Annotated in this window: 75 protein-coding genes and 2 pseudogenes; 29 read left to right on the forward strand and 48 right to left on the reverse strand. The window is 39.8% G+C overall.

The features are described 5' to 3' along the window. Nucleotides 1-176 precede the first annotated feature (176 nt). Both FC32_RS00340 and FC32_RS00345 read right to left on the reverse strand, forming a co-directional pair. Nucleotides 177-737: an ECF transporter S component gene (locus FC32_RS00340; RefSeq protein WP_025087268.1), complete on the reverse strand. Its 561-nt coding sequence runs from the start codon at nt 735-737 to the stop codon at nt 177-179. A 19-nt stretch (nt 738-756) separates the two neighbouring features. Continuing rightward, nucleotides 757-1581 carry a pyridoxamine kinase gene (locus FC32_RS00345; protein WP_056957177.1) on the reverse strand — a complete coding sequence of 275 codons (825 nt, stop codon included), beginning with the start codon at nt 1579-1581 and terminating at the stop codon, nt 757-759. A gap of 190 nt (nt 1582-1771) precedes the next feature. Here FC32_RS00345 and FC32_RS00350 point away from each other — a divergent pair, with 190 nt between their 5' ends. Next, a complete protein-coding gene (locus tag FC32_RS00350) occupies nt 1772-2143 on the forward strand; it encodes a DUF1304 domain-containing protein (protein ID WP_025087267.1) in 372 nt (123 codons plus the stop codon). 67 nt (nt 2144-2210) lie between these two features. On the opposite strand, the gene FC32_RS00355 is transcribed toward FC32_RS00350, so the two are convergent. Continuing rightward, complete coding sequence (locus tag FC32_RS00355) at nt 2211-3452, reverse strand: NupC/NupG family nucleoside CNT transporter (RefSeq protein WP_025087266.1); 1242 nt, start codon at nt 3450-3452, stop codon at nt 2211-2213. A gap of 839 nt (nt 3453-4291) precedes the next feature. Here FC32_RS00355 and FC32_RS00360 point away from each other — a divergent pair. Next, complete coding sequence (locus FC32_RS00360) at nt 4292-4801, forward strand: acyl-CoA thioesterase (protein WP_025087265.1); 510 nt, start codon at nt 4292-4294, stop codon at nt 4799-4801. A 46-nt stretch (nt 4802-4847) separates the two neighbouring features. Here FC32_RS00360 and FC32_RS11045 read toward each other — a convergent pair whose 3' ends face one another. Then, nucleotides 4848-4979, reverse strand: a complete 132-nt coding sequence (locus tag FC32_RS11045; RefSeq protein WP_257576671.1) for a hypothetical protein — start codon at nt 4977-4979, stop codon at nt 4848-4850. A gap of 725 nt (nt 4980-5704) precedes the next feature. On the opposite strand from FC32_RS11045, the gene FC32_RS00365 reads away from it, so the two are divergent. The 4 genes from FC32_RS00365 to FC32_RS00380 are packed head-to-tail and all read left to right on the forward strand — an operon-like array spanning nt 5705 to nt 9679. Then, a complete protein-coding gene (locus tag FC32_RS00365) occupies nt 5705-6550 on the forward strand; it encodes an SAM hydrolase/SAM-dependent halogenase family protein (protein ID WP_025087264.1) in 846 nt (281 codons plus the stop codon). Between the two features lie 32 nt (nt 6551-6582). Then, nucleotides 6583-7134: an ECF-type riboflavin transporter substrate-binding protein gene (locus tag FC32_RS00370; RefSeq protein ID WP_056957178.1), complete on the forward strand. Its 552-nt coding sequence runs from the start codon at nt 6583-6585 to the stop codon at nt 7132-7134. A 3-nt stretch (nt 7135-7137) separates the two neighbouring features. Further along, complete coding sequence (locus tag FC32_RS00375) at nt 7138-8856, forward strand: ABC transporter ATP-binding protein (protein ID WP_025087263.1); 1719 nt, start codon at nt 7138-7140, stop codon at nt 8854-8856. Next, nucleotides 8849-9679 (forward strand): energy-coupling factor transporter transmembrane component T family protein, encoded by an 831-nt coding sequence (locus FC32_RS00380; RefSeq protein WP_025087262.1) that lies wholly within the window; start codon nt 8849-8851, stop codon nt 9677-9679. The genes FC32_RS00375 and FC32_RS00380 overlap by 8 nt, the downstream gene beginning before the upstream one ends. 34 nt (nt 9680-9713) lie before the next feature. Here FC32_RS00380 and FC32_RS00385 read toward each other — a convergent pair whose 3' ends face one another. From FC32_RS00385 to FC32_RS00410, 6 genes are all read right to left on the reverse strand, one after another. Further along, nucleotides 9714-10223: a hypothetical protein gene (locus FC32_RS00385; protein ID WP_025087261.1), complete on the reverse strand. Its 510-nt coding sequence runs from the start codon at nt 10221-10223 to the stop codon at nt 9714-9716. Nucleotides 10224-10270: 47 nt separating this feature from the next. Continuing rightward, nucleotides 10271-10789 carry a hypothetical protein gene (locus FC32_RS00390; protein ID WP_025087260.1) on the reverse strand — a complete coding sequence of 173 codons (519 nt, stop codon included), beginning with the start codon at nt 10787-10789 and terminating at the stop codon, nt 10271-10273. An 89-nt stretch (nt 10790-10878) separates the two neighbouring features. Then, nucleotides 10879-11709 (reverse strand): pyruvate formate-lyase-activating protein, encoded by an 831-nt coding sequence (gene pflA / locus FC32_RS00395; RefSeq protein ID WP_025087259.1) that lies wholly within the window; start codon nt 11707-11709, stop codon nt 10879-10881. A 43-nt stretch (nt 11710-11752) separates the two neighbouring features. Then, nucleotides 11753-14014, reverse strand: coding sequence for a formate C-acetyltransferase (gene pflB / locus FC32_RS00400; RefSeq protein WP_056957179.1), 2262 nt, complete (start codon nt 14012-14014; stop codon nt 11753-11755). Nucleotides 14015-14203: 189 nt separating this feature from the next. Continuing rightward, complete coding sequence (locus tag FC32_RS10820; protein WP_025087258.1) at nt 14204-15052, reverse strand: hypothetical protein; 849 nt, start codon at nt 15050-15052, stop codon at nt 14204-14206. Between the two features lie 21 nt (nt 15053-15073). Beyond that, nucleotides 15074-16333, reverse strand: coding sequence for a glycosyltransferase family 2 protein (locus FC32_RS00410; RefSeq protein ID WP_025087257.1), 1260 nt, complete (start codon nt 16331-16333; stop codon nt 15074-15076). Between the two features lie 532 nt (nt 16334-16865). Here FC32_RS00410 and FC32_RS10485 point away from each other — a divergent pair. Then, nucleotides 16866-17006: a hypothetical protein gene (locus FC32_RS10485; RefSeq protein ID WP_155891462.1), complete on the forward strand. Its 141-nt coding sequence runs from the start codon at nt 16866-16868 to the stop codon at nt 17004-17006. Between the two features lie 380 nt (nt 17007-17386). Here the strand turns inward: FC32_RS10485 and FC32_RS00415 are convergent, their stop codons facing one another. The 7 genes from FC32_RS00415 to FC32_RS00445 form a co-directional block, all read right to left on the reverse strand. Further along, nucleotides 17387-18685, reverse strand: a complete 1299-nt coding sequence (locus FC32_RS00415) for an adenylosuccinate synthase (RefSeq protein ID WP_025087256.1) — start codon at nt 18683-18685, stop codon at nt 17387-17389. A 191-nt stretch (nt 18686-18876) separates the two neighbouring features. Beyond that, a complete protein-coding gene (locus tag FC32_RS00420) occupies nt 18877-19176 on the reverse strand; it encodes a hypothetical protein (protein WP_025087255.1) in 300 nt (99 codons plus the stop codon). A gap of 66 nt (nt 19177-19242) precedes the next feature. Next, on the reverse strand, nt 19243-19956 hold the full coding sequence (locus FC32_RS00425) for a MerR family transcriptional regulator (RefSeq protein ID WP_025087254.1): 714 nt from the start codon (nt 19954-19956) through the stop codon (nt 19243-19245). 137 nt (nt 19957-20093) lie between these two features. Next, a complete protein-coding gene (hchA, locus tag FC32_RS00430; RefSeq protein WP_025087253.1) occupies nt 20094-20963 on the reverse strand; it encodes a glyoxalase III HchA in 870 nt (289 codons plus the stop codon). Next, nucleotides 20963-21367, reverse strand: a complete 405-nt coding sequence (locus FC32_RS00435) for a MarR family winged helix-turn-helix transcriptional regulator (protein WP_025087252.1) — start codon at nt 21365-21367, stop codon at nt 20963-20965. The genes hchA and FC32_RS00435 overlap by 1 nt, the downstream gene beginning before the upstream one ends. Before the next feature lie 135 nt (nt 21368-21502). After that, complete coding sequence (locus FC32_RS00440) at nt 21503-22852, reverse strand: NCS2 family permease (protein ID WP_025087251.1); 1350 nt, start codon at nt 22850-22852, stop codon at nt 21503-21505. A 167-nt stretch (nt 22853-23019) separates the two neighbouring features. Continuing rightward, the gene (locus FC32_RS00445) at nt 23020-23883 is read right to left on the reverse strand and encodes a MurR/RpiR family transcriptional regulator (protein WP_025087250.1); all 864 of its coding nucleotides are present in this window, start codon (nt 23881-23883) and stop codon (nt 23020-23022) included. 250 nt (nt 23884-24133) lie between these two features. Here FC32_RS00445 and FC32_RS10875 point away from each other — a divergent pair, with 250 nt between their 5' ends. Genes FC32_RS10875 through FC32_RS00455 form a run of 3 tightly spaced genes read left to right on the forward strand, consistent with a single transcriptional unit; the run spans nt 24134 to nt 27112 of the window. Then, on the forward strand, nt 24134-24340 hold the full coding sequence (locus FC32_RS10875; RefSeq protein WP_202812947.1) for a PTS transporter subunit EIIB: 207 nt from the start codon (nt 24134-24136) through the stop codon (nt 24338-24340). Continuing rightward, nucleotides 24303-25604, forward strand: coding sequence for a PTS transporter subunit EIIC (locus tag FC32_RS00450; protein ID WP_202812948.1), 1302 nt, complete (start codon nt 24303-24305; stop codon nt 25602-25604). The genes FC32_RS10875 and FC32_RS00450 overlap by 38 nt, the downstream gene beginning before the upstream one ends. Before the next feature lie 14 nt (nt 25605-25618). After that, the gene (locus tag FC32_RS00455) at nt 25619-27112 is read left to right on the forward strand and encodes a subtype B tannase (RefSeq protein WP_082587116.1); all 1494 of its coding nucleotides are present in this window, start codon (nt 25619-25621) and stop codon (nt 27110-27112) included. A 43-nt stretch (nt 27113-27155) separates the two neighbouring features. Here FC32_RS00455 and cysK read toward each other — a convergent pair whose 3' ends face one another. Together cysK and FC32_RS00465 are read right to left on the reverse strand one after the other, a co-directional pair. Next, nucleotides 27156-28079 carry a cysteine synthase A gene (gene cysK / locus FC32_RS00460; RefSeq protein WP_025087249.1) on the reverse strand — a complete coding sequence of 308 codons (924 nt, stop codon included), beginning with the start codon at nt 28077-28079 and terminating at the stop codon, nt 27156-27158. Between the two features lie 16 nt (nt 28080-28095). Further along, the gene (locus FC32_RS00465) at nt 28096-28926 is read right to left on the reverse strand and encodes a homoserine O-acetyltransferase/O-succinyltransferase family protein (protein WP_025087248.1); all 831 of its coding nucleotides are present in this window, start codon (nt 28924-28926) and stop codon (nt 28096-28098) included. 144 nt (nt 28927-29070) lie between these two features. Between FC32_RS00465 and pepF the strand changes: the two genes are divergently transcribed. Next, nucleotides 29071-30870 (forward strand): oligoendopeptidase F, encoded by a 1800-nt coding sequence (gene pepF, locus FC32_RS00470; RefSeq protein ID WP_025087247.1) that lies wholly within the window; start codon nt 29071-29073, stop codon nt 30868-30870. Between the two features lie 586 nt (nt 30871-31456). Here pepF and FC32_RS00475 read toward each other — a convergent pair. Further along, complete coding sequence (locus FC32_RS00475) at nt 31457-31984, reverse strand: hypothetical protein (protein ID WP_025087246.1); 528 nt, start codon at nt 31982-31984, stop codon at nt 31457-31459. 400 nt (nt 31985-32384) lie between these two features. On the opposite strand from FC32_RS00475, the gene FC32_RS00480 reads away from it, so the two are divergent. Next, nucleotides 32385-33179 carry an SDR family NAD(P)-dependent oxidoreductase gene (locus tag FC32_RS00480; RefSeq protein ID WP_056957181.1) on the forward strand — a complete coding sequence of 265 codons (795 nt, stop codon included), beginning with the start codon at nt 32385-32387 and terminating at the stop codon, nt 33177-33179. A 14-nt stretch (nt 33180-33193) separates the two neighbouring features. Further along, entirely contained in the window at nt 33194-34177 is a 984-nt protein-coding gene (locus FC32_RS00485) for a helix-turn-helix transcriptional regulator (RefSeq protein ID WP_025087245.1), read from the forward strand. Between the two features lie 75 nt (nt 34178-34252). Here FC32_RS00485 and FC32_RS00490 read toward each other — a convergent pair whose 3' ends face one another. The 6 genes from FC32_RS00490 to FC32_RS00515 all read right to left on the reverse strand — a co-directional run bounded on the left by FC32_RS00490 (nt 34253) and on the right by FC32_RS00515 (nt 40848). Then, entirely contained in the window at nt 34253-34918 is a 666-nt protein-coding gene (locus tag FC32_RS00490) for a hypothetical protein (RefSeq protein ID WP_025087244.1), read from the reverse strand. A gap of 121 nt (nt 34919-35039) precedes the next feature. Further along, nucleotides 35040-35978: a ferrochelatase gene (hemH, locus tag FC32_RS00495; RefSeq protein ID WP_056957182.1), complete on the reverse strand. Its 939-nt coding sequence runs from the start codon at nt 35976-35978 to the stop codon at nt 35040-35042. Nucleotides 35979-36019: 41 nt separating this feature from the next. Further along, on the reverse strand, nt 36020-36301 hold the full coding sequence (locus tag FC32_RS00500) for a hypothetical protein (RefSeq protein ID WP_025087243.1): 282 nt from the start codon (nt 36299-36301) through the stop codon (nt 36020-36022). A gap of 1041 nt (nt 36302-37342) precedes the next feature. Beyond that, complete coding sequence (locus FC32_RS00505) at nt 37343-38050, reverse strand: aspartate/glutamate racemase family protein (RefSeq protein WP_025087242.1); 708 nt, start codon at nt 38048-38050, stop codon at nt 37343-37345. A gap of 6 nt (nt 38051-38056) precedes the next feature. Then, entirely contained in the window at nt 38057-39313 is a 1257-nt protein-coding gene (locus tag FC32_RS00510) for a carboxylate--amine ligase (protein WP_025087241.1), read from the reverse strand. Further along, nucleotides 39313-40848 carry a UDP-N-acetylmuramoyl-L-alanyl-D-glutamate--2,6-diaminopimelate ligase gene (locus tag FC32_RS00515; protein WP_056957183.1) on the reverse strand — a complete coding sequence of 512 codons (1536 nt, stop codon included), beginning with the start codon at nt 40846-40848 and terminating at the stop codon, nt 39313-39315. Before FC32_RS00515 ends, FC32_RS00510 begins: the two co-directional genes overlap by 1 nt. A 230-nt stretch (nt 40849-41078) precedes the next feature. On the opposite strand from FC32_RS00515, the gene FC32_RS00520 reads away from it, so the two are divergent. From FC32_RS00520 to FC32_RS00535, 4 genes and pseudogenes are all read left to right on the forward strand, one after another. Continuing rightward, complete coding sequence (locus tag FC32_RS00520; RefSeq protein ID WP_025087240.1) at nt 41079-41459, forward strand: helix-turn-helix domain-containing protein; 381 nt, start codon at nt 41079-41081, stop codon at nt 41457-41459. A gap of 3 nt (nt 41460-41462) precedes the next feature. Continuing rightward, nucleotides 41463-41819 carry an IclR family transcriptional regulator domain-containing protein gene (locus tag FC32_RS00525; protein WP_155891459.1) on the forward strand — a complete coding sequence of 119 codons (357 nt, stop codon included), beginning with the start codon at nt 41463-41465 and terminating at the stop codon, nt 41817-41819. Between the two features lie 16 nt (nt 41820-41835). Then, a pseudogene (locus tag FC32_RS10905) lies at nt 41836-42432 on the forward strand (cysteine hydrolase family protein). 1 nt (nt 42433) lies between these two features. Beyond that, nucleotides 42434-43192 carry an SDR family NAD(P)-dependent oxidoreductase gene (locus FC32_RS00535; RefSeq protein ID WP_056957184.1) on the forward strand — a complete coding sequence of 253 codons (759 nt, stop codon included), beginning with the start codon at nt 42434-42436 and terminating at the stop codon, nt 43190-43192. Nucleotides 43193-43226: 34 nt separating this feature from the next. Here FC32_RS00535 and thrB read toward each other — a convergent pair whose 3' ends face one another. Both thrB and FC32_RS00545 read right to left on the reverse strand, forming a co-directional pair. Beyond that, on the reverse strand, nt 43227-44102 hold the full coding sequence (gene thrB / locus FC32_RS00540) for a homoserine kinase (protein WP_025087238.1): 876 nt from the start codon (nt 44100-44102) through the stop codon (nt 43227-43229). Beyond that, a complete protein-coding gene (locus tag FC32_RS00545) occupies nt 44099-45388 on the reverse strand; it encodes a homoserine dehydrogenase (RefSeq protein ID WP_025087237.1) in 1290 nt (429 codons plus the stop codon). The genes thrB and FC32_RS00545 overlap by 4 nt, the downstream gene beginning before the upstream one ends. Before the next feature lie 176 nt (nt 45389-45564). Here FC32_RS00545 and thrC point away from each other — a divergent pair, with 176 nt between their 5' ends. The 3 genes from thrC to FC32_RS00560 all read left to right on the forward strand — a co-directional run bounded on the left by thrC (nt 45565) and on the right by FC32_RS00560 (nt 49990). Then, complete coding sequence (gene thrC, locus FC32_RS00550) at nt 45565-47058, forward strand: threonine synthase (protein ID WP_025087236.1); 1494 nt, start codon at nt 45565-45567, stop codon at nt 47056-47058. A 28-nt stretch (nt 47059-47086) separates the two neighbouring features. Further along, a complete protein-coding gene (locus tag FC32_RS00555) occupies nt 47087-48436 on the forward strand; it encodes an aspartate kinase (protein ID WP_025087235.1) in 1350 nt (449 codons plus the stop codon). 693 nt (nt 48437-49129) lie between these two features. After that, nucleotides 49130-49990: an Rgg family transcriptional regulator gene (locus FC32_RS00560; protein ID WP_025087234.1), complete on the forward strand. Its 861-nt coding sequence runs from the start codon at nt 49130-49132 to the stop codon at nt 49988-49990. A gap of 44 nt (nt 49991-50034) precedes the next feature. Here FC32_RS00560 and asnB read toward each other — a convergent pair whose 3' ends face one another. The 4 genes from asnB to FC32_RS00580 all read right to left on the reverse strand — a co-directional run bounded on the left by asnB (nt 50035) and on the right by FC32_RS00580 (nt 56702). Then, nucleotides 50035-51912, reverse strand: a complete 1878-nt coding sequence (asnB, locus tag FC32_RS00565) for an asparagine synthase (glutamine-hydrolyzing) (RefSeq protein ID WP_056957185.1) — start codon at nt 51910-51912, stop codon at nt 50035-50037. 91 nt (nt 51913-52003) lie between these two features. Further along, on the reverse strand, nt 52004-53392 hold the full coding sequence (gene dnaB / locus FC32_RS00570) for a replicative DNA helicase (protein WP_056957186.1): 1389 nt from the start codon (nt 53390-53392) through the stop codon (nt 52004-52006). Nucleotides 53393-53476: 84 nt separating this feature from the next. Next, entirely contained in the window at nt 53477-55141 is a 1665-nt protein-coding gene (locus FC32_RS00575; protein ID WP_051533653.1) for an ATP-binding cassette domain-containing protein, read from the reverse strand. Next, nucleotides 55116-56702, reverse strand: a complete 1587-nt coding sequence (locus FC32_RS00580; protein ID WP_025087231.1) for an ABC transporter transmembrane domain-containing protein — start codon at nt 56700-56702, stop codon at nt 55116-55118. Before FC32_RS00580 ends, FC32_RS00575 begins: the two co-directional genes overlap by 26 nt. Before the next feature lie 212 nt (nt 56703-56914). On the opposite strand from FC32_RS00580, the gene FC32_RS00585 reads away from it, so the two are divergent. Together FC32_RS00585 and FC32_RS00595 are read left to right on the forward strand one after the other, a co-directional pair. Further along, the gene (locus FC32_RS00585) at nt 56915-57547 is read left to right on the forward strand and encodes a hypothetical protein (RefSeq protein WP_056957187.1); all 633 of its coding nucleotides are present in this window, start codon (nt 56915-56917) and stop codon (nt 57545-57547) included. A 672-nt stretch (nt 57548-58219) separates the two neighbouring features. Next, entirely contained in the window at nt 58220-58822 is a 603-nt protein-coding gene (locus FC32_RS00595) for a hypothetical protein (RefSeq protein WP_025087228.1), read from the forward strand. A 268-nt stretch (nt 58823-59090) separates the two neighbouring features. Here FC32_RS00595 and FC32_RS00600 read toward each other — a convergent pair. Then, nucleotides 59091-60010, reverse strand: a pseudogene (locus FC32_RS00600) (DMT family transporter). Between the two features lie 110 nt (nt 60011-60120). Here FC32_RS00600 and FC32_RS00605 point away from each other — a divergent pair. Both FC32_RS00605 and FC32_RS00610 read left to right on the forward strand, forming a co-directional pair. Next, nucleotides 60121-61005: a LysR family transcriptional regulator gene (locus FC32_RS00605; RefSeq protein ID WP_025087227.1), complete on the forward strand. Its 885-nt coding sequence runs from the start codon at nt 60121-60123 to the stop codon at nt 61003-61005. A 212-nt stretch (nt 61006-61217) separates the two neighbouring features. Next, entirely contained in the window at nt 61218-61676 is a 459-nt protein-coding gene (locus tag FC32_RS00610) for a nuclear transport factor 2 family protein (protein ID WP_025087226.1), read from the forward strand. A gap of 572 nt (nt 61677-62248) precedes the next feature. Here the strand turns inward: FC32_RS00610 and rplI are convergent. The 3 genes from rplI to pnuC form a co-directional block, all read right to left on the reverse strand. After that, on the reverse strand, nt 62249-62698 hold the full coding sequence (gene rplI, locus FC32_RS00615) for a 50S ribosomal protein L9 (protein ID WP_025087225.1): 450 nt from the start codon (nt 62696-62698) through the stop codon (nt 62249-62251). A 27-nt stretch (nt 62699-62725) separates the two neighbouring features. After that, the gene (locus FC32_RS00620) at nt 62726-64738 is read right to left on the reverse strand and encodes a DHH family phosphoesterase (protein WP_025087224.1); all 2013 of its coding nucleotides are present in this window, start codon (nt 64736-64738) and stop codon (nt 62726-62728) included. Between the two features lie 228 nt (nt 64739-64966). After that, on the reverse strand, nt 64967-65737 hold the full coding sequence (pnuC, locus tag FC32_RS00625) for a nicotinamide riboside transporter PnuC (protein ID WP_025087223.1): 771 nt from the start codon (nt 65735-65737) through the stop codon (nt 64967-64969). Between the two features lie 274 nt (nt 65738-66011). On the opposite strand from pnuC, the gene FC32_RS00630 reads away from it, so the two are divergent. Beyond that, nucleotides 66012-67013, forward strand: a complete 1002-nt coding sequence (locus FC32_RS00630; protein WP_025087222.1) for a DUF1002 domain-containing protein — start codon at nt 66012-66014, stop codon at nt 67011-67013. A 162-nt stretch (nt 67014-67175) separates the two neighbouring features. Here the strand turns inward: FC32_RS00630 and FC32_RS00635 are convergent, their stop codons facing one another. From FC32_RS00635 to dnaA, 10 genes are all read right to left on the reverse strand, one after another. After that, the gene (locus FC32_RS00635; RefSeq protein ID WP_025087221.1) at nt 67176-67379 is read right to left on the reverse strand and encodes a hypothetical protein; all 204 of its coding nucleotides are present in this window, start codon (nt 67377-67379) and stop codon (nt 67176-67178) included. 843 nt (nt 67380-68222) lie between these two features. After that, nucleotides 68223-68459, reverse strand: coding sequence for a 30S ribosomal protein S18 (gene rpsR / locus FC32_RS00640; RefSeq protein ID WP_025087220.1), 237 nt, complete (start codon nt 68457-68459; stop codon nt 68223-68225). 21 nt (nt 68460-68480) lie between these two features. Continuing rightward, nucleotides 68481-69029 (reverse strand): single-stranded DNA-binding protein, encoded by a 549-nt coding sequence (ssb, locus tag FC32_RS00645; RefSeq protein ID WP_025087219.1) that lies wholly within the window; start codon nt 69027-69029, stop codon nt 68481-68483. 37 nt (nt 69030-69066) lie between these two features. Further along, nucleotides 69067-69357 (reverse strand): 30S ribosomal protein S6, encoded by a 291-nt coding sequence (gene rpsF, locus FC32_RS00650; RefSeq protein WP_025087218.1) that lies wholly within the window; start codon nt 69355-69357, stop codon nt 69067-69069. 299 nt (nt 69358-69656) lie between these two features. Then, nucleotides 69657-72146: a DNA gyrase subunit A gene (gene gyrA / locus FC32_RS00655; protein WP_025087217.1), complete on the reverse strand. Its 2490-nt coding sequence runs from the start codon at nt 72144-72146 to the stop codon at nt 69657-69659. Between the two features lie 102 nt (nt 72147-72248). Then, nucleotides 72249-74207 (reverse strand): DNA topoisomerase (ATP-hydrolyzing) subunit B, encoded by a 1959-nt coding sequence (gene gyrB / locus FC32_RS00660; protein ID WP_025087216.1) that lies wholly within the window; start codon nt 74205-74207, stop codon nt 72249-72251. Between the two features lie 48 nt (nt 74208-74255). Then, complete coding sequence (gene recF / locus FC32_RS00665) at nt 74256-75452, reverse strand: DNA replication/repair protein RecF (protein ID WP_035459828.1); 1197 nt, start codon at nt 75450-75452, stop codon at nt 74256-74258. A 5-nt stretch (nt 75453-75457) separates the two neighbouring features. Continuing rightward, nucleotides 75458-75682 (reverse strand): S4 domain-containing protein YaaA, encoded by a 225-nt coding sequence (gene yaaA / locus FC32_RS00670; protein WP_025087215.1) that lies wholly within the window; start codon nt 75680-75682, stop codon nt 75458-75460. Nucleotides 75683-76013: 331 nt separating this feature from the next. Then, nucleotides 76014-77153: a DNA polymerase III subunit beta gene (dnaN, locus tag FC32_RS00675; protein WP_025087214.1), complete on the reverse strand. Its 1140-nt coding sequence runs from the start codon at nt 77151-77153 to the stop codon at nt 76014-76016. Nucleotides 77154-77324: 171 nt separating this feature from the next. Continuing rightward, a complete protein-coding gene (dnaA, locus tag FC32_RS00680; RefSeq protein WP_420835857.1) occupies nt 77325-78677 on the reverse strand; it encodes a chromosomal replication initiator protein DnaA in 1353 nt (450 codons plus the stop codon). A gap of 502 nt (nt 78678-79179) precedes the next feature. On the opposite strand from dnaA, the gene rpmH reads away from it, so the two are divergent. The 3 genes from rpmH to FC32_RS00690 all read left to right on the forward strand — a co-directional run bounded on the left by rpmH (nt 79180) and on the right by FC32_RS00690 (nt 80581). Beyond that, a complete protein-coding gene (rpmH, locus tag FC32_RS10325; protein WP_003701411.1) occupies nt 79180-79314 on the forward strand; it encodes a 50S ribosomal protein L34 in 135 nt (44 codons plus the stop codon). A gap of 65 nt (nt 79315-79379) precedes the next feature. Next, nucleotides 79380-79736 carry a ribonuclease P protein component gene (rnpA, locus tag FC32_RS00685; RefSeq protein ID WP_025087212.1) on the forward strand — a complete coding sequence of 119 codons (357 nt, stop codon included), beginning with the start codon at nt 79380-79382 and terminating at the stop codon, nt 79734-79736. 11 nt (nt 79737-79747) lie between these two features. After that, nucleotides 79748-80581, forward strand: a complete 834-nt coding sequence (locus tag FC32_RS00690) for a YidC/Oxa1 family membrane protein insertase (protein WP_025087211.1) — start codon at nt 79748-79750, stop codon at nt 80579-80581. An 88-nt stretch (nt 80582-80669) separates the two neighbouring features. Here FC32_RS00690 and FC32_RS00695 read toward each other — a convergent pair whose 3' ends face one another. Next, complete coding sequence (locus tag FC32_RS00695) at nt 80670-81641, reverse strand: FAD:protein FMN transferase (protein ID WP_025087210.1); 972 nt, start codon at nt 81639-81641, stop codon at nt 80670-80672. Continuing rightward, the gene (locus FC32_RS00700; protein WP_056957188.1) at nt 81641-82552 is read right to left on the reverse strand and encodes an NADPH-dependent FMN reductase; all 912 of its coding nucleotides are present in this window, start codon (nt 82550-82552) and stop codon (nt 81641-81643) included. The genes FC32_RS00695 and FC32_RS00700 overlap by 1 nt, the downstream gene beginning before the upstream one ends. A gap of 463 nt (nt 82553-83015) precedes the next feature. Between FC32_RS00700 and FC32_RS00705 the strand changes: the two genes are divergently transcribed. Next, a partial coding sequence (locus FC32_RS00705; RefSeq protein ID WP_169816519.1) for a KxYKxGKxW signal peptide domain-containing protein occupies nt 83016-85100 on the forward strand: 2085 nt, incomplete at its 3' end.

The following is an 85100-nucleotide window of genomic DNA, read 5'->3' on the forward strand; positions in this document are numbered from 1 at the left end:
AACCCTGGACCCACGGATTAAGAGTCCGTTGCTCTGCCAGCTGAGCTAACCACCCAAATTATCAACAAAAAATATTATATCAAAGAACTCAAATAAGTACAAGTAAAATTTAAAAAAATAAGATCTAGGTGATACACAGTCCCCCTAGATCTTATTTACTAAATTCAGTTGTTACATTATCCTCGGCGCGTTTGCACCAATGCGTAGATTTTTTTGATGCTGAAATACAAAAACGGTGCGCAGATCGCCGTTGAGATCGAGTTGACAACAGTGGCAGGTAAGCTAAAAAACGAAGCTACCAGTGCTGTTTTAAAACTCGTTCCTACCATTAATGCTTCAATGATCGAAGCTAAATACGAAGTAAAGACCTTGGTGACCCCTGCAGTGATCGCTAAGATCGTAATATTTCGCTTACTATCGACATACCCGAAAGCTTTGAAAAGTCCGGAAATTATCAAGGCTACAACGATGACCTCTAGCATCGTCAGCCACGAGACAGCGAGATAGCCATTTAAGATGTCAAATCCGCCTAGACCGATGAGCCCGGCCAGCATACCATTGCGTTTACCTAAAAATAAGATCGCCGTTACCGTTAAAGTATTACCGAAGTGAATAAACGGACGCCCGACCATCGCAGGGATCGGGATCCGCAATACCCACACTCCGATATAGATCAAGGCCGCAAACAATCCGGTCAAAATGACCGCTCGCAGTGTATTTTGCTGGTCACGCAACATTGTACTTCCCTCCAAAAAATCATAGCTTTTCCAGTAAATAAGGTAGTGCTTTGGCATAATTGACGCCAAAACGCTCATCACGCGGAGTCGGTGTCAGTTGGATCGCACGGGAAATAAATTCCATTGCGACCTTCGCAGCAACTTTTACCGTTTTTCCCCTTAAGATCCCAGCTAACAGGGCACTGGCGAAGAGATCACCCGTTCCAAAATAGTTCCCAGCCAATTTGGAACAAGTTAAACTCCACACCTCGCCTGCTTCATAGCCGATCACCGCAATATTTTCACCGAGATCGACCCCGGTCATGATCGCAGTTTCCAACCGAAACTTCTGTGCTAAGCGACATAGTGTCTTTTGTGCTTGTTCAAGCGTGATTGGAGAAGTAGTCAAAGCCTCACCTAAAAGTAGTTGGGCTTCCGTTAAATTAGGAGTCACGATCGACGCACGTTTGACTAATTGACGCATCTTAGCAACATAGTCTAGGTCAAATCCACGGTAAAGCTTACCGTGATCAGCCATTACAGGATCAACTAAAATAAGCGCATTGTCTGTCTTCAATGTGTCTAAATGCTTCAAGATCACAGTTAGCGGTTTGACGCCTAAATATCCCAGATAGACCGCCAGAAACCGCAACTGCAAGGTTTGCCAATGTTGGAGAATGCGTGACATCTCAGAAGAAAGATCCAAGTAGGTATTTTCACCAAAGCCACCCGTATGTGTAGACAAAAGTGCGGTTGGTAAAACATCAGGACAAAAATCAAGTGCGCTCAGCAAGGGTAAAGCGACACCCAAAGACACCTGACCCACACAGGAAAGGTCTTGACTGATCAAAACATTGGCTTGCATTTAGTCACATCCTTTTTTCCATAACACTTATTAGTTACTGGAGCGCTCAAACATTAGAGCTTGTATGTATTATATCATCTTTAAAGACTAGTCACCACGGCATTTGAAATTCTTTTCCCATTAATTATCGAAATGTTGTGCGCAATTCAGTATAATAATTATAGCTAATATGTTATAGGAGGAAATTTTTATGTCGATTTTTTCAACAGTATTGATTTTCATCGTCGCTCTAGAAGCTTTCTACATCATGGGGTTAGAGATGTTTGCTTCTGATGAGAAGTTACATCAAGTATTTGGCATGAGCGAAGAATTTGTAAAAATGCCCGACACTAGAACGTTAATGGCCAACCAAGGGCTCTATAACGGTTTTATCGGGGCTGGTCTACTGCTCTCCCGCTTTGTGTTACCTGCAAATGCCCAATATGCTGGCAGTTTGATGTTTGTGATCTTTGTGATCATCGCTGCAGTCTACGGTTGGCTCAGTGCAAAAAATCCGCGGATCTTACTTGCACAAGGAACGCCAGCGATCTTAGCGTTACTTTCACTTTTGATCTTTCACTAAGAAACCAAAAAAATTCGGCTACTGTCTTAAAACAGTAGCCGAATTTTTTATTGTCTTGCTATTATTTTTACCAAACGTATAAACCAACCATTGCTGCAGATAGAAGGGAAACTAAGATCCCAGAAAGCAACATATAGCCAACGTTTTTAGAGATAAGATCATTCTTTTCACGATCAACGATACCCTTAAAGCATCCGATGATCATCCCAACTGTTGAGAAGTTAGCAAATGAAGTTACAAAGACTGTTAACACTGCTTTGTAGTGTGGTGCAAAGTCTTTGATCGTTTCGGTAACTTGTCCCATAACAACGAATTCATTTGTAACTAACTTTGTCCCCATGTATTGGGCAAATTGGAAAGCTTCACCGTGTGGCAAGCCCATCAACCATGCTAAAGGATACATGATGATCCCTAAGATGTGTTCCAATGATAACCATGGATTGATCAAGCCAAGTAACTTATCGATCAAAGCTGCTAAAGCAACAAAGGCGATAACGTTAGCCGCAATGATCAAAATCAAACGACCAGCACCTAAAATAGAATCACCTAAGAAGGAGAAGAAAGGTTCTTTTTTAGCATGACCATTTGCATCAACGTCGCCGATTTCAGTTTCTGCCATGGCAGAGCCTTTCATCGTAGCGATCGTATCTTCTTCTGGTGAAACTTTAACTGGGTTAAGCAAAGCAACTACGATCAACGCATTGATCACGTTAACTGGAACCGCCGTTAAAATATATTCACCAGGCATCATTTGCGTATAAGAACCAATGATCGAAGCTGTAACACAGCTCATTGACATCATCGCTAGCGTCAAATTACGCTTAGCATTGATTTGTTTAAGTTGGAGTGATGAAACAGCTAATGCTTCTGTGTTACCAAGAAACATCATTTCGATCGCAAAGAAAGATTCAAACTTAGGTTGACCAGTGATAAACGATAAACCACGTCCGATCCATTTAATAACCCAAGGTAAGATCCCGATATAAGTTAAAATATCAAACAATGGAACGACCATCAAAATTGGAAGAAGCACTGACACGAACCAGTCCATTTGCTTAACATTGACCATGCTTGGGAGCGCAAATTCGATCCCGACATAAGCAATTTTCATCAATTCGTTAAAGCCAGCTGCTGCCCCATTAACAATTGCACGACCACCTGAGAAACTGGTCAAGAACCACGCTAACACAAGGTTAAAGATAACCATTGTGATAACACCACGCCAATTGATCTCTTTACGGTTCTTAGAAAAGATGATCCCGACCGCTAAAAAGACCAGTAAACCTAAAACATTTATTGCTAAATACAAGATATTTTCTCCTCTCTGTATCATAAAATAATAGCAATGTATAAATGATTGTAAAACTTCAATTAGTATATCTAGTTAGCGCGTATTTGTAAACAATTTTATTAACTTCATTTAATTTTGAAAAATAATAAAAATATCATTTTATCGCTAAAAAGATACGTACCAATCAGCTGTTTTACCCCTAACAAACCTTAATGATCCGTCAAAACGGCGTTCGGAATGTACCGAACGATTATCTAGAAATTAGATAATTAATTAAAAAATAATATTTTAAACCATTTTTAGTTTAACAAAGATCACGCGCATGGTAAAGTCAGAAATTAAAAATGTAAGCGCTTGACATTTTGCTGATTTTTCGTATAATAAGAGATGAAAAGGAGGCTTATAAGCCTTTTTATCCCAAGCACGTACTCGCGTTAAACCTTAGCGCAACAAGACATCTAGCCTAGTTGCTTAGATGCATGAAAGAAGGCTTACTTCTCCTTTTGGATCCACCCTACAGTTCAAATGAACGGATCGTCGATAATGTAAAATAAGATCGTGAAAGAACAAGACTGCGACGATGAAAGGTCCGTTTGACTGTCATTTATATATTTAAAGAAGCATAACTGCGTAAGTACAGTTATGCTTCTTTTTTAGCGCCATTTCTGGCTTTCTAAAAAAAATCCGAATGTTTTAAATCAAGACGATTGTTTTATTTCGCTTATTTTATAGCATGTTAGCTAGCGATTTAGCAACTTTGATTAATTACCTTTAAGTTTTATGCGAACTAAGCGCTAACTCGGCCACTGACATGGATATGTTACAATTAAACCGTAAATCAAAAAGGACGTGATCTTATGAGTACTACTATTACTTGTCGTCAAACCCTTGCTATCACGAGCCACCGCATCTTAGCAAGTGATTTAAACGAACACGACACCGTCTATGGGGGCGAATTGTTGTCCCTATTAGACGGGACTACTTCGATTTCTGCTAGTCGCTTTGCGCGCACCCAATGTGTGACTGCAGCAGTCGACAACGTCAATTTTTTAGCCCCCTTTGTCCTAAACGATTCGTTGTGCATCGAAGCTTATGTAACTGGAGCTGGCAAGCGCTCGATCGAAGTTTTTGCAAAAGTTATCGGTGAACACTTAGAAACTGGGGAACGCTTTTTAGGGATGACCGCATTTTTCACCTTTGTTAGTCTAGATAAAAATAAAGAACTCCCCCAACTAAAGGCTCAGACAGCCGAAGAAAAAGCTCTTTGTCAAGGCTACTTAGCGCGCAAGCAATTGCGAGACCAAATGCGTAAGCTCCACCAAACCACCCAAAACCAATTGTCCCTCGAATTTCCCTGGTTAATATAAAAGAGGTATGCTGACTTTTAGCATACCTCTTTTTGATAAAGACTATTTACTTGTTGATCGTACCTTGACTTCGCGTTAAATTCAATAATAGTTCGATCGCTTCTTTATAACTGCAAGACCGCTCGTCCATAACAGTCTTGATCAACTCTTCTGTTGACGTCTTGGATGAGATCGTCATGAATATAGCCTCCTCGCTTCGCACATGGCGAACATTCGTTCATTTATTTTTGTTACTTTTCTATTCTAGCGCGTCCACTCCAAAAAAGAAAGAGTTAATATTGTTCAATTTTTTTATGTATCTAAAATGATTGCGCCATTTCAACGAATTACGCCACTAAAAAAATTTTGTTGCCGTTTTTTATACATTTTTTATGGCAAATATGCACAAAGCTTGTTAGACCAATCATCTGACTTTTTTATTAGTCACAACCACCAAAAGCTTATTCAACTTGTTTTCATGCATATTTCCAAAAAATTGTTCCGTTTCCATAATTTTTATTTTACTTATATATAAATAATTAGTTATCGTATTTTCGTTCATTCTTGATAAAATTTAGTGGATCTGACCTAAAGTAATTGACGCCTACGTAAAAAACCGCTATAATCTCCCTAACTTATAAAAAGTATCGCTTTGATGAGAAGAGCGGCTGACACTAATTGACCAGAGACTGAGACATATGCTGAAAGTTTCAGATGGCGGCCAAAAATGAACTCTGAGCTGCTTAGGGGTGCAAGCTTCTAAGCCGGTGTGGATCGTTAAAACCTTGAGACTAGCTTGTTAGTCTCCGAGGTGATTAGTGTGAGCTGATCACAAATCAAGGTGGTACCACGGTCAAACGTCCTTGGCGAATATTCGTCAAGGGCGTTTTTTGTTTATTTGACCAACAGAAAGGAGCATTTTTTATGACAAACAAACAACTTGTATTGCAAACCGATTTTGGCTTAGGTGATGGAGCTGTTAGCGCGATGTACGGGGTCGCTAAAACGATCTCCAAAGATCTCTTTATTGCTGATCTGACCCACGAGATCACCCCCTATAACATTTGGGAAGCTTCCTATCGTTTATATCAAACGATCAATTATTGGCCAAGTGGAACTGTTTTTGTCTCCGTGGTCGATCCAGGGGTCGGAAGTACGCGTAAAAGTGTCTGTGCGCTAACTAAAACTGGTCATTATATTATTACGCCAGATAATGGTACTTTGTCACACGTCGCTCGTTTCTTTGGTTTAAAAGAGGTCAGACAGATCAATGAAAATACCGAGCGCCTGTCACACTCGGCAGAAAGCCACACTTTCCACGGGCGCGATGTTTACGCCTATAACGGTGCACGCTTAGCTAGTCAACAGATCGAGCTTAGCGACCTTGGTACCCCATTACCAGTTGATCAGATCGAAACTTTAGAGCTTTTAGAACCACAAGTCGCTGACCAAACGATCACGGGTATGATCGACATCTTAGATATTCGTTTTGGGTCTTTATGGACTAATATTCCACTAGAAGCGCTCAAACAACTCGATATTTCCCGTGGGGATACTTTAGTGACCACTATCTCACATCAAGGAAAAGAAGTTTATCGCAACGAAATCCCATTTGTACGTTCTTTTGCTGATGTGGCCTTAAATGAACCTTTGATCTATATCAATTCACTTGTTAAAGTTGGGATCGCGCTCAACCAAGCCTCATTTTCACAAGTTCACCACATTGGTACTGGTAACGATTGGCAAGTTACTTTGCATAAATCACGTTAAAACGTCATAATAAATTGAAAGGAGTTTATATTATGAAAAAAGAATTATCCGTTAAAAGTGTCGTAGCGATTGGGATCGGCTCGGCGATCTTTGTGATCTTAGGGCGTTTTGCCTCGATCCCTACCGGCATTCCTAATACTAGTATTGAAACAACTTATCCCTTCTTAGCCTTGTTTGCTGCCATTTTTGGACCATTAGTCGGTTTAGCAACTGGTTTGATCGGACACACGTTAAAAGATTTTATCAGCTATGGTTCCCCGTGGTGGAGCTGGGTCTTATGTTCTGGTTTGATTGGCTTTTTATTTGGGTTGATCGGTAAGAAATTACGGATCGAAGAAGGCATCTTCAACAAAGAAAATATCATATTCTTTAATTTTTTCCAGATTATCGCCAACTTCTTTACTTGGAGCTTAGTCGCACCGACTTTAGATATCTTGGTTTACAGTGAGCCCTCCAACAAAGTATTCTTACAAGGAATCATTTCTTCGGTTTCAAACAGTTTAGCTGTCGGGATCTTAGGGACACTTTTACTCAAGGCATATGCCAACTCACGAGTCAAAAAAGGAAGTTTACACAAGGATTAGCTTATGGAAAAACCAATCATTTCATTTAAAGACTTTTCATTTCAATATGTAAGTCAAGCAGAACCAACCTTAAAAAATATCAACCTTGAGATCTATCCGGGACAAAAAGTGCTCATCGCAGGCCCTTCTGGGAGTGGAAAATCTACCCTTGCCAAATGTTTGAATGGTTTGATCCCTAACGAAGACCACGGTGAGATCCACGGAAGTTGTACGATCAATGGGCGTGCAATCACCGAAACATCATTGTTTGACCTTTCATTTACCACGTCTACGATCTTACAAGATTCCGATAGTCAATTTATCGGACTAACTGTTGCCGAAGATATTGCCTTTGCCCTAGAAAATGACGCTGTTTCGCGCGCCGAGATGCAACAGATCGTTGATAAATGGGCCACTGAACTAAATCTTCATGACCTCTTGAACCATTCACCCCAAGAGCTTTCTGGGGGTCAAAAACAACGTGTCGCTTTAGCGGGTGTCTTAGTTGATGGTTCCCCGATCTTACTTTTTGATGAACCATTAGCGAACTTAGATCCCGTCTCAGGACATAAAACGATGCAATTGATCGAGCAGATCCAAGCCAAAACTAACGCTACCGTGATCATCATCGAACACCGTTTAGAAGAAGCACTCACTTGTCCACTTGACCGTGTGCTTGTCATGTCAGATGGACAGATCATCGCTGATCAAACACCAAATGAGCTCTTGCGGACAGACATTTTGCCAAACGCGGGGATCCGACCACCATTATACGTTGAAGCACTAAAGGCCGCTAACGTTGATTTAACTAAGATCCCTGATCTTGCTAGCGTCCAAAAACTTCCAGTGTTACCAGAAATCACCCAAGCTTTAGCAACACTTAAAGGCAGCACGACTCTCAGCAACAATGAAACCCCGGTACCACAACTTAGCTTAGAAAATGTTTCTTTTAGCTACTCGGCTGAGCAAAAATATCCCCTTTCAAATATCAGTTTTACTGTTAATGCGGGGGATTTTATCAGTATTGCAGGACAAAATGGTGCAGGCAAAACTACTTTGGTCAAATTGATCTGTGGTTTCTTACAAGGTTCGGGCAAAATAACCTGGGAAAACCAAGATCTCGCCCAAACTTCGATCAAGGAGCGTGCCGAAAAGATCGGTTATGTAATGCAAGATCCTAACCAAATGATCTCGCAAAAAATGATCTTTGATGAAGTTGCCCTGGGCTTGCGCTTACACGGAATCACCGATGAAAATGAGATCAAACAAAAAGTCGCCCATGTTTTAAAAATCTGTGGGTTATATCCGTTTAGAAACTGGCCGATCTCGGCTTTAAGTTACGGGCAAAAAAAGCGGGTTACGATTGCTTCAATCCTAGTCTTAGAGCCTAAACTCATCATTTTAGATGAACCAACTGCCGGACAAGATCAGCAAACTTACACTGAGATCATGCAGTTTTTACAAGAATTAAATGAACAACACGGTTGCACGATCATCATTATTACGCATGATATGCACTTGATGCTTGAATACACCAAACGCGCTTTGGTGTTTAGCCAAGGGCAATTGTTGGCCGACCTAACACCAGTCCAATTGTTGAGCCAAACCGAATTGCTCAAACAAGCTGATCTGCGCCAAACAAGTCTTTACCACCTAGCTCAAAAATATCAGCTAGCCGATACTGATTCTTTTATCGCTGGCTTTGATCAATTAGTCCACCAGAAAGGAGAGCACCATGAATAATCAAAATATCCTCGGTTATCAACCTCAAGATAGCTTTATTCATCGCATCAATGCTAGCGCCAAGCTGTTCTTCTTTTTAGTTGTTTCAATCGCATGTATGACAACATTTGACACCCGTTTTTTGTTATTTGTGGCGCTTTTTTCCGTCGCCTTATTTAAAACGGCGCATTTAAAATGGCAGCAAGTGTCATTTATCGTCAAATTTATCATCTTTTTTTCGCTCTTAAATTTGATTGCTGTCTTTATCTTTCAGCCTACATACGGAGCGCAACTATACCATTCAAAAGATGTTTTACTTTCGGCGGGCTATTTTACCGTGACCGCTCAAGAGCTCTTTTATCTAGCCAATGTTGCCTTAAAATATTTCTGCACGGTTCCATTGGCATTGCTCTTTTTACTTACGACCGATCCAAGTTCATTTGCTTCGAGTTTAAATAAGATCGGCATTAGCTATAAGATCAGTTATGCCGTTGCCTTAGCGCTACGCTATATTCCAGACATTCAAACTGCTTACTGGAATATTTCAGCCGCCCAACAAGCGCGCGGAAATGAACTTTCTAAAAAAGCGAGCCTGATGACGCGCCTCAAAGGCATGGTCAACATTATCGTGCCCTTGATCTTTTCTAGTCTAGAACGCATCAATACGATCAGTACGGCGATGCAATTACGGCGGTTTGGTTCTAAGAAAAAGCGGACGTGGTACACGCAACAACCATTCACAAAAACCGATTTTTGCGTTGTCGCTTTAGCTATCTGCTTATTTTTGACAACACTTTATTTATTCAAATTAAATCACGGACGATTTTATAATCCATTCAACTAAAAAAAGAGGTCTGAAAAATTTCAGACCTCTTTTTTTAAAATGCTAGGGCAATTACTTGTCCGATAACAAAAATAATTACGTAAACTCCGGTAACTTGTAAACTACTTTTCATATTTTTATTTGTTAAAACGTAATAACAGCCAAAGAAAATAAGGAACTCAAGGATCGAAGTTGCCCAACTGTAAGACATTATTTTGTTACTAAACATTAAAAACGTAGCCATAAAAATATTGACGACACTATATTTGATCGCTAGCGCTAAATATAGGGCATTTTGATACTGCCGGGTATTGGCGACCATTAATACTAGCGTCCCGATCCCCCAAGTCACTAAAAAAGCAATGATTGCACCAACAATGCCCCCGATCAGCGCAAACGTCAAAAAGGTACTCGAATTGATGTTACTTTGGGATAAGCCTGATTGGCTGAGAAAAGTTGCTGTGTACCTACTTGTCATATAAAAAGTCAAGGCACTGGTCAAAACGACCAAGATAAATAACCCAACTTTTGCTAGAACCGATAACTTTAATTCTTTTTCTGGCATAAATTCACCTTCATTTCTTTAAAATAACCAATTTTAGTATACCGTCATTAGTATAGCGGAAGACAATACCAAAAGATAATACTTAACACTAAGTTTAAACAAAAGTATCCTGCTAATAAGATAAGTGTCTTTTTTAAAGTTTGTTTCGATAAACAGTAATAAACTATCCCAAATAATCCCAGTTCCAACAGACTTGCAACGAGTTGGTAGCGCATAAAAGTACCTAGATAGGCAACAATACTAGCCATAACGAGATTTGTGGTCGTCGTCGCCACAACCAGCCCTAAATAAAGCGCTGGTTGCTCGGTCTCAGGTGTGATCAACTTGAGCAGTAGTTTACCCACACCCAAATTAAAGGCAAACGTGATCGCACCGCCAATAAAGCCAGCAATGAATTCAAAAATTATTAACTTTACAAAATTCGCATTGCGCAAGATCGTACTGACTAAAGCCATCTGCGTTGAATTTTGACAAAATGAATATATTAAAAGACTGTAGCTAAACAAAACCACAAACGTCATCTCAATTTTATGCTTTTTAGATAGCGCTAGTTCTTCTTCGCCCATCTACTCACTCCTAACTTAACTTCTTGACTTGGCTAAATTGTAACACTAAAAAGGCAGAGACACCACGGTCTCTGCCTCTTTTAAAAGATTTATCGTCTTTCTTCTTTTGTATTGACACCTGGTTTCCAAGTCAAATATCCCTTGTAATCATCAACACACAGCAATTTTTCAGCATTTTCTACCCGATCTTGTGTCGGTGGCTCAACGCCTTCTAGCCGGTATTTGATCCCCATCTCCTTATATTTGTGGACCCCCATCGTGTGATACGGCAAGACCTCAACTTTTTCGACATTGTCTAACGTCTTGATATATTCTCCGAGTTGCTTTAGGTATTTGTCATTATCAGTGATCCCTGGGACCAAAACGTGTCTGATCCAAACTGGTTTACCTATTTCTGACAAATATTCACACAAATCAAGGATGTTTTCATTCGGGAAACCCGTCAAGAGCCGATGCTCATCTGAATTGATATGCTTAATGTCAACTAACAAAATATCGGTAACTTCGAGCAATTTATTGAACAGACTAAACCAAGGTTCACGGCGCGTAAACGGAGCACCACATGTATCTAAACAAGTACTGATACCCAATTCTTTACACTTAGTAAAAACCTCTAACGCAAACTCTGGCTGCAATAAGATTTCACCGCCAGAAAGCGTGATCCCACCATCTTCGCCCCAAAAGGCACGGTAGGGTAAAGCCTTTTCCATTAGCTCACTTGCCGTCATTTTTGTGCCAACATTTTTCTTCCAAGTATCGGGATTGTGACAAAACTTGCACCGCATATTGCATCCCTGCATGAAAGCCACAAATCGAATCCCCGGGCCATCTACTGCGCCAAAGGTTTCCAGGGAATGCACGTAACCTAAGACCTGGCCATCTTTCATTGGAACTGGATTGATATATGGATTAGCTTTCATCTTTACGCCGCCTTTACTTTTGACAGTTATCTGCTGGATTTAATTACATTGAAGTGTGGAATGTTCTTGAGATAACATCATCTTGCTGTTCTTTGGTCAAGTCAGCAAAGTAAACGCAGTAGCCCGAAACACGCACGGTCAACGTTGGATATTCTTCTGGATGTTTTTGTGCATCAAGTAAAGTATCCTTATTGAAGACGTTGATGTTTAAGTGGTGACCTTCATTTTTCATATAGCCACTGATCATGTTTACTAATGTTTTTTCTTCTAATGTTTCATCATGACCAAGAGTCGATGGTGTTACGGCAAAGGTATTGGAAATACCATCTGTCGCATAACGGTATGGTAATTTAGCAACAGAAAGAAGTGAAGCTAAAGCACCATTTGTTTCTGCTCCATAAGCAGGGTTAGCACCTGGTGAGAATGGTTCACCAGCTTGACGTCCGTTAGGTGTTGTCCCTGTATTTTTACCATAAACCACGTTTGATGTGATCGTCAAAACAGAAGTTGATAATTTAGCACCACGATAGAGATGATGCTTATTCATCTTGGTGTAAAGTTGTTTTACTAACCAAGATGCGATCTCATCAGCACGATCATCGTTATTACCATAGCGTGGGAAGTCATTTTCAGTTTCAAAATCAACTGCCACACCATTTTCATCACGAATAACTTTGACCTTACCATATTTGATCGCAGAGATGGAGTCTGCTGCCACAGCAAGACCCGAGATCCCTGTCGCAAAAGTACGATCTAAACGAGTATCTTTCAAGGCTAATTGTGCTGATTCATAGTAATATTTATCGTGCATGTAGTGGATGACGTTTAAAGCATTAACGTAAACGTCTGCGACCCATTCTAACATGTCATCAAATTTCTTCAAGAATTCATCATAGTCGATATATTCTGAAGTAATTGGTGCGTAAGCTGGACCACATTGCATCTTCGTCAATTCATCGACCCCACCGTTGATCGCATAAAGCACTGTTTTAGCTAAGTTAGCCCGCGCCCCGAAGAATTGCACTCCGTCAGCGATCGGTTGTGCGGACACACAACATGCAATGCCATAGTAATCTGTGCCCCATGTTTCCATCATGAGTTCATCGTTTTCATATTGAATCGTTGAGCTTGCGATCGAAACACTAGCAGCATAGTTCTTGAAGCCTTCTGGTAAACGATCTGACCAAAGCAAAGTAATGTTTGGTTCTGGAGCTGCCCCCATGTTATGCAAGGTGTGTAAGAAACGGAAAGCCGTCTTAGTAACATGATGACGACCATCCATGCCCATCCCTGCGATTGATAATGTTGCCCAAATTGGGTTACCAGAGAACAATGAGTTATATTCTGGTGTCCGAATGAAGGTCACCATACGTAACTTCATTGTGAATTGATCGATCAATTCTTGTGCTTCTTTTTCGGTCAATAAGCCATTGTCCATATCACGTTTGATATAGATATCAATAAAGGAATCAATGCGTCCGATCGACATGGCAGCCCCATTTTGTTGCTTAATGGAAGCTAAATACCCAAAGTAAAGCCATTGGATCGCTTCTTGCGCATTAGTTGCAGGATATGAAATATCGTAACCATAAGAAGCAGCCATCTTTTTCATATCTTGTAAAGCACGAATTTGTTCGGAAACTTCTTCACGCATTCTAATTACTTCGTCAGTCATTTCACCATCGCCGTAATTAGCAAGATCTTCTTTTTTAGCTGCGATCAAACGGTCGATCCCATAAAGTGCTACACGTGGGAAGTCAGCAATGATTCGGCCACGACCGTAAGAATCAGGTAACCCTGTCACGATCTTATTGTGGCGCGCACGTTTGATTTCATCATTATACGCATCAAAAACACCTTGATTGTGTGTCTTATGCAACTCAGTAAAGATTCGTTCCGTTTCTGGATCGATCTCCATCCCGTAAGCTGCCAAGGCAACTTTGGCCATCCGGATCCCACCATATGGCATCAAAGCTTTTTTCATTGGCTTTTCAGTTTGCAAGCCAACGATTTTTTCTAAATCTTTATCTAAATAACCTGGTTCGTGTGAAGTAATTGTTGAGACCACTTTAGTATCAGCCTCTAAAACCCCACCAGCAGCACGTTCTCTTAACTTGATATCAACTAACTTATCATTAAGTTTTGTCGTTGCTTCAGTTGCTTCTTCAAGGAATGATTGATCACCATCATATGGTGTATAGTTGCGATTAATGAAATCACGTACATCGATCTCGTTTTGCCAGTCACCGCCCTTGAAGCCGTTCCAAGCAGTTGTCACTGTTTCTTTACTGTTGTCTTTGAGCATCTATATTCCTCCCTTTATCTGAATCCGATTGACCAATAACATTGTAAGCACGTACTAAAGCGTTATTGCTAACGCTTTCACCATAATACTAATCCAAAACAGCATTTAAATACAAGTAAAAATACCGTTTTTTTGTATTTTTTTAAAATTCAGACAAACTTTTAAAAATATAATTTACTCAAATTAAGCTTAGCAATGCTTAACATTTACCACACGCTTAACACAAAATCTTGGTGCATTTTTTTGTGCATGTTGCTTTTTATTTGGAATAACCTTGATCACACATTTCTTTGGATGATGATGTTGTGGTCTTGGTTGTGGCTTTGGTTGCGGTTGTGGCTTCGGTTGTGGCTGTGGTTTTGGATCTGGCTTAGGTTGTGGCTTTTGTGGTTCAGTTGGCGCGGTTGGTGCGGTTGGTGCGGTTGGTGCCACTGGAGCTGTTGGAGCCACCGGTGCGGTTGGTGCCGTTGGTGCTTCTGGTGCAGTTGGTGCGGTGATCGCTGTACCGTCTGGATTAGCGGCTGTGCCTGCTGTACCGGCTGTGCCCGCCGTTCCTGCTGTACCTGCTGTACCGGCCGTACCCGCTGTGCCTGCTGTACCGGCTGTTGTTGGTGTTGATGCTGTCCCAGCTGTGCCTGCTGTACCTGCGGTTGGTGCCGTTGGTGCAGTTGGCGCTGTCGGTGCCGTTGGTGCTGTCACAGCTGGACCTTCCCCTTTAGCAGTTGGTGCGGTTGGTGCCTTAGGTACTTCTGGTGCAGTTGAACCGGTTGATGCATTTGGAGCTGTTGGTGCGGTTGGTGCGCTTGGTGAAGTCTTTGAGCCACCTTTTGTTGCTTCTGCTGAAACAGAAGTTGCTGTAGCAGTAGTTGTAGCTGTTTGAGTTGCTGAAGTTGTTGTCGCTTCACTTGTTTGAACTTGTGTAGTTTGAACTTCTGAAGTCGTGTTTGCTGCTGCTTGGTTTGCGCTAGCCACTGCACTTCCTGCAAATAAACCAAGTCCCAAGGCAGTTGTTGCCATCACTGCTTTAAATGTTTTCATGTTTTTTCCTCCATTTATTATCTAAGTTTCTTCCCCACCGAGATGGGCTGTTTTTACCCAACGATTTTTCCCCCGCACTTTTTTATAAAATGCAATGATGATCGCTACGTAAAACAGATAGTTATAAACCAACATCATTAAAAAAATATCAATTGCTTGGCGTACGCTTAAATTCCCCGTTTTTTTAGCGTACAACCACAAAATATAACCATTGATAATACCATTTATGAGTAATAACACTATTAGCACTAGCCAATATTGCTCGATAAATCCGAGCACAAACCCTAAAACGGCTAGGTTCGCTAAGCCCGTTACTAACGAGAAAAATGGTAAGAATAAATAAAACGACATTTCTAGTTTAGCTAAAAAGCTGAGATCTTTACTCCCCACGATCTTCGGCCAATAGCTAAACAAACAATCAAGTCCACCTTGAGCCCAGCGTGCTCGTTGGCGAATAAATGGTCGGACTTTAGAGATCGCTTCTTGATAAACGATCACATCGGGTGCGTAACGTGTCTTTTTCGCTTGTAATAAAAAACGCGTACTAAATTCAAAGTCCTCCAATAAGGCATTTCCCCATGGTTTCATGCTATCGATCGCTTGCATGCGGATAAATTGTCCATTCCCCGATGCAGCCGCATTTTTTAAGCGATTTCGAATGTTTTGGATCCAATTATTGATCACAATAAACTCTACATCTTGTAACTTTTGAAGATAATTTTGTTTTTTAAACATTCCCACTCTGATCTGTAAGAGATCGATCTGAGAATCTTGATCAAAAATTTCCAAGATCCGTTCATAGCCTGCGCGACCGATATAAGCATCTGCATCTAAAACACCGCACACGATATGATCATTTTTTTTAAACGAGGTCGCGAGTTTTTGATACGCCCAGTTAAGCGCTTCCCCTTTTCCGATCTGTGCATCTGGTAAAAAACGTCGCCACAGCCAAACACGCTCAAAGCAGCCAGCTTGAGCGATCGTTTCTCGCGCCACTTGCACAGTCTTATCACTTGACGCATCATCAACAATGATCATTTTGATTTGCGGTAAAGTTTCTGTACTAGTTAAAAAACGTTTGATCGTTTGTGCGATCACAACTTCCTCATTTAACGCTGGTACAAGGACGAACAATCTTTCTATTTTACTTACGGTCATAGGTGCTCCTTGTTCAACTCGATCTTTCCCCCAAAAGATCAAAAAAGCGACCCAGACCAAATAGATTCCCGTCCCTGCAAATGAGGCGCCAAAAACTATTTCATCTATTATTGAATTTTCCAAAAAACTCTCCTATTTATTTACACCTATTTTGTTGTAACTAATACTTTGGTGGCAATTGCTAGTCCCCCTAGCAGTAGTAGGTGGTAACAAACTTGCTTGCAGTTATTTTCACAATAACAAGCATTACCAATTTAATTCCAAAAATTATCTTTATTTTCTTGACCTAATATCTTTTTCCTTTGTTCTAAGTTGCCACCAGGATAATTTTTTAGTCTTTACAGCTAGATATGGTAGCTAATTTTTACTTGGCTACCAAAAACAATGAGTTCCACTTAATACGTGCAACTAACAAAAACATAACCTTTGAGCAGAGTTCCCCCTTACCCAATAACATATCCCACTAATAATTATACATTAATTTTAATAGCTTTTTAATTATAATTGTTGAAAATAAGCACAAAATTTGAATTTTTCCACTAATTTTTTAATTGTTTTTTAATACTTAAATGAATAAAAGTAAATTTTATGTATAAATAACCAAAATAATTTGGGCACAAAAAAAGCCCTTCAAGCGAAGAGCTAATTGGTGTAGATGACTAACATCTTGTCTTGGTCCGAAGTTGCTAGAGCAGAAACTTCAAAGACTTATGTCAGGTGGATCGATCGCATGAATTTGGAATCACTCAAACAAAAATCAACGCTAGGAAGAGAACGTCAATTTTTTCTTAACTAAGATCTTTTCCCCTAAGATCTTAGTTAATAGAGCTAACGCAACTATTACTAATTTTGTATAGTAATCAGAAGATGCTTCGACCGTTTTTTTGTTACAAATCTTATCCCCTAAAAAATGAAGTAAGCTTCGGTTTAAATATGGTGTAAGTGCATTAAAACTGAAACATTAGTTATTTGTTAACTACTTTTTTTAATTTCCCCAAACGATCGCAATCATTCCCCAAATTCATGCAATCATTTTATGTTTAAACTTTAACAATTATTTAATTACTTGAATAGAATAAAAAAAGAAAATTTGTATTTAGCATTATCAAATTTAACTTATTTACTTTTTGTATCTAAAAAAACACATGTGATCTACTCACATGTGTTTGAAGATTATTAAATTTCTTGCCAAACATCTTTTAAGACATTAGTTTGGTCACGGTCTGGTCCAACTGAGAAAGTTGAAACTTCCACGCCAACTAATTCTTCGATGCGTTTAATGTAATTACGTGCATTAACTGGTAAATCAGCTAAAGTCTTAGCGCCCGTAATATCTTCTTTCCAACCAGGAAGAGTTTCATACACTGGTTTACATGCAGCCAATTCTTTTAGGCTAGCAGGATAACGATCGATCTTTTCGCCGTTTAATTCATAAGCAGTACAGATCTTGATCTCATCTAAACCGGTCAACACGTCCACACAGTTCAAGCAAAGATTGGTCAAACCTGAAACTCGCTTAGAGTGACGCATTACGACACTATCAAACCAGCCGATCCGACGAGGACGCTTCGTAACAGTTCCATATTCATGACCCTTTTCACGAATATAACTACCGATCTCATCATGTAATTCAGTTGGGAACGGACCATCACCGACCCGTGAAGTATAAGCTTTGCAAGCACCCACAACTTTATTTACTTTTTCAGGACCAACGCCAGAACCGGTCGTGACCCCACCAGCAATTGGGTTAGAAGAAGTTACAAATGGATAGGTGCCGTGATCAACATCAAGCATTACCCCTTGGGCACCTTCAAATAAGACATGACCACCGTTGTCTAACGTATCATTTAAAATGACTGACGTATCAGCAACATATGGCTTGATCCGTTGTCCGTATTCATAGTACTCATTAAAAATCGTTTCAAAATCAAGAGGTTCTCCGTCATAGTCGTACATCTTTTGGAATAAACGATTCTTTTCTTCCAAGTTACGACGAAGTTTTTCCGCAAAAGTATCTTCCTCTAAAAGATCAGCGATTCGGATACCCACGCGCGCTGCTTTATCCATGTAGCACGGACCGATACCTTTATTAGTCGTTCCGATCTTGTTGTCTTTTTTGGCGCTTTCTTGTAAGCCATCCAAAACAATGTGGTAAGGCAAAATAACGTGTGCACGGTTTGAAACACGAAGATTGTCTGTTGGAACACCATTTTCATGTAAATATTCCAATTCAGCTACTAACGACTTAGGGTTGACCACAACACCATTGCCGATCACACTGATCTTATCAGAATAAAAGATCCCTGATGGAATCAAACGTAATTTATACGTCTTACCATCAAATGCGATCGTATGGCCGGCGTTGTCCCCACCTTGATAACGTGCGATAACATCGGCATTTTTACTCAAGAAATCCGTGATCTTGCCCTTGCCTTCATCGCCCCATTGACTACCAACAACTACTACTGATGACATATACAGTCCACCTCATAATATTTCTAAGCTTTTAAGCTTGCAGTCTTCAAAATAACGACCTTGATAATTGTAACAACCGCGCTCTCATTTTTCAAGTAATTACGAATATTAACTATCCAAAAAAGCCCTAAAATAATTAATTGCGAACTTTAAATTTCAAAAACACCATGAAAACACGTGTAGGCGAATAACTAATCCCACGGATCATAACGTCGAAATGGCAAAAGACTGCGTTCGCGAGACAATTTCTCCATTTCCTTAACGATCGCTAATGTCTCAGACGACATTTTGATCTTGCTTTGCCCTTTTAACACCGCTTCATAAGCGGCTTGAACCATCTTATCCATAATCACTTGTGGAGCGATTTGTCTTTTTTCCAATTGGTCTCGCCCATAAGCGACGATTTTTTGGAAAACAACGTCATCGGTACTTTGTGCAAATTTTTCGGTCAATTGTTTAGCCTGTGCGGCGATCTCTTTTCTACTTTTCATATTTTCACCCTATTCTCAGCTTTAATTCCATCTTACCCCTAGATGAAAAATGTTGCGAATAGTTAGCTATTTTTTAGCATAGATCTCCGGACAAAAACTCGTTTGGTGACAATTAGGGCACGTTAATTTCCGCGTTCTTGGGGTATGGGCCGACCAAAAGAACTCACGATAACTCGGGTTAAATTCAAAGTGACAATTAGGACAAATGTAGGCCACCCTTCGATAGTAATAACGAACTAATCCCGTAACAAGTAGAAGCGTGAGTCCAATTGCACCCCCGATCAACCACCATGAATGCCCAGTCAAGATCACATAAATCACACTACCCCACAAAATAACATCGATCAAAATCCCAATAATAACCATCTTTAACCGTAAATTGCGTAAATGTTTAGCATTTTCCATATTAATTGTCACTCCCCTTGCTAAATTTCCCGGGAAAACTGGGAAATCAGCCAAATTTTTTGCTAAATAATTCAGCTCAGCAGCACGTTTTTTAGCCTGAATCAAGACTTTTTCGTTTTGTGCTTGTTGACGTGCTAACATTGTCTGTAAGATCTTAGTACTTTCTTTTGTATCTAACAGTTGCTTGATATCTTTTAGCGTAAAGCCTAATTCTTTATACGTTAAGATCAAATTCAAGCGTTGAACTTGCGTGTCATCATACATGCGCCGATCACTAGCAGTCCGTTTAGCCGCTAGTAATCCTTGTTTATCATAATATTGCACCGTTCTTAAGGTGACCTGACATTTTTTAGCGAGTTGACCACTAGTGTACATTTTTTACTCCTCCTTTCACCTTTTAGAATAGTAAATGACGTAACGTCATGAGCAAGCAAAAAAATAAGGAAGTCACAAAAAATTTTTGTAACTTCCTTAAGTATGGATTTAAATTGATCAATTATCAAAGATCACGCTTAATTATCAAGGTCGGCTAAAAGTTCTTGGGTCGCTAAGATCCCTAATTTGTTAGCTGCTGCGGGACTATCTCCGGTCAACACATTGCGATCTTTGTGAACTTGTCCAGTTACATCTTGATTGATCACTTTGACCCCAAGTTTTTCCAAACGTTCACCTAAAAGCCACTTGAGTTGTCCTGGCAAATAGCCAATGTCAATGTTAGCTCCTTCATCTAAACTGTCAGGAAAGACAGTCATTTCATAGCTCGCAAATAAAAAGTCAGTTTCATCATTTTCATTGGCAGCCGCTAATAAGGCAGCTGGTCCGTGGCAAAGGGTGACGATCTTTTTCTCGTTTGCCATCGCCCATTGCAAAACTTGTTTAACTTCTTTACTTTCTGGTAGATCAAGCAAAGCCCCGTGACCGCCTGGGAAAAAGACTGCTACATATGGAGAATCCTTAGCTTCAACTTGAGGCAAAAGATCGGCTAATTTAGCTGGGGCTTCTAACTTAGGCAAAAGTTCATGGTAAAAATCCATTACGGCTTGATCTTCTTTTGGTAAAGCCCATAATTCAAATTTAACTTGATTCCCTGAAAGAGTAGCAACTTCGATCTCAAAACCGGCATGATGTAAGTGCATCAAGGGTAGTAACGTTTCGATCGGATGATTGCCCGTTGAGAAATACTTGCCATTTTTCATTTGTAAGTAACGCTCGTCAGTTCCGACCAATAATACTTTATATTTCTTAGCGGTTGCGACTGGTTCATTTTGATAGCCCGCAAAATCGGAAACTGGACTGGTGTAAGCTGCTAAAGAATATGCCGATGGGAAATATGCATTATGTTCAGCTTGATCGCGAACTGGTTTTTTACTTAATTCTGTCATTATTTTGCCTCATTTCTATTACTAAAATTGCTTAATTGTGCTTGATATTTGGCTAACACCGGTTCAACTAGGCGGTAAGCTTCCGCCAATTCTTCTTTACCTAAAGGGGTCAACGAGATTTGGACGCCACGCCGGTCACCTTTACAAACACAACGCGTGATAACGCCACAACTTTCTTCAAACCGTGTCAACATGCGTGAGGTGGCACTGATGCTAAGACCGATCTTTTCGCTAAGCGCACTGATCTGCAATTTATGTCCCTGTGTTTCTTTTAAACAATGCAAGACATAGAATTCATTTAACGTTAAGGCATGGGTCCCGTTAGTTAGTGCAACTTGCATTTCTTGTTGGAGCATTTTTTCTAAGCTTTTTAACTCCAACCATTGATTCGTCAAATTTTCCATCACGTCCACCTCGATAACTAAATATATATTTGTTTGCGCAAACAAATATATGATTAGTCTAGAACAATACTTACTATTTGTCAACAAAAAAACAGGCCCTACTAGCGAGCCTGTTTTTCAATTTTATTTAATTATTTAGCTGTGTGGCAAAATGTTTAATACGTATAACATGATGATAAAGACAAAGAATAGCGTCAAGACCACTGGATTTAATTCTTTACGACGACCAGCAGCGATCATGGTGATCGGATAAACTAAAAAGCCAAATGCGATCCCATAAGAGATGTTGTAAGTCAACGGCATTGCGATGATCGTCAAGAAGGCCGGTAAGGCGATCTCAAATTTTTCCCATTCAATATAACGCATTGATTGTGCCATCAAGGAACCAACGATGATCAAAGCTGGTGCCGTAACTTGGGTCGTTACGACCGCCAATAATGGGGAGAAGAACAAGCTAAGCCCAAACATCCCGGCAATCACTAGCGAAGTAAAACCACTTCGGCCGCCGACTGCGATCCCCGCCGAAGATTCAACGTAAGCGGCTGTCGGAGTTGTCCCCATGACCGAACCAGCCAACATGGAGATCGAATCAGCCATCAACGCCCGCCCGATCCGAGGCATCTTATCATTTTTCATCAAGCCAGCTTGTTGGGCTAACCCCACTAAGGTTCCGGCCGTATCGAAAAATGACACGAGTAACAAGACTAAGATCACGGCAAACATTTGTGGAGTATTGATATCACCTAAATGAGCGATCCCCACCCCAAATGTTGGGGCTAAACTTGGGATCCCAGAAACGATCTTACTTGGCATTGGGATCAAGCCCGTAACTAAACCTAACAATGCAGTCGCTAAGATCCCGATAAAGATCGAACCAGGGATCCGTCGTGCCATTAAAAGTGCGGTAACAAATAAACCAAAAATCGTTAACCAAGTTGTTGGTACCGTTAAAGAACCTAATTCAACTAAAGATGACTTGCTAGCGACAACTAAGCCACCGCCCTTTAAGCCAACAAAAGCAATAAAGATCCCGATCCCGGCTGCCATCGCCAGCTTTAAGTCATGTGGGATCGCATCGATCACGATTTCCCGAATTTTAAATAACGAAAGAATCGTAAAGATAACGGACGCAACGACGACCCCTGCCATGGCAGTTTGCCAAGAGATCCCCATTGTCAACACAACTGAGTACGTGAAAAATGCATTATCCCCTAAACCAGGTGCGATCCCGATCGGATAATTAGCTAAAAAGGCCATCAACGTACAGCCAATGATGGCAGAAAGTGCCGTAGCGGTAAAGACTGCTCCTTTATCCATGCCGGCAGCGCCTAAAATGCTAGCGTTAACGAAAAGAATGTATGCCATTGAGACAAAAGTCGTTAACCCCGCAACTGTCTCACGTTTTGTATTTGTACCTAATTCTTTGAAATGGAAAGTTCTTTCGAGCCAACTTCCTTTTGTAGTTGTTGCTTGTCCATTATCCAATTTTTTCACCTCTGAATTAATTTTACTTTGATTAGTATTACACGAATAAAAATAAAAATCAACCCTTAAATCGTTCGGTTTTTATCAAAAGGGATAAATTTTATTGCTCGATTCCCATTTGTGACCCAGAAATAACAAAAACCCCCGCAAAATACGGGGGTTAAAAACTAACGCTCTTTTAAAAAGATCTGCATATCAGCGTGTAAATGTTCGTAATGGGTCGCATAGTCTTTTTGAAAAACACCAGCGTAAAGATAATTCATGATCGTTGTCACCGAAATACTCGAAGTAAATGTACCTAATTTCACATTAGTACACGGCTTACTTTCAAGCGTTGCAATATCAAGATCAACATCAGTCAGCCTTGATAAGCTATTGTTGCCTTGCCCGGTGATCGATAGCGTGGGAACGCCATTTTCCTTTAACAGTTTGGCATAGCGCAAGCTCGAAGGCGTTTCGCCCGAATAAGAGATCACAATGGCGCAGTGGTCGGGATGCTTGAGCGCAGCTGATAACAGTTGTTGTTGATTATCTTGATAAATATGGACTTGATGATGGATCCGTCCCATTTTATACGCAAAATCATGCAACAAATTAACATTGCCCCCTTCACCGTAAATATCGATGCAAGTTGCATTGTTTAGAAATTCAACGGCAGTTTGGTAGGCTTTAGGTTTGATGACCGCCCGCGTTGCACGAATTGCGATCTCTTCTAGCGCGGTCAGCTGATCTAAGACCGTTTCAAACGGATCAGTGGCCGTAAACGGTATATCAGCGTCGACATAGAGATTTTTTTGCTTTCTTTGTTGATAACTGGAAATAAACTGGGCTTTAAATTCCGCAAAATTTTTGCAAGCTAATTTTTGACATAAACGCACTACGGTAGAAGCAGACGTATAAGCAGCCACCCCCAATTGGGCAGCTGTCGGGCTAGTTAAGATGATGTTGGGATCGGTCAAAAGTAGCTTTATGATCCCCTGTTCTGCCGTAGTAAAATTTTCTTGGCACCGCATTTTTTCGATTATATCCATGTTTAGATCCACTTCTCAAAATACTTATTTGGTAAAAAACACTTGATATTATGCAACAAAATTTCAATATGGTAGCCCTTACTTCACCATTTTAGCAAGGATCAGCCTAAACAGCCAGAAAGCATTTACATTTTATGAAAATATTTTTATAATCGGGGCAACAACAAGATTTAATCTGAATGGCCGTTCGTAAATCCAAGTTGATAGTTTTTATTTAGTGTTCAAAAAATACTTATAGGAAGTGAAAAAAATGGCTGGAAAATATGATGCTACCGCAAGTAAAATCATGACTCTTGTCGGTGGAACTGAAAATGTCTCATCGCTTATCCATTGCGTTACTCGACTACGCTTTGTTCTCAAAGATACAACTAAAGCTGACCGCGAAAAATTAGCTCAGACCGAATATGTTTTGACCGTCCTTGATTCTGGGGGGGCAACTTCAAGTCGTAGTTGGTAATAAAGTCGATAGTATTTACGATGCAATCATTTCAAAATATGATATCGGTAAAAATAACTCCTCACCTGCAACCGAGCCCGATGAACCAAAGAAAAAAGGTGTACTCAACACTTTAATGGAAACGATTTCAGGTATCTTAGTCCTAACTTTAGGTGTTCTTACTGCCGCCGGGATCATTAAAGGGGTCGTCGCTTTCTTAGCTCTTGATAATATCGGGGTCTTAAGCACAAAAAGTGGGACTTATATGATCCTTTATGCTTTAGGGGATGGATTCTTTTACTTCTTACCGATCATGCTTGGGTTTACCGCGGCTAAAAAATTCAAATGTAACGAATTTATCGGGGCTGCGATTGGGGCTGCGTTAGTCTATCCTGGAATGGTCAATATTGCTGAAACATTCCATCATGGCGACACGTTATTTACCGGATCAGTGTTTGAAATGACTTATTACAATACTTTCTTAGGAATTCCGGTAATTATGCCCGGCGCAAGCTATACTTCAAGCGTTTTTCCGGTCATTTTGGCAGTATACTTTGCCGCTAAGATCGAAAAATGGTGTAAAGAAAAGATCCCTGATGCACTTCGCGGGGTCTTAACACCGATTATCACATTGAGCATCACCATTGTCTTGGCCTACCTCATTATCGGTCCAGTGCTTAATGCGGTTTGTGGTGTGATCTCGCTTGTCATTGAGGCCTTATTCATCAACATCCCAGTAGTCGGCGGTGCGATCGCCGGTGGTCTGCTAGGTGGTGGCTTTGGAGTCTTAGTGCTCTTTGGTTTACACTGGGTCATCATCGGAATGGCCTTACAATTGATCGCGCTCAATGGCTTTGATCACATCATGGCCTGTGGTGGGATCGGACCAATGATCGGGATCTTCCAAGGTTTAGCACTTTGTTGGGCATGTCGGAAAAATCAAGCGATCAGAGACTTGGCGATCCCAGCAACGATCTCACAAGTCTGTGGTGTCGGTGAACCTTTGATGTACTCAATCTTGATCCCACTTAAAAAATTATTCTTGATCAATATCCTCGGCGGTTGCATCGGTGGTGCGATCATTGGTGCTTTAGGCACAAAAATGTATATGTTTGGTGGCAGTGGCCTCTTTGGAATCTTGAACTATGCCGGTGGTGGCGGGGTCCAAGATATCATTAAATACTGCATCGGTGTTGGCTTTGGCGCCCTCTTTACTTTCATTGCAACACTCGCCGTTTACAACGATAAAGAAGCAACTAAAGTGCTTGGCCACGTAGCACAATAATCGGGGGGATGATGATGTCAGTTAAGTTAAACATACCAACCGAATATACTCTTAAAACTTGTGAACTTGATGAACGTAAAGTTACTTACCGTGCCTTTGAAAATCTCTGGTACTGTGAAAAGCCCGTTGATCCGATCCAAAAATTAAGTATCTATGTCCCAGAAGCATACTATCATGCTGAAAAAATCGGCCCTTACGACCAACATACCGCTCCAATCTTTATGCCTAATACCGTTGGTGGTTACTTGCCCGGCCCGATCGATGAACCAGGGATAGATAAGCGCTCCAAACAAGCTAATTCGATCTTTCAAGCCTTAGAACATGGCTATGTAGTCGTTAGTGTCGGTGTGCGCGGACGAACCTCCGGGAAAAAGACGACTGATTTTTTTGTCGGCAGTAAAGAAGGTGATCTTGGCACAGAAACAGGAAAAATGGTCGGCCGTGCCCCAGCATTTATCGTCGACTATAAGGCTGCGATCCGCTATCTTCGTTATCTTCAAGGTACAATTCCAGGTGATACTGATCGCATTATTACCAATGGTACGAGTGCTGGTGGTGCCCTTTCAGCCCTTGCTGGTGCCAGTGGAAATAGTCCAGATTTTACCCCTTATCTGGCTCAAATCGGCGCGGTAAATGAGCGCGATGATATTTTTGCTGCAAGCTGTTATTGCCCGATCCATAACTTAGAAAATGCTGATAGTGCCTATGAATGGCTCTTTGCCGGTCAAAATGATTATTACCGCACTAAGCATCAACGCACCGAACATGGGATCATTCGCGTCCCCGATACCGGACATATGACCCCGTCACAGATCAAGTTGTCTCATGAATTAAAAGCTTTATTCCCCAGCTATCTTAATCAACTTGGCTTAACGGATGACAAAGGAACAAAATTGACGCTAAATAAGCAAGGTGAAGGGCCTTTCAAAGACTTCGTAAAAGAACAATTGCTGCGTTCGGCTAACCAAGAGTTACAGACGCATGAAAATGAAACTACGCGCCAAAACTGGCTGACTAATGGTAGTCAAGTCGAACAACAACCTTATCTCACATTCACTGCTGGAAAAGTGACTGCACTAAACTGGGATGAATTTGTCAAAAAAATCACGCGGATGAAAGCGACCCCTGCTTTTGATGCGTTAGATCTAAGTAGTCCTGAAAATGAAGAATTTGGGGATGAAACCGTAGAACGGCGTCACTTCACTCCATTTTCGTTACAGCATAGCAGTGTATCTAATTCAGAGCTAGCCGATGAAAAAATCATCAAAACTTTGAATCCAGTGAGTTACATTTGCGAAGGGACGGCAACGATCGCTAAACATTGGCGCATCCGACACGGTTCTTTTGATCGTGACACTTCCCTTGCGATCCCGCTCATTTTAGCGCTACTGCTAAAAAATAAGGGGTATGACGTCGATTTTGAAATTCCTTGGGGTATCAATCATGCCGGCGATTATGATCTAGCAGAACTCTTTAGTTGGATCGATGAAATTTGCGCCCCAGCATAATAAAAGACCGCTTGAATTAAGAAAATTCAAGCGGTCTTTTATTTTAGCCTTCAAATAATTCAGTTGAAAGGTAACGTTCACCATTATCTGGCGCTACGGTCAAGACTTTCTTGCCCTTACCTAATTTCTTCGCCAATTCAAGGGCACCATAAATGTTAGCCCCAGCTGAGATCCCTGGTAAGAAGCCTTCATTTTGCCCAACTTTACGAGCTGTTTCAAGTGCTTTTTGACTTGGCACTTCAACTACTCCATCGTAAAGTTTCGTATCCAAGATCGAAGGGACAAAACCAGCCGAAATCCCTTGGATCTTGTGCTTACCACCCTTACCTTCTTTTAAGATCGGGGATTCACTTGGTTCAAGCGCATAAATCTTGATATCTGGTTTCTTTGCCCGTAAAGCATGACCGATCCCAGTCAAAGTACCACCTGTCCCAACTCCAGCAACAAAGGCATCCGGTAAGTCTTCACCAAAGGCGGCTAGGATCTCTTGTCCCGTTGTCTTTTCATGGATCAAAGCGTTGGCTGGATTGTCAAATTGCATTGGTAAGAAATAGCCGTTTTCTTTGGCTAATTGCTTAGCTAACGCGATCGCACCACCCATGCCATCAGCACCTGGGGTCAACAACAATTCGGCGCCGTAACCTTGCATCAACTTACGCCGTTCGATACTCATCGTTTCTGGCATCGTAATGATCAAACGATAGCCTTTAGCGGCAGCCACAGCGGCTAACCCGATCCCAGTATTGCCTGAAGTAGGTTCGATGATCGTGCCACCTGGGGTCAATTTGCCAGCTTTTTCAGCTGCTTGAACCATTGCTAAAGCCACCCGGTCTTTGACTGAACCAGCCGGATTGAAAAACTCTAATTTGACATATACATCAGCGGCATCCGCTGGAACAACGTGGTTTAATTTTACGATTGGAGTGTTGCCGATCATATCTAAGATAGAATCATATACTTTACTCATAATTAGTTACCCCCTGTTAATTTTTGATCAGTTCTCGTTCTTTTTGGTTACAAGCTATTTGTTGAAGCCAATTTTTAAAAAAGATCTTTTGGATCAAATACCACGAAAATTGTGGTTCATCAGCGACATAATAATTTTCAGGTCGTGCCACTTGCGATTTTTGGTCGACAGAAGCTGCGTCCACTTCGCGCTCATATTCTTTTTTCAATGCTTGTCGCCCATATTCTAAATGTGAAAAGAGAAACGCTTGGTGTTTGGCGGGTGCCTCTAGTAAAAAGGCCTCACCATTAGCAGAAATTGCGTCAAGTTTTAACTCAGGTACATTTTGGACCTGAGCAAGATCAATGTCAGCATAGCGTGCATGTGGCGCTAAAAAACCACTGAGAATCCCTTTTAACAGTGGTGTTTGGCGTAAGATCTTTTGGGGGTAGATCCCAAAGATCTTTTGCGGTAATAACTTTTTACCTACCCCGTAAAAATAATCAGCGGCAGCCATTGCGCCCCAACAGACGTATAGCTGTTCAAGCTGGTTACGTTCCAAACACTCAAACAGTTCCTGCAATTCATTGATATAGGTTATCTCTGTAAAAGATAATTTTTCGATCGGCGCTCCCGTCACGATAAAAGCATCCATTTGCTTAACTAGCTCTAAGTCTAGTGGGCGTGATATCTGAGCGACCTCTTTGGGTACGACACGATTTTGATAGTGATCTTTTGGATAAAAGAAAGTTAGTTCAACTTGATATTTATCACTTTGTAATACATTTTCAAAACGTCTCTTCGTGTCTAACTTATCGTGCATTAGATTCAATACCCCGATCCGTAAGACATTTTCAGGCGTACGCATGACTACCATCCTTTCCGATATATTTACAGGCAAGTATTTTTACTTGTTTTCTGTAAGTTAGATTATACACTAGGTAATGATAAATAACAATTTGCGGCTTATTATGCTATAATTTCAAAAAACAAATTCAAGGGGGAATTTTTTATGGCATTACCATCACGAAAAGAGGTACCAACAGACTTAACTTGGGACTTGAGCGCTCTTTATCCCAATGACGCAGCTTGGGAACGTGATCTCACTAAACTCGCAACTGAAGTTTCAAAATTTCAAACTGATTTCACAGACCAACTCACTACCCCAGAACAATTAGTTGCTGCGCTCACAGCTTTAGAAGCGATCGAACAAAAGGCAACTTTTATTGAACATTATGCCTTCCTACAACAGGCAACCGACATGACCGATCCACATTACAATGAACTTTTGACTAAAGCCGACCAAGCTTTAGCTCAAAAAGACGCCAAACTTGCCTTTTTTACTATCCAAGCGGCCAATAATTCGGCTGAGACCTTAGAAAAAGTCATTCAATTAGCCCCACGTTTTGCGTCAGTCATCCGCCATCTCAAACAAGATAAAAAAAGCCTTTTGGCACCACAAACAGAAGCAACTTTAGCGTTACTCTCACCTACACTAAACGCTCCAGAAAACATTTATACTACTGCCCGTGCTGCTGATATGGAGTTTTTAGACTTTGAAGTTGACGGCAAAACTTACCCAATGTCGTTTGTCTTATACGAAAATACCTACCAATATCATCCCAATAAAGAAGTTCGCCACCGCGCCTTCAATGCTTTTTCGCAGACGTTAAAAAAATATCAAGACACGCTGGCAGCGACCTATTACACCAAAGTAGCTAGTGAAAAGACATTGGCGACTTTACGGGGCTATGATTCGGTATTTGACTATCTCCTTTCCAAACAAAAAGTCAGTTGTGAACTGTTTGACCGCCAGATCGATCTGATCTTAAATGAGCTCGGACCGGTCATGCAACAATATGCGCGCTTGATCCAACAAGCTCACGGACTAGAACAGATGACTTTTGCTGACTTACAGATCGATCTAGATCCCGACTTTTCACCTAAAGTTGCCTTGGCTGATGCCCCTAGTTATATCAAAGAGGCCGTCGCACCACTAGGCAAAAACTACCAAGACATGGTCATGGAAGCTTTTCCTAAGCGTTGGGTCGATTTTGCCTTAAATGCCGGCAAAGAAACGGGGGGCTTTGAAACTACCCCTTATAACGCCCACCCTTACATCTTGATGTCATGGACCAATGAACTCGCCGATGTTTATACGTTAGTTCACGAGTTAGGCCATGCCGGGCAAGCTATTTTGACCATGCAAAATAACTCGATCTTAGGCTGTGACCCTTCGATGTATCTGATCGAAGCACCATCCACTTTCAACGAATTGTTGTTGACACATTCTTTGACCGCTAAGACCGCTGATCCGCGCACTAAACGCTTCGCTTACACTAAGATGTTAACTAACACGTTTTACCATAATTTCGTGACTCATTTACTTGAAGCCGCCTTTCAAAGAGAAGTTTACCAATTGGTCGATCAAGGTAAGACCTTTGACGGAGCTAAACTTTGCTCCATAAAAAAACAAGTCTTACAAAAATTTTGGGGCGATGCCGTTGTGATCGATGACCGTGCGGCTTTGACTTGGATGCGACAATCACACTATTACATGGGACTTTATTCTTACACTTATTCAGCAGGCTTAACAATCGCCACACAAGCCTTTTTGAAATTACTCGCTGAGCCACAAAAAGAAGTTGCTGCTTGGGTTGATTTCTTAAAACTAGGTGACCAACTACCACCACTTGAAGCAGCTAAAGTTGCTGGGGTTGATATTTCCACGGAAACACCGTTAAAAAATACGATCGCCTTTTTAGCGCAAACAGTTGAACAAATCAAAGAATTGAGCACACAGCTCGACTAAACGTTTCATGTGAAACAAATAAACAGTGATATAAGTTTCTGTGTTAAAAGAAGACTATTCGAATTTTTTTGAAAAATTCGAATAGTCTTCTTTTTATTATTTGATGGTATTTTAAATTATTAGTGAATATTTTTCATCCGTTTATATCCATACGCATAGCGCTTAAAGCTAATACGATCATTATTTGAATCTACATAGTAATTCATCTTCAGCATCATAATACTTATTCATCACTTTGCGTTCATCCGATCTTCAACACTAGGTTTCTTCATTATTTTGGGAAAAATGTAAAAAGAGACCGTAATACAAGTCTCTAAAAAACCATACCACAGTCTCTTTTATAAAATCGTTATGAAGTAGCGATGTTTGTTGTCTTACTGTTTATATAAATTGAATTATCATAGATTATCCTTTTTTACGTCTATTGCTTGGAAGTACGAAATAGGATACTATAATTATTCCCCAAACAACAAATGATATCCAGCCACTTTTTATAGAATTAATCAATAAAAAGCAACACTACACAAAGTATAGTAATAACTAATTTGTCATAATTCCTATTAATCCACTTCATAATTATCACCTTCTACTGAAATCCAAATGCGCCGACTGATCTAGTGATATAATTGTAGTCAAACCAAATTCCATGAGGTGAATTTTGCATTGCAACGCCTAAAGTTGCCATCACTCCAGCAGCAATCTTATGTGGAATCCAAATTCCCATTGTTTTCAAATCTTGTTTAGATATGAAGACTCTAGCATAATTCCACTTAAAAACTACTGTTGTAATACCAGCTTTTCTAAAATAAAATTGATTTAGATTATAAAACTCGCCATTATTTTCTACAATAAGAACTGTGTCCATTTTATCATTTTGATTTAACGACTTATTTAATTGCTGATTAGCCAAATCAACTTTACTATTAACTTCTTCAACTTCTTGACTATTGAGTTCATTATTAATTTCTGGTGCAACGTAGAATTTCTTTTCTACTTCAGAGTACTTAACATACTTATCGGCAATTTGTTCAATTTCTTCTGAGCTTCTGGTTGCAGTATCGGCATTAGCCACATTACTACCCCATGTCACAAAACCAATGAATAACATAACCATTGCAACAGCCCGCTTAGCAAGCGTTTACACACATATTGTAGCAAAGGCTTATGTTTTGCGCAATATTTTCAAAAAGAGAAGTATTACATACTATTTAAATATAACTATCACATAAATTCTATCTCTCTACTAACTATTTATCCGCAAAAGAGAAAAATAGTACGAAATTTAGCATTAGACTATGGTTCTTTATTTGGCATTAGCCATAATTGTTATAAAGTTGAAATAGCTTGTTTTAAGCCTTACTCCCAGATATAGGAGGCTTCCACAAACATTTTTTACGAAAAAAGTGGCGTTATTTGATATTTGATTGGCATCATATGATGTTACTTTTTATCTTGTCCACTATATAATTTAGCCAACAACGAACATAAGCTAAATTTTTAGGGAGGAATTTTTTATGGCAAACAAAACTGCTTTGATCACTGGTGCTACTGGCGGCTTAGGGATGGAATTCGTTAAACTCCATGCCAAAAATGGTGATAATTTGGTCTTAGTCGGACGAAATCCGCAAAAACTGGCCCAACTTGAAGAAACTATCACACAACGCTACCAAGTCGACGTCCTAACTATTGCAGTCGACTTTGCTCAATTCGATGCGGCGGAACAAATTTTTGCCAAATTACAAGAAACTAAGACGACTAAAATCGACTACTTGATCAATAACGCCGGTTTAGGTGGGTTAGGAACCTTTATTGAAAGGACAAGTGAACAAGATATCAATATGGCCACGGTGAATATGATCACCCCAACTAAGTTGCTCAAACTGATCTTGCCCCAAATGGTAGAGCGAGAACAAGGTCATATTTTAAATGTTTCATCAGCAGCAGCTTTGATCCCCGGACCATTGCAGGCAGAATACTTCGCTACTAAAGCGTATTTAACCTCATTAAGTAACGCCTTGTGGTACGAACTAAAAGATACTGGCGTAACCGTGACTGCCTTGATGCCTGGTGCCATGGATACCGGTTTTATCGAGGCAGGTGGCCTAACTGGTACCAAAATATTTGCCAATGCTGGTAGTCCTAAAAAAGTTGCCGCAAAAGCTTATCAAGCGATGTTAGCTGGCAAATTGAATGTCTTTGCGGGCTTTTCTAATTGGCAAACACCCTTTGTCGGCATGATGCCTCTAGTACCTAAAAAGCAAATGATGAGTTTTATCGCTGATATCCAGTCTAAAGATCAGCCAAAATAGGATAGGTGAGCTTAGTGGAAAAATTTATGATTGATGGCCAATATGAAAAACTATTAGTGGCTAACCAGCTAGATCCTAAAAAAGTGCTCCAAATCGCAAAGCTACCGCGCGATACTTTTGCTCATCAGCACTTAAAACTAACAGAACAAGAGTATTTTGCGCTGATCAATGCCATTGAAACCTTAGCAAACGACCCTCTTTTTGCGACCAAATTAGTTGCTAGCGATGACATCGAAACTTTTTCACCCCCTATTTTTGCTGCTTACTGTAGCAAAAACGGCTATCAGTTTCTCAAAAGACTTGCTCAGTATAAAAAATTGATCGGTCCTGTTATCTATGAGCTCACCTCACAGCAAGATGTTGTAACGGTCACATTGACTACCTTTAGTGCTAAAGAAATTTTGCCCCCATTCTTTGTTAAAAGTGAATTTGCTTTTATGATGCACCTGATTTCAAGTGCAACTAATCAAAAAATCAAGCCGGTAAAAATCACCGCAACTTTCCAAGATGATAGTGTTGCGCTCATCGAGTATTACGGCGTTCACTTTGAGTTTGCTTCTAGCAATACGATCACCTTTAAACTAACTGATCTCTTGTTTCCTTTTACCACAGAAAACACCTCCATGCTTGAATACCTCGAACCCGAATTGAAAAAGAAACTCGCCGAGCTAGCCGTTGATGAGTCATACGCCAAACGAGTCCGCACTGCACTAGTTGAACTCTTACCCCGAGGAAAAGCTGCAATTGGAGCTATCGCCCAGTCACTTGGAGTCAGCAAGCGAACTTTACAGCGAAAATTAAAAAGTGAAAACACTAGCTTTCAACAGCAATTAACTGCCACACGCGAAATGTTAGCTAAAAACTATCTCTTAAATGACACGCTAACTCCTGATGATATCGCTTTTCTCTTAGCCTACCAAGAAACCAATTCATTTCTGCGAGCCTTTAATGCTTGGACGGGCATGAGTGCTCAAAAATACCGGCAAGAAAAAAGCTGAACCATTGACCAACATGAACCCCCACCACAAAAAGATGTTACAAAAGCTAGCCACAACTTTTGTCACGTCTTTTTATTATCTGTTACTCATGCTAAAATACGCACTCATCGAATTATAGTCTTTTTGGGTAATTGCCGTTAAGGTCATAAAAACTAGCAACTGCCCTAAGATCTTGACCACTTCATTTGGGGTCAGCCGTTCAGGTGTTAACGGCCGTTCATCAGCATCGACCAACTGGTAATACGCCACGTCGCGGTAAGAAAAAACGCCTAAAGTAAAAAATGTCATCGTCGCCAAAGCTTCTTTTTTAGGGTCCTTTATACTGTCATTGACCATGATCGTCAGTTTAGCGGTCGGTTCGACCCAGATCTCTTGGCTAGCAAATAATTCATCTAAGCCACAAAAAGTTAACCGTGGCTTTGGTTTTGCAGGTAAAGCGTTTAGTTCGTGCTTTAATTCCCACAATTTTTGCTTAAAAATGCGTAAAACTTGTTCATCACCTAAGCGCGTATTATCCGACAGGTAAAGTCCATCTGAAGCTAACGAAACGGGATAGTACATACAACCAGAAACCATTTTTTTGCCCGTCCATAACCGCTTATCCGTTAACAAGTTGCCATACTCAGGATACCGTACTTGTGCTTGCCGCAATGTTTTACCAAAATTTCCGATCAAATTAAGTGCCATCCCCGTGATATTTTGGTCATTTAAATACATCGTTACAAAATCTTTGACCTTCATAAGCCCCACCTCTTTTTATTTTTCACCTTGATAATAGCATACATTTCGGGTTAACGGAACATTTTATTAGGCGCACCTAATTTAGATAAAAAAATAAAAATCAACCACTTAAGGCTGATTTTTATTTAACTAAATCATTTAATAAAGCGATAAATTGCGGGTCATCGTTTAAGCATGGCACCACATCAAAGAGCTCGCCACCAGCTTTAGTAAAGACTTCCGCATTTTCGATCTCTAACTCATGTAAAGTTTCTAAACAGTCAGAGACAAACGAAGGTGAAACAACTAAGATCTTCTTAGTCCCTTGTTTTGGTAATTCAGCGATCGTCTGATCAAATGCTGGCGTCAACCATTCAGCTGGACCAAATTTCGATTGGTAAGTGTGGAGCATCTCTACTTCTGGCAAACGTTCTTTTAACGCTGCCGTCGTTTCTTGACACTGTTGTTCATACGGATCGCCCTTATCAACGTAGCTCTTAGGAATCCCATGATAAGAGATCACCAATTTATCATAAGCTTTTTGATCCCATTTTTCCTTGATTTTACTTGCTAATAAGTCTAAGTAGGCTTCCTTTTCATAAAACGAAGTCACGAATCTTAAGTTTGGCACATAAGTCCGGCGGTGAAAGAATTTCAAGACAGCATCATTGACCGAGCCTACCGTCGTTGTTGAATATTGAGGATAAAGCGCAATGATCCGCAGATCGGTGATCTTTTCAGCTTCAAACTCGGCCAAAACATGTGGAATACTTGGTTCGCTGTAACTAAAGGCATATTTGACACTGGTGTCAGGATTGAGCGCTTGTAATAAGTCACGTTGCCGTTCAGTATAATATTTTAAAGGTGAACCATATTCATCTGACCAGATCTCTTGGTAAAGAGCCGCAGATTTTTGCGGACGCTTAGGCAAGATCATTAACTCTAAAATTGGCTTCCAAATAATATCTGGCGTGTCGATCACGCGTTTATCACCTAAGAATTTGCGCAAGTAAGGGCGCAAATGTTTGGCATCTGGCTGTTCTGGCGTACCTAAATTGATCAGTAAAATTCCTTTTTTCATCTTCTATCCTCATTATTCATTATTTTACACACATTAACTTCCTAGCGATTCATTCCATCTAAATGTTTTTCATATAATACTTGTGCGATCGAACTTGGTAAAATTTTTTGTTCGACTAAAAAATCTAAATAACCTTTAAAATCTGCATCCCCGTTTGTCTGCGGTAATAAATCCGTTTTCAGTTTATCGATCCGTTTTTTTAATACAAAATAAGACATCCCCGTCATATTTGATAGCTTGGACAACTTAAAATCTGCATCAGCTAATTGATACAACAAACTAACGTCATCTTGATCTAAAAGATCATACCATTTTTTTGTCACAATGATCCCCTTCTTCATCAAAAAAAATAGTAGCACTTACATTTCATAACCATTATATACTAGCTAATCGTCAAAAAGTGATTCTAAAGCATTTCTTAGGCAATTATAATCTCTAAAATTTATACATATTCAATAAAATTCAAATAAATTTGATTTTTTTTAAACAATATAAAATTTATTTTTCTTTTAAAATAAGGTTTTCCTTATCAAAGCATATTTATATTAAAAGTCAATAGCCATTATTTATTTTTGGGGGTATATACTTACATCGTTGAGTGATAACTGTTCTCCATTATAGGCAAAATGACGGTAAAATCTCAACTATCCATAATAAAAGAGGTGATGATCCGTTGCTGTTTCGGTTAGGTAACGTAAGCCATAACTCCATTAGTGGCTTGCTAACCCACATTCACTATCCTGACAGCCGGCCTACTGATCAACTGGATGGAGTAGATTCCCTAACAACATCCTGCTTAACTTTAGCTACTTTTCCCAGCGGTCAGTTTGTTTCATTGATCTCACTCTCTAACTAATAATTGCCAAAAGACGACAAGCAAGACTACCCCCTTGCTTGTCGTCTTTTGTTAGCGCGTTTTTTGCACAGTTAACAGCTTATTTTTGAAATGAGCTCGGACAACTATTTCTCATATCCTTTCCCCTGAGAGCTAGCAAACATCGCAACGTTAGCTAGATTTAGTAAATAGCTCTTGTGACATATAAATAAATTATGCTTTTTCTTGCTTCCATCGTTTTGGGCGAAGCGCGACATTTTATAGCCTGATCTTTCAGGTGAATGTGTATTGGATTAATTTGATTAAGAACAGTCTCAAAAAATAGTGTCTGCGCCAATTTTAGCTGAAAGTAGGAAACTAAAAGCGATACAGTGCTACTTCTATACCTAAAACAGATGTTAATTAATAAAGATACATTTCAGATATACCGATAATAGTTTATCTTCCTTATATATCTATTTTGTATCCTAAAACCAAAAGAACACAAAACAGCGACAACCTAAATTAACGAGTTGTCGCTGTTAGTTAGTTATTTTTGTGTTTTATTAGCCCATTGGATCGTGCGGTCGACTAAAGTTGATTGGCTGTCTACAATTGGTAGATCGGTGATAGGTTCGCGTTCTTGGGCAAGTGATAATTCAGTACACCCTAAGATCACGACATCACACCCGGTTTCTTTGATCATTTGTGCTACTAGATCATGGAATAATTTACCATTGACAATATCTTGTTCTTTGATATCATCATAGATCAATTCATCGGTCATCTTTTGCACAGCGGGGCTTGGTTTGGCTAATTCATAACCAGCCGCCAAGATCTCTTTATCATAGATCTGATCACGGATCGTTCCCCGCGTTGCCACTAAGCCAACTTTTCTAGCTTCAGGGTAGCGGTTGCCGACTTCTTTAACGGTTTCTTTGGGCATGTGCAAAATCGGAACATCGACTGCTTTAGCCAATTCATCGTAGAAATAATGCGCCGTATTACATGGCAACGTGAAAAAATCAGGTCCTAAGGTCGCATACTGTTTGAAATCTTCGATCAATTCCGGCAAGGGATCAGGCTTAGTATTATCTAAAATAAATGCCGTTCTATCGGGAACAGTTGCATGGTTGACCAAGGTATAGTTGTAGTAATCTTGGTCTTTATGCGCCTTAGTCCGTAAATTTAATTGATGAATATAGCTTTCGGTCGCCATTGTTCCCATGCCACCGATAATTGTAAAAAAATTCTTCATAGTATCTTATCCTTTATTTTCAGCAAAATAACGGGCAAAATTCTTCACATAGTTATGATTCATCCATTGGATCAATAACCAGCGTTTTAAGTTCATGTCTTCTGAGTATTCGTAAGTTGTGCCGTAGCGATTTTCTTTGATCAAGGCTAAAGCATGTTCTTTATCTTCGTTTTCACGCGCATATTTCTTAAAGGTCTTAACTGGAACACCTAACCATAAAGCAGCTTGGTCGTTGTCTTTATTACAATAAACCGTTTCAGCCTCTTTTAAGTCGCCCGTGACGTAATCACGCACGACCCATTGAGCTAAGTTATAACCGTTTAGCGTAACAAAGAAACTACTGCGGCCTTGGCGTAAGTTGATCTCAAAGAGTTTATACTTGCCATCACGAACGTCATATTTCATATCAAAGTTAGCGTAACCGGTAAATTTGATCTCTTCTAAGAAGCTTTGGATCGTATCATAAATCTCTTGGTTATATTCAGGTAAGATCGCTACATAGTTACCGATCGCAGCTGGTGCGGGATCTTCTAATAACGGATGTCCTAAACACATCATTTTGACTTTGTGGTTTTGATCTACATAAGCGTTTAAGACGCGCATGTTGCTGTCATCGCCAGGAATGAAATCTTGTAAGATAAAGTCGCCCGTGTAACCGTTAGTATAGGCAAGGTCTACGATGCGATCAAATTCTTCGCGTGATTGGATGCGAAAGGCTTTCTTGCGCCCTTCAAAATGCACGTCGAGCCATTCGATACTATTAGCTGGTTTTAACGCAACTGGATAGTCAAATGGTTGTGCGATCTTTTCACCCTTGTCATGCATTTCTTTAGTGATGATCTGTGTTTTTGGATATGGTAGATTATATTTTTCACAAATTTGATAGAAATTTTCTTTATTGTTCAATTGGTGCAACATGTCCACATCAATGTAAGGACAAACAAAGACATCTTCTAATTCTTTTTTGTGACGTACGATCAATTCAGCGTAGCCATCCCCACAGCCGATCAAGATCACTGGTTCTTGGTGATCACGGTAGCTTTCCTTGATCTTCATCATTTCATCGATCCAAACTGGGTCTTCCGAAAAACCATCGATCAATTCGAGGTCAACGATCTTGGTATAACGCGTTGGCGCTAATTCGCTTTGCGCAAAAGCTTTAACTGGTTTATGGAACATTTCATAAAATGAACGCGCCATCCCATATACATTAAAGTCACTCCCTAACAAAACCGGAGTAAAATCTGCCGTTTCAACTGCCATTAGTCAATATCCTCCAAAATTTCTTGTGCGATCTCAACATCAGTTGGATACAAAAGCTCTTTTCCTTTTACTTTTAAATATTTATCTTCACCCCGACCTGCTAAAACGACCACATCGGCAGAGGTACTTGCCATAAGAGCTTTTTTGACTGCTTCTTTGCGTTCAAGCTCAAAGACAACATCCACGCGCTTATGATCGATATGTTGATCGATCTCTTGGGCGATTTTTAGTGGATCTTCAAAGCCCGGATCATCGGTCGTTAAATAGGCCACATCTGCTTCTTCACTTAAAGCTTTCCCAAAACCTTCACGGCGCGAGATCCCTTTGTCGCCGGTACTTCCCAAAACAACATGGATCTTACCTGCATTAGTTTGTTTGCGCAAGAATTTCAACAAGGCACTCAAACTTGCGTAATTATGAGCATAGTCAATATAGACCGTCCCGTGATTTTTAGACGTGATCATTTCCATGCGTCCCGGAACTTTTACTAGCGGTAAAGCCTGTTGCGCTACACTCTTACGCGCCCCAGTGATCCCCGCTGCGATCAAAGCACTTGTTGCGTTACCTTCGTTATAATCACCGGCAAGCGCGATCTCATAGGTGCCATCAAGGTCTAAACTTTTGGCCTTTGCCGTTAAACCAGTTACCTTAAATTCACTTTGTTTTAAATCTTCAAAGTCGTTAGTGATCTCAAAATCAACATCGACTGCAAACTCTAACTTAGCTCCTTTACGAGCATAAAGGTAGACATTTTCTGCCCCAACACTAGCTTTAGCCGTTTGGTAGACATCGAGTAAATGTGTTGTTTCAGCATTGATCACACACGTCTTAGAATTGAGCAAAAGCTGTTCTTTGCAGAATAAATAATCAGCAAAGTTGGGGTGTTCGTTTCTCCCGATATGGTCAGGTGAGATATTTAAAAAGATCCCAATGTCATATTTCAAGCCGTAGACCCGGCTCTTTTTATAGGCTTGGGAGGAAACTTCCATGACCAAATGATTCATCCCATTATTGACTGCTTGGCGCATATCATGAAATAAATCAAGGGATTCAGGGGTCGTTAGATCGGACTTGAACCGTTGATCTGGTTCATTTCCTAAGATCCGGTCGATCGTCGAAAATAGCGCAGTCCGATCACTTGTCGCTTCCGCTAAGATCCCACGGGCAAAATAAGCCGAGGTGGTCTTACCTTTTGTCCCCGTATAGGCAATGATGAATAGCTCATTTTGGGGATAGTCATAAAAAGCTGCCCCTAAAAGTGCCATTGTTTTTTGAACGTCAGCCACGATGACCGCGGTCATACCTTCGCCTTCAGGATAATATTGTTCGGCAACATATCCGGTGGCTCCGGCTTCTTTAGCCATCGTAAGGTATTCTGGTTTGAAATTCCCCTTGCAGATAAAGAGCGCTTGGTCCCTAACTTTACGGGAATCATAAGTAATGTTAGTAAAGGTCTCAGTCTGTGGTGCAACCAAGACTGATTGTAATAATTGGTGTTCTTTTAATAATTGTTTTATTTCTGGTACAGAAAGCACGGGGCCATCTCCTCATTTACTTAATACATACTAATAATTATCGCACGTTTTGCTCTAAAAATAAAATAGACTCTGCGCAAAACATTTCAACTGATATTTTAGCTTATGCCCTTCTAAAATTAAAGCCAAAGCCTTAGTTGAATTTTAGTTTCACTATTCGGAACTTTTTTGCTATCCTTTTTAAAAGAACATTAACCTTGTATGCTAGATTGCGAAAGGTGGAAATGTCCATGGATAACAATAAATATCTCCTTTCAACACTTGTTAAAGCTAAAGACGTCTTAACGCTCTTACAAGCAAAAACTTCGGTCACGTTACATGAAGTCATGACCGCATTGAATCTGAGTAAGACAACAGCTTTTCGCTTACTTTACTCATTAACTGAACTTGATTTTCTAATCAAACACAAAAATCGTTACTATTTGAAGAACTATTTCTTTGCCACTAAGCTTGAGCAGCGCATCAACTGGTCAGCGGTCCCAATTTTAAAACCGCTAGTCTACAAATATCAGCTGAGTGCTTATATTGGGATCATTTTTCAAAATGAGATCGTCATTACTCAGGTGATCCCCGCTAAACAGCACCCCGATGACCTGGACCGCTTAGGGTAAAGTTTGCCCTTAAATACTAGTGCCATGGATAAATGTGCCTTAGCATTTTTACTCCCAAAACTGCAAGATCAAATGCTATATTTAAACGATTTTCCTCAAAAGACCAAACATACGCTGACCGACACGACATCTTTAAAGCACAACCTTAAAGTGATCTTAGCGCAAGGTTATGCTTTAGACGACGAAGAAAAAGAGCTCAACTTTAGATGCGTTTCCGCACCTATTATGGAGTCAGATAAAACTGTCGCTGTTTTAGGTCTATCCGGTTCATTAGACGCACTAAAGCGTTGTGATATCAAGCACCTTGCCAAAGATATGCGCCAAAAAAGTAACGAGATCGAACAAACATTATTACATTAAAGCGAGGAAAAAAATTATGTTAACTAAAGATAAGACTGCTCTTTTAGTGATCGATCTACAAAATGACAACATGAGCATCGGTGGTAAATCCGAAAAAAGTGGTGCTGTCGAACATGCTAAAAAACAAAACATCGCTAGTTTGATCAACAAAGCACATGACCTAGATATCCCCGTGTTTCATAACCAATTTGTCGTCAAAAAATGGGCACCTGGCATCGGCCAAAATGCACCGATCTTTCAAAGTATTCGTGAGATCGACAGTGTCGTAGAAGATACTTGGGGCGCAGAAACTGTGGCAGGGATCACGATCGCACCCGAAGATTTCGTGCTCAAACGGACGCGGATGAGCGCCTTTAATGAAACCTAATTAGATACGCTTTTACGCGGCCTTGGGATCGAAAATCTCATTGTGACTGGCGTTTGGACTAATATGGCAGTCGAACACACTTGCCGTGATGCGGCTGATCACGGCTATAATGTCACAATTGTTACTGACGGAACGGCTAGGATCAATGACAAATGGCAAAATGCTGCCTTAAACTATGCCCTAAATAACATCGCAACTAAACTTTCTACTAAAGAAGTTTTAGCTGACCTAAGTGAGGCTAACTAACATGACGCAAACTGTACTCATTACTGGCGCAGCTTCGGGGATGGGCCTTAGCATGACCAAACGCTTTTTAAGTGCCGGACAAAATGTCGTCATGGCCGATTTTGATGCGTCAAAAGGTCAAAGCATAGCTGCCAAATTTCAAACAGAATTTCCTAACCAACAAGTGGATTTTTACCAAGTCGATGTTAGTTCACCAACCGCCGTTGACCAATTAGCTAAGCAAGTTTTAGCCAAATATGCTCACATTGATACGCTCATCAATTGCGCTGGGATCTTCGCTAAAGGGGCGCTCCACGAACTGACGCTTGAAACTTGGAACAAAGTTTTAGCAGTCGATGTTACCGCAATTTTTTTGATGACTAAAGCCTTTATCAACACAATGATCGCGCAAAAAAGTGGCGTGATCATTAACATCGCCTCAATTTCAGGGCTTTACGGTGATTACAATATGGCAGCTTACAGTGCAGCTAAAGGCGCCGTTACTAATTTAGTGCGTTCAATGGCGTTAGATTATGGTAAATACAACATTCGAGTAAATAACATTGTCCCTGGACCAACCAATACCCCCTTATTCCAACAAAATCCGCCAGAAGTGATTGCTAAATTTAACCAAGCAAGTCCCCTTAATAAAATCGTTGAACCTGCAGATGTCGCTAATATGGCTTATTTCTTAGCCAGTGAACAAGCTCAAGCGATCACAGGTCAAAATATTCAAGTTACGGCGGGCTTTGGGATCCATTCCGGCCAACCGCAACAATAAAAAAACGTGTGCTTTTTTGCACACGTTTTTTGCTTTATCCAATAACTCTCGCCCCGAGTTGATCGATTTGCAAACTGACAAATTCGCCAGTCAACCCTTTAGCTTGAGCTTTGGCAATAAAATCAGGCATTTTTGCTGGGGCAAGTAATGTCATCACCGTTGGACCTGCGCCACTCAAATACGTTCCCTTTGCGCCTACTTCATGCCCTATTTGCCGTAATGTCGCTAAATGTGGTACTAATTTTTGGCGATATGGTTCATGATAACCATCTAATTCGATCAATTCAGCGATCAAATCAAGGTCTTTTGTCAACAACGCGGCTACCAAGGCATTGCCGACACTGCCAGCACGGACCGCTGCTTTATAGGGTAACTCGGCCGGTAAAACGCTACGACTATCTTTAGTTGCCAATTCAAAGTCGGGGATATAAGCTAAGAGCCCGATCTCTGGAAAAGTAGCAGTCAAAGTTTTGGGCTGACCATTTAACAGTAACGAAATCGTCAAATTACCAAATAAAGCTGGGGCAACGTTATCGGGATGGCCTTCAATCTTAGTTGCAACTTCTAATAACTCTTGGTCAGTAAAAGTTTTAGCCGAAAAATGTTGGGCTAACTTGATCCCCGCCACGATCGCAGCCGAACTACTCCCCAATCCACGTGCTAACGGAATCTCTGAGATCACCTTAAAATGCAACGGAGATAAATCGGGGTCCAGTGCTAAAGCTGCTTGAACGATCAAATTTTGTTCATCACTAGGGACTTGTGACCCTAACTCATGTTCAACTTGCCAACTAGCAGTATTTTGGGCTAATATTTCCAAGGTTAAGTAACGATTGACCGCTAGTCCTAACGAGTCAAACCCCGGTCCTAAATTGGCGCTGCTAGCGGGAACAACGATTTTTACTGTCATTTTTCTTCCTCCAAGACTTTATAAGCAGCTAGGAGTTGCATTTCTGCTAAGTTGTTGATCTTTTCAGTGATCTCGTTTAACTGCGCCTCGCTCATCGCATGCGTCACGATCGAGATCCGCGCATCACCATTAGCGGCACCAGTTTGTTTGATCACCTTAAAGCTGGCATTGGCTTGCGTCATGATCTCGGTCAACTTCAACATTTGCCCTGCTTTATCAGGTGTTAATAATGACAAGTAGTATGGATAAACGATATCGTTTGCCTTAGCAAATTCGATTTTTTGACTATAGTCGTTGAAGCGGCTACCCGTTGTTTGTAAAACGATATCCTTAGTAACGGCGATAATATCGCTCAATACGCTATTAGCTGTCGGCAATTCACCGGCACCTGGGCCATAAAACATCGTCTCACCGACTGCTTTTCCAGTCACTAAGACAGCATTATTTTCATTTTGAATCGCAGCTAAGGGGCGGGAATTGTTGACTAAAACTGGACCGACTGAGACCGCTAATTTACCGTTGATCAGCTTAGCGATCCCTAAAAGTTTCAGTGTATAGCCCAATTGAGCTGCTTCTTTGATATCTTCTAACTGGATCCCATCGATCCCTGCCAATTTAACTTCATCCAGCGTAATATCTTTTCCAAAAGCAAATTGAGTTAAAATGATCATCTTGTAAGCTGCATCTTTTCCAGTAACATCATTGGTCGGATCAGCTTCCGCAAATCCTTTTTCTTGCGCTAATTTTAGCGCCGCTGCGTAAGATAAACCATTTTGGGTCATCTGCGTCAAAATAAAGTTGGTCGTTCCATTGACGATCCCTAAAACAGATTCAACTTGATCGGCCGCAAATGAGTTCACGATCGTCCGTAAGATTGGGATTCCCCCAGCCACACTGGCTTCATAAAATAAGTCACACTTATTTTCTTTGGCTAACTCAGACAATTCAGGACCATGTAAGGCGATCAGATCCTTATTAGCTGTCACAACATGTTTTTTTGCCTGTAACAAGCGTTTGATGTATTCTCTTGCCGTGTCAACTGTCCCCATCACTTCAACGACGATTTCAATTTCATCATCGTTTAGTAACTTCGTAAAATCATTCGTCAATTCGATCCCCGTAAGGTCAACATTACGGTGTGCGTTTACATTTCGAACTACTGCAGTTTTGACTTTTAATTCACAGCCAGTGATATTGGTGATCTTATGGGCGTTATCTTGTAAAAGTTTCACCACACCACTACCAACTGTCCCCAAACCTAAAATTCCAATCTTGATCGCTTTCATGGACCGATCCCCTTTCGTTTCCAAAAACTATGTATCTTTCTTCTAATATTAACATATTCAAATTTTACCCAAAAGTAATTAACAACTTATTTTAATTTAACTAATTTATTTTACTTGTTATTTTAATCTCTCTTTGGTAGTATGAACTCAAAATTTATGCGAGGAGAACACTTATTATGGATATTTTATACCGCAGCACCCGCGATCAAGCCCAACAGACCATGACCGCCTCACAAGCCGTCTTACAAGGTCTTAGTCCTGATGGAGGGTTATTTGTGCCCACTCAGTTACCTGAACTTAATTTAGAACTATCTGAGCTATTGCATTTATCTTATCCTAAATTGGCTTACAAAATTTTGCAACCGTTTTTTAATGACTACACCAAAGAAGAATTAGAAGCTTGCCTTGCTAAAGCTTACGGTAAAAATTTCACGACCCCAGAGATCACTCCCGTTGAGTTCAAGAGGGACTTAGCTTATTTAGAACTCTTCCACGGCCCAACGATCGCCTTTAAAGACCTTGCCTTACAATTATTGCCACACTTACTCCAAACGGCAGCCGCTAAGAATCAAACTGCACTCCAAACGATGATCTTAACAGCGACTTCTGGTGACACGGGTAAAGCTGCGATGGAAGGTTTTGCTGATGTCAAAGATACACAAATCATCGTCTTTTACCCTAAAGATGGAGTCAGCGAGATCCAAGAACGCCAAATGCGCACGCAAAAAGGTAAGAACACTCACGTAGTCGGCATTACTGGCAATTTTGATGATGCACAAACTAAGGTCAAAGAGATTTTTGATGATCAAGCATTCGCACAAGAGATCCGCCAAGAAAACTACCAACTTTCTTCGGCAAACTCGATCAACATTGGGCGCCTTTTCCCCCAAGTGGTCTATTATTTTTATGCTTACGGTCAATTGCTCAAAGCTAAACAAATAAAAGTTGGTGACAAGGTCAACTTCAGTGTGCCAACAGGTAATTTCGGCGATATTTTAGCCGGTTGGTATGCTAAAAAATTAGGACTTCCGATCAACAAGTTACTTTGTGCCTCTAATGAAAATAACGTCTTGACCGAGTTTTTCCGCACCGGTACTTATGATCGCAATCGTGACTTTTATGTAACGACTTCACCTTCAATGGATATCTTAGTTTCCAGTAACTTAGAACGCCTCTTATTTTACACTTTAGGTGAAGATTCCAAGGCAACTGCCAAATTAATGGAACAACTCAAGACCACGGGAAAATACCAACTTTCACCGGCATTGATGGAACAGCTGGCGCAAACATTTTACGCTGATTTTGCCACCCAAGAACAAACAGCAACTGAGATCGCACAGCTCTTTGATGACGCAAAATACCCACTTGATCCGCATACTGCAGTCGGTTCTTTTGTTGCCCACAAATACCAAGCAGAAACTAACGATCAAACACCGATGGTCGTTGTTTCCACTGCTAGTCCATACAAATTCCCCGAAGCAGTCTTACACGCTTTAGGTGAAAAAAACGTTGCTCCTGGATTAGCTGCGGTCACGCAATTACATGAGCTCATCAAACAGCCCTATCCACCAACGATCAGCGCGCTCTTTGATGCACCACTCTTACACGATCAAACGTGTGCTCCAGCCGACATGAAAGCCTTAGTCGCACAAATCATTCGTGAAAATTAAAAATTTATCTTACAAGGGGAAAATACTTATGAAAGTTGTTAAATTTGGGGGAAGTTCACTCGCTAATGGTGAACAATTTAAAAAAGTTATTCAGATCGTAACTAGTGATCCTAGCCGTCAAGTCATCATCACTTCAGCTCCTGGCAAACGCTTTGCCGAAGACACTAAGGTCACTGATTTATTGATCGCTTATGCGGAACACTTTTTAGACTATGAAGATACTAGTGCCATCCAAGCAGTGATCTTTTCGCGTTACCAAGAAATCGCGCAAACCTTTGAGCTTCCAGCAGATCAGCTCGTTTGGTTAAAAAAAGAGTTGCGTAAATTACAAGAAAAGACTTATCCGAATGCCGCTTATTTATTAGCTGCTTTCAAAGCTCACGGGGAATATTTCAATGCTCGCTTATTAACGCTGATCTTAAATCATCTCGGTGTGCCAGCGCGCTTTGTCGATCCACGTGAAATTGGTCTTTTAGTCACCTCCGATCCAAATAACGCTAGCGTTTTGCCAGATACCTATGAAAATTTTGAAAAATTTAAATACGGCTCAGAGAAATTAATACTTCCCGGGTTTTTTGGGGTAACAGCTGAAGGTGAGATCGCAACCTTTTCGCGCGGTGGCTCAGATATCACGGGGGCAATCGTTGCGCGGGGCTTACACGCTGAATTATATGAAAATTTCACCGACGTTGATGCGATCTATGCTGCCAACCCTAGACTCGTCAAAAATCCTTATGCGATCACCAAAATGACCTATCGCGAAATGCGAGAATTATCCTACGCTGGGTTTTCAGTCTTCCACGATGAAGCGATCGTCCCTGCGATCGAAGGCCGGGTTAAGATCAATGTGAAAAATACCAATCATCCCGACCGTCCTGGGACAATGATCATTCCGTACCAAGAATTCACCCCGTTGACACGCGTTACTGGTATCACTAGTTCCAAACATTTTGCCGCCCTTTACTTGCATAAATTCTTGTTAAATAAAGGCGCGGGGTTGACCTTAAAGATCCTAAATATCTTATATAAACACGGCATCTCTTACGAACACATGCCTTCCGGGATCGATGATTTGACGATCATCTTTGATAAAAGTCAGCTCACCGCCGAAAAGAAACAAGCGGTCTCGCGCGACATTCGCGCTGCTTTACGCCCCGATGAACTAAGCTGGATCGATGATTATGCCTTGATCATGATCGTTGGTGAAGGAATGCATAATCGCATCGGGATCATGAAAGACATTATTTTAGCGATTTCTGATCATAACATCAATATTCACATGATCAACCAAGGTGCTTCTGAAATTTCGATCATGCTGGGAACTAAGAGTGCCGATGCTGATCGGGCTGTCAAGTACATTTATGAAGCATTCTTTTAAAAATGATCCACCCTGTAGCTGTGCATTTCACTATGCACAGCTACTTTTTTAGCTTAAAATGTCTATAAATATTTATGGAAGCGCTAACCAAAAGAGCCAAATGACGTTTTTTCGCTAAAAAATCATTCTAGCTTTTTTGCAATTATTCGACTTGACCAACCTTAGATGTAGCAACAGCTTCTATGGTTAACCAAATTTACCACAGCGAACTAAAAATGAGACAAAAATCAAACAATGATCTTTGTCTCATTACATACCTACCTATTCTTACCTATTCTTACCTATTATCCCCTATTTTACCCCGGTAAGCTTACAAGAATCGGCTAGCTAATGGTCCCCTCCGCTGTTGGTACTAAGCTTTTTTTTAGTGCCAAAAACCACTGGCAGTCCTTCTTTTGTAAGCTTTTCAAAATAAATCCTCATAATTTGATCTTTATTTTTCATAAATAACCCCCTTTTTTTAATATAAAATTATTAACAATTAATTTGTTAACAACTAGAATTATACCCTTTAATTTCTATTTGCCTTTTTTTTATGCGAAAAAGGAACTTTTGTGTCAGACATGACGTAATATAAAAAAATTTGTATTTAAGGTGTATATCGGAAAAGAGACGTTTGTGCCACAAAAGGGACATTTCTTGTAAACGCCTTACTTAATAAGTACTATATAGTATAAGGAAGGAGAAGCATCAATGCAGTATCACAAAGTCGTTTCTGAGCTTCGAACTAACAAAAACATTAGAGTTTCTGACTTACTTTGTGACAATATGTCACGCTCAAGTTATAATCGTTATATTTCGGGGAAAACAGACATCTATAGTCAACATTTTTTAGGACTACTCGAGCAGCTCCATATTTCTTTTTCCGAGTTAGATTTTATTGCACATGGGTACAGCAATTCAAAAAAAGACGCCTTCTTCTTAAATGTGACTTTAGCTGCCGATGCTAGGGACAAAGAAGCTTTAGTACTCTTATATCACCAAGCTTCTTCACTAACTAAGCATACCCGAAATGACTTTTACACTCATATGATCGATGCCTTAGAAATTATCATTAGTTATCTTGAGGCTAAGCCATATAGTGTGAATAAAACTAGTTTATATTGTTATTTACTACAGGCTTTTACGTGGACAGATTACGAATTCAAATTTTTCCAATTTATCCTACCATTTCTTTCACCCACAGAGGTGGAACCTTTTTTAAATAAAGTTGAACGTAATTTTGCTAAAATCAATAATTCGAATTTATACGTCGCTGAACAATTTCGCTTACTTTGCGATATCGTTTTTTATTTTTTTCAACACAAGAACTATATTAACGCTTTGCATTATATCAATTTACTAGAAAATTTTGAGCTAGCTGAAAATCTAGTATACGAAAAATTGCTTTTTATATTCTTCACTAATATAAAAAAATTGCTATTAAATCAACCATCAAGTGTCTGGAAAAAGCCGATCGATGATTGTATCGCGACTGCCCAATTTTTAGAAATGTCCAATTTATCTCAAAAATTTGAAAAGACTTTAACTGAACTTAAAAACAGTAGAAAATAACACCAATAAAAAATGCGTCCGAGCTAGACTCAGACGCATTTTTCTTATTTAGTGATCTTTACTTTGCTTAAAGTATCTGCTGTTGTATCTTCTGGGAAGTAAACTTGATACCACAAAATAAAGGTATAAATCGTAAAGATTTTTTGCATGGAAGACTTACCGTTGATGTGTTCTTGTAAGATTTCCAATAAAGCATCGGTATCAAAGAATTTCTTAGCTACATCAGAGGTGAAAGCTTCTTCGATCCGTTTTCTAAACTTGTCTTCTTTGATCCAACTTGCGATTGGTGATGGGAAGCCAAGTTTTTCTTTTTTAGCCACATCTTGTGGTAATTCAGCTGCCGCTGCCGCCCGTAAGGAGACTTTGGTTTCATCTCCCTTGATACGAGTGTTGATCGGCATTGTTGCCGCAAATTCAGCTACTTTTTTATCAACTAATGGTGTCCGCACTTCAAGTGAGTTACACATACTCATACGATCAGCCTTGTGTAAAATATCAAATGGCAACCAAGTATTGATATCAAAGTATTGCATTTGTGTCATTTCATCTTTGCCTTTTACATCATCAAAGATATGTTGGGTATAAGCACCTGAATCAACATTTAAATCTTTATTTTTCAAAATCTTATCCCGATCATGGTAGTTGAAGACATAGTTTACTCGGTAGTAGCGTTCACTTAACGGTTGAGACCCACGTACCAAGAAACGTTGACCGTGGAAACGTGGTAAATCGATCACCATCTTGGAGAAGGCCTTACGTAACCCAGCCGGAACATATTTTTGATATGTTTCAAATGGACGAGCTTCAAGATAAGTGTTGTATCCACCAAAGAACTCATCAGCACCTTCACCAGAAAGCGCAACTTTAACTTGTTTTCTAGTTCCTTTTGAGAGATAGTAAAGCTGCATTGCAGAAGGGTTAGAGAGCGGTTCATCCATGTAATACATGATCGTTGGCAAGATATCAAAGTAATCATTGCCATCCATCGTGATCCGCGTGTTTTCTTGGCCGATCTTCTTAGCAAAGCGTGATGACCAGTCTAATTCACTATATTTTGAGTGTTCAAACCCTAATGAAAATGACTTGATCGGTTTTAATTTTGCAGCTTCGTTCAAGACATAACTTGAGTCGACCCCACTGGAAAGAAAGCTACCGACTTCAACGTCAGCGACCATGTGGGCTTCAACTGATTCATCGACGATACCACGGATCTTTTTAGCATCTTCTTCGATCGTTTGGTTCTTGTCGATGTGATCATAGTTAAATTTGTAATATTGATGAATTTCTGTTTCACCATCTTTGTGGATGAAATAATGTCCTGGTAAAAGCTTGTAGACATTTTTGAACATCGTTTCTTTAGATGGGATAAATTCAAAACTCAAGTGGATCGGTAAGAGTTTTTCATTAAATTCCTTTACAAATTTTGGATGATCTAAAAATGCTTTGATCTCAGATGCCCACAAGAAGCTTTGACCGTCATCGTAGTAATACATTGGCTTGATACCAAAATGATCACGTGCCCCAAAGACTTCTTTTGTCTTGCGGTCATAAATCACAAAAGCATACATCCCACGTAGTTTATCCAATAATTTTGGTCCCCAAGCATCGTAGCCGTGAATCAAAACTTCAGAGTCAACGTCGGTTCTAAATTCATAGCCTAATTTTTTTAATTCTTCACGAATTTCACGATAATTGTAAATTTCACCATTAAATGTCAAGACCTTTGTCTCATTACTGTTGTACATTGGTTGTTTACCATGTTCTAAGTCAATGATCGAAAGGCGTCTAAATCCCATTGCAGTTCCTTCATCAGCGAAGTAAGCTTCGTCATCAGGTCCCCGGTGACGGATACGATCAGCCATTTTTTCGATCGTATCTTCAGGAATATCAGTTTGATTAACATAACCAACAAAACCACACATAAATGTTTCTCCTTTAAACTTATAGGTTTTTTTCATTTGCCAGTCTACTGCCTAAGATTAATCCTTATTACCTTAATTGTCAAAAACTATTTTAGGATGGCTCAGGTATATATGAGATATTAGCAAACTTATTATACGATTTAATAAATAAGAGTTTAACAGTTCCCCGCGCCCCCGCACGGTTCTTTTCGATGATAAGTTCCACTTCCCCAACGTCTTGATTTTGGATCTCATCTTCATTATCATCGTCTTTTTCTTCACCATCAGCTCGTTCATAGTAGTCATCCCGGTAAAGAAAGGCTACGATATCAGCATCTTGTTCGATCGAACCAGATTCCCTAATATCTGAAAGGACTGGGCGTTTATCTTGGCGCTGTTCAACGCCACGAGAAAGCTGAGATAATGCAATGATCGGAACTGAGAGCTCTTTTGATAATTTCTTTAATTGCCGTGAGATCTCGGAAACTTCTTGTTGGCGACTTTCTTTGTTTGAGCCTTCGATCAATTGTAAATAATCGATCACGATCAAACCCAGATTGCCTTTTTCTTTAGCTAGGCGCCGACTTTTGGCTCGGATCTCTGACATTTTGATCCCAGGGGTATCATCAATATAGATATTTGTTTTTGATAAAGCCCCCACTGCGACGATCAAATTAGCCCATTCTTGGTTATCCAATTGCCCCGTACGCAAATGATTAGCGCTGATCGACCCTTCCGCACAGATCATCCGATTAACGAGTGATTCTGCACTCATTTCTAGGGAAAATAAGGCAATCGTCTTGTCCGTTGAGGTACCGATATTTTGGGCAATATTTAACGCAAAAGCCGTTTTTCCGACAGCGGGACGGGCCGCTAAGATGATCAAGTTATCTGGTTGCAAGCCCGCCGTCATGTGATCAAAGTCTCGGTAGCCCGTCGCAAGCCCGGTGATATCTTCTTCTTGTTTTGAAAGTTTATCGATCTCATCTAACGAATCGGTCAAAACTTTTCCGATCTCTTTAAAACCACTTTGCGTCCGATTTTCAGCAACTTCCATGATCTGACGCTCGGCTGATTCTAACAGTTGTGAGACGGGCTCATCTTGTTCTTTAGCCTGCGTAATGATATTTGTCGCCGCCGAGATCATCCGACGTAAAACGGCCTTTTCTGCCACTAATTTAGCATAGTATCCGATATTAGCTGCCGTCGGTACGGATGAAGCCAGCTCAGCGATGTAGGCCACACCACCAACATCATCTAGTTGATTGTTCATCTCAAGCCGACTATTGACAGTCAAAACATCAATTGCTTCACCATCGTCGTTTAAGTCGATCATTGTTTGGAAAAGTATTTGGTGCGCGCGCCGATAGAAGTCATCTGCCTCTACAAACTCCATTGCATCAGCCAAAGCATCGGGGCTTAAGAAAACCGCACCTAAGACAGCTTGCTCGGCTTCGATATTTTGCGGTGGCAAGCTGTCATTTAAAAGTTCATTATCCAACCAGCTTCATCCTTTCTGCAAATTAAGTGTACAACTTGCAATTATAACACAAAACCTAGGTTAAGATAGCTAGTATGAGTTAGCCTATTTGGCTAGGTCTTTGGTGCGGTTTTTTATGCATAATTTAGCGCCATCTGCCACCACTTCTAGCTTTTTAGTAAACAATTTTTGGTGATCATAGTTGCGGTGCGAAATGAATAAGATGGTTAACCCTGGAAATTTTCTCACGATATTTTGAAGAATTTGTTTTTCAAGTTCACGATCAAGGGCACTCGTACTTTCATCTAAAACTAAAATTTCTGGGTTTCGCACCAAAGCTCGAGCTAAGCCAATTTGTTGGCGTTGTCCTCCTGAAAAATTAACTTGATCAGGATAAACCATTTCATCTAAACGCAAGCGTAATTCCGGTGAAAAATGCAATAGTTCCATGATCAACTGTAATTTTTCAGCTGAAACCTTGCGTTCTAAACAAATATTTTCTCGCAAAGTACCGTAATATAGCTTGATCTTTTGCGTAAGAAAGACACACTTAGCTTGCCACTCATTTCTAGTGATCAGCTCAATGCTACGCCCACCAAAGCTTATTTTATCTATCCTTGCTTGCCGTGCCGTTTCACTTTCTGGGTACTGTAATATTGCTTGCAGTAACGTCGTTTTCCCACTACCACTCTTGCCCATAAACCAAATTTTTTCACCCTTAGTGAGAACGAATTTTGATTCCAAAAATAATTTTTCCGGGATGAGTAACAGACCTGGTTGTACTTCTAATGGTAATAACTCACCAGCTGTAGTCCTACTTTTTATGGTCAACTGTTTTTGCGCAAGTTTTTGTTGCAGTTGTTCTAGGCGCGTGACCACTGGTTTGATTTGACGGAAATCCAATAATAACATAACTAGCACTTCCATAGCCGGAATCAGCCACTGATATATCTGATACACTGCTACTGTATTAGCGATAAGTGTCGTTTTACTGTGATCGATCTGCCAAAATAAACTGCTAAAAATCGTCAGTAAACATAAACTTTGGATAATATCTTGCCATAACTTAATGTGTGCTACTTGACGATTTATCTTTTTTTGTGTGTCCCTTAGTTTCTCAGCCTGCTTATTCCAAGTGTTTTGCATTTTAGTCAAAAATGGATAATTATTTAAAATACTTAGTTTTCCCCGAAAAATCAAATCAGACAACTGATTCCATGCAGTCAGTTGTTCAAGTAATTCAATATTACTTTGTTCCAACACCTTTGATCGGCGATAAAGTAACAGATTTAAACCTAAACTCAGTACTAAGACAACACAACCGACCACTGGTAAAAGAGCGAGCATGAGGCTAAATCCGATAATGATCGTGGAACATAACCAAAAAAAGTTCCCGATTCCTCTAAATAATCTACCAACTAAGTCCTCAGATTCATCTAAAATAAGATGCAATAATTTTTCCTTAGTCAGCGTAATCCCTGGTTTTTGCAGTAGCATTTGAAATAGTTTTTTTCGTAAGCGATAACCATTTTCGATCACAAAAGACGACAAATATAAATCAACGATGATCAAACCACAAGTCACAATTGGGATCAAAACCATTATTATGCAAATAACTACTAAAAGTTTCCGATTTTCTTGTGGTAATATCTCAGTCAAAATAACCTTGGTCAATAAGGGCGTTAAGAGCAAAATAACGGAACGCACCAAAGTTATTAAGACGATCACACCTTTTCTTTGCCAACTACTTTGCAGTAATGTTCGTATCATTTATTTGCCCCACTCTCTTAAAATCTGTGTACGCTAATTGCCCATTTTCTAAATATAAGACCTTGTCAGTTGGCTTTAAATGCTGCGTTCGATGTAAAATTTCGATCACGATCAAGTCTTGGCGTGCATCCACTAATTTAGTGAGCTCTTTAGCTATCTGCCCATCTAATGCTGCTGTGATCTCATCTAATAACAACAATCCTTTTGCTTGCGCTAATGCACGTAAGATCCAAATGATCTGCCTTTCTCCCCCTGACAATCCAGCGTGATCTTCATTGACTATTGTTTCGGCCCCCTTTTCAAAGCGACTGACCCAATCATCAAAGAATTTTTGTTCCGCAGGCAAAAGTCGACTTTCAGGTGTAAGCCAGATATTTTCACGAATCGTTCCTGGTAAAATGATTCCCTGTTGTGCCACTAGAGTCACTTGCCGGCGTAAATCTTGGCGTTTAAACGAAGCGATTTTATTTTGGTTATATTTGATTTCAACATCTGACCCAGCATCATAGCCACAAAGTTGGTTAAACAAAGTTGATTTTCCGCTACCTGTTTTCCCCAATAAATAAAGATGTTTTCCCGGAGTCAGTGTTACAACTAATTGTTTACTTTGAATAAATTCTACTTGGTTTAGCTTCGGCAACGACAAACCTCCTGACTTGATTTCCTTTAAAGCTAAGTAATTGTTTAATGAGCGTCGTGCCAAAAGTGCCTGCTGTACATCGAGTAATAAGATAAAAACATTTTTAAATGGTGCATTAAGATATGTAAGATAACCTAAAATGCTCACCAGTTGTCCCAAAGTGAGTGCGTGTGCCATAAATAAGTAACCCCCGATCAAGAATGCTAGCGCAAGCGAAAGTGCGTCTAACGTTCGGGGAAAAGTTTTGAAGATATTTTTAGCAACATCAACTTTCAAAAATAATTCAGCCCAGTGCTGTTGTTGCTTACTGAAACGTTCTACAAAAAAAGGAGCATTATTGAATTGATAGATTTCTGCTTTATTTTCAAAACTATTATTAGCAATCTCTTGACTTTCGATCTGCGTTTTACGCAAAGCTACTAAGATCTTTTTTTGCCGATAATTGAAATATTTTGTAGGCAAGGTATAACAGACCATTGGTGATAAAATTGCCAATAATAACCATAGATCAATTTTTCCCAGTGCATAAACTGCTAGTAAAAAAGTTATACTTTGTTGCAGACATTTAGGTAAGGTAGCTGCAAAAAATTGTTGCAATGCTTGAATATCAGCAGAAAATAGTTGCCGGTATTCTCCAGTCCCTAACAAAACATCAGTATCTAATAAAACATACTTATCGATCACTTTATGGCGCATCTCATCTGCATATTCAATGCCCAAAGTTTGCGTGACATACTGATTTATTGCATTTAATATATTTATTCCAAATAGTAATATTGCTAGTGCGATCATTGGTCTAGCCAAAACCTGATTTTGAACAAATGCATCAGTTAAGCTTCCAATAATTTTCGGAAGTTGGACACTCAAATATCCTAGTAATAAACTTCCAACAACTACTATAACTAGGTGGATTTTTTTCACGTCAATTCCTCAGATCTAAAATAAATTTCGTGCTCTGCGACTTAAATCAAACAATTTCTCTTTTTATTTTCTAATTATTCTAACCTAGTTATAATCATAATGCAAATCGAAGTTAACCCCGGAAATACCACTATTTTAGCTATTTATTTCAAGTTGTAATCCATTAACTGTAGGTGTACGATAGCTTCATGTTTTTTTAGGGGGTAGCTATTTTGTTTATCACTGAACTTACCAAACGTGATTGGTACCGCATCTATAAATATCTTTGGAGAGCACAATTATTGCCTCAAAAAATGCGCATATGTGTAAAAATTGTTGCCATTTTACGAATTTTATTAGCAGTATGGGTTCTTTTTCCTATAGTCCTTCGTGTTTTATTTTTAATGCTACTTCGTGCTCCACTAACTTATTACCTTTCTTATTATGAGATTTTTTTGACAATAGCTGTGATCTCACTTTTGATATTCTACTACCCCTTGCTCTTTTGGGCAGAATCGCGAAAATTTTCTCCAAAAGTGTTTATCACTTTGAAGCAAGGAACTTCACTCGCTAAGCTGAAGAAAATACGTAAACGATATCCGACAGCTTATATCACTCCCAATCAAGGAATGTTTGAGCCCCCTTTTAATAGTAAGTGGATCATCATCAACTTTGAAGACTGCTACTTACTAGTGGCAAAAGGCAAACTGCCCTATAATCCTAAGCGCTATTTTATAGCATTTAGCATCATCAGCTATAAAGACATAAAACATACAATGACTTTTTGTAAACAACTTGAGCCTGTCTGTGAACGAATCATAAATTATTCTGACGTCAAATTGCTTCATAAAGATATAGTTAGTTAATTCAATCATAAAAGGGGATAACGATATGTTTATCACTCAACTCACTAAATATGATTGGTATCGAATTTATAAATATCTCTGGAAAGAACATTTAGTTCCAACAACAAAGGGAAAACGGACATTCATAAGGTTATGCACAATTTTCTATCAATTGGTTGCCCTATATATGATATTGGATTCACTTTCTTATATACTAATAGATCCATACTTCACTATTTTTTATATCATTATTTTTATTTTACTTGGTAGTGTCTTATCTCCTCTGCTTTATCTTGTATGCGTTCGTGAATTTTCCCCAAAAGTGTTCATCACTTTAAAAGAAATTATGCCAGATTTCGAACTCAAGCAATTATATAATAAAATATCCCACAGCCTATATTTCAAAATATGGATTATTCTCGCCACCATCCAACTATAAATGGACTGTTCTAGTTTTTAAAGATTGCTACTTACTGTACATAAATTTTCCTCCACCGTATGATCACAGGAAACGTTTTATGCCACTGAATGTTATCAGGCGTACTGATATTGCTGATAAAAATGATTTTCTTAAACAACTTGAACCAATATGTCAAAGGCCTGCTGATTACTCTAAAATTAAATTGCTTCATGGAAAGTAGCCTGATTTGTTATGTATACACTATGCTAAAAAGTTACGAGGAGGGAATTTCGTTGTTTGTTACACATCTTACTAAGCGCGATTGGTATCGCATCTATAAGTATCTCTGGCGCAATCACTGCATTACTGCAATTTCTAAAAATTCACTTGTACTATTAAAGATTATTATAGCGCTAGAAGCTCTATATGAATTTTATTCATTATCTTATGATTTTTTCTACATGCACAGATCCTGGATTTCAATTTTACTTGAAGTTTTAATCTTTGTAGTGGGGCTTTCATTATGTATACCATTGGCTTGGCTAATTCAAACAATTCGTTTCTCACCCCAAACATTCATTTCTTTTAGTGAAGCTCCATCCCAAGAGTTACGTAAGCTCATAGACACAAATTACCCACAAGCTAAAATTACTAAATTTTCAAATATTTTTGCTCTACCACTTGATAACAGTTGGCATAAATGGACTGTTCTTGTTTTTATGGATTATTGTGTCCTATACATGAGTGCTTATGGTAATCCCAATAAAAAGCTAAGATATACACTTTCAATCATTAAACGAACTGACATTGATGATGAGACACTATTCTTCAAACGACCTAAGCCTGTTTGTGAACGTATCGTTGAACTACCAAATGTAAAATTACATCTTAAATAATAATATTATGCTTAGTTTGTTTTATATCCAAATTCGTCAAATTTATTCCCGATAACGATGATGAGAGAACATATATGGAAAAATTTTTCTCACAATGTTATGCTTAGCGTATGAAGAATAGTGCACTTGCACACCAAATCCCTAGAGAAATTTTGGTTCTCTAGGGATTTTTTACGTATCAAAAGATTTAATGGATGCTTTTAGGTTAACATCTGCAGTAACTAAATATGGCCTAGAAAACAAATTATGCTTTCCAGACCATACTTGGTTATTTTAATTTATAGCGATTATACAAGTTATTAGCAACTAACGCACTGATCGTCAATAAACAGCCAACTACTTCATAGCCTGTAATTTGATACCCACGTAAAATCGTGATCACAAAAGCCGTTACTGGTACTAAATTCATAAACAAAATTCCATTTAACGCCCCAATCAAACGATTTCCTAAGTTCCAAGCAAAGACAGCAATTACTCCGGCTAAAGTGATCATATACACTAAAGCTAAACTCACGCCTTGAATTTGATTTACAGTTGGAAGTTGTAGCCATCCCATGCTAGTCGCTAACGTTAAGATAATAATAACTGAAGCCACACCATAGATCGTTGTTAGCGTTGAATAACGTAGGATCGACCATTCTTTAAAGTCAGCACCACCAGTCGTATAAATCACCCAACACAAGGCTCCTAACAAAATCAATATTGTTGCTAGCAAGGTATTTTGACCACTTAATAAATAAGCTGGATCACCCTTAGTTACAACTAAAAAGACTCCTAGGGCTGCAACTAACATTGAAACTAATACAAATTTTCCTGTTTTTGTTCCTCGATATACCCAACCAACAATAACACCCAGTAATGGTTGGACAGCCATCATGACCGAAGCAATCAGCGCTCCAGAAGTCCCAGCTAATTTTTGTCCTAAAAATACCAAAAAGCTAAATCCCGCAAAAGCCGATGTTCCTAAAAACCACAATTTAAAAAAATGCTTTTCTGGTAAGAAGGCACGTGCCCCCTCTTTAAAGAACAAAATGATTGCAAAAATAATTGCAACGATACCATATCTAAATAAAGTAAAATTGAATGGATCCATGATTTTTAGCGCAGGTCCCATAATCGGAAACATTCCCCCCACGATAAGACCGCAACTAAGCACAATAGCACACCTAAAAGATAATTTTTACCCATGACTTCTCTCCTTTCTTATTAGTCAGCGTATCATTATCTTTTACCCTGCGGAATTAACGATATATAATACCCTTATAATTATTCGTTATGCCTAATGGAGGAAACCATTAATGTATGAATCGCTAAATATTGACCTATTATACGTTTTTACAACTGTGGCTGAACTGAAAAGCATTAGTAAAAGTAGTGAGGTCTTACTTTTATCTCAGCCTGCTATCAGCAAAAAAATCAAACAACTAAAAGATTATTTTGGTAAAAAATTATTTATCCGCTCCCCTCGTGGAATGACTTTAACTCCTGCAGGAAAGCTCTTTTATGGTCAAGCAAAAAAAGTTATTCATGATTTCGATTCACTCTATCATTTACAAGAAAATAACCAACCGCAATCACAATTTAATCAACTAAACATTGGTGCTTTGGATAGTATCGCTGCGCTATTATATTCAAGTTTCTTTATTGACGCCCTTTTACATGCCAATCAAGTCGTACTGACCAATAACGTTACCGAACTAATTGAGAATTTTAACCAGGGAAATTTAGACGTTATTTTTATGGATGAATATTTTGAAAACGAACTAACTACTAATTTTGAAAAATATTTTTTACAGGCAGAACCTTACTATGTAGTTTTTTCTCAAAACAACACACATCTTTCTAAAATAAAAAGTCCTTGCTTATCAGCGCAAGAACTTCAAAAGTTCAATCTACTATTATATCCTGACTACTGTCCAATTCACATTCGTATAAAACAAATTTTTAAACAGTATCAACTTTCGTTACCAACAATTCGCGAGGCTAACTATAATGAGTCTACAATTTCACTAGTTGCTCAATCAGATCTAGTTACAATTTTGCCTAGATCGCTAGCGTTAAATAAATTAGAAAATCCTACCTTACATCTTGCTGCCAAAGAACTTGCACTACCTGATCTTCGTCGAACAGCAATCTTTTCCAATGGCAAAATTCCTTTAGATGTTATTGTAAATAAACTCTAGATTTTTTGTTTGCACCACTTTTAAAAAGGATGTACTAGAAAAAATACCTAGTACATCCTTTTTTAAATATAAATCTTTCATGCTAAATATCGGTTACTGCTATATTAGTTGCTTGTCCACACGTTCTAACGTACAATGTGGACAAGTCGCAAATTTAAGCAGTTTTTTGACCCTAGTTGTTGTCACTGTGCCTCGTTAGAAAGGAATTTAAAATGACACACTCTCACAACGAAAATCAGGTCAGACGTATACTAGATCTGTATGCTCATTACGCCGATACGCGCCAAGCAAAAAAGCAAGCCGACTTGTTTGCACCAGATGCCGTTTTTAACGTCTTTGCTGCGGGTAACGAAGAAACGCCCGCGCAAACATTCAAAACACCAGCAAAGATTCTTGCTGTTTGTGAAAATCTTAAGCGTTACAAAACCACTTTCCATTTCAATGGTCAATCGCTCATTGAGATTGCTCCAGATGAACACTTCGCCACAGCTGAAACATACACGCTCGCCTACCACGAAATTGATGTAGCCGGGAAAAATTCATTGATGAATGTTGCGATCCGCTATAATGATGAGTTCATCAAAATTGCTGATACCTGGAAATTTAAACAACGCAACCTCTATATTCGCTTCGTTGATACCAAATACGGCATCGACTCTCAACAAATTTAAAACAAACGCGGGCTCACAGTGAAATTTTTTGCTGTGAGCTTTACTAGTTCTCGAAAGCTACAGCTATATTAATTTAGTTGTATCCCTAATCCATTCAGCGTACAATGTGGGCAGGTCATAAGTCGGGTCTGATAAACTTAGCTTGTAACTTAGTAGAGTATCGAAACATGAGTCACCCCTATTCACCCGATCGCTAAACGTTAGGTGGTGAACTTTTATGATTTTGGTACAGAAAGGAACATTGCTTTGTTAATGTTGTTTAGCGTACTAGTGTTCAGACTAGATAAAATCATTCTAGCTTGTGTCACTGCGTACGTGACAATAAAAAAGACTAACCGCCATAAATAATAGCGGTTAGTCTCACCAACAATGTTTCTTTGATCTACGTTCAGGGGTTATCAGCTGCAACTGATAGCCCCTTATTCATGCTCAAGTATATTACATAAAAGATATCCTTTCAAGTAATAATAACGATTTAATCGGCTTAGCTTTTTGTATAGCGAATGCACACTTAACTAACTAAAAATATAGTACATAAAAAAGCGTTAGCACACACTAACGCTTTTACTTCATTATTGTTCTGAAATATGCACCCGAATCTTAGCTGAAACATCATTGTGCAACTTTACTGGCACATTTGCGTATCCCATTGCTCGAATTGGAGCTGCTAGTTCCATTTTACGCTTGTCGATCTTTAAGCCATGTTGTTTTTCCATCGCTTGGGCAATTTGCTTAGAGGTGATCGAACCAAACAAACGGCCATCTGTCCCCGCTTTAGCCTTGATTTCAACCACATAGTTGCCTGATTCTAGTTTTTCTTTTAATACTTTGGCTTCGGCTAATTCTTCGGCTTCTTTTTTAGCTTCAGCTCGCTTTTGCCCGCGTAATTGGCTCATCGCTGCTGCATCAGCTTGCTTAGCCTTATTACTTTTGATCAAGAAGTTTGCGTATCCATCCGGAATTTCCTTAACTTCACCGCGTTTGCCTTTACCGCGCACGTCTTGTGTAAAAATGATTCTCATAAAAAAATCCTCCCATACGTAGTTCTTCTACTCTTTATTTTCCTGCTCTTTAGCAAGAATTGCAAGCAGTTGTTTTTTAGCTGCTGCGATCGTTGTATCTTCAATTTGGGTAGCTGCATTGGAGAGATGACCGCCACCACCCATTTCTTCCATAATAACTTGGACATTTTTGGTACCATTGCTCCGCGCCGAGATCCCGATCTTGCCAGAAGCTCGCTTGGTGATCACAAATGAAGCCTCGACTCCACTGACATTTAACAAAGAATCCGCCACTTGCGCTGCGATCACGGGATCATAGATCCGCTCTTCTTCACCACAACAAATTGCGATTCCATCATTAAATTCAGTCCGTTCCACTAAATGATTGCGTTGCATGTAACTTGTGACATTTTCCTTCATAAAATGCCGTGCCATTGCTAAATCAGCCCCGACTGAGCGCAAATAGCTTGCCGCATCAAAGGTTCTAGTCCCAGTCCTGATCGCAAATGATTGCGTATCAATAATGATACCCGTAAGCATTGCTGTAGCTTCGATCTTATTGATCGGTTCACTATCTTTTGATTGGTATTCAAAAAGTTCCGTGATCAATTCACAAGTCGAGCTGGCATAAGGTTCAATATATACCAAGATCGGGTTATCTGGAAATTCTTCGCCCCGGCGGTGATGATCAATGACCATGACCCGATTTTTCAAGGCTTCATATAGATCAGGTGCGATCGCCATTGATGGTTTCGAGTGATCAGCCATGATCAAAAGGCTGTCTTTAGTGGCTTTTTCCAACGCCATTTCCGGGGTTATAATCGAGCCTTTGATGTTTGGATATTGTTCTAATTCCGTCAATAAGCGCTCAATATCAGAATGAACATCTTCTTTATCTAACACGATCCAGCACTGTTTGCCATTCATCGCAGCGATTCGCCTGATTCCAAGACAAGCACCTAACGAATCCATGTCGGGATGCTTATGTCCCATGACAAAGATTTGATCGGCTTGATGCATCAATTCCGTTAAAGCTTGGGAGATCATCCGTGCTCTGACCCGCGTCCGTTTTTCCATTGGGTTTGTCTTGCCCCCATAAAAACGTGCCTGTCCTTCAACGGCTTTGACCACAACTTGATCGCCCCCACGACCTAGCGCTAGATCAAGATTGTTTTGGGATAGTTTGGCTAATTTAGTCAAATCGCTACCACCATAGGCGATCCCCACACTTAGGGTAACAGGTGAGTTTTGTTTCGAAGTCCATTTGCGGACCTCATCTAAGATCTTGAATTTTTCTTCTTCTAGCACGGCTAACGTTTTAGCATATGTCAAAATAAAGAAGCGGTCTTCATCGACTCGTTTTAAGTAGATCCCAAATTCACGTGCCCAATCGGACAACGCATTGGTGACAAAATTACCTAGATTTGAGATATCTTTATCATTCATCGCACTCGTTACTTCATCGTAGTTATCTAAGAAGATCTGCCCGACTACGACCCGTGTGTCTTCATATCTTTGACGGATCTTAGCGTATTTAGTGACGTCCATCAAATAGATCGCATGGATGTCTTTTTGGATTATTAAACTATAGGAACGATCATGTAATTTAACTTCAATTTCTTTCCCCTTGCCTTGATAGTTCTTTACTTGATCATATAATTGCGCATCGACCTCCAAAAGAGGCTTCCCTAGCACTTCTTGTTTACCAAAATAGCGTTGCATATATGGATTGATCCACTCGATCAGATTGGCTTTATCATAAAACAAGATCCCGATCGGCATTTTGATCAAGGCGTCTTGTTCTCCCCGTTTGATCCGATACGAGAGATCAGAAATATATTCAGTTGTATCTTCGGTAATTGTTTTTAAAGTCACATAGGCAACAACGATCATTATTAGGGCTAAAATAACACTAACATAACCTAAAATAATATTGGTACTAAAGGCCAGTATTACGCAGATGACCGTTACAAATACCGTGATCAATGCCAATACGCGTAAATGCTTATCGTGCATAAACTCCGGCAATTGCCAGAAATCTTTTGTAAAAAATTTTTTCACTGGTTTATTCCCGCATTCCTTTCCCAATTTCTAACCTAAACTGCTTAATTCCTACTGTCCCTATTCTATCACAAAACCTAGTGAGCCTCAGTAGGAATAAGTGTCATATTTCTGTAAATAATACAAAAAAGCTGTAGATCTCTCTACAGCTAGTGTTATGAGTTAAGTTTTTCACTTAGTTTAAGTATACGCTTGCGACTATTTATTGTCAGCTTTCCAGGCTAAACTTTAAGCTTTCTTTGAGAGTGGTCCTCTAAACCAACTATTTTTGCTAAAGAAGGCGTACATATCATTTAAAAAGAAGATACTATAGCTAAAGATCAACGCAAAGTTTCCATCGCCTTGGAGCATCGTTTGCGTCCAAAGTGCGATCGTAAAGACTGAAGCTAGCGTAAAGACATAATATTGTTCCCGTTTACGGTTCAATTCTAATAAGGCACCGGTGATCGCCATGGATAGGTTCAAACTGTCCAAAAAGACACGCGGATCGTTAGTGAAACTAAAGATAAAATAAGTGCAGATCCATGAGATCACAAAAAAGAACCCATATTTGAACCACTCACTGGCACTTTCAAACTTTTCCACTTGAATATTATCATTCCATTTGGGATCCAAAATACAAAAGAGATCTAAAAAGATCAAATAACCGAGTTGTTCAAAGGCAGTTGCGTAGTTTCTAGCCATAAAGCCAGTGATCGCGATACAGATCGCCGAAATTGCCCCACACCAACCTTGGATCCCAGAAAGATTAGAGATTCCAAGCACACAAGCAACCGATAAATTTCCCCCAATAAAGGTCAAGATCGATTCAAATGGTGTTTGACTAAATGATTGGACTAACGAAATAATCTGTAAAACAAAGTTGAACGTTAAGAGAAAATAACTGAATTTTCCCCAGCCCTTACATTGGCTCCACAGCCATTTAAAATACCCTTTGCGGAAAATATTTTGTGAATACTCCGGCAAATGGGTCAATACATCATGGTAACGTTCAAACATAAAAAAACATCCTTCCAAAAAAACAAATTTAACTACATTCAAAAAATGCGATGTGATTATTATAGTTCTGCTTCACCCCTAAATTCAAGTTAAAAACCACAATATATTGTAATTCTAATTTTGTTATTTACAATATATTGTGTGTTATGCACCCAATATCTTTCTTTAGGCGTAAGTTTTTCTTACAAATTTTATATCGCTTTTTTAAGAGACGTAGCTCAAATTTCAATGGTAAAATTAGAATATAGCTAAATAAAAAAGAGGTGTTTTAATTATGAAGTTTACTTCAACATTCAAAGCTATGTTTGCTGCCTTGATCGCCTTGTTCCTTTTTAGTGCAGCAAAAACACAAACGGTTGCTGCGGATACAAGCAGTAGCTCTTCTAGCTCAACGACAAAAACCCTTAATTCGGCCTACGTTGTTTACGGCGCTGGTACGAGTCAAGAAGCACGCGAAAGCATTGCTAAGATTTTTGAAACCGATTCATCCTTTAAAACTTTGACGGCTACTGCAGCTGATTACAATAAATACATTGCAAATGGCTCAAGCTCGACTACCGATGCTGCCATGATCAGTTCCGTCGCGATTGCACCAGGGGATCCTGGTTCTGGGGTCAAGGTCAATATCAAAGATTATAACGGCACTAATAATATTACCCAAGTTACCGCCCAGCAATACGCGATGGTCGCTCAAATGGCTGGGGTGACCGATGTGACGATCGTCGTAACTGCCAACCGTGCTGTTTCAGGTGAATCAGCCTTAACTGGGGTCTACAAAGCTCTAGCAGCCGATGGGATCAGCTTAGATACCCAAAATACCGCAACTGCTAATGAAATGTTATCTGCAACACAAGAAGCGATCGATGCTAACAAAGATGACTCTTCATATCCCGGGAAGTTAATGGCTGCAGTCGGAAATGTTTCCAAGCAAATCGCAAAAGAAAAGCAACAAAACAATAATACGTTATCTCAATCAGAGATCGAAGCTTTGTTAGTGGCTGCCCTTAAAAAACAAGGGATTGCCTCCCAAACTTCTTCAACACAGATCACCAAGATCACAAATGTCTTAGTTAACTTCCAAAGTTCACCGATCAGTTCGAGTTCAACTTATATTACCAATGTAACTAACACGATCAATAACGTGAAAAATTCCACGGGTAACTTGATGAACAAAGCCAAGAACTGGGCAAACAGTGAACAAGCTAAAGCTGCTGTAAATACAGCAAAAAGTTGGTTTACCCGTTTCGTTGAATGGGTAAAGAGCTTATTTAACTAATTAACTGGTTGGAAAAACTAGCCTAAACTGAAAATACCTGATCAATTTCAAAAACGAAATTTGATCAGGTATTTTTCTTTTTGCTTAATTTTAGACTGACTTTTTTAAATAGATGCTGTAATTTGGCGATGGCGATCATCAAAAGTAACTGTCCGTTTTATTTTAGCCATTTAACACGCCTAGAAGCGCACTTATTCCAATAAAGACTAATAATACTCCACTAACGATCCCCAGCCAGAGACGACCTGAAGAGAGAGTATTAGGCCGTTTCTCTTTTGGGAGCTTTGAATAGTAACGATATGTCGAAAAAAGTTCAAATGCTCCCAGTAAAATGATGATCACACTAAAAATAAGTCCTTTGACCATAGTTCTTTCCTTTCCCAACCTTTAACTGACTAGCTTCATAGCTATCATATCATGTTTCAAACCATTTTAAGTTCAAAAGGCTGAAAAATTATGAAAACACCTTATTAGCGCTACGAAACGGATTTTTACACAAAAAAACTCCGTGATCGGGGAAAATCACGGAGAAAAAGGTTATGTTATTGGGGAAATACTATCTAAAATAAGATAGTTATCACTTACTACATAAAAAGGGGAGAAGATTGATTTATCATCAATCTACAATAACTATAATACACCTAAATCGACCAAAATGGCTAATTTTTTTATTGTTTTTTTCTTAAGATTTTAAAAAAATAATCCGGCTAAAAATTAATCGTTCGTTTTTTATTGCATTTTTATCCACAAAGTTATCCACAATCTAAATATCACAACTGAATTCATTCTTATTTAGCAACAAAGAAAACGTTTTTTCAAAAAATAGCTAAATTTGGCTGATCAGCCCGATATCACACTATTAGTTATTTTTATCGAAAATCATTCGTCTTTTTTTCGTGATTTTTTAAGAAATAAATTCAAATTCCGCGTAAAAATCATTTTTTTCACATTGCATTGATATTTTTTTAGTAAATAAGAATATTTTTCTACTGATTATAGTAATAAATACCCAATAACTTTTAAATTTCTAAAACAGATACTATAATATAAGCATCTATTTTAGATACGCCAATAAACACATCATTTTATCCACAAAGTCTTTTATTTGTCCCTTATATTACTTGTGCACAAAAAAAGAGATATTCAGCTAGAATATCTCTCTAAGTAAACGAGTGTAAAAAAAAGCGTCTCAGACAGAGACGTTTTTTATTAATCTTCGGCAACGAATGGCAATAAGCCCATGATACGTGCACGCTTGATTGCAACTGTAAGTTTACGTTGGTTCTTAGCGCTTGTACCTGTTACACGACGTGGTAAGATCTTACCGCGTTCTGAGATGAAACGCTTGAGAAGATCTGTATCCTTGTAGTCGATGTAATTGATGTGGTTAGCAGCGATGAAGTCAACTTTACGACGGCGACGTCCGCCTCTTCTTTGTTGTGGCATTAGATTTCCCTCCTGTCGATGTTAGAATGGTAAGTCATCATCAGAAATATCGATTTGTTGACCGTCAGCAAATGGATCAGTTTGCGAACTGCTGTTAGTTGTGTTGTTATTAAACCCACTAAAAGCATCGTTTGTCTGGGTATTTGCTGGAGTCCCAAATGGATTGGATGACTGCATATCGTTTGAAGGAGCAGAACCTTGTGCATTAGCGTTGCTGTTGCCGTGTTGCGCACGATACCTTTCTGATTCAGCTTTCGATTCTAATAATGAGAAATTCTCAGCTAAAACCTCAGTAACGTAAACACGTTGACCTTGCTGATTTTCATAAGAACGGGTTTGAATCCGGCCTTCGATCCCAACTAAAGAACCCTTATGGGTAAAGTTGGCAAAGTTTTCTGCAGCTTTACGCCACATTACACAGTTGATAAAATCAGCTTCACGCTGACCTTGTTGGTTGGTAAAACGACGATCGATAGCTACTGTAAAGCTAGCTACAGCCGCACCGGAAGGCGTATAGCGTAATTCTGGGTCACGGGTCAAACGACCTACAAGAACAACTGAATTGATCAAAGTTCATTTCCTCCTTTATTTATTTAATCTTAATCTCTTAGTCTTCGCGTTTAACGATCATGTGGCGTAAAATACCATCATTGATCTTGGAAAGACGGTCAAATTCGTTGATAGCGTCTGCGTTTTCAGCTTTGATGTTTACGATATGGTAGACACCTTCTGTGAAACCACCAATTTCGTAAGCAAAACGACGCTTAGACCAGTCTTTTGAATCTACGATCTCAGCACCATCATTTTTCAAGATGTTGTCGAAACGTTCAACTAATTCGTTCTTAGCAGCTTCGTCAAGTGATGGGTTGATGATGTAAGTAATTTCATAATTTGTCATGACTGTTTGCACCTCCTTATGGACTATTGGTTCTTTATCTAAAGTATAGTAAGAACAAGGAGAATCTAAAGCTTTTTTTGTTTAGATACTCACGAATTAGAATTATAACATTATTAAAACTACTTTGCAAGTGAGTTTTATAGCGCGCTACATGATTATAAATACGCAAAAAACAAACTTTTTTTCTTTATTTTACAAAAATTTATCCACAAATCACAAAAAAGTTCACTACCTAAAACGGCAGTGAACTTTTTCACACTGTTAATAAATAATTTTTGCTAATTTATTTTATCCACAATTTATTCTTCGGTGGATTCTTCCGCTAGAGTTGCTTCAGTTTCAACCGACTCATCCTTTGGTTCAGCCTCAACCTTAGCCATCGTAGAAACTTTAGAATCCTCATCTAAGTTGATCAATTTGACACCAAGAGTCGCCCGACCAGTTTGCGAAACATTTTCAATGTTAAAGCGGATCATGACCCCTTTATCAGTGATGACCATGATGTCTTCAGTGCCTTCAACGGTCGTCATCCCAGCAAGATTACCATTTTTAGCGGTGATATTTGTCGTCTTGATCCCTTTACCACCACGACCCTTGATCGGATATTCACTAGCCTTAGTTTGCTTACCATAACCCTTTTCAGAGATGACAAACACATTGCTATCCGGGCGCAAGATCGAGGCGCCGATCACATAATCATCCGTACGTAATCTGATCCCACGAACCCCGGCAGCCGAACGTCCCATTGGGCGCACTGCTGTTTCAGCAAAGCTGACGGCATAACCACCATGGGTTGCAATGATAATATTTTGGTTACCATCAGTGATCGAAACATGGATCAATTCATCGTCTTCATGTAAAGTGATCGCCTTTAACCCATTTTTTCTAATATTGCCAAATTCAGTTACTGACGTTCGTTTGACCGTTCCTTGGACAGTCGTAAAGAATAAGAAGTGTGAATCGTCGCGCTTATCTGCTTCAACGTTGATCACAGTTTGGATCTTTTCTTCTTTATCAAGGTCAAGTAAGTTGATCACTGGGATACCTTTAGCAGCACGCCCATATTCAGGCACTTCATAACCTTTCATCCGGTAAACTTTACCGACATTGGTGAAGAATAATAATTCATCATGCGTTGAAGTAGTGATCAAGTGTTCAATGAAGTCATCATCATGCACACCCATTCCTTGGATACCACGGCCACCGCGACGTTGTGCCTTAAAATCACTTGTTGGCAAACGTTTGATATATCCGTTATGAGTCAAGGTGATCACAACATTTTCTTCTTCGATCAAGTCTTCATCTTCGATACTCAAGACTTCGCCGACCATGAGTTCTGTTCGACGTTCATCCCCAAATTTTTCTTGAATTTCCAACAATTCTTCGTAAATAATTTGGTGGATCCGTTCTGCATGCGCCAAAATATCTTCGTAATCGGCAATAGCTTCCATTGTCTTTTGGTATTCAGATTCAACCTTTTCACGTTCCAAGCCAGTTAACCGAACTAAACGCATGTCTAAGATCGCTTGAGCTTGTTTATCACTCAAATGATATTCGTTGATCAAGCGGTCCTTAGCGATCTCACCACTCTTAGAGTTACGGATGATGTTAATGATCGCATCAATGTGATCTAACGCGATCCGTAAACCTTCTAAAATGTGAGCCCGTGCCCGCGCCTTTTTCAAATCAAACTGCGTCCGGCGTCTGATAACTTCTTCTTGGTGCTTCAAATAGTACGTCAAGATCTGCTTTAAGCTTAAGATCTTTGGCGTGCCGTTAACGATCGCTAACATGTTAAAGTTAAAGGCCGTTTGCATCAAGGTCAACTTGTACAAGTTATTTAACACCACTGAGGCACTAACATCACGACGGACATCGATCGTGATCCGCATCCCTTCGCGGTCAGATTCATCCTTGATGTCGGTGATCCCTTCGATTTTCTTTTCCCGTGCGAGTTCGGCGATCCGTTCGATCAACTTAGCTTTATTGACCATGTATGGTAATTCATGCACCACGATCTGTTCGCGGCCATTTTTTAATTCATCGATCTCCACTTTAGCTCGCAAGGTAACCGAACCACGGCCGGTTTCATAGGCTTTTCTAATTCCGGATTTACCCATGACGATCCCACCAGTTGGGAAATCTGGTCCCGGTAAAACTTCCATTAAGTCAGCTGTTGTCGCATCAGGATTTTCCATCAAAACATGTAAAGCTGAAATAACTTCAGCTAAGTTATGAGGTGGAATATTAGTTGTCATCCCAACTGCGATCCCAGTTGCCCCGTTAACTAACAAGTTAGGAAATCTTGCGGGTAAAACGGCTGGTTCACGTTCAGTTCCATCATAGTTAGGTTGGAAATCGATCGTATCTTTGTTGATATCACGTAACATTTCCAAAGTGATCTTAGACATCCGTGCTTCGGTATAACGCATCGCAGCGGCACCGTCACCATCGACCGAACCGAAGTTACCGTGACCATCAACTAATAAATAACGGTAACTAAAGTCTTGCGCCATACGCACCATTGATTCATAGATCGCTGAATCCCCATGGGGGTGATACTTACCCATAACATCCCCGACGATTCTGGCAGATTTCTTATATGGTTTATCTGGTGTGACCCCTAATTCATTCATCCCGTATAAAATCCGGCGGTGAACTGGTTTCAAGCCATCACGTACATCAGGTAAGGCACGCGCGACGATAACACTCATTGCGTAATCCAAAAATGAGTTTCGCATGACTTTTGAGAGGTCAACATTACTAATTCGATTAGGTACTTCTACCACACCATTACCTCTACTTTCTTTTTCTTTACAGGCTACTTTTTATTTCATTTAGCTATCCACACTTTTTTGTGGTTATGCTGGGGATAGAAACAAATTTTTATATTAAACATCCAAGTTATCAACAAAGGTAGCATTGTCTTCAATAAATTGACGTCTTGGACCAACTTGATCACCCATCAACATTTCAAAGACTTCATTTGCTTCTTCGGCATCCGATAATTCGACGCGTAAAAGGCGCCGATTGTCTGGATCCATTGTCGTTTCCCACAATTGTTCGGCATCCATTTCACCTAAACCTTTATACCGTTGAATAACTGGTTTTGGACTTGGTGGTAATTGGCCTAAAACCTCTTCTAATTCTTCATCGGTATCAATATAACGGATCATTTTACCTTGACGAACTTGATACAAAGGTGGTTGGGCGATATACACATAACCTTCTTCGATCATTGGTCGCATAAACCGGTAAAAGAGCGTTAATAACAACGTCCGAATGTGAGCCCCATCGACATCGGCATCGGTCATGATGATCAATTTATGGTAGTTGACCTTAGTCACATCAAAATCTTTGCCAAAGCCTGTGCCTAAAGCTGTAAATAACGAACGGATTTCTTCGTTAGCCAAGATTCGATCTAAACTAGCTTTTTCCACATTCAAGATTTTCCCACGGATCGGTAAGATCGCTTGGGTCAAACGGGAACGTCCTTGCTTAGCTGAACCACCAGCGGAGTCCCCTTCGACGATGAATAATTCTGAAATTTCAGGATCTTTGCTGGTATTATCCGCTAATTTTCCTGGTAAGTTAGAGATCTCTAATCCATTTTTCTTGCGTGTAACTTCGCGTGCACGTTTAGCTGCGACCCGTGCTTTTGCGGCTAACATCCCTTTTTCCACGATCCGCCGCGCAACGGACGGATTTTCCAACATGAACTTGCTAAATGTTTCCGCAAAAGTTTTATCCGTAGCCGCTCTGGCATCTGAATTACCTAACTTAGTCTTTGTTTGACCTTCAAACTGTGGATTAGGGTGCTTAACTGAAACAACCGCCGTTAAACCTTCACGCACATCTTCCCCAGATAAATTAGCGTCATTTTCCTTTAGTTGCCCTGATTTGCGCGCATAATCATTGATCACTCGCGTCAAAGCGGTCTTAAACCCAACTTCATGGGTCCCACCTTCATAAGTGTGGATATTGTTGGTAAATGTTAATAAGTTAGAGTGAAAATCATCTGTGTATTGTAAGGCAACTTCTACGGTGATCCCGTTTTGTTGACCTTCCACATAGATCGGTTCTTCAAATAAAACTTCTTTACCTTTATTCAAGTATTCGACGTAATGCTTGATCCCACCCGCATAGTGAAATTCTTCATGCGTTGGTTCTTCGGGACGCATATCGTCGATCGTGATCCGTAAACCTTTATTTAAAAAGGCTAATTCCCGGATCCGTGTCGTCAAGACTTTGATGTCATAGACGGTCGTTTCGGTGAAGATATCTGGATCGGGTAGAAAATGAACTGTAGTCCCATGTTCATGTTCAGCACTTTGGCCAACAACTTCCATCACGTGATCGACTTTCCCTAATTTAAAGTCCATCCCATAAATGTTAGTATCACCTTCGCGTCGAACTTGGACATCTAAGCTTGTGGATAAAGCATTAACAACTGATGCCCCTACACCGTGGAGACCACCAGAAACTTTATAACCGCCACCGCCAAACTTACCACCGGCATGTAAGACGGTAAAAACAGTTTCTAACGCCGGACGTCCAGTTTTTTCTTGGATATCAACTGGGATCCCCCGCCCATTATCTTTGACCGTAATACTGTTATCTTTTTCCACGATCACATTGATCTCATCGGCAAAACCAGCCAAGGCCTCATCGATCCCATTATCGATGATTTCCCAAACTAAATGGTGGAGACCTTGTGAACTAGTCGAACCGATATACATTCCGGGGCGCTTGCGTACGGCTTCCAATCCTTCAAGGACTTGGATCTGACTGGCATCATATTCTTTAGCTTTTTGCTCTTTTATTTCTTCAAGCGTTTCTTTTTCTGTCACGTTTAGCACCCGCTACACAGATAACTACTATGTAGACTGTCCTTTCTTTTATTTTTCAGTTTTTGGATAAAATGTGATCACTTGATCATTTTTTGCACTGTCCCATGCAATATGATTTTCATTTTGCGTCGAATTTTCTGAAATGGTTCCGGCCTCAATATGAAAAATCTTTGGCTCTTTGATCAATTTTTGGGTAATCTCACTTAAGCCTGGTGTTGTTAGAAATGTTTGAACTTTTCCTTGGATCGCCTTTAACAAGTGCGTTTGGCGCGTCCCATCTAACTCAGATAAAACATCATCTAACAATAAGATCGGATATTCGCCCGTTTGGCTTTTCATCAACTCGATCTCAGCCAATTTGACCGAGAGTGCTGTCGTCCGCTGCTGTCCTTGAGAGCCGTAGATCTGAACGTTTTTTTGATCGATCTCAAAGACGACATCATCACGATGCGGTCCGAGTAATGTTGTTCCTTGAAAAATTTCTTTTGGTTGTAAATTTGCAAAACCTTTTTTTAAATCGGCAATGATTTCATTTTCAGTACTCTTTAAATCTTCTTTCAAACTACTTTCATATTTAAAAGAAAGATTTTCATTACCTTGAGTGATCTGGGCATGGATCTCTTTGGCATAACGTTCGAGTTCAGCCAAAAATTCTAAGCGCTTAACGATGATCGCTCCCCCAAAAGTCGCTAATTGTTCTGATAGAACTTCCAAATACATCAGATCATTAGCCTTTTTTTGTTGCAACTGCTTCAAATAATTATTGCGTTGCTTTAAAATCGCCCGGTATTGTGTCAAATTGTAGAGATAGCGCGGATCGATCTGACCAAATTCCATATCGATAAAACGCCGTCTGACAGTGGGTGAACCTTTGACTAACAAGAGATCTTCTGGCGCAAACAAAATAACGTTTAAATGTCCGATATATTGCGAAAGCCGGGCTTGTTCTAGGTGATTGACCTTAGCTTTTTTGCCCCGCCGATTCAATAAGATCTCTAGGGGTAAACTGCCTAATTTACGCGTTACTCGCCCAGCTAAAAAGGCATCTTTTTGCTTAAAACAGATCAACTCGCGGTCATTATTAGTCCGGTGGCTTCGTGCCATCGCTAACACATAGATCGCTTCAAGTAGATTTGTCTTTCCCTGAGCATTTTTTCCGATCAAAACATTGATTTGTGGGGAAAACTCGACCTTGATGGTGCGGTAATTGCGAAAGTTTTTGAGCTCGAGTTCTTCTAAATACATTGCGCTTAACTTTCTTTCATCAGATAGGTCCCTTGGTCTTTGATCTCAACTTTATCCCCAGGGTAAAGTTTGCGTCCACGTCGATTGTCATGTTCGCCATTGACCAAAATATCATCGGCGTATTCTTCTAGGAACCATTTTGCCTGACCGCCGGAAGAAACTAAGTCCGCGATCTTAAGTAACTGTCCTAAGGTGATATGCGGTGTCTTTAAGTGAATTTCTTCTGCCAAAACAATGCCTCGCTTTCCTTATAGTACTCAATAAATTATACCTTTTTTATAAAATAAACACAATCACACACGCTCAAATAAACGCCCTCTGAGCTAAATTCCATAACTAAAGGGTAATTACACTCAACCACCCTAAATTCGCTCAGAAATTAAATTTAACGGTCTTAGCTAGCATTTCTCACTCGATTTAGTGTTTTTCTTCTGCTAAAACAACGATTCAAGTGCACTAAGCAAAGTAACCACGTAATGTTCCTAGTGCCGTTAAAGCACAAAAAAATCTCCACCAAGAATTTTGGCAGAGATTTTAAATGTGCTTTAACGGCATCTTTTGTTAGATGGTCCTAACTGGAGTGATGAGTTGGATAAATTCACCTTGTGATTCACTTGGAACTAAGGTAAATGGACGAAGTGGCAAGGTAAAGTCTAGGACAACTTCGCTTTGGCCAAATGAACGCAACGCATCTTTCATGTAATCAGGGTTAAAGGAGATCTCTAGGTCATTACCTTCAAGTTTATTAAAGGTCAATTCTTCTTCAACATTTCCGACTTCAGGCGAGTTGCTGTAAAGAGTTGCTTGATTTGAGCCTGCTTGAAGCGCTAATTTGACCACATTATTGCGTCCTTCATGAGAAAGTAACGAAGCACGTTCGATCGCCCGTAAAAATTCAGGGGCATTGACTTCCAAACTCGTGCTTGAAGATTGTGGGATCAAGCGCTCGGTATCAGGGTAGTTACCTTCTAAAAGGCGCGAATAAAATGATGTATTACCTAAAATAAAGAGAATTTGGTTTTCAGAGATCTGAATTTCGATATCTTCACTTAATTCACCGATCATCTTAGCTAATTCGTTCATTGATTGGGCAGGAACAATGATATCATAGTCAACTTCGCTTGCGGTAGCCAAGTTTAATTTCCGTTGACTCAAGCGGTGAGAGTCCGTTGCCACAGCTAATAGTTGGTCACCTTTGATCGCTAAATGGATCCCCGTTAAAATCGGCCGAGTTTCTTGCTTAGAAGCAGCGATCACAGTTTGATTGATGACTTGCTTTAAGATGTCACCTGGTAAAGTCAATTGTTCACGAGAATCGATCTCAGGTAAGTGTGGATAGTCATCTGGATCTAAGCCGTTGATCGTGAATTCAGCTGAACCTGATTTGATCGTTGCTTGGAAACGGTCATTTACTTCAATACTCATCGTATCTTCAGGTAATTTTTTAACAATTTCATTGAAAAAACGAGCTGGTAAAACAACACGTCCGGTTTTTTCGATATTAAGAGCTGCTTTTTCATCAGCAATTGAGATGATCGTTTCGATCGAGATGTCAGAGTTGCTCCCGGTTAATGTTAAACCGTCTTCTGAAAGGTCTAGTTTGATTCCCGATAAGATTTCTAATGCTGCTTTAGATGAGATAGCACGTTGAACATCATTTAGATATTGGATAAAGGCTGTTCTATGTACTGAAAATTTCATAGCAAAGTGTCCTCCTGTTAAATATATATTATTAATAAATGTAGTAGTAATAGTAGGGCCTGTTTATACTGTGGAAAACAGGTGAAATCCTTTGATAGCATGGAAAACACCCTGTTGATAACCTGTGGAAAAACTACCGTATTTATCCACAGTAATTCACAGGTCATGTGGCTAACTGTGTAGATCGGCTTTTAAAGTTGCGAGATCTTTTTTCAATGTTTCGTCACTTTGTAAAGCGTCTGCGATCTTTTCATGTGCGTGGATCACAGTTGTATGATCTTTGCCACCAAATTCATGTCCGATCTTTGGCAAAGAAGCATCCGTCAGTTCACGTGAGAGATACATCGCGATCTGACGTGGTAAAACGATATTTTTGACCCGTTTTTTTCCTTTAAGATCAGCCACAGAAACGTGATAGAACTTAGCGACTTTATCTTGGATCATCGCAATCGAAAGCTCTTTAGCTTGTGGGGCACCGTTTAAGCTTTGCAGTGCTTCAGCAGCCAAGCTAGTTGTGATCGGTTGTTGCGTTAACTTCGCATAAGCTTGTACCCGCATCAAAGCACCTTCGAGTTCACGGATATTTGAGTCGATCTGGCCAGCAATGTAGCTTAAGGTATCATCAGGAACAATGATATGCTCAGCTTCTGCTTTGGTTCGTAAGATCGCGATTCGAGTTTCAAGATCTGGTGGGGTAATGTCGACCGACAATCCCCATTTAAAGCGCGAAACTAAACGTTGTTGGAGTTTAGGGATCTCATTTGGTAAGCGATCAGATGATAACACGATTTGTTTTTTATCATCATAAAGTGCATTAAATGTGTGGAAAAATTCCTCCTGGGTCCCAACTTTATCAGAGAAAAATTGAATATCATCAACTAATAAGAGATCAACGTTACGGTACTCTTGCCTAAATTCTTCTTGATGCTTCGATTTGATCGAGTTGATGAAGTCATTGGCAAAGGATTCACTAGTAACGTATTTGACCCGTGCGTTAGGATTATTTTCCAACATTTGATGGCCGATCGCATGCATCAAATGGGTCTTACCTAAACCGACACCTCCATAAAAGAAGAGGGGATTATACATTAAGCCCGGTTCTTCTGCAACAGCTAGCGCAGCAGCGTGGGCTAACTGATTTCCCTTACCAACGATAAAGGATTTGAAGGTGTACTTGTCATTTAAAGGTGTACTTTTCTTAGGATTTCCCATCAGATCAAGGCTAACTTCGGTCGAATGTGGTTTTTCTTGGGGAGCGAGTGGGTCTTCTTCATCGACCGTTTTTACGAGCACCTTGATCTTTTTTCCTAGCGTATCGCTCAATAAAGAAGTAACTTGCGGAATAATACTTTGTTCCCAGTAGTCTTTGTGGAGATCAGAGGCTACTTCAACCACAAAAATATTTCCCGTAAAGTGTAATGGTTTTGCCGTATCGATCCAGGTTTTAAATGTGATCGGTGAGAAATCTTGCTCGAATTTATCGCGGATGAATTGCCACAATGTTTCAAGGTCAAGCACATAGATCCCTCCTTTATGATAATTTTTGCACGAGTTTATTGTAGCACTTTAAAAAAATGTTTTCCACAGGTTAGTGGAAAAAATAAAAAATAAATCACAGCCTGTTAATTTTGTTTTCCACAAGTTGTGCATAAATGCAATAAGATAAATTTATTTAATGATTTATCCACAGCAAGTGTGTAGCAGCTTAATCGCTTATCTAGCAAAGCGTTTGGGAGTTATCAACATGAGCTTTTTCACAAAATCACAGCCTGTAAATAAACAGGGTGTGATTTGTGGATGCAGTTGGGGATTATGTTGTGGAGATAATTTTTTTATCGACAACGGATTTTGAAAAAAGTGGATAAAATGTGCATAATTTTAGGGGCAAAAATGACGAAGCCAAACCAAAAAATACTTTGAATTTTGGTGGAGATGTGGTAGTATTACAAAGTAAGTCTGAACTTGACATCAAGCTACGTTTTCTGTAAGATATTAAGTAACATTGTATTGAAGGAGGTGTTCTGTTGTGAAGAGAACTTATCAACCTAAAAAACGCCATCGCCAACGCGTACACGGATTCCGTAAACGCATGAGTACAAGCAACGGTCGTAATGTGTTAGCACGTAGACGCCGTAAAGGTAGAAAAGTATTGTCTGCATAGGCCACTGGACCGTCAGTGGTCTTTTTTAGTGTATGCGGACTTTTCAAATCATTTGGAGATGGGTTATGAAAAAATCATACCGCGTCAAGAAAGAAGCGGAGTTCCAAGAAGTCTTTACCCAGGGCAAATCATGTGCGAACCGCATGTTTGTGGTTTACATGATCGAAAAGCCCGAGCAAAAGCATTTTCGTGTCGGGATCTCAGTGGGCAAAAAAATTGGGAATGCTGTCGCTAGAAACTGGGTCAAGCGCCGCATTCGTCAGAGCTTGACTGAATTGAAACCGCAGTTAAAACAAGATTGCGATTTTATCGTGATTGCACGCCCAAGTGCTGCTGGAATCTCGATGGCAGATGCAAAGAAGAATTTGATCCATGTCTTGCACTTGGCCAAAGTATTGTCAGATGACCAATTTGCAAAGTGAGGTAAATGTAATTGAAAAAAGGTAGAAGACTAGCCGCCGTAATTAGCGTTCTAGGATTGATGCTCTTTTTGAGTGGCTGTAGTACCGATCCCGTTAATGCCCAGAGTACTGGGATTTGGGATCATTACATCGTGTGGAACTTTATTCGGGCAATTGAAGCTTTGAGTAACATCTTCGGTCATAATTATGGCTGGGGGATCGTCGTCTTTACGATCATCGTCAGAGTCATAATGTTACCATTGATGGTCTATCAAATGCGCAGTATGCGTAAGACAACAGAATTGCAGCCTAAATTAAAGGAATTGCAAGCCAAATATCCAGGTCGAGACGTCGAATCCATGCAAAAGATGCGGGAAGAACAACAACGTCTTTACGCCGAAGCTGGGGTCAATCCAGTAGCTGGCTGTTTACCAATGTTGATTCAAATGCCGATCTTGATTGCTTTATACCAAGCAATCTATCGTTCAGAAACATTGAAGACAGGCCATTTCTTATGGATGCAATTAGGTGGACGAGACCCGTACTTTATTTTACCGGTCTTAGCAGCCTTATTTACATTTGCAACTTCATGGTTGAGTGTGAAATCACAACCGGAACAAAATGCAATGACAGCAGCGATGACCTATGGGATGCCATTGATCATCTTCTTTACCGCCTTAAATGTGCCAGCTGCTCTTTCATTGTACTGGGTGATCACAAACGCCTTTTCCGTTGTTCAAACACTCTTGATCAACAACCCGTTTAAGATCAAACGCGAACGTGAAGAAAAAGAACGAGCAGAAAAAGCTCGCCAACGTAAGCTTGAAAAAGCAAAACGTAAAGCTCTTAAGAGCAAAAAGAAATAGTAGTATCATAACAAGGGCTGTCGCAAGTGCGACGGCCCTTGTTTTTTAGCTAAAAAATCCACAAGCAAATGCTGCTTGTGGATTTTTGTTAGTTAATGCTGAGTTCAAATGAATCATCTAATAAAGTCAGGTCTTGAGACTGTAGCCCATGAGTGATAATTTTTTTATCTTTAGTAACAAAGATAACACCAAAAATATCGGTCAATGGTTCATATGTTGCGGTCGGATCATCTTTAAAAAAGAGTCGCGTTGTTTCGATCTCTGCCATGACAGATTCTTTGGAAAAAACCGTCACACTAGCCAAGTTATTCTCATGTGGATAACCAGTGAGTGGATCTAAGATGTGATGGTATGTACCTGTGGATGTTTTTAACAGGCGTTCATAGATTCCGCTCGTTACAGCAGAACAAGGACCGGTTTTGACGGACAAGATCGCAGCACCTCGTTTGGCAAAAGGATCTTGAATGCCAATGCGCCACTTACGATCAACATGATGAGGGGCGTTTCCTTTTAATAGGAGATTTCCTCCCAGGTTGATGATGCCATTGGAGATTCCCTTAGCTTGCCAGAGATCTTGGATGCGATCGGCAATGTAACCTTTAGCGATCGCACCTAAATCGAGTTGCATGCCAGGCTTTTTTAGAAAAATAGAAAAGTCTTGGTCATTTAGTTCGACTTGCGTTGGATCGATCAGTTGGAGTTTGGCTTTTATTTCGGTATCAGTGGGAACATGTGCCCCAGAAAAACCAATTTTCCACAATTTGACCAACGGACCGATCAAGGCATTAAAACCAAAACCTTGTTGACTTGTTAAAATTGCAAGTTTAGCTAAGTGATAAGTCGAATCACTGACACTAACGGGTTTGATGCCAGCAGAGTTGTTCACAGACATCAATTCAGATTGGGAACGATTGACGGTCAATTTATCCTCAAATTGTTGGAGAAGTAAAAAACTATCATCTAAGTCAGTTGTGGTCGCACTCCCAAAAGCACTCAAAGTAATGTTAGTGCCCAAACCACGGTAAGCTTTTTGCACTTTACGATGTGAAAGATTTTCCATTAGCTTTCAGATGCTCCTGTAGTTGTGTCAATTTGTGTGGTTGGTTTGGTTGGCTGTTCTTTAGTAACAGAAGCGCTAGTTAAAGCATCTTCAGTGTAGATCATGGCTGGTGGTTCAGGTTCGCTAGTTGGTTCTTCTTTTTTAGTTGAAGCACTGGTAGTTGTGTCGGTCGGATCGTCATCATCCATGACAAAAGTGATCCCGTTTGCTTCTTCAAAACTAAGATCATCTTCGGTTTCTGAAGCACCAGTTGTAGTGTCAATCGCGTCAAGTGCCTTAAAAGCACTTTTTGCTTCTTGTTCTTTGTTGCGTGTTGGTGCCTTTGCGGGTGCTTTTTTAGGTTCAGGTTGACGCTTAGCTGCTTGTTGTAATTCTTCTAAAGCCGTAGCGTAGTTGACAAAACCAGTAAAACATTGTTCGAGCCAAGCAACTGTTCCTTGATCGGTCAAATTGCCTTTATCATCAAAAGCTGCTTCAGCTCGACCAAGTAAAAATTGAAAACCAGGTAAGACAAATGATCCCAGTCCAGGGGAGTCTAAGATTCGGCGTAAACTTTCTTGAGCTTGAACTGTCCCAAGGTTACCTAGAGAAGCACCAACGATCATTACTGGCTTTTTAGTTAAAGGATGAACTTTCCAGGATAACCATTCGATCACCGATTTTAAAGCGGCGGGAATATCGTGGTCATATTCTGGTGTTCCAAAGATAACGCCGTCTGCTGCTTGAATTTTAGCAGCAAGGTCTAGCACGCTTTTAGGGGTTTGCGCATAATCTTCGCAAAAGAGCGGGATATCTTTGATTTCTGCAACTTCGATCTGAGCTTCATTTGCAAAGTGCGAGCGCATAAATTGCAATAATTTACGGTTGTACGATTTGGTGGCATTAGTTCCGACGATAGCGATAAATTTCATGTGTGGCGTGCTATATGATATGTAAGCAAACATTTGGGCATGCTTGAGAGAGTTATATAGCGTTCCTTTCCTATTTATAGTCTCAATATACTGTCTGTTAGCGTCACCTTACATTTTAACTTTCTATGATGTGACAGTAGAAAAAATCTTCTATATATAAGATAAGGATATTTAGCTTTAAGAGCAAGGTATTGTACCAGTTTTTTTGTGAAATTCGCTGAATAGGTCTAAAAATTGAAAATTTAAGTTTAAATGTAGAATTGTACATTTGTAAGATTGAATAATTACGGGAAAATAAGTTAAAAGTACAAAAAATGTGAAAAAGTACAATATATTTATAATTTTGAATGAAGTTTTGTACAACATATAATTGAAATATACAATATTAAATTTATATAAAAATATAAAATCTCTTAAAAGATAGTTGTAAATCACTTTAGCTAAAATTTAGGAGATGTATTGTATGAACGAGCGGAAATATAAGAATAATTATATTGAAACTGATCGTAAAACCCGAGTCAAAATGTATAAATCGGGTAAACATTGGGTCAGTTCTTTGATGTCTCATATTGGATTAACTAAGATTTTTAAGGGAATGAATGATAAGGCGGTAATTTCCGATAAAAATACTGTAGTTAAGGCTAATGATGAAGATAATTTAGATTCAAAAACTGAGAAACTGTTGAAAGGAGTCGCAGCAGCGGGGACCTTAGCTACTGGGATCTTTGTTAGTCAAGGTTTAGCCTCAGCAGATGAAACATCACAAGCTCTACAAGTAGAAGCTGATAAAAATGAAACGCTTGTTAATACTGATACAGCAACTATTGCTAGCTCGAATACATCTGAAGCTTCTATCTCAGAAAGTAATATGACAAGTGAAAGTAGCTCTAATGAAGAATCAAATACAAGTAGTGGATCTCAAAGTGACTCTATATCAGTTAGTGAAAGTTTATCAACAAGTGATTCACTTTCAGGATCAATTTCAAACTCAACTAGTATTTCGGCTTCTGTCGCTAGTTCTACTAGTGAGTCTAGCTCAGAAATTTCAAGTACGGAAGATTCAGAGCAGTTGTCTGAGTCTGATTTGCGATCAGACTCTTTAATAACTTCATTATCAACCAGTGAATCAGAGTCGACTTCTCTTTTAGATAGTACAAGTGCTACTAGTGAAAAGACTTATCGTGTGATCGATGGTTTGACATATGAGGTCACTCAAAATGCTGATGGGACAGAAACGACTCGTTTGACCTCGATCTTGCCACGTCCAGAGACAAATACTGTTGGAGCGACCTATAGTGTGTTGCGTTCAGTATCTTTACTTTCTACAACAACTGGGACAAGTACAACTTTTGATTTGTCAGATTTAAAAGAAAGTGGTCTATATTGGAGTTCTGGTAGTTCTTCTGACTTACACCAATTGATCCAAAGTGTGACAGCTGTTTATGATTCTGCTACTAAGACGATCTCATGGACAGTTGTTTATAACGCTAGTGAAGTTTTGACTACAAGTACTTGGACTAATGGTAATGTTTATACTGGTCTATATATCAATACCTCAGCTGATTCTAATTTAGGTACACCAACAAATGTATTGGTAGATGGAGGAGCAACTACAACTTATACAAGTGGATCAAAAAGTGGGACTGAATATATTTCAGCAAGCACAACTAAAGGGATCACCTCACATACCTTTACTTTTACAACTTCATATACAGGATCAGTAGAAGATCTAGCTAATTTAAATATCACGTTGATCGGTGCTACTTCTAAAACGAATATGTTATTCGAGGACGGCAGTGTTCAAAGATATGGTAGATATAACAGTGAAACAGCGCCATATATCGTTGCAAACGAAGCCGGGACAGCCATCAGTGGTTATAAAGTAACAGGGATAAATGAAGATGCGTTGCCTTCAGATACAACATCGACCTCATTAAGTGAATCAGCGTCAACATCGTTGAGTGAGTCAACAAAAGCAAGTGAAACAGCGTCAACATCGTTGAGCGAATCAGAAAGAGCAAGTGAAACAGCGTCAACATCGTTGAGCGAATCAGTAAGAGCAAGTGAATCAGCGTCAACATCGTTGAGTGAATCAGTAAGAGCAAGCGAGTCAGCATCAACATCCGTGAGCGAATCGGTAAGCGCAAGTGAGTCAGCTTCCACATCATTGAGTGAATCAGTAAGCGCAAGCGAGTCCGCAAGCACATCGTTGAGCGAATCGGTAAGCGCCAGTGAATCGGCAAGCACATCAGTGAGCGAATCAGTGAGTGCAAGCGAGTCAGCATCAACATCCGTGAGCGAATCAGTAAGTGCAAGTGAATCCGCCTCGACATCATTGAGTGAATCAGTAAGCGCCAGCGAATCAGCAAGCACATCATTGAGCGAATCAGTAAGCGCCAGTGAATCAGCAAGCACATCATTGAGTGAATCAGTAAGTGCCAGTGAATCGGCATCAACGTCATTGAGCGAGTCAGCAAGAGCAAGCGAGTCAGCATCAACATCCATGAGCGAATCGGTAAGCGCCAGTGAATCAGCAAGCACATCATTG

The sequence above is a fragment of the Ligilactobacillus apodemi DSM 16634 = JCM 16172 genome, assembly GCF_001434405.1.
In the GTDB taxonomy this organism is placed as follows: Bacteria; Bacillota; Bacilli; order Lactobacillales; family Lactobacillaceae; genus Ligilactobacillus; species Ligilactobacillus apodemi.

Excerpts from the sequence above, each read along its gene's own strand:
- FC32_RS00340 (WP_025087268.1), bottom strand. The coding sequence starts at position 737 with ATGTTGCGTGACCAGCAAAATACACTGCGAGCGGTCATTTTGACCGGA.
- FC32_RS00345 (WP_056957177.1), bottom strand. The coding sequence starts at position 1,581 with ATGCAAGCCAATGTTTTGATCAGTCAAGACCTTTCCTGTGTGGGTCAG.
- FC32_RS00350 (WP_025087267.1), top strand. The coding sequence starts at position 1,772 with ATGTCGATTTTTTCAACAGTATTGATTTTCATCGTCGCTCTAGAAGCT.
- FC32_RS00360 (WP_025087265.1), top strand. The coding sequence starts at position 4,292 with ATGAGTACTACTATTACTTGTCGTCAAACCCTTGCTATCACGAGCCAC.
- FC32_RS11045 (WP_257576671.1), bottom strand. The coding sequence starts at position 4,979 with ATGACGATCTCATCCAAGACGTCAACAGAAGAGTTGATCAAGACTGTT.
- FC32_RS00365 (WP_025087264.1), top strand. The coding sequence starts at position 5,705 with ATGACAAACAAACAACTTGTATTGCAAACCGATTTTGGCTTAGGTGAT.
- FC32_RS00370 (WP_056957178.1), top strand. The coding sequence starts at position 6,583 with ATGAAAAAAGAATTATCCGTTAAAAGTGTCGTAGCGATTGGGATCGGC.
- FC32_RS00375 (WP_025087263.1), top strand. The coding sequence starts at position 7,138 with ATGGAAAAACCAATCATTTCATTTAAAGACTTTTCATTTCAATATGTA.
- FC32_RS00380 (WP_025087262.1), top strand. The coding sequence starts at position 8,849 with ATGAATAATCAAAATATCCTCGGTTATCAACCTCAAGATAGCTTTATT.
- FC32_RS00385 (WP_025087261.1), bottom strand. The coding sequence starts at position 10,223 with ATGCCAGAAAAAGAATTAAAGTTATCGGTTCTAGCAAAAGTTGGGTTA.
- FC32_RS00390 (WP_025087260.1), bottom strand. The coding sequence starts at position 10,789 with ATGGGCGAAGAAGAACTAGCGCTATCTAAAAAGCATAAAATTGAGATG.
- pflA (WP_025087259.1), bottom strand. The coding sequence starts at position 11,709 with ATGAAAGCTAATCCATATATCAATCCAGTTCCAATGAAAGATGGCCAG.
- pflB (WP_056957179.1), bottom strand. The coding sequence starts at position 14,014 with ATGCTCAAAGACAACAGTAAAGAAACAGTGACAACTGCTTGGAACGGC.
- FC32_RS10820 (WP_025087258.1), bottom strand. The coding sequence starts at position 15,052 with ATGAAAACATTTAAAGCAGTGATGGCAACAACTGCCTTGGGACTTGGT.
- FC32_RS10485 (WP_155891462.1), top strand. The coding sequence starts at position 16,866 with ATGACTAACATCTTGTCTTGGTCCGAAGTTGCTAGAGCAGAAACTTCA.
- FC32_RS00415 (WP_025087256.1), bottom strand. The coding sequence starts at position 18,685 with ATGTCATCAGTAGTAGTTGTTGGTAGTCAATGGGGCGATGAAGGCAAG.
- FC32_RS00420 (WP_025087255.1), bottom strand. The coding sequence starts at position 19,176 with ATGAAAAGTAGAAAAGAGATCGCCGCACAGGCTAAACAATTGACCGAA.
- FC32_RS00425 (WP_025087254.1), bottom strand. The coding sequence starts at position 19,956 with ATGTACACTAGTGGTCAACTCGCTAAAAAATGTCAGGTCACCTTAAGA.
- hchA (WP_025087253.1), bottom strand. The coding sequence starts at position 20,963 with ATGACAGAATTAAGTAAAAAACCAGTTCGCGATCAAGCTGAACATAAT.
- FC32_RS00435 (WP_025087252.1), bottom strand. The coding sequence starts at position 21,367 with ATGGAAAATTTGACGAATCAATGGTTGGAGTTAAAAAGCTTAGAAAAA.
- FC32_RS00445 (WP_025087250.1), bottom strand. The coding sequence starts at position 23,883 with ATGGATATAATCGAAAAAATGCGGTGCCAAGAAAATTTTACTACGGCA.
- FC32_RS10875 (WP_202812947.1), top strand. The coding sequence starts at position 24,134 with ATGGCTGGAAAATATGATGCTACCGCAAGTAAAATCATGACTCTTGTC.
- FC32_RS00455 (WP_082587116.1), top strand. The coding sequence starts at position 25,619 with ATGTCAGTTAAGTTAAACATACCAACCGAATATACTCTTAAAACTTGT.
- cysK (WP_025087249.1), bottom strand. The coding sequence starts at position 28,079 with ATGAGTAAAGTATATGATTCTATCTTAGATATGATCGGCAACACTCCA.
- FC32_RS00465 (WP_025087248.1), bottom strand. The coding sequence starts at position 28,926 with ATGCGTACGCCTGAAAATGTCTTACGGATCGGGGTATTGAATCTAATG.
- pepF (WP_025087247.1), top strand. The coding sequence starts at position 29,071 with ATGGCATTACCATCACGAAAAGAGGTACCAACAGACTTAACTTGGGAC.
- FC32_RS00475 (WP_025087246.1), bottom strand. The coding sequence starts at position 31,984 with ATGGTTATGTTATTCATTGGTTTTGTGACATGGGGTAGTAATGTGGCT.
- FC32_RS00480 (WP_056957181.1), top strand. The coding sequence starts at position 32,385 with ATGGCAAACAAAACTGCTTTGATCACTGGTGCTACTGGCGGCTTAGGG.
- FC32_RS00490 (WP_025087244.1), bottom strand. The coding sequence starts at position 34,918 with ATGAAGGTCAAAGATTTTGTAACGATGTATTTAAATGACCAAAATATC.
- hemH (WP_056957182.1), bottom strand. The coding sequence starts at position 35,978 with ATGAAAAAAGGAATTTTACTGATCAATTTAGGTACGCCAGAACAGCCA.
- FC32_RS00505 (WP_025087242.1), bottom strand. The coding sequence starts at position 38,050 with ATGAAGAATTTTTTTACAATTATCGGTGGCATGGGAACAATGGCGACC.
- FC32_RS00510 (WP_025087241.1), bottom strand. The coding sequence starts at position 39,313 with ATGGCAGTTGAAACGGCAGATTTTACTCCGGTTTTGTTAGGGAGTGAC.
- FC32_RS00520 (WP_025087240.1), top strand. The coding sequence starts at position 41,079 with ATGGATAACAATAAATATCTCCTTTCAACACTTGTTAAAGCTAAAGAC.
- FC32_RS00535 (WP_056957184.1), top strand. The coding sequence starts at position 42,434 with ATGACGCAAACTGTACTCATTACTGGCGCAGCTTCGGGGATGGGCCTT.
- thrB (WP_025087238.1), bottom strand. The coding sequence starts at position 44,102 with ATGACAGTAAAAATCGTTGTTCCCGCTAGCAGCGCCAATTTAGGACCG.
- FC32_RS00545 (WP_025087237.1), bottom strand. The coding sequence starts at position 45,388 with ATGAAAGCGATCAAGATTGGAATTTTAGGTTTGGGGACAGTTGGTAGT.
- thrC (WP_025087236.1), top strand. The coding sequence starts at position 45,565 with ATGGATATTTTATACCGCAGCACCCGCGATCAAGCCCAACAGACCATG.
- FC32_RS00555 (WP_025087235.1), top strand. The coding sequence starts at position 47,087 with ATGAAAGTTGTTAAATTTGGGGGAAGTTCACTCGCTAATGGTGAACAA.
- FC32_RS00560 (WP_025087234.1), top strand. The coding sequence starts at position 49,130 with ATGCAGTATCACAAAGTCGTTTCTGAGCTTCGAACTAACAAAAACATT.
- asnB (WP_056957185.1), bottom strand. The coding sequence starts at position 51,912 with ATGTGTGGTTTTGTTGGTTATGTTAATCAAACTGATATTCCTGAAGAT.
- FC32_RS00575 (WP_051533653.1), bottom strand. The coding sequence starts at position 55,141 with ATGATACGAACATTACTGCAAAGTAGTTGGCAAAGAAAAGGTGTGATC.
- FC32_RS00605 (WP_025087227.1), top strand. The coding sequence starts at position 60,121 with ATGTATGAATCGCTAAATATTGACCTATTATACGTTTTTACAACTGTG.
- FC32_RS00610 (WP_025087226.1), top strand. The coding sequence starts at position 61,218 with ATGACACACTCTCACAACGAAAATCAGGTCAGACGTATACTAGATCTG.
- rplI (WP_025087225.1), bottom strand. The coding sequence starts at position 62,698 with ATGAGAATCATTTTTACACAAGACGTGCGCGGTAAAGGCAAACGCGGT.
- pnuC (WP_025087223.1), bottom strand. The coding sequence starts at position 65,737 with ATGTTTGAACGTTACCATGATGTATTGACCCATTTGCCGGAGTATTCA.
- FC32_RS00630 (WP_025087222.1), top strand. The coding sequence starts at position 66,012 with ATGAAGTTTACTTCAACATTCAAAGCTATGTTTGCTGCCTTGATCGCC.
- FC32_RS00635 (WP_025087221.1), bottom strand. The coding sequence starts at position 67,379 with ATGGTCAAAGGACTTATTTTTAGTGTGATCATCATTTTACTGGGAGCA.
- rpsR (WP_025087220.1), bottom strand. The coding sequence starts at position 68,459 with ATGCCACAACAAAGAAGAGGCGGACGTCGCCGTCGTAAAGTTGACTTC.
- rpsF (WP_025087218.1), bottom strand. The coding sequence starts at position 69,357 with ATGACAAATTATGAAATTACTTACATCATCAACCCATCACTTGACGAA.
- recF (WP_035459828.1), bottom strand. The coding sequence starts at position 75,452 with ATGTATTTAGAAGAACTCGAGCTCAAAAACTTTCGCAATTACCGCACC.
- dnaN (WP_025087214.1), bottom strand. The coding sequence starts at position 77,153 with ATGAAATTTTCAGTACATAGAACAGCCTTTATCCAATATCTAAATGAT.
- rnpA (WP_025087212.1), top strand. The coding sequence starts at position 79,380 with ATGAAAAAATCATACCGCGTCAAGAAAGAAGCGGAGTTCCAAGAAGTC.
- FC32_RS00695 (WP_025087210.1), bottom strand. The coding sequence starts at position 81,641 with ATGGAAAATCTTTCACATCGTAAAGTGCAAAAAGCTTACCGTGGTTTG.
- FC32_RS00700 (WP_056957188.1), bottom strand. The coding sequence starts at position 82,552 with ATGAAATTTATCGCTATCGTCGGAACTAATGCCACCAAATCGTACAAC.